Source organism: Amycolatopsis sp. cmx-11-51 (assembly GCF_047608665.1).
Classification (GTDB): domain Bacteria; phylum Actinomycetota; class Actinomycetes; order Mycobacteriales; family Pseudonocardiaceae; genus Amycolatopsis.
On sequence record NZ_JADNQO010000016.1, the window covers coordinates 56,219 to 144,031 of the forward strand.

Annotated in this window: 60 protein-coding genes and 1 tRNA gene (1 of these 61 running past the window's edge); 34 read left to right on the forward strand and 27 right to left on the reverse strand. The window is 68.2% G+C overall.

Annotation, left to right across the window (positions count from 1 at the left end; translation table 11 throughout):
- Window positions 1-3,851, reverse strand: partial view of a type VII secretion protein EccCa gene (gene eccCa / locus ACM6LU_RS33520; RefSeq protein ID WP_414941838.1) — the 5' portion only. The gene continues 121 nt to the left of window position 1, outside the view; the window shows 3,851 of its 3,972 coding nt (coding positions 1-3,851); its start codon is at window positions 3,849-3,851; the stop codon falls past the left edge of the window.
- A 122-nt stretch (window positions 3,852-3,973) separates the two neighbouring features.
- Between eccCa and eccD the strand changes: the two genes are divergently transcribed.
- The 13 genes from eccD to ACM6LU_RS33585 all read left to right on the forward strand — a co-directional run bounded on the left by eccD (window position 3,974) and on the right by ACM6LU_RS33585 (window position 29,939).
- Window positions 3,974-5,347 (forward strand): type VII secretion integral membrane protein EccD, encoded by a 1,374-nt coding sequence (gene eccD / locus ACM6LU_RS33525; protein WP_414941839.1) that lies wholly within the window; start codon window positions 3,974-3,976, stop codon window positions 5,345-5,347.
- Between the two features lie 2 nt (window positions 5,348-5,349).
- The gene (gene eccB / locus ACM6LU_RS33530; protein ID WP_414941840.1) at window positions 5,350-6,744 is read left to right on the forward strand and encodes a type VII secretion protein EccB; all 1,395 of its coding nucleotides are present in this window, start codon (window positions 5,350-5,352) and stop codon (window positions 6,742-6,744) included.
- A gap of 148 nt (window positions 6,745-6,892) precedes the next feature.
- Window positions 6,893-7,195 carry a WXG100 family type VII secretion target gene (locus tag ACM6LU_RS33535; RefSeq protein ID WP_414941904.1) on the forward strand — a complete coding sequence of 101 codons (303 nt, stop codon included), beginning with the start codon at window positions 6,893-6,895 and terminating at the stop codon, window positions 7,193-7,195.
- Between the two features lie 34 nt (window positions 7,196-7,229).
- Window positions 7,230-7,532: a WXG100 family type VII secretion target gene (locus tag ACM6LU_RS33540; RefSeq protein ID WP_414941841.1), complete on the forward strand. Its 303-nt coding sequence runs from the start codon at window positions 7,230-7,232 to the stop codon at window positions 7,530-7,532.
- Window positions 7,533-7,565: 33 nt separating this feature from the next.
- Window positions 7,566-8,003 carry a hypothetical protein gene (locus ACM6LU_RS33545; RefSeq protein WP_414941842.1) on the forward strand — a complete coding sequence of 146 codons (438 nt, stop codon included), beginning with the start codon at window positions 7,566-7,568 and terminating at the stop codon, window positions 8,001-8,003.
- 6 nt (window positions 8,004-8,009) lie between these two features.
- A complete protein-coding gene (locus ACM6LU_RS33550; protein WP_414941843.1) occupies window positions 8,010-10,127 on the forward strand; it encodes a hypothetical protein in 2,118 nt (705 codons plus the stop codon).
- Entirely contained in the window at window positions 10,066-10,476 is a 411-nt protein-coding gene (locus ACM6LU_RS33555; RefSeq protein WP_414941844.1) for a YbaB/EbfC family nucleoid-associated protein, read from the forward strand. Before ACM6LU_RS33550 ends, ACM6LU_RS33555 begins: the two co-directional genes overlap by 62 nt.
- A gap of 4 nt (window positions 10,477-10,480) precedes the next feature.
- Window positions 10,481-12,433 (forward strand): hypothetical protein, encoded by a 1,953-nt coding sequence (locus tag ACM6LU_RS33560; protein WP_414941845.1) that lies wholly within the window; start codon window positions 10,481-10,483, stop codon window positions 12,431-12,433.
- A 13-nt stretch (window positions 12,434-12,446) separates the two neighbouring features.
- Window positions 12,447-12,764 carry a hypothetical protein gene (locus ACM6LU_RS33565; RefSeq protein WP_414941846.1) on the forward strand — a complete coding sequence of 106 codons (318 nt, stop codon included), beginning with the start codon at window positions 12,447-12,449 and terminating at the stop codon, window positions 12,762-12,764.
- Between the two features lie 26 nt (window positions 12,765-12,790).
- Entirely contained in the window at window positions 12,791-13,885 is a 1,095-nt protein-coding gene (locus ACM6LU_RS33570) for a hypothetical protein (protein ID WP_414941847.1), read from the forward strand.
- Between the two features lie 518 nt (window positions 13,886-14,403).
- The gene (locus tag ACM6LU_RS33575; protein WP_414941848.1) at window positions 14,404-28,968 is read left to right on the forward strand and encodes a hypothetical protein; all 14,565 of its coding nucleotides are present in this window, start codon (window positions 14,404-14,406) and stop codon (window positions 28,966-28,968) included.
- Window positions 28,969-29,153: 185 nt separating this feature from the next.
- Complete coding sequence (locus tag ACM6LU_RS33580; protein ID WP_414941849.1) at window positions 29,154-29,579, forward strand: hypothetical protein; 426 nt, start codon at window positions 29,154-29,156, stop codon at window positions 29,577-29,579.
- A gap of 111 nt (window positions 29,580-29,690) precedes the next feature.
- Window positions 29,691-29,939 (forward strand): hypothetical protein, encoded by a 249-nt coding sequence (locus ACM6LU_RS33585; RefSeq protein ID WP_414941850.1) that lies wholly within the window; start codon window positions 29,691-29,693, stop codon window positions 29,937-29,939.
- A gap of 4 nt (window positions 29,940-29,943) precedes the next feature.
- Here the strand turns inward: ACM6LU_RS33585 and ACM6LU_RS33590 are convergent, their stop codons facing one another.
- Together ACM6LU_RS33590 and ACM6LU_RS33595 are read right to left on the reverse strand one after the other, a co-directional pair.
- Window positions 29,944-32,385: an ATP-binding protein gene (locus ACM6LU_RS33590; RefSeq protein WP_414941851.1), complete on the reverse strand. Its 2,442-nt coding sequence runs from the start codon at window positions 32,383-32,385 to the stop codon at window positions 29,944-29,946.
- Window positions 32,386-32,600: 215 nt separating this feature from the next.
- Window positions 32,601-33,719: a BTAD domain-containing putative transcriptional regulator gene (locus ACM6LU_RS33595; protein ID WP_414941852.1), complete on the reverse strand. Its 1,119-nt coding sequence runs from the start codon at window positions 33,717-33,719 to the stop codon at window positions 32,601-32,603.
- Between the two features lie 207 nt (window positions 33,720-33,926).
- Between ACM6LU_RS33595 and ACM6LU_RS33600 the strand changes: the two genes are divergently transcribed.
- Both ACM6LU_RS33600 and ACM6LU_RS33605 read left to right on the forward strand, forming a co-directional pair.
- Complete coding sequence (locus ACM6LU_RS33600; RefSeq protein ID WP_414941853.1) at window positions 33,927-34,958, forward strand: hypothetical protein; 1,032 nt, start codon at window positions 33,927-33,929, stop codon at window positions 34,956-34,958.
- Window positions 34,958-36,187, forward strand: a complete 1,230-nt coding sequence (locus ACM6LU_RS33605) for a hypothetical protein (RefSeq protein ID WP_414941854.1) — start codon at window positions 34,958-34,960, stop codon at window positions 36,185-36,187. The genes ACM6LU_RS33600 and ACM6LU_RS33605 overlap by 1 nt, the downstream gene beginning before the upstream one ends.
- A 14-nt stretch (window positions 36,188-36,201) precedes the next feature.
- On the opposite strand, the gene ACM6LU_RS33610 is transcribed toward ACM6LU_RS33605, so the two are convergent.
- The 4 genes from ACM6LU_RS33610 to ACM6LU_RS33625 form a co-directional block, all read right to left on the reverse strand.
- Window positions 36,202-37,587, reverse strand: a complete 1,386-nt coding sequence (locus ACM6LU_RS33610; RefSeq protein WP_414941855.1) for a serine/threonine-protein kinase — start codon at window positions 37,585-37,587, stop codon at window positions 36,202-36,204.
- Window positions 37,584-37,916: a DUF2238 domain-containing protein gene (locus tag ACM6LU_RS33615; protein WP_414941856.1), complete on the reverse strand. Its 333-nt coding sequence runs from the start codon at window positions 37,914-37,916 to the stop codon at window positions 37,584-37,586. Before ACM6LU_RS33615 ends, ACM6LU_RS33610 begins: the two co-directional genes overlap by 4 nt.
- A gap of 203 nt (window positions 37,917-38,119) precedes the next feature.
- A complete protein-coding gene (locus ACM6LU_RS33620) occupies window positions 38,120-39,049 on the reverse strand; it encodes an SMP-30/gluconolactonase/LRE family protein (protein WP_414941857.1) in 930 nt (309 codons plus the stop codon).
- Between the two features lie 78 nt (window positions 39,050-39,127).
- Window positions 39,128-39,769, reverse strand: coding sequence for a TetR/AcrR family transcriptional regulator (locus tag ACM6LU_RS33625; RefSeq protein ID WP_414941858.1), 642 nt, complete (start codon window positions 39,767-39,769; stop codon window positions 39,128-39,130).
- A gap of 76 nt (window positions 39,770-39,845) precedes the next feature.
- Here ACM6LU_RS33625 and ACM6LU_RS33630 point away from each other — a divergent pair, with 76 nt between their 5' ends.
- Window positions 39,846-41,618 carry an AMP-dependent synthetase/ligase gene (locus ACM6LU_RS33630; protein WP_414941859.1) on the forward strand — a complete coding sequence of 591 codons (1,773 nt, stop codon included), beginning with the start codon at window positions 39,846-39,848 and terminating at the stop codon, window positions 41,616-41,618.
- A 130-nt stretch (window positions 41,619-41,748) separates the two neighbouring features.
- Here the strand turns inward: ACM6LU_RS33630 and ACM6LU_RS33635 are convergent, their stop codons facing one another.
- From ACM6LU_RS33635 to ACM6LU_RS33645, 3 genes are all read right to left on the reverse strand, one after another.
- Window positions 41,749-42,522: an isocitrate lyase/PEP mutase family protein gene (locus ACM6LU_RS33635; RefSeq protein WP_414941860.1), complete on the reverse strand. Its 774-nt coding sequence runs from the start codon at window positions 42,520-42,522 to the stop codon at window positions 41,749-41,751.
- Window positions 42,523-42,752: 230 nt separating this feature from the next.
- Window positions 42,753-43,007: a hypothetical protein gene (locus ACM6LU_RS33640; protein WP_414941861.1), complete on the reverse strand. Its 255-nt coding sequence runs from the start codon at window positions 43,005-43,007 to the stop codon at window positions 42,753-42,755.
- 127 nt (window positions 43,008-43,134) lie between these two features.
- Entirely contained in the window at window positions 43,135-43,290 is a 156-nt protein-coding gene (locus ACM6LU_RS33645) for a hypothetical protein (protein ID WP_414941862.1), read from the reverse strand.
- A 264-nt stretch (window positions 43,291-43,554) separates the two neighbouring features.
- Between ACM6LU_RS33645 and ACM6LU_RS33650 the strand changes: the two genes are divergently transcribed.
- On the forward strand, window positions 43,555-43,887 hold the full coding sequence (locus ACM6LU_RS33650; protein WP_414941863.1) for an effector-associated constant component EACC1: 333 nt from the start codon (window positions 43,555-43,557) through the stop codon (window positions 43,885-43,887).
- A 157-nt stretch (window positions 43,888-44,044) separates the two neighbouring features.
- Window positions 44,045-44,266, forward strand: coding sequence for a hypothetical protein (locus tag ACM6LU_RS33655; RefSeq protein ID WP_414941864.1), 222 nt, complete (start codon window positions 44,045-44,047; stop codon window positions 44,264-44,266).
- Window positions 44,267-44,522: 256 nt separating this feature from the next.
- Here the strand turns inward: ACM6LU_RS33655 and ACM6LU_RS33660 are convergent, their stop codons facing one another.
- Window positions 44,523-45,767 (reverse strand): PucR family transcriptional regulator, encoded by a 1,245-nt coding sequence (locus ACM6LU_RS33660; RefSeq protein ID WP_414941866.1) that lies wholly within the window; start codon window positions 45,765-45,767, stop codon window positions 44,523-44,525.
- Between the two features lie 88 nt (window positions 45,768-45,855).
- On the opposite strand from ACM6LU_RS33660, the gene ACM6LU_RS33665 reads away from it, so the two are divergent.
- The 3 genes from ACM6LU_RS33665 to ACM6LU_RS33675 are packed head-to-tail and all read left to right on the forward strand — an operon-like array spanning window position 45,856 to window position 49,093.
- Entirely contained in the window at window positions 45,856-47,349 is a 1,494-nt protein-coding gene (locus ACM6LU_RS33665; protein ID WP_414941867.1) for a flavin-containing monooxygenase, read from the forward strand.
- Window positions 47,346-48,245, forward strand: a complete 900-nt coding sequence (locus ACM6LU_RS33670) for an alpha/beta fold hydrolase (protein ID WP_414941868.1) — start codon at window positions 47,346-47,348, stop codon at window positions 48,243-48,245. The genes ACM6LU_RS33665 and ACM6LU_RS33670 overlap by 4 nt, the downstream gene beginning before the upstream one ends.
- Window positions 48,242-49,093 (forward strand): SDR family NAD(P)-dependent oxidoreductase, encoded by an 852-nt coding sequence (locus ACM6LU_RS33675; RefSeq protein WP_414941869.1) that lies wholly within the window; start codon window positions 48,242-48,244, stop codon window positions 49,091-49,093. Before ACM6LU_RS33670 ends, ACM6LU_RS33675 begins: the two co-directional genes overlap by 4 nt.
- On the opposite strand, the gene ACM6LU_RS33680 is transcribed toward ACM6LU_RS33675, so the two are convergent.
- Together ACM6LU_RS33680 and ACM6LU_RS33685 are read right to left on the reverse strand one after the other, a co-directional pair.
- Window positions 49,094-49,750, reverse strand: a complete 657-nt coding sequence (locus tag ACM6LU_RS33680) for a TetR/AcrR family transcriptional regulator (RefSeq protein ID WP_414941870.1) — start codon at window positions 49,748-49,750, stop codon at window positions 49,094-49,096.
- A gap of 236 nt (window positions 49,751-49,986) precedes the next feature.
- On the reverse strand, window positions 49,987-51,297 hold the full coding sequence (locus tag ACM6LU_RS33685; protein ID WP_414941871.1) for a lipase family protein: 1,311 nt from the start codon (window positions 51,295-51,297) through the stop codon (window positions 49,987-49,989).
- Between the two features lie 223 nt (window positions 51,298-51,520).
- Here ACM6LU_RS33685 and ACM6LU_RS33690 point away from each other — a divergent pair, with 223 nt between their 5' ends.
- Entirely contained in the window at window positions 51,521-51,880 is a 360-nt protein-coding gene (locus tag ACM6LU_RS33690) for a helix-turn-helix domain-containing protein (RefSeq protein ID WP_414941872.1), read from the forward strand.
- Window positions 51,881-52,223: 343 nt separating this feature from the next.
- Here the strand turns inward: ACM6LU_RS33690 and ACM6LU_RS33695 are convergent, their stop codons facing one another.
- Complete coding sequence (locus ACM6LU_RS33695; protein ID WP_414941873.1) at window positions 52,224-55,037, reverse strand: ATP-binding protein; 2,814 nt, start codon at window positions 55,035-55,037, stop codon at window positions 52,224-52,226.
- A gap of 447 nt (window positions 55,038-55,484) precedes the next feature.
- Here ACM6LU_RS33695 and ACM6LU_RS33700 point away from each other — a divergent pair, with 447 nt between their 5' ends.
- A complete protein-coding gene (locus ACM6LU_RS33700) occupies window positions 55,485-56,696 on the forward strand; it encodes a hypothetical protein (RefSeq protein ID WP_414941874.1) in 1,212 nt (403 codons plus the stop codon).
- A 337-nt stretch (window positions 56,697-57,033) separates the two neighbouring features.
- On the opposite strand, the gene ACM6LU_RS33705 is transcribed toward ACM6LU_RS33700, so the two are convergent.
- Together ACM6LU_RS33705 and ACM6LU_RS33710 are read right to left on the reverse strand one after the other, a co-directional pair.
- Complete coding sequence (locus ACM6LU_RS33705) at window positions 57,034-59,022, reverse strand: tetratricopeptide repeat protein (protein ID WP_414941875.1); 1,989 nt, start codon at window positions 59,020-59,022, stop codon at window positions 57,034-57,036.
- Window positions 59,023-59,265: 243 nt separating this feature from the next.
- On the reverse strand, window positions 59,266-60,423 hold the full coding sequence (locus tag ACM6LU_RS33710; protein ID WP_414941876.1) for an MFS transporter: 1,158 nt from the start codon (window positions 60,421-60,423) through the stop codon (window positions 59,266-59,268).
- Between the two features lie 69 nt (window positions 60,424-60,492).
- On the opposite strand from ACM6LU_RS33710, the gene ACM6LU_RS33715 reads away from it, so the two are divergent.
- Window positions 60,493-61,236, forward strand: coding sequence for a helix-turn-helix domain-containing protein (locus ACM6LU_RS33715; RefSeq protein WP_414941877.1), 744 nt, complete (start codon window positions 60,493-60,495; stop codon window positions 61,234-61,236).
- Between the two features lie 54 nt (window positions 61,237-61,290).
- On the opposite strand, the gene ACM6LU_RS33720 is transcribed toward ACM6LU_RS33715, so the two are convergent.
- On the reverse strand, window positions 61,291-62,448 hold the full coding sequence (locus ACM6LU_RS33720; protein WP_414941878.1) for a Cys-Gln thioester bond-forming surface protein: 1,158 nt from the start codon (window positions 62,446-62,448) through the stop codon (window positions 61,291-61,293).
- A gap of 324 nt (window positions 62,449-62,772) precedes the next feature.
- Here ACM6LU_RS33720 and ACM6LU_RS33725 point away from each other — a divergent pair, with 324 nt between their 5' ends.
- Complete coding sequence (locus ACM6LU_RS33725) at window positions 62,773-63,957, forward strand: PQQ-dependent sugar dehydrogenase (RefSeq protein WP_414941879.1); 1,185 nt, start codon at window positions 62,773-62,775, stop codon at window positions 63,955-63,957.
- Window positions 63,958-64,342: 385 nt separating this feature from the next.
- Window positions 64,343-65,635, forward strand: a complete 1,293-nt coding sequence (locus tag ACM6LU_RS33730; RefSeq protein ID WP_414941880.1) for an SON protein — start codon at window positions 64,343-64,345, stop codon at window positions 65,633-65,635.
- Window positions 65,636-65,942: 307 nt separating this feature from the next.
- Here ACM6LU_RS33730 and argG read toward each other — a convergent pair whose 3' ends face one another.
- Window positions 65,943-67,391: an argininosuccinate synthase gene (gene argG / locus ACM6LU_RS33735; protein ID WP_414941881.1), complete on the reverse strand. Its 1,449-nt coding sequence runs from the start codon at window positions 67,389-67,391 to the stop codon at window positions 65,943-65,945.
- 724 nt (window positions 67,392-68,115) lie between these two features.
- On the opposite strand from argG, the gene ACM6LU_RS33740 reads away from it, so the two are divergent.
- A complete protein-coding gene (locus ACM6LU_RS33740; protein ID WP_414941883.1) occupies window positions 68,116-69,684 on the forward strand; it encodes a molybdopterin-dependent oxidoreductase in 1,569 nt (522 codons plus the stop codon).
- Between the two features lie 88 nt (window positions 69,685-69,772).
- The gene (locus ACM6LU_RS33745; RefSeq protein WP_414941884.1) at window positions 69,773-70,444 is read left to right on the forward strand and encodes a fasciclin domain-containing protein; all 672 of its coding nucleotides are present in this window, start codon (window positions 69,773-69,775) and stop codon (window positions 70,442-70,444) included.
- Between the two features lie 71 nt (window positions 70,445-70,515).
- Here ACM6LU_RS33745 and ACM6LU_RS33750 read toward each other — a convergent pair whose 3' ends face one another.
- The 6 genes from ACM6LU_RS33750 to ACM6LU_RS33775 all read right to left on the reverse strand — a co-directional run bounded on the left by ACM6LU_RS33750 (window position 70,516) and on the right by ACM6LU_RS33775 (window position 74,884).
- Window positions 70,516-70,821, reverse strand: a complete 306-nt coding sequence (locus tag ACM6LU_RS33750; RefSeq protein ID WP_414941885.1) for a hypothetical protein — start codon at window positions 70,819-70,821, stop codon at window positions 70,516-70,518.
- Complete coding sequence (locus ACM6LU_RS33755; RefSeq protein ID WP_414941886.1) at window positions 70,818-71,219, reverse strand: Asp23/Gls24 family envelope stress response protein; 402 nt, start codon at window positions 71,217-71,219, stop codon at window positions 70,818-70,820. The genes ACM6LU_RS33750 and ACM6LU_RS33755 overlap by 4 nt, the downstream gene beginning before the upstream one ends.
- The gene (locus tag ACM6LU_RS33760; protein WP_414941887.1) at window positions 71,209-71,775 is read right to left on the reverse strand and encodes an Asp23/Gls24 family envelope stress response protein; all 567 of its coding nucleotides are present in this window, start codon (window positions 71,773-71,775) and stop codon (window positions 71,209-71,211) included. The genes ACM6LU_RS33755 and ACM6LU_RS33760 overlap by 11 nt, the downstream gene beginning before the upstream one ends.
- A complete protein-coding gene (locus ACM6LU_RS33765) occupies window positions 71,766-72,347 on the reverse strand; it encodes an RNA polymerase sigma factor (protein ID WP_414941888.1) in 582 nt (193 codons plus the stop codon). Before ACM6LU_RS33765 ends, ACM6LU_RS33760 begins: the two co-directional genes overlap by 10 nt.
- Window positions 72,348-72,501: 154 nt before the next feature.
- Window positions 72,502-73,680, reverse strand: coding sequence for an FAD-dependent monooxygenase (locus ACM6LU_RS33770; RefSeq protein WP_414941889.1), 1,179 nt, complete (start codon window positions 73,678-73,680; stop codon window positions 72,502-72,504).
- Between the two features lie 58 nt (window positions 73,681-73,738).
- The gene (locus tag ACM6LU_RS33775) at window positions 73,739-74,884 is read right to left on the reverse strand and encodes a CaiB/BaiF CoA transferase family protein (protein WP_414941890.1); all 1,146 of its coding nucleotides are present in this window, start codon (window positions 74,882-74,884) and stop codon (window positions 73,739-73,741) included.
- 74 nt (window positions 74,885-74,958) lie between these two features.
- Here ACM6LU_RS33775 and ACM6LU_RS33780 point away from each other — a divergent pair, with 74 nt between their 5' ends.
- From ACM6LU_RS33780 to ACM6LU_RS33800, 5 genes are all read left to right on the forward strand, one after another.
- Window positions 74,959-75,273 carry a TetR/AcrR family transcriptional regulator C-terminal domain-containing protein gene (locus ACM6LU_RS33780; protein WP_414941891.1) on the forward strand — a complete coding sequence of 105 codons (315 nt, stop codon included), beginning with the start codon at window positions 74,959-74,961 and terminating at the stop codon, window positions 75,271-75,273.
- A 75-nt stretch (window positions 75,274-75,348) separates the two neighbouring features.
- Window positions 75,349-76,446 carry an alanine dehydrogenase gene (locus ACM6LU_RS33785; protein ID WP_414941892.1) on the forward strand — a complete coding sequence of 366 codons (1,098 nt, stop codon included), beginning with the start codon at window positions 75,349-75,351 and terminating at the stop codon, window positions 76,444-76,446.
- A 55-nt stretch (window positions 76,447-76,501) separates the two neighbouring features.
- Window positions 76,502-76,627: a hypothetical protein gene (locus tag ACM6LU_RS33790; protein WP_414941893.1), complete on the forward strand. Its 126-nt coding sequence runs from the start codon at window positions 76,502-76,504 to the stop codon at window positions 76,625-76,627.
- A 19-nt stretch (window positions 76,628-76,646) separates the two neighbouring features.
- Complete coding sequence (locus tag ACM6LU_RS33795; protein WP_414941895.1) at window positions 76,647-77,072, forward strand: hypothetical protein; 426 nt, start codon at window positions 76,647-76,649, stop codon at window positions 77,070-77,072.
- A 138-nt stretch (window positions 77,073-77,210) separates the two neighbouring features.
- Window positions 77,211-77,284, forward strand: a tRNA-Ile gene (locus ACM6LU_RS33800).
- 706 nt (window positions 77,285-77,990) lie between these two features.
- On the opposite strand, the gene ACM6LU_RS33805 is transcribed toward ACM6LU_RS33800, so the two are convergent.
- The 3 genes from ACM6LU_RS33805 to ACM6LU_RS33815 form a co-directional block, all read right to left on the reverse strand.
- A complete protein-coding gene (locus ACM6LU_RS33805) occupies window positions 77,991-79,742 on the reverse strand; it encodes an arabinofuranosyltransferase (protein WP_414941896.1) in 1,752 nt (583 codons plus the stop codon).
- Window positions 79,743-79,914: 172 nt separating this feature from the next.
- A complete protein-coding gene (locus tag ACM6LU_RS33810) occupies window positions 79,915-81,765 on the reverse strand; it encodes an FG-GAP-like repeat-containing protein (RefSeq protein WP_414941897.1) in 1,851 nt (616 codons plus the stop codon).
- 137 nt (window positions 81,766-81,902) lie between these two features.
- Window positions 81,903-82,388 (reverse strand): hypothetical protein, encoded by a 486-nt coding sequence (locus tag ACM6LU_RS33815; protein ID WP_414941898.1) that lies wholly within the window; start codon window positions 82,386-82,388, stop codon window positions 81,903-81,905.
- Window positions 82,389-82,749: 361 nt separating this feature from the next.
- Here ACM6LU_RS33815 and ACM6LU_RS33820 point away from each other — a divergent pair, with 361 nt between their 5' ends.
- On the forward strand, window positions 82,750-86,664 hold the full coding sequence (locus tag ACM6LU_RS33820; protein WP_414941899.1) for a hypothetical protein: 3,915 nt from the start codon (window positions 82,750-82,752) through the stop codon (window positions 86,662-86,664).
- Window positions 86,665-87,813 lie beyond the last annotated feature (1,149 nt).

An 87,813-nucleotide genomic window follows, 5' to 3' on the forward strand; every position in this document is an offset into this window, starting at 1 on the left:
ACCATGCCTTCCGACAGGGGGCAGGACAGCAGCATCACCGGGGTGTTGACCTCGGTGAGGCGTCGCAGCAGAGGATCGTTGGCGCCGCGGCCGATGCCGTTGGCGCCACGGGCCACGATCAGGTGCAGGCCCAGCGCGTTTCCTTGCGCCAGCGGATCGAACAGTTGCTGGAACAGCGCGTTCGACGACGACGCGACCATGTCGTAGTCGTCGATCACCACGAACACCTGCGGCCCGGTCCACCAGTCGCGCAATCGCAGGCGGGCCGGGGTGATGTCCGGTCCGGGGATCCGGGTCCGCACCGCGCGGGCGACGCCGTCGATCATGTCCCGCACCGAGTCGCCGGACACCGCGTAGCCCAGTCTGTACTCCTGGGGCACGGCGTCGTACAGGCCGCGGCGGTAGTCCACCGTGATGATCCGGGCCTCCTGCGGGTCGTACCTCTGGGTGATCCCGTCGATCACCAGCCGCAGCAGGTTCGTCTTCCCGGACTCCACGTCCCCGACGACCATCAGGTGCGGGTTGTCCTCGAAGTCGTGCCACAGCGGTTCGAGCCGCTGGTCGTCCAGGCCGAGGGCGAGCCGCACGTCCGCGTCCGGCGCGGGCAGTTCGGCCCGGTCCAGTACCACGGGCAGCATCCGGACCGGGGGAGCGGACGGGCCAGGCCAGGCCGCGGCGATCCGGCTCACCAGGGTCTCGACGTGCTCGGCGACGTCGCCCTCCGCGCCGTCGATCGACGGCAGGGAGGTGAGGAAGTGCAGTTCCTTGTCGGTGAGGCCGCGGCCGGGGATCTTCGGGACGGTCGCCGCGGCCCGCATGTTGATCACCGAGTCGACCGGGTCGCCGAGCCGCAGTTCGAGCTGCGTGCCGACCAGGTCGCGCACTGCGCTGATGATCTCGCTCCACCGGCTCGACGCCAGCATCAGGTGGATGCCGTAGTTGAGACCGCGCGAGGCCAGTTCGACGAACGTCGGCAGCAGGTCCATGAAGTCCTGCCGGATGGTGGACCAGCCGTCCACCACCAGGAACACGTCGCCGTGCCGCTGGTCGGCGAACTCGCCCGCCGCCCGTTTGCGCCGGTAGGTGGTCATCGAGTCGATGTCGTGGTCGGTGAAGAACCGTTCCCGGCGCGTCAGCAGCGCGGTGACCTCGCCGATGGTGCGGTGGATGCGCTCGACGTCCAGCCGTCCGGTCACGCCGCCGACGTGCGGAAGTTTCCGCAGGCTCGACAGCGTTCCGCCACCGAAGTCGAGGCAGTAGAACTGGACCTCCGCCGGGGTGTGCGTCAGCGCCAGCGAGGTGATCAGGGTCCGCAGGGCCGTGCTCTTGCCGCTCTGCGGCCCGCCGACGATGGCGACGTGCCCGTCGCTGCCTGCCAGATCGACCAGCAGCGGATCCCTTGTCTGTTCGAACGGCCGGTCCACCAGGCCGATCGGCACGGCCAACGCGCCGACACCGGGCCAGTCCCGCGCGCTGAGGCCGCGGTCGGCGGTCTCCACGAGCGGCGGCAGCAGTTCGTCCAGTGAGCCGGGCGCGTCCAGCGGCGGCAGCCACACTTGGTGCGCGGGGGGACCGCTGTCCCGGAGCCGGTCGACGGCCAGCTCCAGCAGGCTCGGCACCGCACCCTCCGGCTCGGCTTCGGGCACCGGAACCGGCTCGGGCTCCGGATCGCGGCGGGCGGTGAACTTCGAGGTGAACGGCACGATCTGTTGTGCCACCACGGCTTGTTTTACGTTCCGCCGCACCACCCGGTGCGGCCCGGAGACGTACGCCGCCTTGAACCGGTCCAGCGCCGCGGTGCCACTCTTGAGGAAGCCGTTGCCCGGATCGGACGGCAGCTGGTACGCGTCCGGCACGCCCAGCACGCCCCGGCTTTCCATCGCGGAGAAGGTGCGCAGGCCGATCCGGTAGGACAGATGCGATTCCAGCTGGTGGATCCGGCTTTCGTCCAGCCGCTGGGAAGCGAGCAGCAGGTGCACCCCCAGCGAGCGGCCGAGCCTGCCGATCATGATGAACAGGTCCATGAAGTCCCGGTGCGCCGACAGCAGCTCACTGAATTCGTCCACCACCAGGAAGAGCGTGGGCAGGGGAGCCAGCGGTGTCCCGTTCGCGCGGGCCCGTTCGTAGTCCAGTGCCGAGCTGTAGTTGCCCGCCTTGCGCAGAAGTTCCTGGCGCCGCACCAGTTCACCGTTGAGCGCCTCGCGCATCCGGCCGACCAGCGCGGCCTCGTCGGCGAGGTTGGTGATCACCGCGGAGGTGTGCGGCAGACCGTCCAGGCCGAGGAAGGTCGCGCCACCCTTGAAGTCCACGAGGACGAAGTTCAGGATCTCCGAGGAATGCGTGAGGGCGAGCGCCAGCACCAGGGTGCGCAGCAGTTCGGACTTCCCGGAGCCGGTCGCGCCGATCAGCATGCCGTGCGGGCCCATGCCCGACTGGGCGGATTCCTTGATGTCGAGGTCGATCGGCGCACCGGTCGGGCCGACGCCCAGCGGCACCCGTAGCCTGCCGCCCAGCCGTTTCGCCGCCCAGCCCGCCGCGACGTCGTAGGTCTGGATGTCGGTGATGCCCAGCATGGCGGTCAGGTCGAAGTCGGCGTTCATCGGCTCGGCCGATCGCTGCCGCGCGCCGACCCGGTACGGCGCCAGCCGCGTCGCCAGCGCGGTCGCGGTGTGGAGACCGATCCCGTCCGGCCGCCCGAGGTCGCCGGCGACCTCCTTGTTGTGCTGGTCCACCGTGATCAGCTTCAGCGTCCCGCCATCGAGCCGGAACCGCAGTGTCTGCTGATCGTCCTTTTCGGACAGGGCGGAGGAGAGGTCCACGACCGTCGTGTTGCGGTAGCCGTCACCGGCCAGCCGGGAGGTGGGCGGCACGGTGGCGCCGTCGACGAACAGCATCACGCACGGTTCGTGGCTGTCCGGTAGCGCGTCGGGATCGAACCCCGGCCTGATCGCGAACTCGTCGCTGAGCGCGTTCTCCAGCTCCGCGGTCGACTCCACCACGAGCCGGGCCTCGCCCGCGCCGTCGGTCTCACTGGGGTGCAGGTTGTGCGGCAGCCATTTCACCCACTCCCACGCCGCCCGCCGTTCCGGTGAGGCGAGCACGACGATCCGCAGTTCCGCGGGGGAGTGGAAGACGGCGAGGTGGGCGATCATCGACCGCGCGAGTGCCTGGATCGGTTCGGTGTCCTCGCCCTCGGTGCGGATGAGGATCCTGGCGAACGACGGCAGGAACACCGCGACCGGCTGGCCGTCCACGGTGCCGTAGGCATGGATGAACCGGCGCAGCGCGTGCGCGGACAGCGGCTCCAGATCGTCGACGGGTTTGGTGGACAACGGGTTCAACCGCCAGGCGAGGCGCTGCGGGCCCCTGGCGATCCGGATCTCCCCGAAGTCCTCGTCCTGCGCGTCGCGTTCCCACATCCGCGACGTGCCCGGCAGCGACCACAGCGACGTCGGATCGGGGTGCCGCCAGGCGAGGGCTTTCCGCTGGCTCGTGACCACTTCACGGACCTTGCGCCGGGACTGGGCCAGGTAGCGGAGGTAGTCGCGCCGGGCGTCGTTGAGTTTCTGTTTGCGCTCGCCCGCACTGCGGCCGAGCTGCCCGACCAGCATGGCCATCGACGACACCGTCATCAGCCCGGCGGCCAGATAGCTGAACGCGCCGTTCTCGCCCGGCCGGACGAACAGCAGCACGGTCGCCGTCGACGACAGCGCCATCGGCAGGTACATCATGACCGCGCCGGCACTGCGCTGGACTTCGGGCAGCGTCGGCGGTTCCTGGATGCTCAGCTCGCCCTCGGGCATTTCCGGTCCTGGCCGTCGCGGCCCCTTGCGGAAGGTGATTACACTCAAGCCAGGATTCCTTCCCTCTCGGACGCGCTGTGGTGGCGGCTCCACAAGAGGTGACGAAATCCGACCACGCGACGGTTCACTCGTGATGCCGCGCGTCGGTCGCCGAACCGAAGGCGTGTGCCATGGCGACCACTTCAGGACTGTGCAAACTCCGGGTCCGTGCCCCTTCCGCCTGCTTCGAGCTGGCGGTGCCGGTCGACATCCCCCTGATCGATCTGATGCCGACGATCCTCGGTCACGCGGGCCGTGAGCTCGCCGAGGAAGGTGTGGACCACGACGGCTGGACGCTGCAGCGGCTCGGGGATCCACCGCTGGACCAGGAAGCCACCGTCGATTCGCTGAACCTGCGCGACGGCGAGACCGTGCATCTGCGGCCCCGCCGCGAGCAGCTCCCGACCGTCCACTTCGACGACATCATCGACGGGCTGTCCACCGAAGCCCGCGGCCGTCCGGACTCGTGGAGCCCGCAGGCGACGCGATGGACGATGCTCGGCTGTGTCCTGGCGTTCGTCGCCTTCGCGTTCGGGCTGCTGGTGTCCGCCCCGGCGGCATGGCCGACGCTGGTCGCGGCCGCCGCCGCGGCGATCTTCCTGCTGGTCTGCTCGGCCACCGCGGCACGCGCGCTTGGCGACGGGACCGCGGCACTCGCGCTGGCGCTGGCAGCGGTTCCGTTCGTCGGCCTGGCGGGCTCGATCGTCCCCAGCGGACCGGAAGGCACGGTGCTCACCGGCGCGCGGCTGCTGGCCGCCTGCGTGGCGGGCGCGGGAGCGGCCGCGCTCGGACTCGCCGCGGTGGCGGGTGCCGCGCCGGTGTTCGTCTCCGTCGCCACCCTCGGCTTGTTGTGCGCCTCCGGCGGCCTGGTGCTGATGCTCGGCGGCGTGAGCGCCGCCGCTTCGGCGACGATCATCGCGGTGCTCGCCGTGCTGCTCGGCGCGTTCGTGCCGCGGATCGCCTTCCGGCTCGCCGGGCTGCGGCTGCCGGGACTGCCCACCAGCGCCCGTGAACTGCAGGAGGAACTCGAACCGCACGCCGGTGACGAGGTCGTCGGCAAGGGCCGCGTCGCGGACGGCTTCGTGACCGCGTTGTTCACCGCGATCGGTGCCTCCTGCGTCGTCTCGATCGAATTCGTGGTCCGGGACACTTCCTGGCAGGCCACCACGTTCGCCGCCGTGCTCAGCACCTTGCTGCTGGTGCACGGCCGTGCGCTCGGCAGCGTGTGGCAGCGGCTCCCGGTGATCGTGCCGGGGGTCTACGGTGTGCTGCGGCTGCTGCTCGCCACCCAGCAGGACTCGGCGAGCCCGCTGCCGATGGTGGCTGGGGTGTTCCTGCTCGCCGCCGTGCTGATCGTGGCCAGGTGGACGCTGCCCGGCCGCAGGCTGCTGCCGCAGTGGGGCAGGCTCGCGGATCTCGCGGAGACCCTCGCGGCGGTGTCGCTGCTGCCGCTGGCACTGTGGCTGCTCGGCGTCTTCGCCTTCATGCGCGGTCTCGGGGGCTGACCATGAACTCGAAGACCGATCAGGTCCAGGCACACAAGTTCATGCTGGGCAGACTGTCGTCGGCCTTGCTGCGGGTCGATCCGGACGCGCCGGAAAGCCCGCTGAACCGGACGTACCGGGGCAGCGTCATCGGCGTGCTGATCGCCGTCCTCGCCTGCCTCGGCACGCTGGTGTTCGGCCTCATCTCACCGGGCGGGAACAAGTCATGGCGGGTGGAGGGCGCGCTCGTCATCGCGGATTCCTCCGGCGCGCGCTTCCTCTACGCGGGCGGCAAACTGCTGCCGGTGCTGAACTACGCCTCGGCCAAACTGGTCGCGGGCAACCAGCTGGTCGTGAAGCACGTCGCCGAGGCGTCGCTGAAGGACGTGCCCCGCGGTGACCCGCTGGGCATCATCGGCGCGCCCGACTCACCGCCGTCACTCGCGGCCGACCCGTGGGAGGTGTGCGCCGTGACCGGCCGTGACCGGTCCGGGCCGACGTCCCTGCGGGTGGGCGGGGTCACCGCGAATCCCCTCGGCGACGACGCCGCGGTCGTGGCCGTCGCCCCGGACGGGGTGAACTTCCTGCTGTGGCGCGGCAAACGTCATCGCGTGGCGACCGAACGGGGCGCGCTCGACGCGCTGGACGGCGTCCTGCAGCTGGTGAGGGCGCCGGCCGCGCTGCTCGACGCACTTCCCGCCGGACCGGACTTCGGGCCGCCCGCGATCGACGGGCTCGGTACCGCGGTGCCGGGCCTCGGCGCGGTCGGCAGGCTGTACACGGTGGCAGGCGAGCCGGCGCAACCTTACGTACTCACGAAGTCGGGGCTCCGGCCGATCTCGGAACTCGACGCGCGGCTGCTGACGGTCGATCCGGAGGTCCGCCGCCTCGCCTACGACGGCGGGGAAGCCGCGGTGGCGTCGCTGCCCGGCCGGGTGGTCAGCGAACACCTGTCCCCGGCCGAACCACCGCCGCCCCTGAAACCGCCGAAGGCGACCACCCTCCACAGTGGACAAGCACTGTGCGCTCTCGTCACCCCGGACGGCGACACGCCGCGCACCCAGGTCGCGGTCGCCGACCGGCTTTCCGGTGCCGGGCAGCCGCCGTTCGACCAGCCCGGTGTCGCGGCGCCCTGTGCGCGGGTCGACCGGATCGCGGTGCGGCCCGGCTCCGGTGCCCTCGTCAGGGCGACGGCCGCGTCGGGGAGGCCCGGCGACGCGCTCTTCCTCGTGACCGACACCGGCGTGAAGTATCCCGTGCCGCCGGAGGGTGCCAAGGCGCTCTCCCTCGACCCTGCCGGGTCCCGCGGTTTGCCGACGACCCTGCTGAACCTGCTGCCGACCGGGGCCGCGCTGGACCCGTCGGTGCTGCGTGACGGGGGCGCGGTGCTGCCCGCGGCCACCACGTGCGGTTCCTGACCAGAGGAACCGGTGCCGCGACTTCTGCCGGTGGTTCCGCATGGTCTCCCGCGCCCGGTGTTGGTGAGCTTGCCCTGGAGCGTCAGCGACACCACGGGAAGGACGACAACCGATGAGCATGCCGCATTTTCAAAAGACCGACTCGGGCATGAAGGGTGGCCTCACGGCCATCGAGGAATGCGAAAGCGAGTGCAAGAGGATCCACGGAGGCGTGACGTCGGTCCGGGCCGACTTGAAGAACGACTGGCAGGGCGCGGCTTCCCAGACCTTCCTCACCCAGCTCGAGGCGTGGGAAACGGATTACGTCCAGGTTCTCGCGCTGCTCACGGAGATCAAGGAAATGGTCAACGCGAGCGACCAGCAGATGAACACCGCCGAGGACGAGATCAACCTGGTGGCGATGTCGTCGTTCGGCGGCGAAAGCGACCGCGTCCTCAAAGAACTGTCCTGACCGGCGTAATCCCCCGTACCGAGAGGAAACGATCATGACCACCCCTTACGACGGTTTCGCGGTCAGCGGCAACCTTCCGCACCTTGCCGAGCGGATGGTCGGGCTGAGCAAGGCGATCGACAACGCGCTGCTCGATCTGGAGAAGTCCATCAAGCCGATGACCGACACCTGGCTCGGTCAGGGTGCGACGTCCTACACGGAACTGCAGCGCAAGTGGCACGCCACGACCAGCGCCATGGAAGGCCGCTTCAAAAAGGGCCACCAGACGTTGTCCATGTCCTTCGAGAACTACACGCGCACCGACCAGAACATCGGGGCGAAGTTCCAGGGAATCTAGGTCGAGGCCGGTCGCGGGGAAAGGAGAAGGAGCATGGCGGACAGCGGCGACATCAAGATCACCATCAGTTTTCTGAAAGATTTCCAGGACAAGGTCCTGCGGAAGATGGTCGACGATCTGCTGAAGGATCCGAATGTCGCGGAGCTGGCCCAGACCGTGAACAGCGCCGCCGGGAAACGGCGGCTGCTGGCGGGTTCCGAGGCGTGGGAGCCCGCCAGGCTGCTGATCGAGAAGTACGAAGCCCCCACCACCGGGACGGCGCCGACGTTGTACAACCAGGTCGACGCGATCCGGAAACAGCTGATCACTTTGAACGAGAACATCTCGTACGTGGTCGACATCGCGGAGAAGGGCGAGGACGAGAACCTCAAACTGTCCACCGAGCTGAACATGAGCCAGCTCGGCGAGATCTTCACGACCACTTCCGCTCCGCCGCCCCCCGGTGGTAACAACGGTGGCACGGGGAGCTGAGCCGCGATGACTTCCGGACTTCCAGGGGGATCGAAGACGCCGTGGGAGGACGTCCTCAACTACTTCACCGGCAGCGGCCCGACGGGTGAGCTGGCGAAGATGCCCCTTCGCGAGACCATCCTGAACGTCCAGTGGCTCAAGTGGGATGTCTGGTCCTCCACCCGGCACTATCACGGCTACAAACCCAAAGGGTGGGACTACACCGTCAACAGCTACTCGACCACGAGAGAGTTCTGGGCGGCGGCCAGCGCGAACTACGAGGCGTTCGGGCCGGTGATGACCGCGTACTACGGCGGCCTGGACGACATCCTCGACTCCATGAACGGCTACTACAACACCAACCCGGTGGCGCAGCCGTCCACGTTCACCAAGGCGTTCAACGCGCTGAACGGTACGAAGTCCCTTCTCGCCGGGATGTCCACCGGTTTGGGTGGCTGGCGGGACAAGGTCGGGAAGAAGGGCGACGACTTCCAGGGCACCGGCGCCGGCGCGTTCCGGGACGTCCTGGACGGGCTTGTCTTCCGGTGCGACAACCTCGTGAGCCAGTTGGGAACGCGGCCTGACGACCTCAAGACAAAAACTCCCGAGGACAATCTCGACACGAAGGATGTCAACGAAGCCGCCGTTGGTCTTCGATGGGCTTTCGACCGGCTTCACCAGGGTTATGCCGAATGGATGTCGCCTCTCTCGGTCCCTTGCCCCACCGCGAAGTTCGACAGCATCACTGTGCCGGGCAACCAGCTGGCCTGGCCGGGTGGCTGCCTGACCGCGATTTGGAACAGCCCGAAATTCACGGCGGATCTGAAAAGCAACAGGTCCACCGACAGTTACTGGGGTTTCGAAGAACGCTACCCGAAAAGCGACCTGCTCGGGGCGGACGCCAGAAGTCCCGCCTTCTGGGAAGGGATCATGGAGGCGGCGAAAGGTCTTTGGACCGACCACATCGAGCGCACGTTGGACGTCGCCGCCAACGCCGTGCTCAAAGACCTTCCCCCGAACTACAGCGCGTTGGGTCTTCTGCTGCCGCAGATCCGGGAGCCAAGGCGGCTCAATCTCCATAAACCGCCGCCGACCACGCCTCCGCCTCCTCCGGGGTCGCAGACCCCGCCTCCGCCGCCGGGGTCGAAGGACGGGCCGCCGAAGCCGCCGCCCGGGCCCAAGGACGGACCGCCGAAGATCCCCGACCCCACCAAGGGTGACAAGGACACCAAGGGGCCAAACGGACCCAACGGGCCCAAGGTGCCGGTTCCGCCGCCGGTGGACAAGAACAACCCCTTGTTCCCGAACCCGAACAACCCGGACAAGCCGCCGCCCGTCGGCCCGAAGCCGGATGACCGGCTGAAGGTGCCGTCGGGGTCGACGATCAGGCCGGACGGCGTCGTGCTCGGCCCGGACAAAAAACCGTTGCTCGATCCGTTCGGGCGGCAGGTCGTCGTGCCGCCGGGTTCCCGGATCGGCCCCAACGGCGACATCATCGGCCCGAAGGGCGACAAGCTCACTGAGAAGGACCGGCTGGCCCGGCCGGATCCAATCAAGAAGGACGGCACTCAGCAGAACGACCTCGATCAGTACCTGAAGTCGTTACGCGGCAACAACGCCCCGTCGATTCCGACGTTGCTGCCCGGGACGCACTCGCCGGTCTCGCTTTCGTCCGGCGGACCGCTGGGTGTCCACAGTGGATTTTCGGGGTCCGCGCCGCATCCGGGGTCGATCGGTTCGGCCGGTGACGGCAAGCCCGAGACGACCACGTCGCCGCCAGGGAAGCCGGTGACGACCGAGGGCGGTCCGTCGCTGGTCAAGAACCAGCAGAGCGGCGGCGCGCCACAGAACGGGATGGGCGGCGTGCCGTTCTACCCGCCCACCGCGGGCGGGGCAGGAGCAGGAGGGGGCGCGGACCAGAACAAGGGCGAACGCGACCGGACGACGTGGCTCGCCGAAGACGAGGAGACCTGGGGTACCGATCCGAAGCTCCCGCCGTCGGTGCTGGGTGCCCGCAAACGCGGCAGGCGGCTCGCGGGACGGGGTGCCGGTGGCCCGAACAACTACGGACAGGGAGGAAACGATGGCCGACTGGCTGGAGGAGCAACTTCACCAGGCTATGGCCACGCTGAAGGATCAGCGTGACCGGATCGAGTCGGCGAAGGCCGAACTCGCGTCGCGGACGACTTCCGCGACCTCCGCGGATCATCTGGTCACGGTGACCGTGGACGCGCAGAACACCGTGGTGGGCATGAAGTTCCACACGACGAAGTACCGCTCCATGCCGCCGGAGCAACTGGCGAGGACGCTGCTCGACGTGCTCGGCCGCGCCCGGCGGGAGATGGCGGACACGGTGGTCGAGGTGTTCGGTCCGCTCATGGATCAGCGTGACGACCTCCGTGCGGCCATGACGGGCACCACCGAGGTCGACAAGGCGTTCTCGGCGCTCTGGAACGAGGCGCCTTCGGACGTTTTCGGCAGGCGAGGGGACTGATCCCGTGATCCTGGGCGGGCCGGACTCGCGGACGTGGAAGTGGGAGCAGGCGCTCAACATCTTCTCCTCGGAACCCAACTTTCCCATCGTGCCCTCGCGGGCGGACATCATCAAGAAGACCTGGCTTTCTTGGGGCACCCACACGCATATCCGCGGCCCGAGCAACAAGGTGCCGACGAACCTGATCCACGCCGAGATCATGACGGCCTACACGTCGTACTACGCCACCGCCGACGCGACCCCGGAAATGACCGAACTGGCGGCGACGTATTCGGCCAACATCGACAAGATCGTGAACTCCTTGCGCGACGATTCGAACGACATCGCCAAGCGGTCCACGTTCGAGCGGGCGGCGAACACGCTGGGCGGAACGGCGAACCTGCTGTTCGAGCAGTTGTATCCGCTGCAGACCTGGCGGGACAAGACCGGGCACCGCGGTGACGACTTCCAAGGCACCGGCGCGGCGGCGTTCTGGACGGTGCTGGACAGGCTCACTCACCGCTGCACCAACCTGATCGAGCAGATGAGCCGCGAACGCGCGTCCTGGGTCGCGCTGCGGGACGCGATGCAGCTGATGGAACACGTCGCCGGGTTCCTTCACGACGGACGCGAAATCTGGGCGGGAGACAACTCCTTCACCTACGACACCGGGCTGGGTTTCCCGGTCACGGGAACCGGACAGGAGCTGTCCACCCCCATCGGTGTGGTCCGCGCGATCTGGCAGGCACCCGCACTGGTCAAGGACGTCAACAGCCACAAGGCCCACAGCTACTACGCGGACGCGGTGGGGGACAACACGCCGGCGAGCAAGCTCCTCGGCGGCAAGTTCAGCGAGACCGGACCCCGGGAGAAGCTGGAACTGGCGGCGAAGCGGGTCTGGGGCGAGCATCTCGTCCTGGTGGACAGTTGGGGCGCCGGCGCGGTCGGCTTGCTGGAGGCGACCTACTGGACGGCCAGGCAGTACCTACCGGAAATCCGGACACCGGTCTATCTGAACCTTTCCGGTGGCACCGGTGACGGCGGCACCGGCGGGGGTGGCCAGGGGGACAGCGGGCCCGGTCCCAACGGGGGCGACGGCCCGGCCAAGGACGAAGGACCGGTCGTCACCGAGAAATCCTCGGCACCGCCCCCACCTCCGCCACCGTTCATCAAGACCGGTCCTCCCGTTCCCGGCGGGCCGAACACCTCGATCGGCGGGCCGGACCCGTTCCTGAAGGTGCCGACCGGTTCGTACGTCGGCCCGGACGGCGTCGTCATCGGCCCCAACGGCAAGCCCGTGCTGGGCCCTGACGGCAGGCCGATCATCGTCCCGCCGGGCTCGCGGGTGAGCGGGAACGGCGAGATCATCGGCCCGAGGGGCGCCGGGAACCTCGGACAGAAAGACCGGCTGCGCAAGCCTTATCCGGCGCCGGGGGGCGTCCGGATCGGGAGCAACGGGGAGTCGGCGCTGGAACGGCACCTCAAGTCGTTGCGGCGCACGCCTCCTCCGCAGTTGCCGCCGCTGCGCGCACCGGACTCCCTGCCGATCACGATGTCGAGGTACGACCCGCAGGCGAACTTCCACAGTGGACCGGGATCGCTCGGCGGCGGCAGGGGCGGTGTGTCGCCGGAAGTGTCTTCGCCAGGCGGGAAAACGGCGGCTCCGCCCACCACGGGGCAGGGGCAGCTCGGTAATCCCAAGGGCGCTTCGGGCAACGGCGTGCCGTTCTACCCGCCGATGGCCGGTGGCCCCGGCGGTGCGGGGCAAGGGAAGAGCGAACGCGACCGGACGACGTGGCTCGCCGAGGACGAGAAGACCTGGGGCACCGATCCGGCGGTCGCGCCCGCCGTACTGGGCAGACGCGGTCGACGGTCGCGGGCGCCCGTCCAGCAGAGCATGAACCCGGAACACGACTACACGTTCGGGCTCGGCCAGAAACCCGCTGCCGGCCATGGCACGGGCACCACCACCGGATGAGGACGGGGAGACCATGGCGAACTTCAGTGCGGATCCGAGGGCCATGGAGGTCATTTCCGAGGGATACCAGTCGATCGCGGCGAAGATGTACCGGATCTGCGAACTCGGCCAGGATCGCATCGATCTGCTGCTCGAAGCCTGCGGCGACGACGAGATGGGTGAGGAGATCAAAGAGAATCTCCATGCCCCGGCGGCGAAGATCGAGGGTGCCTTCACCTCGATCAGCACGGTCGTCGAGAACCAGACCAACGTGACGAAGGGCATGGCGGCACAGCTCGCCGCGGCGGAGAGCGCGAACATCGCGAACGTCCACAAAGGTCTCAAGCGCTAGTCAACGACCAAGGAAGCGGGAACACCATGCCCACGGAGGCAGATCAGTCCACGGGTGTCGCGGTCGCCGCGGCGGAAGCGACACCCGCCGTCACGGAAGCGAAGGCGGACACCGAAACCACGTCGTCCGCCACCGAGACCGTCGCCGCGGGCGCGGTTCCCCCGGTCGTGGACGCGAGCACCGCGGCCGAAGGGTCGACGCCGGGCCGGATGCCCAAACCGGTGATCGTCGCGGCGGCGGTCGCCGGTGTCGTGCTGGTCGCCCTGCCGATGGCCTTCGGCGGGCTGCTGGGCGACGACAATCCCGGCGAAGGATCGAAAGACGCCGGATACGCGCAGGATCTCCCGCCGGGCGGCGGGTTCGTGCCAGGCTTGGCGGCTCCGCCGACGGACAACTCCGGTGGCTTGCCGGGAAGTCAACCCGGTGCACAGCCCGGTCAAGCACTCCCGGGGCAGCCGGTCGACGGTGTCCCCGCCGGACAGGCGGGCGCACCAGCCGAAGCGGGGACACCGGCCGTCCCCGGTGTCCCGGCGGGCGGTGGCGGGCCGGGACCGGTGCGACAGCCGCAGAACCAGCCTCAGGGCCCGCCCGCTCCGCCTGCCGCGGCCAAGACAATGTCCTACGAGGGCACGGCGGGCAAGGGATGCGGTGGTGGCACCGGATTCACCGGCGTCGGGGCCTACAGCGACGGCAAGGCGGGCTGGGTGAACCACGGAAACGGCGGCTGCGGCACGTCGTTCGCGTCCGTCCCCATGTCCGGCGACGCGAACAAGGACGACCCCGGCGCGTACGGGTTGTGGACGTTCAACACCGGCCCGGTGACCACCGGAACATGCACTGTCACGGTGTTCATCCCGAACGGCGACCTCACCGCCGTCGGTGGCAGTCCGTCGGTCTACCGCGTCTACGACCGGTTCGCGGTGGAGAAGGGCACCCCGGTCGGGACGTTCCAGGTCGACCAGATCGCGAACCGCGGCAGGTGGGTAAATGTCGGCACGTTCCGGATCAACGGCGCCAAGCTGGCCGTCCAGCTGCTCAACCGGGGCCGGGACTGGTCGGGTTCGAAGAAGACTTACGCGCATCACGCGGCGGCGGCGGTGAAGGCCAAGTGCCAGGCGTGACGCTCGCTTGAAGTACAGGAAGGACTCCTTCCCTGCTTTGCAAGTCAGGGTCTCGGCGAAGTCGAGGTCTTGCAGGTCAGGCAACTATTCGTCGCGGGCTCGCACCGGTGCGGAGCTTGATCAACAGGGGTTCAGGGACATGGCCCCGGCACACGCCCGAGTGGGGAGGATTTGGGACATTGAACGTCCGGAATCCTCCCCGCTCGGCCCCTGCAGGCACCAGCGATGCCGAGTCCGGATTGCCAAGAGCAGCGCAGACCGGCAGCTCTGCGCTCTGCCGGGACCCTGACCCTCAAGGCAGGGAAGGACTCCTTCACGCGCCGCAGCTGTGATCCATGGTGACACTGGGACGAACGTGGCGCCACTACCTGGACGCGCAAGTCCGTGAAGGCCCCCTTGAGGGACCCAGAGTCCCTTAAGGAGGCCTTCACGGACTCGCCACCACGGCAGGTGACCGAAGCGTTCAGTGAACCGTCCGCCCGGCGGCGTGCGTTGTCTCCGGTGAAACGGAGGTAGGCGTGCCCATCAAGGTTGACCGCAGCGACTTCGGCGACGTGCCCGAGTGGGCGCGGACGCTCCTCGAGGTGCTTGGCGTCTCCTGGCCCGCCGCCAACCAGCACAAGTTCCGGCGGGTGGCCCAGGAGTACGACCTGGTGACGGAACAGCTGGCCAAGCTGCCGGACGACATCGCCAGGGTCAAACGCGGGATCGACCAGAAACTGTCGATGCCCCAAGGGGGCGAGGCGTTCGACAAGAGCATGAAGCCGCTCACCGGCGGGACGCCGAACCTGCTGGGTGAACTGGCCGAGGGGACGAAGGGGATCGCCGACGGCTGCCGCAAGGTCGCGTTGGACGTCGAGTACACGAAGTTCTCCGCGATCGGCCAGCTTTTCCTGCTCGCCTATGAGATCGCGATGGAGTACGCCCTCGCGTCCGTCACCGCCGGCGCGTCACTCGCGAACCTCACCTGGCATTACGCCCTCACCCGCGGGTACCTGCTCGTCCTGTTCAAGATGCTCGTGCGGGCGATCGTGTTCGAGATGTTCATCGGGATCACCGGTGGGCTGATCATCGACGCCGCCGTGCAACGGCTGCAGCGGGAACGGACCGAATGGGACGACGAAACCACCAAGCAGACGGCGATCTCGGGTGCGATCGGCGGTCTGCTGGGCGGCGCCGTCGGCGAACTGGGGGAGCGGCTGGGCCGCAAGGTCGGCGCCCTGCTGGGCAAGGACTTCGGGAAGATCGCCACCGACGACCTGCTGAAGCTGGTCAAGGATCTCAAGCTGCCGGGCGGGGACGAACTCGCCGACAACTGGGTGCGCGACCTCGGCCGCACGTTGACCGATCGGGCGGGTAAACAGCTCACCGATCCGGCGACCGCGTTCACGAAGCGGGCGATCGAGGGCTTCAGCGACGAGGTGGCCGACCGCTTCGGCACCGCGTTCGGCAAGACCCTCGGCGACGACGCGGCCCGGCAACTCGGCCGGGACTACGCGCGCACGTTCGTGGACAACTGGGGCAAGCGCGGACTGGACGGAACCGGGGCGTTCGGTGACAGCCTGCGCCGGGCGCTCGACCCGCACAGCGACAAGATCGGCAAGGACGCCGTCGATCTGCTCACCGGTCACGTGCCGGAGGTGCTGTCCCGCAACGTGAATGATCGTCTTGGCGGCAACCTCGCGGCCAGGGCGGCCGAATTCAGCACCACTTTCCTCTTCGAAGGCGTCTCCGGGGTGATGAGCCAGGCGACGATGGCGGCGCTCAACGGCGAGTCCGTGTCTGCGGCGGAGTACGGAATGGGGTTCGTCGGCGGCGTGGTCGGCGGCGCCGTGAGCCACAAACTCGAAGGGATCGGGGAACGAGGACTCGACGCGGCGATCACGTCGATGAAGGAGAAGTTCGGCGGCGTGGGGTCGCTCGGCGACCTCTCGGCGAGTACGACGCTCGACACCAAGAGCGGGACGGATCCGGCCACGGTGACGGCGCCTGCCACGGCGACCACCGGAACGACCGGCGCTGCCACCACTTCGGACGTCAAGTCCACTTCGGACACCAGAACTTCCGCCGGTACCAAGGTGTCAACGGAGACGAAGTCCACTTCGGACAGTAAGGTCGCCAAGCCGGAGTCGGACGTCAAGCCAGCCAAGACGGCCGCGGAGGCCAAACAGCCGGATGCGAAGACCGTGCGCACTACCTCCGACAGCGGGAGTCCAGCGGACGAAGAACGTCCGCGCACCCGGCCCTCGCCACTGCGCACCACTTCCACCGAGGAGACGGCGGCGCCGCAGGCACCCGCCCAGACCGAGTCGAGTGCGGTCGAAGCGGAGACGGCCGAGACTGTCACCACCGACCAGGTCGCCGAAGTCGAGGCCCCCGAGGCGCAAACGGAAGCCCCCGAGCCCGAAGCCGAGCCCGAGCCCCTCGCGCCCGTCGCTCAGCCGGAAGCCGTCGCTCAGCCGGACGAGCAGGTTCTCGTGCTCGCGGATCTGCCGCCGTTCCTCGCCGACGGCCAGGCACTCGGTTCCGCGCCGGTGCTCGCCGTGGAGGGCGTCGAGGAACTGCGGGACGAACTCGGCAGGCTGCTGCCCGGAGTCACCCCCGATCGCCTCGACGCGATCGGGGACGCCGTCCGCGACGATTTCGAATCCACCCTGAGCGGCCTGCATTTCCCGCTTCGCACGGCGGAAGGCTGGCGTGAGGTCACGATCCGGGCCGCCTTCCGCGGCGACGTGACGAGTGAGCCGAAGGAAAAGACCAAGGCGGACCTCACCGTCCAGTCGGGCATCACGAACTCGGAGAACATGACCGTTCTCCACGCCGGTGACGTCGGGATGGCAGGCACCGTGCAGGCACCGGTCGGTCCGTACGGCACCGTGGGCGGCAAGGTGGCGCTGGCGGCGCCGGGCGTGGCACAGACCGTCACCGTGTCCACTTCGGACCAGCGTGCGATCCGCTCCGGCGAAGGTTCCCGCCGCGTGGTCAGGAACGTGGAGTTCACCCTCAGCGTGCACGACCAGGACGGTGCCGAGGTCGACGGCCCGGCCGAGCCGGTTCCGGGCAGTGTCACGCTGCGCCTTCCGGACGACCTGGTGGGGATCACCCCGCCGTCCGGAGTGACCGCGACGAACCTGGAGCCCAGGGCTGGTCGCGGACTACGGAACCCGGTGCCCGAGGCGGTCACCGGTCTCGGCGACGTGTTCACCGACACCGCCGGTCTGCTGCACGGTTCGGTGACCGCGCTGGACGCTCCCGGCCGGGAGGCGTTGCGCGCGTTCCTCGGCACCGCGAGCGTCAGGGAACACTTCGGCGCCATGCTGGAAGGCTGGGTGACTTCACCCGCGCTGCTCAGCTCGGACGGCGACAGGGTGGGCGCGGTCCGGATGAAGGCCGTCCTGGCCAGGGCCGAACTCGTCGGCCCGACGACCGGGACCCAGTTGCGGCTGCACGAATCGGCGACCACCGGGTCGGCCGTTTCGGCCTCCACCAAGCGCGGGTTCGACGCCTCGGCGGCGGTCGGTGGCGGCGGCACTGTCGGCGGAGCACGGGTCGCCGCCGGGGTCGGTGGCGGCTTCTCCTCAAGGACAGGGGACACCACCGCGTCCGGCCGGTCGTCGACCACGAAGGCGGGGATCCAGCTCAAGAGCGACATCGGTCTCTACCGGTTCGACGCCGAAATCGTGGTGCAGGCCTTGGACGGCAGGGAAACGCCGTCCGTCACGGCGACGGTCTACGCCAGGGTGGGGATGGCGGAAGCCGTCGCACAGGGCCTGCCGGTGCCGGCGGGCACCGGCACCGGCATCACCCCACCGGACAAGGCGAAGTTCCAGCCCGCGCACCTCGCCGCGGGGCTCGCGGCGGGCAACGTGCGGGTGGGCCGGTTCGAGGGCGCGGACGGCGTGTCGGCCGAGATCCGCGCCAGGCTCGCGGAAGTCGCCCGGTACGCGGATCTCCTGCCGGGCTGGGACGGGCACGACGTGAACGCGGCACAGACGCTGGAGATGCTGGCCAACGAGCGCCGACTGCAGGCCGCGCTGTCGCCGTTGGCGTTGCGCAACCGCATGGACGCGTTGCTGGGGGCGGGGGTGTCGGTGACCCTCAACCGCCAGGGTGACTTCCGGCAGGACCGCGTCACCATCACCGTCCGGCTGGAACAGAAGTCGGCCGAGCACCGCGGCCAGGTCAAGGACCGCGTGGTCCGCAACGCCACGACGACCAGTCCGGCGCTGGGCGCGTCGTCCTCGTCCGCCAAGGGCTGGTCGGTCGGCCCGGAGGGCAAGGTGACCGTCGGAGCCGGGATCGTGGCGGCCACGCTGGGCATCGTGCCGACGTTCGCCGCGAAGTACGGCCGCGCCACCACCACCCGGACCGGAGGGGGTCCGACGGTCGATTCGACCTACCTGAACATCGGCAGCCCCGACTCGCAGGTCTTCGAGCACACGGGCCGCTTCGTCGTTTCCATCACCGCGTATTCCCGGGCCCGCGAGGTGGCCCGGAAGACACTGCCCGGGCTCCCCGGAACTCAGGTGCCGCATGTCCGTCCTCTTTGGACCACACCTGACGAGGACCAAGGCCCGTACCGGCTTCCGGTGACCTACACGTTGCTGACATCGGACAGTGTGACCCTGCCCGCCGACCCCGGAAGGTTCGCGCCCGGCGCGCCGAGGGTCCGCACGCTGGACCCGCCGCGGTCGATCATCGGGCATTTCCAGGCCCTCGCGCCGCCGGACGTCGGCGAGTGGGTCGGGGTCGAGGCCATCGCGCACACCGGCCACGTCAGCGAAGCGGCCATGGCGGCGCTGGTGGAGGCGTCGGACGGCGACCAGGCGCTCACCCTGCCCGGCAGCGACGCATGGGCAAGCGTCCAGACGATGCTGAGCACCGAGAACATCAAGGCGGCCCTGAGTTCGTTCACCCATGGGACGCTGAGCACCGAACTCGTCTATCCCCGGCGGTTGGCCGACAGGGTGGGCAGGATCGGCGTCGTCGCCCGGTTGAGCAACCCCGTCTTCGTCCGAGTCGCCGATGACGCCGGCGCGGAACGCTCCACCGCGGGCGGCTACCGGTTCGAGAGCGGCAAGAGCAAGAGCAGCGGACCGGCGGTCACCGCCGGGGTCGCGATCACCGGCGCGGCGAACGACGATCCCGCGAGTTCCGGCACCGGTGGGGTGACCGGGAAACCGTGGGCGAAGACGACCACCAAGGGCGAGGGTCTCGACATTTCCGCGAGCGTCGACCGCAACGTCACCACGGCGGCCGGTACGCCGAGGGTGCTGGCAAGGTTCGACATCGCCTTCACAGTGCTCGCCGAGGCGCGGCAGCAGACCGTCGTGGTACGTCCCGAAGCCCGCGGCGCGGCTCGTTTCGTAGACCTTCCCGGCGCCGCTTTCGTCTGGCTCACCGAGGACCAGGCCCGCCGCTACGGCCTGTTGCCCGCCGAACCGAGGGAGACCCGGAAGCGGCCCGAGCGGCTTGCCGCGCCCACGACGCTGCCGCCGTTTCGACCAGGGGCGCTGGGACTGGGCGCGATCGAGCGCCTGCCCGACCTGTCCGATCTGGTGCCGGAGTTGACCGCGCGGCTGTCCCGGCACGACGTGCCGTTGCTGCCCGGCAGGTTCCTGGACGACGCGATGAACAACTGGGCTCGGTTGACCGACCTGGTCTCGCCGGATGGTGTGCAGGCGTTGGTGGACAGTGCCCTCGACGGCGGCATCCCCTTGCAGGCGCATTTGCCGAAGCTGTTCACCGACCGCGGTTTCCAGGTGCTGCTGACCGCGCGCGTCGTTGGCGAACCGGCTTTCCGCGAGGTCGTCAACGACGGCCGGACCATCGAGCACAGCACCGCCCGCGCGATCCGGACCACCCGGACGGAGGGCACGGCCAAGTCGTGGTCGGCGGCACTGCGGCTCGGCGGCCAGGAGAAGTTCTCCGGCGGCGCGACGGCGACCTCGGTCGGCGGTGCCGTCACCGACGGCGTCGGCGTCACCAAGACGACCAGCGTCAACGAGGTCACCAGCAGGCAGGACACGCGGTTGCGGACGGGCACCGGGCCCGCCGCGCTGTTCGACGTCCCGATCCAGTTCACCCTCGAGGTGCGGCGTGACGGCAGGTTCGTCGCCGCCGGGAACACCGGCAAGAAGAACCTCGCCATCCGGCTGCTGGCCGACAACCTGACGCCGGGCGCGGGCGCCTTCGAGAAGTCCGGCCCGGCCAGGTTGTCACGGCGGGACGCCCTCCCCGGCGAGTTGCGGACCTGGCGCCGTGGCGGCGTGGCGAAGCTGCCGGAAACGGCGTCGGTGGAGTCCGTGCGCGCCGCCGCGCGGTTGCGTGAGGTCGTGCGGGACACGCTCACCCTCGCCGGGGCGGACAGCGGTATCACCGGCTACGGCACCGGCACGATCAACGCCCTCTGGTCCGCCCTGAGTCCTCAAGTGCTGCAGGCGTTCCTGCCGTCGATGACGAGTGAAAGCCTTCCCGTGCCCGCTCTCCGGGAAGCGGCCGTGCTACGGGGCAAACGGGCGGACGTCGAGGTGCACGCCCGCCTCACCACACCTCGCCTGGTCGCGTTGAGCGACGGCGTCAACCTGGAGAGCCCGGCGAACGCGACGACGGCGCGTTCGGCGGAACGCAAGACGGCCGAGGTCGGTGAAGTGACCGTCGGCGGGCCTTCGGTCGTGCCCGTCAAGGAGTCGGCCAACATCGGCGGCCTGTTCAGCGGCGCCGAGACACGCTGGGCCGACGAGCCGGCCGTCGCGACGACCGACGGCACGACCGTGTCCGCCGCCGCGAACCTGAAACCGGCGGGACGCACCGCGCTGGTCCGGTTCGACGTGGACTACCGGATCGTGGTCAAGGTCGGCGGCCGCACCGAGGTCGTAGACCTCGCGCTGCCCGCCTCGGCGGACGTGCGGATGCCGGTCGGCGATCTGACGGACGTCACCGGCCAGAAGGTTTCGCGTCTGCTGAAGGCACGACAGGGACGGGTCGCCCGGACGGCGAAGTCGTGGCGCGAGGCCGAGGTCGGCGCCCAGCGGCACCGCCTCCAGGCCCATGCGCTGATCCGGGAACTGGGTGTCGGCATCGACTGGCCCGCCACGGTCGCCGCGGCACGAGCCGAGCGGCCGGGCAGGCTCGAAGAGCGGCACCACAAGTACGCGCGCCGAACCGAACAAGCCTTGCGGGAGGCCGAAAACCTCGCCGAGGCGGCGCGGACCCGGCTCGAACTCGTGCGCTCCGCCACCGACGCGCTGCAAGCCGATCTGGAGGCCATGGCGGACGATGTCGACGATCTCGCCCGTGAAGCCGTCGAAGAGGCCGAGGTCCAGCGCGCCGCCGCGACCGACGAGGTGGCCAGGACCCAAGCGGTACTGCAGGCCGCGTGGCTGGACCTCACCGAGTCCAAACAGGACGCGTGGTGGCTGGCGAAAGGCGCGCTGGACGCCGAATTCACCCGGCTGGCGGCACAGCCGGGCTCGCCGGAAGACGAGGCGTGGCGCCACAGCCGGGCCACCGACGCACCCTGGTTCACCGTGGCGGAGCCGCTCGACCCGGCGAAGTGGGAGCCGCTGCGGGCGGAGACGCCGAGGCGGGCGGTGGCCACCGAGACCGCCGACGTGCTCACCACCCTGCGCACCGGGCCGGACAAGCGCTACGACGGCGTGATCCGGTACGGCGTCAGCAGATTCAAGGTCGGCGACCGCCATGTCACCGAATTCACCGTGCCGATCAACCTCGTGCCAGGCCCTGGCGTCACCGGCGAGCAGCTCACGGCCTTGCGCGAACGGGCACGGGCGGGTATCGAAACCCTGATCAACAAACGCCACGGCCTGCCGAACGGCGACCAGTTGCACGTCCGGGTCGAGTTCACCGAAGACAGGCTGACCGGCGAGAACGGCGAACCCGGGTACCGCGCGTACGACGTGGTCGCCCGCGACGACGAGCGCACGACACAGACCACCTGGCGACCGGACGCCACACCGGAAGAGCTGGCCCACGAACTGCTCCACTACCTCGGCGCGCCCGACGAGGAGCACGACCAGGATCGGGTGTTCCTGAGCAAGGAAGACGACGGCACGACGGGTGTCGTCACCGGCGACGGCGGCATCATGGGCGCCGACGTGGTCGAACCGGGACAGGCCCCGCGGTTGCTGCCCCGGCACGCCTGGCAGATCCAGCACGTCCTGGAAAGCCAGCTCGGATCGGGCCACCGGCTCACCGACCCCGGCCAGGACGACCTGCCGGGAGTCCCGCCGTCCTTGCTCACCGACGTCCAGCGGACCGCCATGACCAGGGAGCGGCGGGAGGTCTTCGCGGTCGGTGGTGACACGGTGTCGTCGAACCTGATCGAGGCGATCGCCAGGACGGTGGCTCCCGATTCGCCTTCGCGCCAGGCGGAACTGCGGGAACTGGGCGTTTCGCTGCCGCACGCGACCCCGGAGGAGGTCGCGCACGCGCTGGGCGTCCGGCTGCGGATGCTGACCGAGGGTGGGACGACCGTCCGCCTCGGCCCCTCCCGCGGTGAAACGGCGCGTGTGGTCCTCTCGTCCTCAGGCGACTTCCTGGCGACCCACCGCGTCCCGGAGGCCGCCGAGACGCGGCCGCCGACGAGGCGCGCTCCGGTGGACCACACGTTCGGCGAGTCCGACGGCGGTGGCCAGGCCGAGAACGCCGACCCCGGCATCGACGATTACACGTCCCGTTACGAGGCCGTCTTCGCCGGGTTGCCGAACCTGGTGAGCGCCGACGACGGCGCTCGGCTCGGAGAGCTGTCACGGATCGCTGAAGGCGGGCGGCTCGAAAACCACGTCGAGGCGGTGCTCCGCTCACGCGAGATCTCCACACTGCTGGGCCGCATCGATCAGGGACTGGGGACGCTGACCGAGCCGGACATCCGGGAGAGGGTGCGGTCGCTGGTCAACGACGCGCTGCTGGTGACGTCGCTGACGCCTGCCAGGGAACGGGACTCCCGGGACAATTCCCGTTTGGGCCTGGGGACCGTGCGCGATCGCCGGGTCGTGCGGCCGGTGTCGATCGACAGGCTGCGACAGCTGCTCGGCGACCTCGCCGTGAACCTGGAAGCGGGCCGGGATCCGTTCACCGCTCTCGGATCGACGGTGCAGGGGATCGACTACCGGCCCGACCAGGAACTGCCATCCCGGCTGGCCCGCCTCGGGCTGACGAACCTCACGCCGCCGGCGCGGGCCACCCTGCAGGACGACCGGCTTTTCCAGGCACTGCTGGAAAACCCCGCCGCGATGACCGAAGCGTTGTTCGCCGCGACCGGGCACGACGAGCAGCACTTCATGAACTCCTGCGAAGCGGCGGCCACGAACTCCGAAATCCGTGGCCTGGTCCCGACCATCGCGGGTCTGCTGCTGGCGGGCCGTGGCGTCGCCACTCACGTCGAACAGCAGCTGGAGGGGATGCGGGCGGACCAGCTGACCAAGCGGGATCGGCCCTTCGGCCGGACCATCGGCGCGCTGGCGCGCGAACGGGTCGCCAAGGCCGGGCTACGGTTCGACGGCATCGAGAAGCAGGCGATGCGGCTCGCGACGGCGGCCGCCACCGATCCCGCCGCCCTTGAGGAATGGGCCGAGCTCACCACCCAGTGGGGCCGCACCCTGCAGAAACTGGCCGCGGTGGTCCGGCTCGACCGGCGCGACGGTTCTTCCGTTCCCGTGCTGACGAAGAAGATCATTCCCGGGGCTTGGGAGCTGAGCGCTCCTCTGCTGCTCCCGCTCGCCGTGGACCGGCCGATGAGGCGCGCCACCGGACTGGACGACCTCCCGTACCGCGAGAGCGTCCACCGGCATCTGGCGCCCGCCCCTCGTGAGAACTACCGCGGCAGGCTGTGGACCGAGCCGGAGGTGCCGCTCTCACCGGGGCTCGAGCCCGATCCCGGCGTGTTCTGGCAGCGGATCCGCTCCGGTAACGGCGTCCGGGTCGGCACGGAATCCCACCAGATGTTCCTCAAGGCGGCCGAAGTCGGCGGCGAGCGGATGTTCGTGCTCGGCGATCCGAAGAAGTCGAACCACGATTACCTCTCGTTCGGCGAGTTCGCTCGCTGGGCCGAGCGCAACGACATCCTGGTCGGCCGGGACGTGCTGGTGGATCGCGCCGTCGTGGTGCCTTCGAGGCCGGATCCCGCGCCGGAACCGGACGAGGCACCCGCTCCCGAAACCGGTGAGCCCGAACCGCCCGGCGGACTCGCCGTCGACGTGCTGGCCGAGGCGGAGTCGCACGACGCCGGGATCTGGCTCACCGACCCCTCGGCCGACCCGACCGCGAGGGAAGCGCAACGGAACGCGGTTCTCGCACTTCGCGGGGATCCCCGGTTCTTCACCGTGGTCGCGCACGTCGGCCCCGGTGGCGTCCCCGAATTCCGCGGACGGCCGATCACCCCGGAAGTGATGGTCGAGGTACTGGCCCGGCTCGCCGAGGACGGCGTCTGGACCGATGGCAGGACCCTGCGGTTCGTCGCGTGCGGACTCGGTTCGCCGGACGTCCATGGCTACGTCTCCACCGTGCTGCACGGACTCGCCGACGAGAACCTCGAGACCGACGCCTACGCGGGTGACACCGCGGTCTGGTCGACGCCCGGCCGGGAAAACGGGGCCACGCCGGGCGAACTGGTGGTGGCGAGCCAGGTCGGTTTCCACCGCGACGGCCGCCCGGTGGTCACGGGCGATGGCCAGTGGCTGCACTTCCGGTTCGCCGAACGCGCCGAAATCGAGGTGACGGAGCACGGCGCGTACCTGGTCGCCGGCGACGAAGACCCGCCTGTCTTCCGGAAGGCGCCGGGTGGCTTCGACGTCGTGCCCACCACCGACGGCGACCTGATCGAGAAGACCATCCCGGGCTCCCTGCCGTTCGGGACCGAGACGGTCGACGGTAGCGGCGTCGGGACCGCGGAGACCGTGCGGGCGAACCTGGCCGAGTTCGCGGAAATGGTCGCCGCTCAGCCGGTTCCGCCGCCGGTGGAGGTGCGCGGGCCGGTGGGTGATTCGCGGCTCTCGACGATCGCCAGGACGCTGCGGTCCACGCTGACCCGCAGCGTCCGGCTGTCCGTGCTCACTTCCGCCTCGGAGCGTGACGTCGTCGTTTCCACGGTCGTCCCGCACGAGGGGACCGGGGAGGCTCCCAGAGAGTTCGAGATCTATTTCGAACAGGGGAGGAAAGATTTCCCCTCGGCCGGGCGGTCCACTTTGGACGCAGCGGCGGTGCTGGTGGCGTCGGCGGTCCGCGAGGGTGACCCCACCGTGAGTGTCGTCGGGTACGGCAACGGCAGTGTCACGGACAAGGACCAGGCAAGGAGGACGGGTCAGGCGCGCGCCGAAACGGTGGCGAAGGAGTTGAGTGCCGCGATCATCGCCAAGCTGCCGACCGACGGATCAGTGAAAGTCCCCATCGTCGACCCGACGTCTCAGGGAAGTGATCTCGGCAGCGAGCCGCGGAACGACCTCGCCGCCCGGCGAGCCCGCCGTCGCGCGGTGATCTCCGTCGAGCTCAACCCTGGTCGCCCTTTGCCCACTGCGGATGAGACGCCCGTCCTCAGGCCGTCGCCTGGGAGCCGGAACCAGTCCGAAACGTCGACGAGGTCGACGGTAACCGTCAACTCCGTCGTGGTCGACGACCTCTATCCGGGCAGGATACTGCCACGGGACATCGCTTCCCCGAGACAGCGGAAGGCACTGCGCATCCACGGTGCGGAACCGCTCTTCATCGGGAACGAGGCCCCGCACATCACCTTCCGCAAAGCTGTCGCCGCAGGCCTGTCGGACCGGGCACCGCTCGAGTACAAGCGCGTCACCCGCGAACTCGACGAGTTCGCGAAGAACCATCCCGGCGACACCGACCTTGCGAGACTCGCCGACGCCGCCGGGGTTCGCGTCCACGTTCTCCGCGCCAACGGGACTTGGCGGAGCTACGGTCCGAAGACCGGGCGTCCCGTGCACCTCTTGCTCGCGGACCTCGACGGCGAGGACAACTACCTCGGCCTGCGGGAGAACGTCCACATCGGACGGCCGCACGTGAGCTACCCAGGCTCCTCGGTGCTGGTGACCGGGGACGAGCGCAAGGTCGTGCACCGCGGCGAATTCGAAATCGAGACCGTCAAGGGAAAGCACTACGTCCGCCTCTACACCGCGGTACTGGCGCCCGCCAAGCGTGCGTCGGAGTACAAGGACGTGCACCAGGAGAAGAGCGGCAAGGTCGTGCCGTTCAGCGGTCAGGGCCGTGACGGCGCGAAAGAGGTCTTCTGGGTCGGCGGCGGACGGCCGCTGCGTGCGGTGCAATGGATCTCCAAGTACGAAAAGGACGTCAACCGCGTGCCCGACGTCCAGTCGGCCCTGCGGTCGTTCCTGGTGCCGCTCGGCACCTTCCTGGCCGCCACCCGCCAGGCCACCGTCGAGTCGAGGTCCGACGGCAACAAGCTCTCGATGAACGTCGACCAGAACGGTGACACCAACCAGTTCGGACTGCGCGGCCTCGACTTCACTCGCCTGCGGGAGCGCGCCCTCGACGGCTCGCTCATCACTTACACCCACGGCGCGAACGAGAGCCTGATGCCGGAGGCCGCCGGCCGCCAGGAGGACATCGCCGACCTCTACTCGCGGCTCGGTCTCAGCCCGGACTTCAAGTCCGAAAGGCTGGGGAAGGACGTCGACCCGTGGTTCACCTGGTCGGCGGGCGACCGCAAGTACTTCCGGAACGATCCGGCCGCCCTGCGCGGTTTGGCGAAGACACTCAGCAACCACTACCACACGTGGAAGGAGTCGCCGGAAGCGTTCTTCAGCCCGGCGGCCGACGCCATCCCGGGGGTCGAGGGCGACCCGGCCGCGGACAGCCCGTTCCGCCGTGCCGAGGAGATGAACGTCTTCCTCAACACCCGCGGCCCCGGAAAGGCGGCCGTCGATCAGCTGGCCGCGAAGATCGACGAGGCCATCGATACCGTCGTCAGGGCGCAAGCCCCCGATGGAGTGCCGGTGGGGCCGTCGGAGTTCAAGGACGTCGTCCTCAATCAGATCAAGGCCAGCCTGCAGGTTCCGCAGCAGGTCCTGAACGCGGCGACGGCCGCCGTCGCGGCGAACACCGTGCGATACCAGAACCTGGAGGCACTCCGGACGGCCCTGCTCACCCATCCGCGAATCTCGCTGGAGGCGGCGAAGATCGTGGCCCAGGCTGTGGAAGCCTCCCTCGAAACACATCTCGGGCCGGAGGCGATCGAGCAGGAGTTCACCCAGCAGGTCCTCGACGTCATCCGGGAGACGGTGCGCGCCCGGTTCGAGCAGTTGCGGTCCGACTGGGGCGGGGACCTGGACGCCCTGTCGCAGGCGAAGCGCGGCTACCTCAGTGGTGCCCGCGGCGAGGCGTTCACCAAGGCGGTCATCGACGAGCTCACCGGCACCCTCGCGGCGCAATTCGCCCAACCTGACCTGACGATCTCCCGGGCCGCCTTCGCCGCACAGCTCAAGGAACAGGCCGTGCCCAAGGCCATCCGCCCGGTCACCAAGAGCAAACTGGTCGATCTCGAAGCCAAAGACTTGAAGAAGGTTTTCGACGCCAGGCTGGGGGAGGTCGCCACCGCGCTGACGAAGGAGCTCAAAAGCAAGAACGTCGCCAAACTCGCCAGTGCGGAGTCCCGGACGGCCGTCGCGAACGCGGTGGGCCCGAGGGTGCGCGAGCTGGAACTGGCCGCGAAGTCGTTCGCCAAGGTGACCCGGCAAGAAGCGGACGAGTTCATGGACCTGCTGCCGCAGTTCGCGACCCAGGCGGAGATCGGCTCCCTCGTCGCCACCGACGAACGCCGGATCAAGGCCGACTTCGACACCCGTCAGACCCGGCTCGACGGGGACCACATCGAAGGCGAGCCGTTCTCGAACGACTATGGCCGCTGGCTGACGGAACACGTCCTCGGCTTCACCTGGAAGCACGAGCCACACGTGTTCGACGCGCATCAGCGGATCGGCCGGGAGCTGACCGAGACCATCCGCGCCGAACTGCGGGCACCCCATGACCGGTCCGCCAAGACGATCCTCGACGCACTCGTCACGAACGTGGACGAGGGAGTCACCGACCCGCGGGGCGGGCTGGCCCGCAAATTCGCCGAGACGGTCAAGCCGAACGGCGGTCCTCATCGCACCGGCACCGAGACGAAACCGAACACCTTCAGCGAGCACGCCCAGATGGTGATCAACCAGTACCTCAAGATCACGCAGGGACACGAGGACGCCGGCCGGTTCGTGAAACGGGACGCGATCGTCAAGGCGATCCTGTTCCACGACATGGAGAAAGTGAACTCCAAGAACCAGTACGGCGACGCGCAGGTCCAGCACGACAAGGAACCGGAACACCGCGGCGCCCTCGAACAGATGAGACGCTACGAAGGTCTCTGGTCGGACCGCCGGGAATTCGAGCTGGTCTGCAGGTTCGTCGACTCCGACCCGTTCGGCTACTACTTCCGCGAAATCGGTGTGGACACGAAAGGCAAGAAAAAGAAGGGCGCCGAAAAGGAAGGTACGGAAAAGAAGAGCGCGGACAAGAGAGTCATGGACAAACACGGCGTCTACGGCTTCGTGCGCGATCTCGCGCACTGGGTGAAGCGACCGGACGGTACGGCGCCGAATGCCCGCGACGTACGGAATCTCTTCCGCGAATTCCACCAGTACTACCAGGCGGATTTCTCTTCTTACAGTGCCCATGCGAGGTTCGTCCACGACGATGACGACGCGGTGTGGCCGGGCTACGACAAGCTCATCGGGATGGCGGAAGCGGAGAACGTCGGGCACGTGCTGGTGCCCGGCGAGCATCGGTTCGCCTATTCCTCGGCCGATCGAGAGAGTGGAAAGCTCCCGTACGAAAAGAAGTACCGGGACCTGGCCGCCCTGTTCGACGAGGCCGTCCTCGCCGAGGAGCAGGCGAGTGCCGAGCCGGTGACGGTCACCGTGCCGGACGAAGAGGACGCTCCGCGAGAGCCAGGTGCGGGCGGGTTCGACTCCGACGCCGTATTCGACGTGCTGGTGCCGTCGCCCGGAATCGGCACCTCCGGCCTCCGCGACATCACCAGCCCCGACGACGACGCGTGACCGAACCCGGAACTCGCGTGCTCAGAGGCGGAACTCGTGTGTTACGCCTCCAAGCACGCGAGACCCGTAGAACGTCAGGCGGTCCGGAACTGCCGGGCGGTTCTGCCGCCCCTCCTGCATGGTGCCCGGCGCCCCGGTCAGGTGTCCTGATGAGGTCGAGTTCGCGCCAACGGTAGGAGAAGCCGGTGCCCACAACGGAGGAGTTCACCCTGGCGAGGGTGTTCGACCTCGTCGATCCCGCGACCGGCCCTGGTTTCGCGCCCGGCCACCCGCGTGTCGACGACGAAGAGGAACGCCGGGCACTGGTCGCGTATCTGTCGGGCGGCACTCCGGTACTGGTCACGCCGACGCTGATGGACGACGTCGTCGACCCGGCCCGGAAGGCTGTCGTGCCGTCGAACTTCCTGACCGACGGCGAGTGGATCTGGACCGACACCGTGACCTACTACCTGGAGCACCACGGCCTGGCCCCCGAACCGGGGTTGCTGAGCCGGATCCGGGCGGGTGGGGGAGTGGTGGATCCGGTGACACCGGAAACCGTCCGGCGCGCGGCCGGGTTCGTGCTCGAGCCGCCGGGCCCCGAGCGTCGTCCGGTGTGGAGTCAGGGCTGACAGCCCGGAGCACCTTCCGGTCCTTCTGCCGGTGGTTACGCATGGTGGCGGAAGACCTGATCACGTGTACTGGAACACGAGTCGCAGAACCGCTCGACCAGAGGAGTTGACGTGTCGCTACGAATCCAAGGCTTCACCGGTCGTCCCGCCAGCACGGCCGAGGACATGGTGGCCGTCTATGTGTCCCGCGAAGAGATCCGCGGGATGGACGCGAGTGAACTCGGCGTCCGGATCGCCGCCGCCGCGGAGCGGCCGGAGCGGACCACCATCGCCGAATTCGAACCCGCGCCCCGCTACACGATCCAGGACGTCCTGCTCGGGAACATCACCTGGGAGGAACTGACCCGTTCGTCGGCCTGACCGGTCACGACGCGTTGGGATGCCCGGCGAGCCGCACGCGCAGTTTGGCGGCTTCGGCGCGATCCAATCTGTCGCAGATGGACAGTGCGCGCTCCCGCGTGTCGCGTGCGGACGCCGGGTCGCCCAGTTCCTCGGCCAGGGCCGTCAAATCGCAAAGAGTGTCCACTTGGGACTGTGGCTGGCCGAAGCGCTCGAACAGCGCAAGGGCCTCGGTCAGCCTGTCGCGGGCCGTCACGCGCTCTCCCTGCCGGTGCAGCAGCCTGCCGCTGGCCTGGAGCGCGCGGGCCTGGCCCATGAGCGCGCCGTGGCGCCGGAACAGCTCGAGCGCTTCTTCGCACTGTCCGAGCGCGGTACCGAAAGCGTTGAGCGCGGCCAGGTTCTTCGCCGAACGCAACAACAGATACGAATAGTTGGTGTCGTCGACGGGCGTGTGCGGGCCCACTTGGATTTGCCTGAAGTAGCGGACACAGAGGTCGAACTCCGTGGCGGCTTCGTCGAAATCCCCGTTCGTGTGCCGGTAGGTGGCCCGCATCGCCCGCGCCACGTGGAGGCCGAGAGGATAGTCGGCCTCGGTGAACAACGTCACCGCTTCGTCGAACGGTCCTCGGGAAGCCGGCGTGCTGCCGCCATGGAGTCGCGCGCTCGCCAGATAGACCCGCGCCCAGCCCTGTTCCCGCAGATCGCCCGCGTCCACCGCGGCTTCCCACGCCTGCTGGGCCATCCGGACGGCGTCGTCCGGGTGACCCATGAGGGTGGACAGCACCCAGGCCAAGAAGTTGCGCTGCACCGCTTCGTCGCGCTTACTGCCGATCGCGAGTGCCGATTTCAGGGCGAGCTCGAACACCTCCTGCCAGGTGCTCGCGGTGCCGCCGATCTCCGAGTACCAGTGCATGGCCTCGGCCAGTTCGAGGACCTGCCGGTGTTCGCCGCGTGCGGCGGCACTTCTCAAGGCGGCGGACCAGTTCTTCGTCTCCACCTCGAGCCAGCGGCCCGCGCCGGTGTGGTCGCCGAACGACGAGGTCGTCACCGCGGGCGTGGTCACCTGGTCGGACGGCTGGAAGTACCGGCCCGCGGCCGTCGCCGTTCGCACCAGCCAGCGGTTGAGCCGGTTCTCGGCCTCCTGCACGGCTTCGGAGGTCTCCTCCCGGGTGAGTCGTTCCGTCGCGAACACCCTGAGGAGGTCGTGGAACTGGTACCGGCCGTCGTGGAACGACGTCTGCAGCAGACTGGCGTCGGCCAGTTCCTCCAGGAAGATCGCCGCCTCGTCCTCGTCCGGCGAGTCGACGAGTTCCTTCGCCGCCCCCACCGAGAAGTCGGCGGCCGGGACGAGCGAAACCCGGCGGAAGACCTTGGCCGCGGTCGGGGTGAGCTGGCGGTAGGACAGTTCGAACACGCTGCGGACGTCGAGATCGCCCGCGGTGAGCGTCGTCAGTCGCCTGCCTTCGTCCCGGAGCTGGTCGACGAGCCGGGAAAGCGGCCACACCGGACGGCTCGCCAGCCGGTTGCCCGCGATACGGAGCGCGAGCGGCAGGCGTCCGCACAGTTCGACCAGCTCGATCGCCGCGGCGCTCTCCCGCGCCACCCGAGCCTGTCCGACGATGCTGGTCAGGAGTGCGACGGCGTCGTCCCGCCCCAGGACGGTGAGCGGGATCCTGCTGGTCCCTTCGAGGCCGACCAGCATCTGACGGCTGGTGATCAGCGTCAGACAACGCCGCCCGCCGACCAGCAGCGGACGGACCTGCGCTTCGTCGGCGGCGTCGTCGAGGACGATCAGGGTGGCGCGCTCCTTCAGCAACGCCCGGCACAGGCTCATCCGGTGGTCGAGTTCGGCCGGGATCTGGACCGCGTCGACACCCAGTGACCGCAGCGCGAGGTGCAGCACGTCCGCCGGTTCGCTCGGCTCGGACGACATCCCGCGCAGCTTCAGGAAAAGCTGGCCGTCGGGGAAGTGCCCGGCGAGTTCGTTGGCCGTCCTCACCGCGAGGCTCGTCTTGCCGGTGCCGGGCGGCCCGCTCAGCACCGCCACGTGCCCGGAGCGCCGGCGGCCGCCGTCCAGTTCGCCGGCGAGAGCGCGCAGCGCGCCGAGATCGGGTTCGCGCCCGGTCAGATCGTCGAGGTCGGCGGGCAGCACGCCGACCGCGGGAGGACCGTAGAGCTGGGCCGGTGCGGTGGCGGGTGTCGTCACCGCCGCCCGTGACCGGCCCCGTTTCGCGACCTTCTGCAGCTGAGTCAGCTCGTCGTCGGTCAGGGCCAACGGGGCGGCGAGTGCCTCTATCGTGCGACGTTGGGGGCTTTTGGCGACGCCGCGCTCCATGTCGCTGATCGCGCGGACGCTGACGCCCGAGCCTTCCGCGAGTTCTTCCTGGGTGAGGCCGGCACGAACGCGGTAGTGATGCAGAAGCGCCTTGAAGGTGGCTGAACCGTCGCTCAAGGCCGCGTTCGTCATGCCGGAATTATCCACGCGGACGGGGCCCGCTCAAGGCTGGCCCGGCGTGATCCAGAACGCCGAACCGGTGCGTTAACCCGTCTGGACGATCAAGTTTCGGCGAGGTGAAATGCGGCTGAAGGGGACTTTCCCCGCGTCTGACGCGGTGAAGGGCGCTTTCCCCGCATGGCATGCGGGAAAAGTCCCCTTCAGCCCTGCCGGGCGGACCACCGGAGTTACGAGCGGGTGGTCCCGTCCACCGCGCTGACCGGCGCGCCGCCGTTCGTCACCGCCAGTACCGTGTCGCCGCAGCGGACCAGGTCACCGGTGGCGAGCGGGACCGGCCCGGTGATCCGCTCGCCGTTGTGGAAAGTTCCGTTGCGGGAACCGAGATCCGTCAGAACGGGATCGCCCGCCTCGATGGTGATTCCGGCGTGCTCGCGGGACACGGCGCCGTCGTGGCGCAGTGCCACGTCGGCACTCGCGTCGCGGCCGATGACCAGGCGCCCCAGCGTGGGCAGTTCACGCAGGCGGGCCCGGCCGGCGCCGTCGACCCAGGTCAGCGCCGGTTGCCCGGATCCGGCGGCACCGGGCGCGGCGACTCGCAGCAGTGTCGCCGTTCCGGCGTGGGCGAGGACAGCGCGTTCCAGTTCCCGCAACGCCGGACCCGGATCGACGCCCGCTTCCTCGGCCAGCACCCGCCGCGCCTGCCGGAAGCGGTCCAGCGCCTCGGCTTGGCGTCCGTCCTGGTAGAGCGCGACCATCAGCTGACCCCAGAACCGTTCCCGCAGCGGATGATCCGCGACCAGTTCCTCGAGTTCCCGCACCAGTCCGGGCACGTCCCCCGCGCGCAGGTCCGCGGCGATCCGCGCCTCCAGTGCCTCCCAGCGCATTTCCGCGTAGAGAGTGCGCGCGGGGTCGAGAGCGGTGTGGTCGGGCAAGTCGGCGCAGAACGGGCCCCGCCACAGTTCGAGCGCCTGCCGGTAGCCGGCCGCGGCGCCCCCGGTGTCACGGGCCCGTTCGGCGGCCCTCGCCCGGCCGATCCGGTCTTCCGCCTCGCGCAGGTCGGCGCGGACGCCGAGAAGCTGATAGCCCGCTGGTCCGTGCCGCAGGGATTCTCCGTGCGTACCAAGGGTTTGCCGCAGATTGTGCACGTGGACCTGTACGGTGGAGCGAGACGCGGGCTTACCGGTGTCGGAGTAGATCGCCTCCGCCAGTTTGGCCGCGCTGACCGGCGCTCCACCGGAGGCGGCCAGCACGGCGAGCACCGCGCGGGGCCGCAGCCCGCCAGGGGTGGCGGGCACGCCGTCGACGGCCAGCTCCACCGTTCCCAGCAACCGCACCTCCACTGTCACGGGCACGATCATCACACGGCCTGGGCCGTGTTTCGCAAACTGGGGTTGGCAGGTTGGGCGAGGGCACGCGCGTGCGTTTTTCCGGCCGGAGGTCTCGGTTTGCGGAGGCGGGCCGTTGAGACGGCTGGATGAGGGGTCAGCCGAAAGCGCGCTTCGAAAGACACGGCCTAAAGCGATCTTGAAGCGAGATGGGTTTAACTGACCGCCATGACCACATTGACCGCACTCGAGAACGTGGTGGACCGGCACGGGCGCGACGCGCTGTCCGACTCGATCGTGCTCACCGGCGCGCTGCGCAGTCTTCCCGACCCGCCACCGGACGCCGAGATCAGCGCGCTCGCCGCGGCGGCGGGCGCGGGCGCGGCCGAGCGGATGCGCGCGGTACTCGAATCCGGAGGTGGCCCGGCCGAAGCGCTCCGGGTCGCGACAGCGGCTTGCGGCGCGGCCCCCGGGGCGGAATGGGCTTGCGGACAACTCGGCGCGGCCCTCGGCTATCTTCCAAGGGACACCGGCGCCGACGAGCCGACCACCGCGTTGACCACCGTCCTGGCCGGGGAAAAGCCGAAGCGCGGCAAGCGGATCGCCGTGATCGCCGGTGTCGTCGTCATGGTGGTCGCCCTCGTCGCGGCGGGCGTGACGCTCGCGCTCAGCGGTGGCGACGAGCCGAGCGCCGCCGACAAGCCGCCGGTCGCGCCGCCGTCTTCGTCCGTGCCTTCGTCGGGGCCGCTGGGGTCGGCGCCCCAGTCGGAACCCTCTCCGTCACCAGTTCCCGAGGAAGCGGCCGCGGCCTTCGAGGATCCGGAGTTGCTCGCTGCGGCGAAGCCGTACCTCGATCGTCCCGACGTCCGTTGCAAGCGGGCCGAATCCATCGTGAGTGTCCGGGAAACCGTCAACTGCGACCTGGGTTCCGGCATCATCGCCAGCTTCCGCGTGCTGTTCTTCCCCAAGCAGCTCACCTCGCTGCGCAAGGTGCTGCAGACCGACAACGACGGCGCGCGGCCCGGCTCGATCCGGACGCTGCGCTGGGAGTACGTGCCGGGACAGCCGGGAATCCGCGCGGGTATCCCGGTCGGCACCCCGCGCGAAGGGCACGGCACCCGGATCCGGTTCCTGGAGCCGGAAAACGGCTACGCCCGGCTCTATTTCGACGAAGACTCCACCGGGGTCGCCGTCTACATGCAGGCGGGCACCGACGATCAGCAGGTGCTCCGCAAGTTCTGGGCGGATCCGGACGCGTGATGGACGACCACGACCCCCGCCTCGCCGAAGTCGCGCGCCGCTTCGGGCGGCACGCGCTCACCGATCCCGTGGCGCTCCGGTCCGCGCTGGAACAGTCCGGAAACGCCTTCAGCCCGGCGGAAATCGACGCGCTCGTGGTCTCACTGCGAGGTCCGGGAACGCTGGAAGCGTCGTTGCCGCACGATCCCGACCCGACCGGGCCGCCGCTGAACCCGACACTCGCGGAGAACCGGCTCACCTGGGGCGGCCCTCAGAACCGCTCGACACGGCAGCTTCCTTCTCGCGGACGCAAGAAGTGGTGGTTCTTCGGCGCCGCCGTCCTGCTGGTGGCCGCGATCGCGACCGGAGCGGTGATCTTCGTCCAGGGCAAGGAAGAACCCGCGGCACCGCCGCCGGACCGGTACGCGCTCGACCAGGTCGCCGGCCGTTACCGCGCACTCGGCGCCCGTCTGCTCGACGGCGCGGTCCGGTGCGCGCAGCAGGCCGCGAAACCCGGCGAGACGGAACGAGTCGGCTGCGATGCCGGGCTGTACGCGCTCACGCTGGTCACCTACGACGTGCCGGGCAGGCTCACCGAGTCGCGGAAACTCGCCGACACCGCCGGTGCGGTGCGTTCGGCGAACAGCGCCGGCCCGGGCGCGGCGTTCGCGATGCGGGAACTGGCCTCCGGCGAATCGTCGATCTACTGGGACGTCGACAGCCCCCGCGCGGTCAGCGCGACACTGACCGCGGCCAAGACCGGGCTCCCGGCCTTGGCCGAGTTCTACGACGCGCGGAAGTTCGGGGTGTTGAAACGTCCGGAGGTGCCGGGGGCCGCGTTCTCCTCCGGCACACTCTGGGAACTCGCGCAGGCGCACGTTCTCAACGAGCGGTCGGCGGACTGCAGGGCGGTGCCCGCCACCACCGGCACGGCCGAGACGGTCAAATGCCCGCTGGCCGACGGCGCGATGCTGGTGTTCAGCACCGCGTCCGACCACGAGGCCCTGATCAAGCTGCGCACGGAGAATTCCTCCAACGGCGGTGTGGTGCCCGGCACCGTCGAGGTGAGCACCTGGAACCGTCACGGCGGTCCGGTCGTCGGCCAGTTCATCCGGTTCGTCACGGCGGACGACCGCAGCCCCACCCTCTATTTCGACGACGACGCGAAGCTGGTCTACGGCTACTACTTCGGCGCACCTGGTTCTGCTCCGGAGGCGCTGCTGGAGCGCTGGCAGCGTGGCTCGCGGTGAATCAGCCCTCGCGGTTAATGAGGCAAGCGGAGTGCCGCGAAGAAGTCCTCGACGGCGCGGAGATCGGCGGGGTAGGGCGTGCCGACCTTGCCGTCGAGCACCGAGACGGTCGCGTGTTCGTCGTCGGTCCAGGCGTACCGGGTGGTCGTGCCGAGCACCGTGCACACGAGCGTGCCCTGGTGCCCGTCGCGTGACCAGGACTGCTTGGCAGGCAGGTCGCCGGGGCATTTGCCCGCGGTGAGCCCGGCCGGATCCGTTCCCGCGCCGGTGCGCAGGTAGGCGGTGGCCGCGTCGGCGTCGTCGAGCGCGGAGATCCGGAGCTCGCCGGTCTCGCCGCCGGTCTGGCAGACGACCTGCGCGCGGACGCCCTCGCCAGCCGCCGTCACCGGCGCGCAGGTGAGCCCGGTGGGCGTGCTGCGGCCGACGCGGTCGGCGGCGGGCGGTCCCGTCGACGTCAGGAAGACCGCCGCCAGGACGATCGCGACGATCAGCGCGGCTCCGGCCACGAGGCCCGCCACCAAACCGGTCCGGCGGCGGCGAGGCGGCTCGACGGCGACCGCGGCGAGTGGCGCGTCGGCGCGGATGGCCCGGATGCGGTCGCGTACTTCGCGCACCGTCGGACGGTCACGAGGATCCTTGGCCAGCAACGATTTCAGCAGGCCGTTGACCGTCGCGGTACGCGGATCGTCGACCGTGAGCTGCGGGATCGGTGCCCGGTCGTGCGCGACGATCACCTCGGGCTGGCTGCCGCGATAGGGCAGCTCACCGGTCAGGGTCACCCACAGCAGACAACCCACCGCGTAGACGTCCGAAGCGGCGGTGGCGGGTTCGCCGCGAAGACGTTCGGGAGCCATGTAGCCGACGGTGCCGATCACCCCGCTGGTCTCCGCGCCTTGGTCGATCTCGGCGGAACGCGCGATGCCGAAGTCGCACAGGTAGGCGAAGTCCTCGTCGTGGTGCTCGGCACGGGGCCGCAGCAGGACGTTGCCGGATTTGACGTCACGGTGCACGACGCCGATGGCGTGCGCGTCGCCGAGCGCGGAGACCACCTGATCCACCACCGACAAAGCCCGGTCCGGGCTCATCGGCCCGGCTTCGAGCACCTTGGCCAGGTCGGGCCCGTCGACCAGCTGCATCGCCAGGTACAGGCAGCCGTCCACCTCACCGTGGTCGTGGATCGCGACGACATGCGGCGAATCGAGCCGGGCCAGCGCCGCCGCCTCGCGGCCGAAGCGCTCGCGGTAAACCGGGTCTTCGGCGTAATGGGGCGGCAGGACCTTCAACGCCACCGGCCGTCGCATGCGGTGCTGCCACGCGCGATAGACCACGCCCATACCGCCGCGGCCGATGATCCCGTCGATCCGGAATCCGCCGAAGTCCTCGCCGACCCGCGGCGTCATACGGTTCCCCCAGTCACGCGGGCCACTCTAACCCGCGGTGAGGTGCCGATCGTGAACCCGGCGCCAGACGAGCAGGGAAAGGACCGCACCGCAGAGGCAGAGGACCATGTCCCACTGCGTGTCCCAGACATCTCCTTGCGTGGCGAGGAAATCGTCCGCGCCGACCCGGCGGCCAGCGCGCTGAACCATTCCACGAACTCGACACAGGCGGCGATCGCCAGGCAGACGCATACGGTCAGGAACGTGACCCAGCCACCGGGCCGCAACGGGGTCCGGCGCAGCAACACCTCGCGCACGGCGATCGGGGGCCCGGCCAGTCCTGTACCCATTCCCCGGCAGGCGCTTCCGTGTAGGTGTACTGACCGCCGTCAGGGGAAACCGTTTGCGCAGCGCCACCACCAGCGGCAGCCCGATCAGCACCCAGACGACTTCCCCTGCAGCGACGTGAACGGCTCCGCCGGTATCTGATGTCCCCAATGCGACATGGGGGACAATGACCGCGAGGCAGCGGGGCGGCGCAGCGGGTAATCCGTCACTCGCCTCGGCCAGGGGGGACGAGCCGTCGCACCGCACCGTCGAATCCGGTGCTGTACAGGCTTTCCGGGTCCCAGCCCGGTCCGGCGCCGAACCGCACGGACGAGCCAAGGTGGACGCCCGTCGCGATCGCGCAGGTCGCGCCGGAGTCCGGGTCGACGCGGTACACGATGCCGTGTTCGCCCGCCGTGTAGAGCCGCCCGTCGGGGCCGATGGTCAGGTCGTCGATGATGTTCAGTGGCCACGGTGCCTGAAGCCGGATCTTCTTCGCGGGCGCGGAGGGGTTCGCGAGGTTGATCGCGGCGATCTGGAAGTCCGGGCCGCCGGTGTTCGCCACGTACAGGGTGCGGCCGTCGTTGCCGACGACCATGCCGTTGGGGCCGAGCAGGTCGGGCCCGTACCGTTCCGGGGCCGACGGATTCTCCTCGCGTACCAGCCAGAGTCCACGCTTCGGCCCGATCAGGGTGCTGATCACCGCGTCGCCGTTGGGCAGCACCGTGCCGCCGTCGGGCATCGTGAGACCGGTGGCCCACGTCCGCCGTTGCCCGGTGTCGAAGTCGTAGATGTCGATGGTGCCGGTCTTCAGGCCGAGGACGCCGTCGAGCGTCTCGTGCCCGGTGTTGACGTACAACTCATTGCCGCGCACCGAAAGCGCGCCGGGGCCGGATACCGGCAGCAGGGTGTCCACCGCGCCGTCCGGGGTCACGCGCTCGATGGACCCGTTGTCCGCGAACAGGGTTTTGGAGACCAGCAGGCCGCCTCGCCCGTCGAAGGCGAGGTTCTCCAGCGGGAGACCGAGTCCGGTCGCGACGGTGCGCACCTGCCACGGTCCGCAGGCCGACGCGGCCGCGGCCGGGGCGCTCGGTGCGGTGAAGGCCGCCGCCATCACGATCGTCGCGGCGACGACGCCGCGGATACGCCCGGTCATGAGCCTCCACATCCACCGAACTAGTACATATGTATCAATCAGCTTGAGACGGGAGTATGATCAGACGGCGGGAACGTGTCAATCGACGAGCGGGACGCTGGTCCGCCGTCGCAGGTCGTCGGCGTCCATGGCGAAGGCGAGGAAGAGCCCTTGCAGTGCGCGCTTCGTGAGCTCGGCGTCTTCTTCGGTCGGCTGCGGGTTGGCCAGCCGGTGCAGCGCCAGGCCGTCCAGCAGGGCCATGAAGGCCTTGGCCGCGCGCCGGGAATCGGCGATGCCGAGGGAGGTGAGCAGGGGAGCGGCGGACGCTTCGAAGGTGCCCATCGCCTCGTCGACCACGTCGCGCATGGCCGGGTTCCTGGCGGCTTCCATGTACAGCTCGTACTGGGCGACGGTCACGCCGAACTTGCCCGCCACCAGGGCCTGGGTGAGCCGTTCGCCGACCTCCAGCACGGATTCCGCGTCGCGCACGATGTCGGCGAGCAACTCGCGCACGACCTCGATCCGCTCGTGGATGTGGAACCGCAGGGCCTCCGCGATGAGTTCCTCGCTGGTCGCGAAGTAGTACCCCGCCGCGGCCTGCGGCAGCCCGGCGCTGGCGGAGACCGCGCGGTGGGTCACCGCCTTGACGCCGCCGTCGCAGATCAGCCACATCGCGGCCCGGAGCAGCAGTTCGCGGCGCTCTCGGCTCCGCGCCTGCTGTTTGCCGCGACTACCGGTCATTGACTTCCCCTTCGGTCGAACCGATACTAACGTCTCACTCTTAATTGATACGTTTGTATTAATCTTGGGAGGACGGATGAGCGTCGGCGCGGCCGAACTGCGGGAGATCCCCAGCCTGTGCCACGTTTTCCAGCGCACGATCGCGGAGTTCGGCGACGTGGTCGCGCTGCGGACGCCGGACGACGCGGTGTCGCTCACCTGGCGGCAGTTCGGCGAACGAGTGCGGCGGCTGGCGGCGGGGCTGCACGCGCTCGGCGTCCGGCGCGGGGACACCGTGGCGCTCATGCTGACCAACCGGCCAGAGTTCCACCTGGTCGACGTCGCGGCGTTCCACCTTGGCGCCATCCCGTTCTCGATCTACAACACCAGTTCCGCCGAGCAGATCGAGTACCTGTTCGCGAACGCCGGCAACCGGATCGTGGTCTGCGAGGAGCGGTTTCTCCCGCGGGTGCGGAAAGTGGACCGCGTCGTCTGTGTGGACGGCGCCCCCGAGGGCGTGATTTCCCTCGCGGAACTGGAAAACACCGAACCGCCGGAATTCGATTTCGACGCCACGTGGCGCGCCGTCGGCCCTGACGACGTCCTGACACTGATCTACACCTCCGGCACCACGGGACCGCCGAAGGGCGTCGAACTCACGCATCGCAACCTCGCCTACAGCATGGGTGCGGCGCTGGAGTCGCCGGATATCGCCGGCGCGGTCGACAACGGACGCGTGCTCTCGTTCCTGCCGGACGCGCATCTCGCCAACCGGTACTTCGCGCACTACTTCCCGATCGCCTCCGGGGCGACGGTCACCTGCGTGGCGGATCCCAAGGCCGTGGTGGCCACCCTGCCCGCCGTCCGGCCGACGGTGTTCCTCGGCGTGCCCATGCTCTGGTACAAGATCAAGGCAGGGGTCGAACAGGCGCTCGCGGCGCAAACCGGGGTCCGGCGGTCGATCGCCGGATGGGCGCTCGGCATCGGACTGTCCACGGTGCACTGTGAACGCCCTTCCCGCTGGTCGCGGCTGCGGCACCGGCTGGCCCGGCGGCTCGTCCTCGACCGGGTGCTCGCCAGGATGGGGCTGGACGCCTGCGTGCTCCCGATCAGCGGCGCCGCCCCGATCGCGGTGGACACACTGGACTTCCTGATGGCCGTCGGCCTGCCGATCTGCGAGGGCTGGGCGATGTCGGAGACCTCGGTCCACGGCACGATCAACCCGCGGCACGCGATCCGGCCGGGCACGGTCGGCAAGGCCCAGTACGGCGTCGAACTACGGCTCGCCGACGACGGCGAGTTGCTGATGCGCGGCCCCGCCGTGATGCGTGGCTACCGGAACGACCCCGAACGGACGGCCGAGGCGATCGACGGCGACGGCTGGCTGCACACCGGCGACGTCGCCACCATCGACCCGGACGGTTACGTGTCCATTGTGGATCGCAAGAAGGAACTGATCATCAACGCGGCAGGCAAGAACATGTCGCCGTCCGCCATCGAGAACACGCTCAAGTCGGCGGGTGCGCTGATCGGTTCGGCCGTCGTGATCGGCGACCGTCGGCCCTGCGTGGTCGCGCTGATCACCCTCGATCCGGACGCGGCGGCGGCCTTCGCCGAGCGTCACGGGCTCCCGGCCGATCCCGCCTCCCTTGCCGGGAACGCGGTCATCCGCCAGGAGGTCGCCGCCGTGGTCGAACGGGCCAACATCAGACTGTCCCGCGTCGAACAGGTCAAGGACTTCACCGTGCTGCCGGTCCACTGGGAACCGGGCGGCGCCGAGCTGACGCCGACCATGAAACTCAAGCGTGCCTCGATCGCGGAGACCTACGCCACCGAGATCGACGCGCTGTACGGAGGCCCCGCGCGGTAGGCGTGTCGACCGCGCGCCGGAACCACGGCCCGGCGGGCAGACCGTCGACCTGCGCGGCGCCGGCCGTTCCAGGCCCATGCGTTCGACGACGGTGCGCCGTCGAGCTACCCCATTCCGGGCAGCGCTGAGGTCAGTTCAGCTTGCGGGTGTCGGCGGGCAGGCCGCCGCCCGCGTAGACGTCCTCGGCGAGCTTGGCCAGCGCGGTGAGGGCGACGTTCTGGCTCCACGGCCCGTAGGACACGCGGGAGACGCCGAGGTCCCGCGCGGTGGCCAGCGGGATCGAACCGGGGATGCCGATCAGGTTGACCTTGCGCTCACCCAGCGCCTCGACCAGCCTGCCGACCTGGGTTTCGTCGAGCTTGCCGGGCACGAAGAAGTTCGACGCGCCCGCGTCCAGGTACGCGCGGCCCCGGGCGATCGCCTCGGTCAGCGCCTCCTCGGGGTCGCCCCCCTTGAGGAAGGCGTCCGTGCGGGCGTTGACCACGAAGTCGACACCCGCGGACTGAGCGGCGGCGACGGCGGCCTCGACGGCCTTCACCGACTCGTCCAGCGGCTTCATCTGGTCTTCGAGGTTGCAGCCGACCGCGCCGGCCTCGATCGCGCGGGCGACCGTGCCACCCGGGTCGCCGTAGCCCGCCTCCAGGTCAGCGGTGACCGGCAGGTCGCCAGCCGTCCGGACGATGAGGGCGACCTCGGCGACCATCAGGTCGCGGGGGATCTTCTCGCCGTCGGGATAGCCGCGGGAGGCGGCGATACCGTGACTCGGGGTGGCGAGCGCCTGTGTACCGGCGGTCTCGGCGACGACCTTCGCGGTGATCGCGTCCCAGACGTTGACGACGAGCAGCAACTCGGGGTCGGCGTGCAGTTCCTGCAGCCTGGTGGCCTTCTCAGCGGTGGAAACCATGTCCCCAATCTAGAGGCCGTGACCGGTGCGGGCTGTGCCGGTAGGCAGGCGAAGACCACTCCACCCTGACCCGAATCGCCACTCACGACCCACCGACCCGCATAACCACTGTCCCCAATGCCGCATTGGAGACGCTCAGTGTCCCCGATGCCGCATTGGGGACATCGGCCCGGCGGTGCCGCTGGGGACATACGCCGTCCGGCTCTGGGCTGCCCCGGCCAGCTGAATCGTCACTCGTAGCCAACCGCTGCCCGAGCTGTCCTGAAGGCCGCACGGGTGACCCCGCGAGCACTCACGAAGCCGCGGTAAGCGCTCCGAGCCCGCGTCCGCCAGTCGGCCTGGTTCGGCGTCCCGCCCGCCCAGCGCCGTCCGATCCGGTTCAGCGGGTCGCGATCGGACACCCAGAGCGAGTCGGCCTGCCGCCGCGCGAAGTCCTGGTACACGGCCGAATTCGTCGTACTCGCCAGCTCGGCGAGGAAGCGCATGAAGATGCCCTTGAACTGCTTTTGGTTGTCGTCACTGGAGTTCTGCCGGTATCGCGGGATTCGGTGAGTGCACCACTTCTGGTCAGGACCGGGCCGGTCACCGCCGCGTCGGCCAGTCGCCGTCCGCCTAATTCGTGCCGTCGCAGACCTTCGGGTGAATCCATTCCGTACAAGTGACCCAGGCGGCGTCTCCGCACGCGCGGATCAAGCCGCGCCGGTGCTTGCCGGGATCGGTCCAGGTGCCGGGAATGCTCGCCTTGCCCAGCAGGCCTTCCCAAGTCATGTCGCCGTCCCATGACCGGTCGAGTCAGATCGAGTCGCCTGCCACCGGTTTCGCCGCCGGTACGGGAATCGCTGTCAGGCTCAGGGAAAGGACGAGATGGCTCAGCGAGAACAGCATTTTCCGCACTCGGGATGTCTTTCGTGGTCCGGGTTTCATCACCGGCCGGTCAACGGGAACCACCGGTCAGGTCTCGGGGCGGGATTCTTGTTACGCCCTGAGCCCAGGCCGCGATGTCTACGGAAGTCACTTTCGAGTGGAGGTCCCGTGGAGCTGACGATCAACGCCGCCGGCGACGAACAAGGGCTGAAAGAGTTCTACGACTGGCTTCGTGAGGACGCCGACGTGCTCCGCTCCGCGACGATCAGCTCGGCGGGGTCGGTGGATTCGGATCATATAGGGGCCTTCGAGGTCATCCGCATGTCCATCGGCTCGCTGACCGGGCTGGCCAATCTCGGCATCGCGTGGGGCAATTTTCTCCACTACCGCAAGGAAACACCCCCGTTCACCATCGCGATCGAAGGTGAGCCGACGGCCGAGCAACACGCCATGCTCCGGAACCTGGACCTTCCGCTGGCCGGTCCGGAGGACGTCGAGTGACCGATCGGAAGTTCCGGCGCCGTAACGCATTCCCTGGTGATCGCGACTCCTACGGCGAAGGAGATTAGGTGCCGGTGAAGCGTTTCGCGGTGGCAGTGGTGGCGCTGGTCTTCGCGGCGACCGGCGGAAACCGGTCTCGCCGACGAACGGGGCGACCGTGGACACCGCGCGACATCTCGAGGTCAGCGTCCCGGAGGGAGCGGTGAATCACCCGGCGATGTTGTCGGTGGTGTCCACCGCTGTCCCGCCGCCCGAGCGGCCGGGCTTCGTTCTGGCGTCCCCGCCGGTGGTCCACCGGGCGCGCTACCCGTCGTGCTGCACCACGACGCCGAAACAGGTTGATATCCGGTCGAAGTCGGTGATCCGGGGAAGCCGGTGACGGCGGAACGGGCCAGCCTGTCGCCGTTCGCGCTGGGCTGGATCACCGACGCGGTCGGCTGGATCACCGATCATCTGGTGGGCCACGGTGATCCGCCGACCTGCCTGGCTGGGGCACCGCCGTGGGCGCGGATGGCCGCCTCGAAGGTCGACCTGGTGACGTCTATGCCGGCGGCTGGCGACAAGGCCCGGCCCTCCCGTACGGGCACGGCTTCCGGCTCTCCTCGTCCTCCAACGAGCAGTTCTGACACGGTGCGTCACGCGCCATTTCCCAGCCACCGCAGCGTCTCCAGCGCGACGGCCACGTTCACCGCGTTCTCCGCCAACGGCCGGGGGAGCAGTTCGTCGGCGCGCGCCAGCCGCCGGACGACGGTGTTCCGGTGGGTGTAGAGCCGTTCCGCGGTGCGCGTGGTGTTGCCCAGTTCGCGCACGTAAGCCCGGACGGTCTCCCGGGTCTCGGCGTCCGCGTGCCGCAGTTCACCGAGGGTGTCGGCGACGAATTCGTCGGCTTGCGCCGGGTCGACGGTGAGCAGTGCGAGCAGCTGGATGTCCTGGTACCGCGCGATCTGCTGCGGTGAGGTGAGCCGGGCGAGCATCCGCTGGGTGGCGGCGGCGTCCAGATGGCTGCGGCGGAAGCCGTCGATGCCACTGCCGGGTCGCCCCAGCGCCACCCGGACGTCGGGATGTGGCGCGAGGTCTTCGGCGAGCCGGTCGGCCCGCGGCGGGGTCCGGCCGGGCAGCCAGACCCACAGGGCGGCTGCGCTGGCGACGACGGTCAGCCGGTGTGAGGCGCCACTCGCCCGCATGAGCGTTTCCGCGGCGCTTTCGAGCTGCTGGGACGACGGCGTGGCCGACCCGCTCCACACGATCGCTGCCGTATGCGGACCGGCGAGCGGGTAGCCAAGCTGGGCTTCGGCCCGCGAGCGGCTGATGGGCGCACCTTCGAGCAGCAGCGTGACCGCGGCGCGGCGTTCGGCGTGGGCGCCACGGGTCAGCTCGGTGCGTTCGGCGGCCATCCGCTCGGACACCGCCGCCACGGTGTCCTCGATGAACGTGGTGATGGACAGCGACGAGACGTCCAGCAGTTCGCGGAGCAGGACGGGATCGGCGGTGAGATCGAAACAGATCTCGATCCACCGGCGCCAGGCCACGCCCTGCGCCCGCCGGTAGGCGTCGAGGCCGCCGGAATCGAAGCCCCGGCGCACCATGTCGCGCGCGCCGTCCAGCACTTCCTGGCTGAGGTTGGCCAAGACCCGCTTGCCGGGATGTTGCACGTTGGCGGCCGCCCAGTGCAGCAGATTCGCCAGATTCGCGCGTTTGGTCCCCTCGGTGAGCACGGGGTCCTCGGCGACGGCGCGCATGCTGCCCCCGCCGAGCGAGGCCTCGTGCAGTTCTTCGATCCACTCGGCGCGCGGATGCAGGACGATCTCCGCGCCGCGCCGGAAGAGAGCGCGCGCCTCCGGCGACAGGGTCGGCCACGGCGTTGCGGCACTTTGCACCATGGGCCCATGATGATGGTGCAGATAGTGCTAGCGCAATCCCTCGGTGGACCCGCATCGTGGGGTATCCGAGACGAGGCTGGAGTACCGCATGACGACGAGCACACCCGTCGAGCACCTCGACGTGGTCATCATCGGTGCCGGAATTTCCGGGATCGGGGCCGCGCGCTACCTGACGACCGGGCTCCCCGGCAAGAAGTTCGCCATCCTGGAGGCCCGCGGCGCGTCCGGCGGCACCTGGGACCTGTTCCGCTATCCCGGCATCCGCTCGGACTCCGACCTCCACACCTTCGGGTACGAGTTCAAGCCGTGGCGGGACAAGCAGTCCATCGCCGACGCGCCCCGCATCCTGTCGTATCTGCGCGAAACGGTCACCGAGAACGGCCTCGAACCCAGCATCCGCTACCACCACAAGCTGCTCTCGGCGGCCTGGTCGAGCGACGAGGGGCGCTGGCTGCTCGAGATCGAGCGGACCGACACCGGTGAGCGCACCCAGCTGAGCGCGGGCTGGGTGTTCAACGCCGGCGGCTACTACCGCTACGACGAGGGCTTCACCCCGGACTTCGCGGGCCGTGACCGCTTCACCGGCACGATCGTGCATCCGCAGCACTGGCCGGAAGGCCTCGACTACGCGGGCAAGCGGGTCGTCGTGATCGGCAGCGGCGCCACGGCGGTCACCCTGATCCCGGCGATGGCGGGGACCGCGGCGCACGTGACGATGCTGCAGCGCACCCCGACCTACGTGATGCCGGTGCCGCGCGAGGACAAGATCGCCAACGGCCTGCGCAAGCTCCTCGGCGACGAGCGGGCCTACTCGCTCACGCGCCGCAAGAACATCCGCAAGGGACTCGCGGTCTGGCAGTTCTGCCAGAAGTTCCCCAAGACCGCCCGTTCGCTCATCCGCTATGTCAACAAGAAGCAGCTTCCCAAGGGCTATCCGGTCGACGAGCACTTCAACCCGCCGTACGACCCGTGGGACCAGCGGCTGTGCGCGGTTCCGGGAGGCGACTTGTTCGCCGCCATCCGCAGGGGCAAGGCCGATGTCGTCACCGACAAGATCTCGACCTTCACCGAGAAGGGTGTCCTGCTCGAATCGGGCCGTGAGCTGGAGGCGGATATCATCGTCACCGCCACCGGCCTGAACCTCCAGGTGTTCGGCGGGGCGACCTTCAGCGTCGACGGCAAGCCGGTCGTCATGCCGGAAACCGTCGCGTACAAGGGAATGATGCTTTCGGACGTGCCGAACGCGGCTTTCGCGATCGGCTATACGAACTCGTCGTGGACGCTCAAGATCGGCCTGCTGTGCGAGCACTTCTGCCGCCTGCTCGCCCATATGGACGCCCAGGGCTACGACGTCTGCCGTCCCGTCCTCGCCGATCCGGACATGCCGACGAGACCTTTCCTGGACTTCGCCGCCGGGTATGTCCAGCGTGCTCTCGACCAGCTGCCGCGCCAAGGCGACCGCATGCCGTGGCTGACCTCGATGAGCTACCACTCCGACATCAAGTTGCTGCGCGCGGACGACATCACCGACCCCGAACTGCACTTCTCCCGCGCCGAGGTCCGGGAACCGGTGAGCTCGTGACCGACCACTTCGCCGACCTTCCCGGCGGCCCGCGGCTCTGCTACCGCGAGGACGGACCCGCCGACGGCACGCCCGTGATGCTGATCGCCGGGCTGGGCCTCGACCTCACGTCGTGGCCGCGGGAAATGATCGACGGGTTCACCCGCCGTGGTTTCCGCGTCATCCGGTTCGACAACCGGGACGCGGGCTGCTCCGACCGCATCAAGGCGCCGAATCCCGGCAAACTCCGGCAACTGCTGGCACGGCCCCTGCCGGATGCTTACGACCTGGGGGACATGGCGGCGGACACCGTCGGCCTGCTGGACCACCTCGGCGTCGGGGGAGCGCATCTGGTCGGCATGTCGATGGGCGGCATGATCGCCCAGACCGTCGCCGCCCGCAACCCCGGCCGCGTCCTGTCGCTGACGTCGATCTTCTCCACCACCGGCCACCGCCGGGTCGGGCGGCCGGCGCGGTCGACGTTGCTGCGTATGGCGAGGCGGCCCGCCCAGACGGTCGAAGAGTCCGTGACCGGGCATCTGGCGATGATGGGCCACCTCGGCTCGGCCACCTTCCCGCTGGACAAAGACGTCGAAACGGCCTGGGCGACCGGACTGTGGGAACGGGCGGGCGGGAGGCGGGCACGCAGCGGCATCGCCCGCCAGATCGGCGCGATCCAGGCCAGCGGCGATCGCACCGCCGAACTCGGCCGTGTCACGTGCCCGACGATCGTGGTCCACGGCGACACCGACCGCATGGTCCACCACACCGGCGGACGGGCCACCGCGAAAGCCGTGAACGGCGCCCGCTACGTCGAAATCCCCGGTATGGGCCACCACATCGCGCCGGACCTCGTCGACCGGCTCGTCGAACTCACCGCCGGACTGGCGCTGGACCCCACGGGAGAGCAGCGATGAGCAGCGTTCGCGGCAAGGTCGCCGTCGTCACCGGCGCCGGTTCCGGCATCGGCCGTCAGCTGGCCCTCGAACTGGGCAGGCGCGGAGCACGTCTCGCAGTGTCCGATGTGGACGAAACCGGTCTTGCCGAGACCGTCGCCGAGGTCAAGGCCCTCGGCAAGGAGGTGCGGGGCGCCGCGCTGGACGTGAGCGACCGCGTGGCCGTCCAGGAGTACGCGGCCACGGTCGCCGGGCGGTTCGGTGTGGTGCACCAGATCTACAACAACGCCGGGGTCGCCGGTGGCGGGCAGACCGTCCTCGACGCCGAGTGGGAGCTCTACGACCGGACGCTCGCGGTCAACCTCTTCGGCGTCATCAACGGCACCAAGGCCTTCCTGCCGCATTTGATCGACTCCGGTGAGGGCCAGGTCGTCAACATCTCCAGCCTCAACGGCTTCATGGCCCAACCGACGCTCAGCGCCTACTGCGCCAGCAAGTTCGGCGTCCGCGGGTTCACCGAGGCACTGCGCACCGAGATGATCGCGGGCGGGCATCCGGTGCGGGTGACGGTCGTCCACCCCGGCGGGGTCAAGACCGGCATCGCCTCGTCGGCGTTGAAGGAAGCCCAGGCCCGCGGAATCGAGCCGACCGCCGAGCAGGTGGAACGTGTCCGGCTGTACAACGAAAAGCTGCTGAAGATGCCCGCTGACCAGGCCGCCCGCATCATCGTCGACGGGGTCGAAGCCGGGAAGCCGCGTGTGCTCGTCGGAAACGACGCGAAACTGGTAGACAAGCTCGTCCGGCTGCTCCCGCGCCTCTACCCGAAGCTGATCGTCGACTTCGAACGGCGGCGGTTCGCCCGCCGGTGATCAGGCGTCGACGCTCCGGTGCCCGAACAAGCCGAGCAGCCAGGTGTAGCGGACGGCTTCGCGTGCTTGACCGTACGCGTCCTCGGTGCCGTTCCAAATGGCTTGCGTGATCAGTTCGATCGTGGCGGCGACGACCGTCCGCGCGGTGAACGGCGGCGGTGACGGCAGCGCGGGATCGGTGGCACGCATCCATTTCGCCGTCCGGTCGAAGACGGTCTCCCCCGCGCGCAAGGTTCTCTCCCGCGCTTCGAGGCCCGCGTCGCCGAGCGCGTAGATCTCCAGCAAGACGGCGCGGACGGCCGTCGGGCGGCGATGCACGTAGTCGACGAGGAAATCGCAGCAGGCGGCCACGGCGTCCAGCGGAGTCGCGGCTTCGGCGCCCGCCGCGACACCCTGCTCGATGAACTCGGTGGTGATCTCGCGATAAGCGGCGAGGAACGCGTCCTGCTTGTCGGCGAACTGCTCGTAGAACGACGTGCGCGAAACGCCCGCGGTGGCGGTGATGTGGCCGATGGTGGTGGCGACGTAACCGCGTTCGCCGGTGTTCTCCAGGACAGCCTCGATCAGCCTCGCGCGCTGGGTGCCTGCGACCTCGTCACGGCTGAGGTTGTGCGGCCCCTTCGGCAGTTTGCGGGTGGCGCGGGCTTGCTCGGTCACGTGCGGCACGGTACCGCTTCAGGTGGTGCAGACCAATGGTCTCGTGAGTGGTACTCACCGCAGTGGGTCTCGTCGCGCCTACCCCGGTGGCCGTGTCGCGAAAGCCACTTTCAGGACATCAGACGTCGCGAAAGTGGCTTTCGCGACACTCGGGGTGGGGGCGAGTCACGCCAGCCGCACTCACAACTGTGCCCGACCGTGGGGCACGGCCGGGCACAGTCAGTGGGCGAGCGCGGTCAGCCGACCGGCACCTCCGGCGCCAGTGAGTTGCCGGGTGCGATCTTCCCGCAGGTGGACGGCGCGGACTTGCCCGCGAACCGGTCGTTGAGCCAGAGGATGGCCTGCGGCGCCCAGGCGACGGCCGCCCCGACGTGGCTCAGCGTGTTGTACTGGTCGTACCTGATCGACTTGTTGCCGGTGTCGCAGTACTGCCGTGCCAGGGAGCGCACGTCACCCGCGACCATCACGCCGTCACCGGTGCCGATACCCGGCGGGTTGCCGAAAGTGCCTTCCACGACGCCGTTGTTCCCTTGCGCGATGAAACCGGGGATGGTGGGCGTCGGCGCCGAACCGAGATTGACCTTGTTCACGGCCTCGATGTACGGGAGCACCGTGTTCGGGTTGATGTATTCGGGCTTGACTAACTTTTCCCACGTCAGCCCGGGATAACGGCCGAGCGCGTCGACGATGGACGCCTTTTCCATATCCTTGAGCACCTGGCGGCCGTAGGAATTCGCGTACGGCGTGAGATCGATGTCGAAGGACCGGGTGACGCCGATGAGAGCCATCGGGATGACCCCCGACCACGCGAGGCTTCCGTTGACGTATTTGAGATTGTGCGACGGCTTGACGAGCACGCCGCCTTCGGTGAATCCGACGAGGTTCTTGTTGACGTCGGGCGCGTAATCGGGCGCGAGCGCGGCGGCCCAGCCGGTCGCGATGGCACCACCCGAATAGCCGAGGAGCCCGAACCGGGTCTTGTCGTTCATTCCCGTCTCCGGTGCCCGTGTCGCGGCGCGGATCGAGTCCAGCGTGTTCGTCCCGTATTCCGGCCCCGCCGCGAAGTTCGCGTCCTGGCCTTCGGTGTCGGGGATGACGACGTTGTAGCCCTGCAACAGGGAAGGAGCGATGAGGAGAGACTCCGCGTTCGCGATCAGGCCACCGAGCGAGACGTCACCGGCGATCGCCCGTGACGGGCCGTGCTCGGGGTTGAGCGAATCGTAGAACGACTGGTACGAAACGGCTTTGGTGCTGTCACCGGTGAGGCTGCGTACCACGGAGGTGACGTTGGCGGACGGCTTTCCGAGCGCGTCGGTGGTCCGGTAGAGCAGCTGGGTCACCTTGAGCGGCGTGGAAATACCGATGACGTGGTAATTCAGCGTCCGGGTTTTCAGTACGGTTCCGGGGCTGTATGACGACAGCGGTTCGCTGCCGTCATAGCTGTAGAAGGGATCTGTCCTGGGGGCGGCTGTGGCGGCGGGCGCGGCGGCGAAAGTCAAGATGAGCGCGAGCACGAGGGCCAGCAGACGAGCGGGCTTTCTGATCATGACTCCTCTTTGAATCATGAAGTGGATCACGTTTTGGATGTCCGGAACCTACCAGCCGGTAACCGGTGATGTACAGACGCGTACATGATTATTGACGCGACCTTGATGTCTGTTTTGGCAATGCTCGAGCGAAGAGAACCTGTACGGGTGCTGGATTTGCGAGGGTAGGCGCGCGACTGTGGTGGGGGACGGGTCGTACCAAGAGCGGGGTGGTGGCCTTGAGATGACGGACCCGGGCGATTCCGACGCCCGTGGAGAGGGTCGTGAACTTGAGGTCGACGCCGAGTTGGTGCGAGCGTACGAAGGCGGCGCCACGATCACGGAACTCGCCGCCCGCTTCGGGATGACCTACTACAAGGTGCGCGCCTTACTCATAACGGCTGGAGTAGAGCTGCGACAAGTGGGGCCGACGACGCCGCCGGCCCCACCGGGCCTCGTCGAGGCATACCTCGGCGGAGCGAACATTCACGATGTGGCGAAGAGATTCGGGCTGAGCTTCGGGGTCGCCCGGCGGATGCTGCTGCAGAACGGGGTGCGGCTCAGACCCAAGGGAGGTGGCTCGAAAGGTAGCGGTCGCCCCTAGTGTCACTATCCGTGTTCACCACCGGCCTGTGTCGCCTCAATATGTGCGCCACCAGTCGTTGAACACCAGCACGGAGGCGGTCGCGAGCAACATGGTCATCGCAGGCATGGAACGCAGGAACTTGTTCAAGTGCAATCCTTTTCGGGGGTTCGGGAGGCACGCCATCCGAGTCGATCAACTCGGATATGCCTGAGCAGCGTAGGGCCGCCGAGTTGTCTTACGCAAGCATCAACTGTGGAGTCTTGACAGGAGGCGCTCTACTGAAAGTTGCGTCATCGCACGCGCTAGCTGCGGCTATCAACCGAAAGACGGGCGCTCGCTACCTCACCGCGAACGGGCGAATTCACCGATCTGTGTACTTCTTGCCTGCCCGGCGGGCCGGCGGCAGCATCGCGACCGTGTCCTCGTCGCCTTTCCGTGTCGCTGGAATCGTGCCAGGGAGCCCAGCCACTTTCTTGCCTAGTTCGGCGATCCGCTGCTCCAGTTCGGCCGCCTTCACATGCCGCCCCCGATCGCGGTAGAGACCTGCCGCGCGGTCGAGAACCTCCCGTGCATCCGGAGAGTTCCCTCGCTCGGCGAGGATGCGTCCCAGGGTGGCGAGCGCCCGAGCCTGACCCGTCGCGTGGTGGGTGCGTTCGGCGAGATCGACGGCGTGATCCGCGTACTGGAGTGCCTCGCGGTCCTTGAGTTGCGCGTGCGCGAGAGAGGCGAGCACCGTGTACAGCTTCATGGTCGCCGGTAGATGGTGGATCTCGTCGGCCAGCAGCAAGGCCTTGTTGCCGTGCAGCGTGGCCTCGTCGTACCGGTTCAGGTGGGTCAGCACGCCCGCCAAAGCCGTGTGGACGGCCATCTGCCCGGAAGTGTCGCCGGTTTCCCGGCGATGTCCCAGCGCACGTCGATAGTGTTCGACGGCGGTATTGTGCTCTCCCGCGACTTCGAGGGCGTTTCCCAGTCGATGTTCCGCGGTACCGAGGTGGCCCGAATCACGTACGACGTGTGCCAGTTTGAGGCAATCGCGATATCGGGTGATCGCCTCGTCCTTGCGGCCGGCGTGGTGGTGGCGCCTGGCCATGTTGAGGAGGACGGTGAGCCTGCCGAAATCGTCGCCCTGTTGGAGTACGAGGTCATACGCCATCTTGAGATAGCGATCCGCCGTCCGGTCATTCCCGAGGAGCATGTGGACCTGACCGAGGTCGTTGAGCGTGCTCGCTTCGGCGACCGGATCCCCGGTGGCCGAAGCCGACCGGGCGGCGATCGTCAGCCCGTTCACGATGTCGTCGTAGAATCCGTACCTGTCGTAGATATCGCTGGTGACATGGGGGATCCGCCAGGCGTACTCGTGGAGTCCATGGACGTGAGAGTCCTCCACCAGCGCGTTGAGGTTGGTCCTCGCGTTCAAGCACCACTGGCGGGCGGCGGCCGGTGATTCGAAGTCCAACGGCATCGCGCCGGGCTCGACAGGAGGCATCGGTGGACGAGGTTTATGGGGATAGACTGTCATATGGGCGTTGAAGGCAGTGTGCAGGTAGAACGACAGCAATCGCCGCCGAGGGCCGTCCCCGTCACTTTCGCGGTCGGCGAGGGTCGCCGCGTACCGGTGGAGGATGTCGTGCATGCGATAGCGGTCGAGATCGCCGGGATGCTGGATCAGGTGCGCGGAGAAAAGCGCGTCGAGTGACCTTCGCGCGGCGGCGACGCTGATCGCTCCCGCCGAGGCGAGCGCCGCCGGACTCATCTCCGTGCCGGGGTGCAGGCCGAGAAGGCGGAACATGCGCTGCTCGGCCTCCTCGAGCGCGTTGTAGGACCACGAGTACGCGGACTGCAGGTGGATTCCGGCACCGTCCCCGTCGTCGCCGATCGTCAGGAGGGTCTCCGCGTCCTTCAGTTGATCAGCCAGTGTGTGCAGGCGCAGTCCGCCGCGGGTCGCCGCACGGTCGGCCACGATGCTCAAGGCGAGCGGGATGCCGTCGCACAACCGCGCGAGCGCCTCGAGGACTTCGGGTTCGTGCTGCCCGCGTTCTCGCATGCGGTGCGACAGCAGTTCGCACGACTCGGCAGGCGACAACGGTTCGAGTGAGATCGACGGGACGTTGTGCAGGGCCGTCAGTGGGGTCAGACGCCGTCGGGAGGTAAGGATCACCGTGCACGAGGTCAGCGTGTCCAGCAGCGGTTGGACGTGGCCGAAGTTCTCCACATTGTCCAGTACGACGAGTGCGGGTCGCAGGGAAAGGAGTGTGGTGAGCTTCGCCATTCGCCCTGCCGGGCTGACGATTCGGTCGACGGCGAAGTCGAACACCGCCGAAAGCAGGATATCCACGACGTCGGTGGCTTCCAGGCGCGGAGTCCGGCTGAACCCGTGCAGGTCGATCATGATCGCGCCGTTGGCGAAACGGTCGGCGGCGCGGTGGGCCCAGTGCCCGATGGTCGTCGTCTTGCCGACCCCGGGCGGGCCGGTCACGCAGACGATCGTCGCCAGTGGTTCGCCCGTCGCGCCGATGGCCAAGGAGTCGAGATTCGACAGGATGTCCTCGCGGCCCACGAAGCGGTCGATATCACGCGGCAGTCGCCGTAGTGGGACGACGCTTTCCTCGACTTGCTCCGGTTTTCTGTCAGCGTTTCCGGCGTTGATATGAATGGATTTTGGAATCGGGGGCCTGAGCGCTTCGTGGAAATCACGGAGTTCATCCGCGGCCTGTTCGTCGCCCTCGGCGCGGAACGCTCGATACTTCCTCAAGTAGAACGCCGGGATTTCCCCGCGACGGCCAGTCGAGTTCAGTGCCTTGATTCGAAGTTTGGCGAAGCCGAGTTCTTCCGGATGGTCGTGATCGAGGTCCTCGAGACGGTGCAGGGCGGCGATCGATTGTTCGGTGGCGATCAGTTTGTCGAGCAGGAAGGCGTTCGCGGGAATCCAGTCCGTCTGGATGAACGACGTACGCCAGTCCTCGGCAGGGCGCGTCGTGAGATCGGCCAGCGGATGCTCTCGCCACAGTGCCACCGCCGCGGCCGCGGTTTCGCACGCACGTCGAAGTTCCCCGCTGTCGCCGAGCGCTCTGGCGTTCGCCATCGTCGTACGGAAGGCCACGTAGTCGATCAGTGAGGGATCGACGTCGAGGGTGTACCTGCCGTTCGCGGTGACCAGTGCCGCCGGTGCGCGCACTTCCCGGAAAAGGTGACGAAGGCGTGTCACGTATTGGTACATCGTAGATCGAGGGTCGCGTGGACGTTGTTCTTGTTCGTCCCAAACCCATTCGACTACGTTTTCTATCGAAAGGCGACGGCCTGGTCGGGTGAGGAGTGCCGCGAGTATCCCCTGTTCGCGCGGCCGTCCCCAATTCGCGGCCATATTCCCGTGCATTCGCACCGTAGTCTGCCCGAGAACTCCGAAGGCAACTTCCATGGAGGCCCCCTTCCCATCGGCAGTGCGTGCTGCCGCCCCTCGCCTCGCTCTCCAGTTTCACATTCTTTTCCGTTTCGAACCAGGGTGACCTGTGTGGACCGGACGATCGGTGATCGTTTGTCAGGAGTTTCAACCGCCGGGCGAAAGGTCGGTGTCAGGGGACGGGGCCACTCTCCTTCCCACGTTCACCGACGAAAGGGGAAGTTCGTGAGCAGGGAAATGTGGATTCGGGGGCCGGTCGGGGCGGGTGCGGAGGCACGGGTGACGCGAGCCGGGTGCCGGACGGCGCTCGTCGTCGTCCCGACGATGACCGCGGGTACCCGGCTGCTGGACATCGTGCCGTTGCTCGAATCGGACCATCGGGTGCAGGTGGTGTTCACCGTTCCGCACACGACCGATCACTGGCCGGGGGTCGAGGAGTTCGTTCGCGAGCAGCACGGCCTTCTCCTGCCGTGGGAGCAGGCGGTCCAGCACACGTTCGACCTCGTCCTCGCGGCGAGCCATCGCCATCTCGCGCAACTCCGGGGGCCGATCCTGCTGATCGGGCACGGCGCGGGGACGATGAAGTCGCATCGCTACAGCCGAAAGGCCGAAAGGCCGTCGTTGCCCGCCACTGGCCTGGACCGCGAACTCCTGACCTATCGGGGCCGGATCCTGCCTGCCGTCCTCGCGCTGGCCACGGAGGACGAGAGGGCGGCACTCGGTTCCCTCTGCGCGGAAGCATTACCCGCCGCCGTCGTCGCCGGTGACATCTGCCTCGACCGGATGGCCTCGGGGACGGAGTTCCGTGAGCATTACCGGCGGGAACTGGGGCTGAGTCCGCGGCGACGGCTGGTCACGATCAGTTCGACCTGGTCGTCCGACTCGATCTTCGGCCGGGTGCCGAGTCTGTGCCGGGCGGTTCTGGACGCCCTCCCTCCTGCCCGGTACGCGGTGTCGGTGGTATTGCACCCGAACGTGTGGACCGTCCACGGGCGCAGGCAGGTGACGGCCTGGCTGTCCGACTGCGTCGAGGCGGGGCTGCTGCTCATCCCGCCGGATCGCGGCTGGCAGGCGACCATGATCGCTTCGGACTGGGTGATCGGTGATCACGGATCGACCACCGCGTACGCCGCCGCGATCGGCCGCCCGGTCACCCTGGCCACCGAGCCGGGGGGCGGGCTCCGCGAGGGCAGTATCGCCGATCTCGTCCGGGAGCACGCTCCGCCTCTGGACGGGGGGTCGTTGCCGGAGCAGGAAGCCGAGGCGGTTCGCCGCCGGGATCGACTGTCTTCGGTCGTGGCGCGGGCGATCAGTTCCAGACCGGGTGAAGCGGCCGCGATCCTGCGGTCGGCGATGTATCGGCTTTTGGGAATTCCGGAACCGGACGCTCCGCCGGTCGTCCCGATGCTGCCCGCGCCTCGTCCGATCGAGATGTGAAGCCATGACCATCTTGGGTTCCGTTCACCGCCTGGTCTTCGGCGTGGCCAGGATTCGCTTGTATATCGACGATTTTGCTGGCGATGCCCTCATTGTCGCGGTCGACGCCGTACCAGAGGGGTGGGCTGCCGTCGGAGACGTTCTTCTTCGAGAAGACTGCGAGACAGCCGACGAGGCGCAGTGTGTCGCCAGCGGCGCTCTGCGCCGCTGGCCCGGTGCGAGTTCCGCGGTCGCCGCTCATCCCGGCGGTTACGTCATCGCCACCCGCACGACGGGAATCACCGCGGTGGCAACGGAACCACGGCGGTCGCCGGAGCGCTGGAGCACCCGGTTGAGCTCAGTCGCCGAGTTCGACGGTTCGGGGATCACCCAGTTCGGCGTAGAGGGTTCGAGCTTCGGCGAGATGGCCGGCGCCCTCCTTCTCGCGGCCGTTCTGCAGCTCGATCTCTCCGAGGGTGGCGAGGATTTCAGCTGTGTAGTAAGGGGAATCGAGTGCGCGTACCGTCCGTAGCGAGTCGGCCAGCCGGGCGATCGCGTCATCGGCGTTCCCTTCCGTGGCATGGATCTTGGCGAGCGCCATGACGGATCGGGCGTGCTGGGCGGCATCACCGAGTTCGGCCATCATGGTCGCCGCCGCGGTCAGTTCGATCATGGCTTCGCTGTGCCTGCCGAGCTTCGCCAGTACCTCACCCTGGCGGCGTCGGCACAACGCGACGCCTCGGGGGATGCCCAGTCGCTCCTGCAGGTCGGCGGCCTGGCGGTAGAAGTCGAGCGCGCCGTCGAGATCCCCCTGCCCTCGTGCGGCTCTGCCGAGCTGTGAGAGCGCGGTCGCCTGGGTCGGGCCGTCGTCCTCACGCTGTCCCAGGCGAAGCGCGACAACGTTCTCCTCGGCAGCCTTGTCGTACCACCCGAGTCCGGCGTAGGCGAACGCGAGCTGGCACCTGAGCCGTGCTTGCACCAGTGGCAGATTCACCCGGGTCGCGGCCAGGATGCCGCGTTCGAAGGTCGCGATCCACGACAAATAGTCCCTGTGGTGCAGGAAGAAACCCCACGACGCTTCGCAGAGTTGCCAGACGATGTCATCCCACTCCTGCTCCACCGCCAGAGTGAACACCGAGCGGATCACGGGCAGCTGGTCCCGCCACCAGGCGAGTCCTTCGGCGCGCCCGGCGAAATCTTTCGATCGTGCTTTACGTGAGGCGAATCTCGCACGGTGGGGATGGATGACCTCGTCGGCCGCCAGCACCCGGTCGAGATACCAGCGGGCGAACGAGTGGGCCAGCCGATCCCGCTCGTCGGCCGACAACGAGACGGCGGCGCGCGTGCGCGCGTCACTGCGCAACACCATGTGCTGGATCAGCCGGTCTTCGCCGGTTTCGGAAAGGAGGTTCGCCTCGATCAGTTCGTCGATGTCATCCTCGACCGCGCCGGCCGGACGGCTGAGTGCCGCGGCCAAGGCTTCGGTGGAGAAGTACGGACCTGGGTGCACACCACAGGCGAGGTACACGCGCGCCGCGCTCTGAGGGAGCCCTTCGTAGACGACCTCGAAGATCGCGTTCAGCGAAAGTGCCTTGTCCGCCGCCCGTTCCGACGACGTCCAGCGTCCGTAGGCGGCGGCTTCACGGGCAAGGCTGCGCCGGGGCCGGGTCCTCAGCCTCGCCGCGACCAGCGTCAGCGCCAGCGGGAGACCGCCGCAAGAGGCCGCGATCTCGCGTGCGGCGGGCGGATCGGATCGGACGCGTTCGGTTCCGGCGTACCGCTCGAACAACTCCCGGGCCTGAGGCTCGGTGAGGGGCGGGAGATCGACGAACTGTGCCCCGTCGATGCCGAGATCGGTGAGCCGCCATCGGCTGGTGACGACGACGACCGCCGCCTGGCCGGCGGGGAGGAGCGGGCGGACCTGGGCGACGGACGCGGCGTCGTCGAGCAGGACTGCGATCCGCCGCGACGCGGTGGCGGTGCGGAACGCGGCGGCTCGCTGATCCAGGCTCATGGGGATCTCCGCGGGCGAAGTCCCCAACGCCGTCAGGAAGCCGTACAGGACTTCGCTGGGGTCTTCCGGTGGCTGCTCGCGCGCGCCGCCGAGGTCGCTGTACAGGATGCCCTGTGGGAACTCGTCAGCCTTGCTGTAGAGCCAATCCAAGGCAAGCGAGGTTTTGCCGACACCACCCACTCCGCTCACCACCACCAGATGCCGTCCAGTGCCTTCGCTCCAGAGCCGGTCCAGTTCGGCGGTGAACCGCTCACGCGCTTCGAACACCACTGGAGGAGCGGGAACCTGCCATGGCCGCTCCGCGGGAAATCCGGGGCCGGCCGGGGCGGTCATATTCTGACCCCACCGCTTTTCCAGGCTGCTTCCAGCTGATGCAGGCGCCGTCCTGGGTTGTTCATGCGGTGTCCCCCCGTTTGGTATCAGTAGGCCAGTCTCTCCAATGGTGCGGTTGCAGGCGAGAAAGTGTGGGACGCGCCATCTTAACTCAAGGGGTGATGCACGTGCGTCAGCACAGGCGTTTCCGGCCGATCGCTTCGAAAACCGTAGCCTGTCCATAGTGGACCAACGAATTCGTTGTCATCGTGTCAGGTTCTCCTGTCGATATGCTTTCACGCCTTCGAGGGGTTCCGACAATGAACGGGTCACGAGCCAGCACAAAGCGGGCAGTGCGATCAGTGGCAGCAACGCCGTTCGAAGGGACGTGTGGTCGGCGATGGTGCCGAGGAGGGGGCTCGCGAGGCCGCCGATGCTGACGGTCAGACCGAGGGTGACGCCACTGGCGGTGCCGACCCGGTTGGGGAGGTAGTCCTGCGACAGCGTGATCTGCAGGGAGAACGGGACGTAGAGGCCGACGGCGGCCAGGAGGACGAAGGCGAAGAAGCCAGGGCCGGTGATGAACACGACGCCGCCGACGGCGAAGACGGTGCCCAAGTACGACCAGCGAACCAGGGCGATCCGGCCGCAGCGCTCAGCCAGCCTGCTGCCCAGCAGCGTGCCCCCGGCCCCACCGAGGTAGAGCAGGAACAGCGCGGCACTGCCCGTCGTCGTGCCACCGCCGACCCGTTGCTGCGCGTAGAGCGAGACGAAAGTGCTCAGCCCGACGAAGACGATCGACCGGAAGACGACGGCCAGCGACAACTTCCCGAACGATCGCCAGTCGTCGGTCCTCACGATGACGGCACCGTGACCGCCTGCCGGGCCGGGCCGGGTTAGCGCACGCAGTACGGGCAGGCAGAGCACGGCACCGGCCATGGCCGGGACGACGAGCAGCGGGGACGCCGTCAGGCCGCCGATCGCCATGACCGCGGTGACGAGCAGGGGAGCGGCCGCGAAGCCGATGTTCCCGCCGAGGGAGAACCAGCCCATCGCCGTATGGCTGCCACCGCTCGCGCTCCTCGCGGCCCTGGCTGCTTCGGGGTGGTACGCGGCGACACCGATTCCGGACACCGCGACGAAAGCCAGTGTCAGCGCGTAGGACTCGACGAGCCCGCCGAGGCCGATACCGAGACCGCCGAGGATCGTGCTCGACGGGAGCAGCCAAGGCATCGCCCACCGGTCGGTCAGCGCGCCGAACACTGGCTGAGCCACCGACGACAGCAGTGACGCCGCGAGAACGATGCCCGACACCGCCGCGTACCCATAAGCGCGCTCGGCGGCGAAGAACGGCACCAGCGCGGCCACCGAACCTTGGTACACGTCGACGCAGGCGTGCCCGGCCGACAGAAGAATGATCACCCGGTTTTTCCCCACCCCGCCATGTTCGGCGCGGGCCGCCGTGTCGCGCTTCCGATAAAATGACAAACAATGACGGAAATCCGCCACTTGCCCGCCGCGCCGACACAGGTCCGTTCCCTGGCCTCCGGCACGGCGATCGACGCGCACCGCCACGACGACCACCAGGTCGCGTACGTCGCCCGAGGCGTCCTGGCCATCACCACAGACAAGGGTTCCTGGGTCGCTCCGGCCACCAGGGCCGTCTGGATACCCGCCGGGACCGCGCACGCCCACCAGGCGCACGGCGACCTCGAACTCCATCTGGTCGGCCTGCCCGCCATCGAAAACCCGTTGCGGCTGAACGAACCCGGCGTACTGGCCGTCGGACCGCTCTTGCGCGAGCTGATCCGCGCCTACACCGGCCGGCCGCGCGAGGACACCCCGGAACGGCGGCGGCTGCGCGCGGTCTTGCTCGATCAGCTGCGCGCCTCACCGCAGGAGCCCCTGCACCTGCCGACGCCGGAGGATCCGCGGCTACGCGAACTGTGCGAGATCTTGAGCGCCGATCCGGCCGACAACCGGACGCTCGCCGCCCTCGGTGCCAGGGTCGGGGCGAGTGATCGCACCCTGGCGCGGCTCTGCAAAGCCGATCTGGGCATGACGTTCCCGCAATGGCGCACCCAGCTGCGGCTCTACCGCGCGCTGGTGCTGCTGGCCGACAACACCCCCGTGACCGCGGTGGCGCACGCCTGCGGCTGGTCGTCCACCAGCGCGTTCATCGACGTCTTCCGCCGGGCCTTCGGGCACACACCGGGCGCGCACTACGACCGGTGAACGAAGAAACGGAGCCGGTCCACAGTGGACCGGCCCCGTTCTTCGGTTCGCTTCTTACGCCTCGCTACGGCGACGACGCACCAGCAGCACCATCAGCGCACCCGCGCCGAGGAGTGAGCCGCCGATGACCAGCGGCAGGGTCGCGGAAGCACCGGTGTTCGCCAGCTCGTCGCCGCCACCCGACTCGGCGCCACCGGGCGTGGAGGGGGCGGGGGCTTCGGTCGTGGGCACGCCGCCCTGCTTCCAGCTCACGGTCGCGTTCGCGACGACCGAGGTCTTCTCGGACTCCGCGACAATCAGCGACTGCGCGGGGACCTTGGCGTAGTTCTCGCCGACGAACAGGCGGCCGGTGTCGAGGTGGCCGCTGACCTTCAGCGTGAACGAGCCGTTGCCTTCCTTCGCGTCTTTGGGGACGTCGATGAAGACCTTGGTGCCGTCCTTGATGGCGGCGGCCTTGATCTCCTTGCCGTCGGCGTCGGTGACCTTGACGCCCTCGGGCAGCTTGCTGGTCAGCTCGGTGATGTCACCGGTGGTGGCGACGCTGAACGGGCCGATCTGGGTACCGGGCGTGCCGTTGGCCTTGGCCGGGCCGATGTCGAGGGTCGGCTTCGGCTGGCGGCCGATGCCGGCGTTGTCCTTGCCGGTGAGGTAGTCGTAGAGCGCCAGCACGTCGGCGGACGCTTCGGCATTCCCATCCATCAGCGGCTTCTCGCGGTTGAAGTTCTTGCCATCGCTGAAGTGCCAGACGGCGGCCTGCGTCGCGGTGACGGCCTCGCCGAGGGACAGTCCGCCGTTGAGCTTGGCCCCGTTCTTGCCGAGGGTGCCTTCGAGGGCTTTCAGGCCGGCCGCCGGGTAGCCGTGGTGCAGCACCCAGTTGATCTTCTCGCTGTTCTTGTTGAACGGCGAAGCGGTGTCCGGATACTTGTTCCACGGGCGCTCGATCATGTCCTGGTCGGTGCGCATGCCGACCTCGACCTGGACGCAGTACATCCTGAGCTTGCTGCCGTCGGAGAGCTTGAGCTCGAACAACTCCGGGACGTAGTGCTTCTTGTCCCCGAAGTTGACGCTGTAACCCCTGTCGCCCGCGCGATCGACGACCCGGCCCCGCGCCGCGCCGTCATCGGCGAGAGCGGCCGGAGCGGCCATCGTCAACGCGACGGCCGCGGAAGCCACCGCGATCCCGCCGCGAACCAGAACTGACCTGCCGTGCATATGTCTCCTATCCCGATACGGACCATGAATGCCAGTGCCGCGTGCGACCACAGGCGCCGACCGCAACGGCTCGCCCAGATGGGGGATAAGTACTCCCATCGAGCGAGAGCGGAGCATACAGAGGTCACACGTGTGGCTACTCCGGGGTATGGCCGATGTCCGAATTGCCCCGAAAGAAGGATGAACATCGCGAGAACGTTCTCGGTTGAGTAGGGAACGAGGTCCGAGGGAAAGAAGCCGACGAAAGCTCGCGGATGGAGGTACCACCACTGCTCCGGCCGCTGTTGAATTGGACCAGACCATTCAACGGTGATTGGAGTCCACATGACGCGACGGCATCTTCGCCAGGGGTTGTCCCTGGTGGCCGGGTTCGCCTTGGCGGGAGCACTCCTCCCGGCGGCGAGCAGCGCGGAACCGCGGGAAGCAAGGGGTGTCCCGCTCGGCGAGCTGACCGCCACGGCGACCCAGGTCGCTTCCGGACTGGTGAACCCGACCGCCATCACGGCGCTCAACGACGGGAGCGGCCGGATCCTCGTCGTGGAGAAGCGGGGGGTCGTCCGGGCCTACCATCCCCGGACCGGCCTCGCCGCCAGGCCGTTCCTGGACATCAGCGACAAGGTGAACGGCGGGGACGTCGAGCGCGGGTTGCTCGGGTTGGCCATCGCGAAGGACAGGCGCGTCTACGTCGCCTACACCCGCAAGTCCGACAGCGCGGTGACGCTGTCGCGGGTCCGGCCGGACACCGGCGAGGTCACCGAACTGCTGACCCAGTCGCATTCCGAGTTCCCCAACCACAACGGCGGCCAGCTGGCGTTCGGTCCGGACGGGTTCCTGTATTGGGGGATCGGCGACGGTGGCGGCGGGGGTGACCCGCTGGCCAGCGGGCAGCGGCTGGACACGCTGCTGGGCAAGATCCTGCGCGTCGACGTCAACCGTGCGTGCCGTCCGCTGCGGTACTGCGTCCCGGCGGGCAACCCGTTCGTCGGTGTCGCGGGCGCGCGTCCGGAGATCTGGTCGTACGGGCTGCGCAACCCGTGGCGGTTCTCCTTCGACCCCGCCGACGGCTCGCTGTGGATCGGCGACGTCGGCCAGGGCCGGTTTGAGGAGGTCGACCACATCGCGAAGGGCAAGGGCGGCGCGAACTTCGGCTGGTCCTGCAAGGAGGGTCCGGTCGTGTTCGACGAGACGCGGTGCAAGGACGGCGTGACCTACACCGAGCCGGTCTTCCACTACATCTCCGGCGCGGAGGGCTGCGCGGTGATCGGCGGACACGTCTACCGCGGCAAGAAGTACGCCTCGCTCGCCGGTGGGATCTACCTCGCCACCGACTTCTGCCAGGGCACCGCCTGGGCCGTCCGCAAGAAGATCGACGGGACCTACGAAAGCGCCCGGATCGGGGAGTTCCCGCTCGAAGCCACCACGTTCGGCGCCGACCAGAACGGTGAGCTGTACCTCGCCGACGAGACTCCCGGCGGGCTGCACCGGATCTCGTTCCAGCGCAAGCGTTAGTCAGGGAGGGCGAAGGTGTTCGTGGGCGAGGCCGGAGGTGGGTCTCGTAAGTGCCGAGTCACGTGTCTCAGCCCAGCGCGAGCGCTGCGAGGCTGATGCCCCCAATGCCACATTGGAGACGTTCAGCGTCTCCAATGTGGCATTGGGGGCCTTCGAGACAGCTGAGCCCGGCGCGGCCGGGGGCTCACCCTCGCCGCGCGCCGACGACGGCGACGGCTCGGGCCACGGTTAAGGACCCACAGCAACAACCTGTTCGCGAAGGCCGTCCGATTCGCGCTGAGCACCGGCTCCCGCGCCCTACCGATTCACCTGATCGCGTTTCATCAAGTTTTCATCCTTCCTCCCTAGCGTGACGTCGTCTGGTGATTTCAGCGATGGAGGCGACGTGGAGCAATCATTCCCACCCGGAGGCGCGCAGTGGCCGCCGCCGCAGGGCTGGGTTCCCCAACCGGTACCGGCACCACCCGCCATGAAACCCCGGCGGTGGCTGCTGTTCGGCGGTATCGCCGGGCTGGTGCTGGTGCTCCTCGCCGGACTGACGACCTGGCTGCTGTGGCCCTCGAAAGCGGGCCGTGAGCCCTTCGAGCAGGCGCTGGCAGGCCTTTCCTCGGCGCCGGCGGTCCGGAACAGCACCTCCGCGGTCGGCGGGATGATCAAGACCGACGTCAAGACCACCGCCTTCGGTGAGACGTCGGGCACGATGTCCTTCCAGGGCAGGAAGATCGAGATCCTCGTCGTCGGCGGCAAGGTCTACTTCAAGGCGCCCGACGGCATGCTGCCGGGGTCGCGAGTGGACTCGTCGGCGGCCGAGGATCTCAAGGACCGGTGGATCACCGGCGAGGAGGCGTTGTTCGGCCCGGTCCTGCAGCAGTTCGAGGCACCGGAGAAACTCGCCACCCGCCTGCGCGAGGCGCTGGAGCGGGCGGACGAGATCCCCGGCGACCAGAACGAGACCGTCCGGGACGTCCCGGCGCTCAAGGCCAGTACGTCCGCCGGTGATCTGTACGTCTCGAAGGAGGCGCCTCATCGGCTCCTCCGCTACTCCGTGAAGGTGCCCGGCGGGATGCCGTCCGTCCCGCGGCTGCCGACGATGCCCGGTCCGGAGTCCCGGCCCCAGATGCCGACCGGCGGCAGTCTCGGCGAGTCCGATGTGGACGCTCTGTCCCCACAGGAGACCGACGCCGTCTACGAAGACCTGATGTCGAACACCAAGAAGCTGTCCGGCGCGGTCGACACCGGCGTGCGGTTCGACATGGACGGCGCGGCCACGGTCGCGTGCAGCGCCTCGGGCTGCACGGTCACCGCGAACGTGTCCAACTCCGCGTCGGCGAACGGCGGCGGGAAGGTCACCGGCCAGGTCAACGCCACGATGACCGCGAACGTGACCATCGGCGGCCGTTCGGCTGGCAGCTGCCAGAACACGGCGACTTTGCCGCTGAACGGCTCGGGCTCGATCAGCTGCGTCAACGGCGGGGCAGGCGGTGTGTTCTCGTCCGTCGAAGCGGAAAAGAAGGCGGACGCCGAAGCACAGTCGCGTGCCGCGGGCGGGGTGCCGGTCCAGTACCGGATCGAGAGCATCGCGACGGTTTCCGTACTGGCCGAAGCGATCGGTCAGGTCGAGATCACCCGGCTCGTCGACGAACTCTCGGAGCGGCGGTCGAAGCTCGGCGGCGGGTGATCCGGGAAACTGCGGGATGGAGTACGTCAAGATCGTTCCGGAGGCGGAGGGTTTGCTTCGACCCCGCCGACTACCTGGGACCTGCCGGACCTGGCAACCGAGCTGCTGCCGGGTGCGGCCCGGTTCGCCACCGACCCTCGTCTCGCTCGTCCGCGGCAGGGTCCGCGGTGCTGGCGGCCTCGACGGACGCGTCCGGCGTCGCGGCCCTTGTCCTTGACCGGGTAAAGAAACAGCGCCGGGCGAACGGCTTCGATGCCGCGCGCCCGGCGCTTTCGCGTCCCGCTTGTTCGGGTCGGTCCGTGTTGACTCAGTCCGTGCCGGATTCGATCGCGGCGTGGTCGAGCAGTTCGTCGTCGCCCGAGGCCTTGCCACGCGAGGCGATCACCTGCGCGCCCCCCGCGTCCATCGCCCCGATCAGGCCGGTCGACGCGGCTTGCGCGGCCCCGATCAGCGTCGGGTGCCCGCCGCCGACCATGCCGAGCCCGGCGTACTGCTCGAGTTTGGCACGCGAGTCGGCGATGTCGAGGTTCCGCATGGTGAGCTGGCCGATCCGGTCCACCGGGCCGAACGCCGAGTCCTCGGTGCGCTCCATCGACAGCTTGTCCGGGTGGTAGCTGAAGAACGGGCCGGTGGTGTCGAGGATCGAGTAGTCCTCGCCGCGCCGCAGCCGCAGGGTGACCTCGCCCGTGACGGCCGCGCCGACCCACCGCTGCAGCGATTCGCGCAGCATCATCGCCTGCGGGTCCAGCCAGCGGCCCTCGTACATGAGCCTGCCGAGACGGCGGCCCTCGTTGTGGTAGCTGGCGAGGGTGTCCTCGTTGTGGATCGCGTTGACGAGCCGCTCGTACGCCGCGTGCAGCAGCGCCATCCCCGGCGCCTCGTAGATACCGCGGCTCTTGGCCTCGATGATCCGGTTCTCGATCTGGTCGGACATGCCGAGCCCGTGCCGCCCGCCGATGGTGTTGGCCTCCAGGACCAGGTCGACCGCGGTGGCGAACTCCTTGCCGTTGATCGTCACCGGGCGGCCCTGCTCGAAGCCGATCGTGACGTCCTCCGGCGCGATCTCGACGTCAGCGTCCCAGAACCGCACGCCCATGATCGGGTTGACGATCTCGATACCGGTGTCGAGGTGCTCCAGCGACTTGGCCTCGTGGGTCGCGCCCCAGATGTTCGCGTCCGTGGAGTAGGCCTTCTCGGTGCTGTCCCGGTAGGGGAGGCCGTGGCCCTGCAGCCACTCGGACATCTCCTTGCGGCCGCCGAGCTCGCTGACGAACGCGGCGTCCAGCCACGGCTTGTAGATCCGCAGGGACGGGTTCGCGAGCAGGCCGTAGCGGTAGAACCGCTCGATGTCGTTGCCCTTGAAGGTGGAGCCGTCGCCCCAGATCTGGACGTCGTCCTCGAGCATCGCGCGCACCAGCAGTGTGCCGGTGACCGCGCGGCCGAGCGGGGTGGTGTTGAAGTAGGTGCGGCCACCGTTGCGGATGTGGAAGGCGCCGCAGGCCAGCGCCGCGAGTCCTTCCTCGACCAGCGCGGCCTTGCAGTCGACGGCGCGCGCGACCTCGGCACCGTAGGCCTTCGCCCGGCCCGGGACCGACGCGATGTCGGGTTCGTCGTACTGGCCGATGTCAGCGGTGTAGGTGCACGGCACTGCACCCTTTTCGCGCATCCACGCGACCGCTACCGAGGTGTCGAGGCCGCCGGAGAAGGCGATCCCGACGCGTTCGCCGACAGGCAGAGAGGTGAGTACCTTGGACATGATGGAAGTATATGCATAGTCGTGTATGACCATGCAAGCCGGGGTAAGCAGGGCAACCCGGGCGGGTGGTCCTGCTCACCCCGGCCGGTCCGCCGGCCGGCCGTTCACCTGGCCGTGAAGGCCTCCTCGCCTACCCTGAGGGTGGTGAAGGAGTACTTCACCACCTGCCGATGTGGTTCTGGTGACACTGGGGCGGCCGTGACGTCGCGTCCTGTCCTGGAGTCCTTCATGGACTCGCCACCCGACACGGCACCTTGGCTGTCGTCTGCTGGGCGCCCTGGTCGCCTGAAGTACCTGAGGGCCCCTTCCTTGCGCCTAGCGCAGGGTCCCGGCAAAGTCGAGGTCTTGCGGGTCAGGCGGTTATTCGCCGCTGTGTGGGGCTGACGATGGAGGAGTTGGGACGTCGAGTGTCCCCATTCCTCCATCGTCGCGGGATCACACCGGTTGCGAACCTTGACCAACAGAGGTTCAGGGACATCCCCCCGGCACACGCCCGAGCCCCTGCAGGCACCAGAAACATCAAGCCCGGACTACCACCAGCAGCGCAGACCAACAGCTCTGCGACTTCGCCGGAACCCTGCGCCCAGCACAAGAGGGGCCTTCCTGTATGTGGGGAAGGGGGTGTCCGCGGACGAATACCGGGTGACCGCCTCTGCTGCATACAGGTTCTTCTTTTTGTGAAGAGAAAACCAGTCCGCGGGCCGACCGGCTGCGAATACCTGGCATGAAGACTTCGCGAGCCGATCAGGAACCCCGCCTCCCGCTGTTCGGGGCGGCGGCGATCGGTGTCGTGGCGCTCGCCGCGGCGCTGGCGGCCGGCCACCTGGTGGCCGGGTTCATCGGCGCCAACGCCTCGCCGTACCTGGCGGTCGGCAACGGGGCGATCGACCTGACCCCGGTGGAACTGAAGGACTTCGCGGTCCGGACATTCGGCGTCTACGACAAACTCGTGCTGCTCGGCGGAATGGCCGTGGTGATGGTGCTCGCCGCCGCCGCGGCGGGGGTCGCCTCGCGGCGTTCACCCATTCCGGGGGTGGTGCTGATCGCCGCCTTCGGCCTGCTGGGTGGATTCGCCGTGTCGCAGCGCCCCGACCTCACCTTGGTCGCGTTGCTGGCACCGCTGGCCAGCCTGATCGCCGGTGTCGGCGTCTTCCTCTGGCTTCATCGCCTGGCCGCGGCCAGGGCGCACGCCAAGGTGGAGACCGCGGGCGATGCCGCGTCCCCGTCGCGACGGTCGGTGTTGCTGGCCGGGGCGGGTGCCGTCGTCGCCGCTGGAGCGGCGGGCGCCGGAGGGCAACTGCTCGCCGGAACAAGGGACGCGGAGTCTTCACGGGCGGCCATCGGCAAGCTCGTCCCGGTCAAGCCGGCGCCGCCGATCCCGGCCGACGCGGATTTCGCCAAACTGGGTACGCCTTCATTCCTCACCTCGAACCGCGACTTCTACCGCGTCGACACCGCGTTGTCGGTGCCGCAGGTCAGGGCCGAGGACTGGAGTCTTCGGCTGCACGGAATGGTGCGCAACGAAAAGCGGTACAGCTACGCCGACATCCGTGATCGGCCGCTGATCGAGCGCACGATCACCATGACGTGCGTGTCCAACGAGGTCGGCGGGACCTACGTGTCCACGGCGAACTTCATCGGCGTGGACCTCGGCGATCTGTTGCGGGAGGCCGAGGTGCTGCCCGGAGCCGAGCAGCTCTTCTCCACCAGTGTCGACGGCTGGACCTCCGGTAGCCCGGCCGTTGCCGCGCTCGATCCGGAGCGGGGTGCGATGCTGGCGATCGGGATGAACGGGGAACCGTTGCCGGTCGAACACGGTTTTCCCGCCCGGCTGGTCATTCCCGGTCTCTACGGATATGTGTCGGCGACGAAATGGGTCAAGGATCTCGAGGTCACGACTTGGAAAGCGCGCCGCGCGTACTGGCTCGACCGTGGTTGGGGCGAACAGGCCCCGATCAAAACGCAGTCCAGGATCGACAGTCCTAAAGGGTTCGAAACGGTATCCGCCGGCAAGGTCCGGATTTCCGGTATAGCGTGGGCGCAGCGAACCGGGATCGAGCGGGTCGAAGTCCGGTTCGGCGCCAACGGGAGCTGGCAGCCAGCAACGCTTTCCCGCGAGGTGGGTCTCAACACCTGGCGTATGTGGTGGACCGAATTCGACGTTCCGGCGGGAAGTCATCAGGTCACCGTCCGGGCGGTCGACAAATCCGGCTACACACAGACCGACGCCCGCGCCGGAACCGTTCCGGACGGCGCGACGGGCTGGCACGTCATCAGCTTTACCGCACGGTGATCGGCGTCACCCGAAAGAGTGGCAATCCGACTTCGCAGCGGTTCCGAATACCCGGTAAGAGTCCGAAAAACAAATGGAGTGATTTTCCGTGAGCAAGCTTCGTGTCGCAGGAATCGGTTTCACCGCGGTCGCCGCGCTGGCCCTGACCGCCTGCAGTGGTAGTGACAGCGCTTCGTCCGGCAGTTCCAGCAGCGCCCCTGCCCCGTCCCCGTCGATGTCCGCCCCGATGTCCAGCGCCGCTTCCGGCGAGGGTGTCACCACCAACGCCGACGTGTTCGGTCCGGCGTGTTCGCAGCTGCCGCAGGGCAGTGAGGCCGGTTCGCTGGACTCGATGGGCCCGCAGCCGGTCGCCAGCGCCGCGTCGACCAACCCGTTGCTGACCAAGCTGGTCGCCGCGGTCAAGGCCACCAATCTGGTGGACACCCTCAACAGCCAGCAGGCCATCACCGTGTTCGCCCCCGCGGACCCGGCCTTCGCCGCCTTGGGTGACGCGAAGTTCAACGAGCTGGCCGGCAAGCCCGCCGAGCTGGCCCCGATCCTGCAGTACCACGTCGTCGGCAAGCGCTACGACGCCAAGGGCCTGGAGTCGGCCAAGACGCTGGAGAGCCTGAACACCGCGGGCGGCCCGCTCAAGATCGAGGGCACCGGCGACGCCATGACCGTCAACGGCGCCAAGATCCTCTGCGGCAACATCCCCACCAAGAACGCCACCGTGTTCGTCATCGACAAGGTGATGACCCCCGGCACCAACAAGAACTGAGCCCCCACGCCATGATCGCGGTGACCACACCCTCGGGTGTGGTCACCGCGATCATCGTTGTGTCAAGGAAATCAGGGCACGAGGGCGGCGGCGTCCACATCGGTCACGACAAGGCGCAGACTCGCGTTCTCCCAAGCTGTCCCGGTCAGCACGGCACGCAGGACGGCACCGGCGGTCTCCGTCAGCGGCGGGATCGGGACCTCCAGCGCGACGACGCGGATTTCGACGACGTCCTCGGTGATGTCGACGGCCATGACGTCGAGGTCCCACGGCACCGCGGAGGCCGCGGCCGTCGTGGACGGCGTCGCCGCACGCAGCCCCGGGATGTCGCGGAGCGCGCTGAGCAGCGACGCGGTCAGTTCGGAACGTGCGGTCACAACAGCCCTCCGCGGATTTCGATGTCCAAAATGGACACCGAGACGGCCGAGGGCGTGAGCCCGGTCGCCTCGGTGACCGCCCGGCTGACGGCACGCTGCACCGCCTGCGCGGTCGCGGCGGCCTGGTCCAGGCCGGAGAGCGAGAGATCGATCTCCACCCGCACGTCGGGCGGATCGTGTTCGACGAACGCGCGGACCCCTTCGGTCGGCGCCGGTTCGAGACCCTTGATCCGCTGCCGCGCGATCCGGGTCAGCGAACCGGCCAGCCCGCGCAGCCCGGGTTCCAGGCGTACCACGCCGGGGACCTTCGCCGCGGCATGCGCGGCGACCGCCGCGACCACCGGCGGGGCGATCACCGTTTCGACCAGTTGCCCGGCCGGCGCCTGTTCACGCGTCATAGAGGTCCTCCACCACCAGATCCAGCCGAGCCAGCCGGAGGCCGACGCGGGCACCCGCGGCCGCGGTGACCCGTTCCCGAACGACGTTCAGGGAGTCGCCCTCGAAATCGTGTGCGATCGCGAGGTGCAATTCCACATCCACGGCCAGCGCGTCGATGTCTTCCACCGATCGATGGACCCGGCAGTGCCGCGCGCGGACGCCGTCGACGGAGTCCGCGGCGAACCGCAGTACCGCGGCGACCGCCTGGTCGCTCACCTGGACCTCGCCCGGTTCGGGGCTGGACAGGGGCACCAGATCACGGCGCCGTACCTCGGCGCGGACCGCGGCCATGATCCGGCTCGTGAGATCCGCCGACGGCCCGGCGTCGTCTTCGGCCAGCTCCGTGGTCAGCCCGCGCAGCACCCGGAGGCTCTCGCGGGTCGCCCGGCAGTGCGGGCAGCCGAGTTCGTGCGCGTCCGCCCGGCCGGCGTCGACCTCGTCGAGCCGTTCCCAGACCTGTTCCACATCACGGCCGCACGGCAGCAGGTAGTCCTGGGTCGCGTGATTCATCGCCATGGCGCCATCACCTCCGCCAACTGTGCTCGTGCTCGTGCGATGCGTCCGCGCACCGCGGTGGTGGTCGCCCCGATCGCCTTCGCGATCTCCTCGTAGGAGCGGCCGTGGACCTCGCGCAACAGCCAGCAGGCTCGCTGCTCGCCGGTCAGCTGGTCCAGAGCCGCGGTCAGCGCCGTCATCTGCGCGCTCGTCTCGGCCGCGCGATCCGGACGGCCGACCGGGCCCTCGGATTCCCGCAGGTCCAGTTCGACGTCGGCCACCGGTTTCCTCGCGCGGATCACGTTGAGGCACCGGTTGGTCGTCGTCCGGTAGAGCCAGCCGACGAACGCCGCGTCCTCCTGCAACTGGTCGAGCCGTCGCCAGGCGGTGAGGAACACCTCCTGGACCACGTCCTCGGCGTCGCCCTTGTTCGCCAGCATCCGCAGCGCCAGCCGGTACATCGGCCCCTGGAAGCGCAGGACGAGCTGCTCGTACGCGCGGATCTCGCCGTCACGGGCCCGCGCCACGAGCGTGGCGTCGTCCAGCACCGTTTCCCCGGCCGCGGGCGCGTCCTCTCTCGCTGACGTCGTCATCCAGCGCACCTGTGCAGTGACGCCATCCGAAGCTCCCTTCACGCCACCTTCGTCGGGTGACTCCCGTAAGACACGTCTTCCCCGGAAACGTCACGCGGAAAACCCTGTCCAGCCGACCACGGCCCGGTGGCGTGCGCACGCCGAAGCCGGGTGGTCACGCTCGGTGGGTGAGCGCGGGGTAGTCGTCCAGGGTGATGTCGGTGGCGAACTTGTCGGTCACCCACAGCAGCCAGCGCAGCATGAACGGGCGCCGGAACATCTGGTTGCGCAGGCTCATCCGCAGCTTCGTCGGCGGGGCGAGGAACGGGCCCGCGTTGGCGCTGCGCGCGATCTTGGCGTAGCCGCTGAACTTCTCCTCGTACCGCCGGAAGGCCACCTCGTGGTCGCCGTCCGCCGCGGCGAGCTCACCCGCGATGACGTAGGCGGCAACGACGGCGAGGCCGGTGCCGAAGCCGCTCAAGGTGTTGCCGTAGGCCGAATCGCCGAGGAGCGCGACGCGACCGGTGGAGTAGCCGTCCATCGTGACGCGGCTGATCGAGTCCAGGTAGACGTCGTCCGACCGCTTCACCGCCTCCATCAGTTCGGGCAGCCGCCAGCCGCCGTCGGCGAACGCGTCGGCGAGGATCTTCTTCTGCTGCTCGGCGTCGTACCGGTCGTAGGCGATTTCGGGGGAGGCGAACACGAAGAACGCGGCCGCTTTGGGGCCGCCGGTGGCGGCGAGGCGGCCGGGCTCGTTGTACATGATCGAGGTGCCGCCGGGGCCGCGGAAGTCGTCGGTCTCCCCGGTCTCGACCAGGGCGTAGTAGTGGCCGAGGTGCTTCACGTAGTCGGCCTCCGGGCCGAACGCCAGCCGTCGCACGGTGGAGTGGATGCCGTCCGCGCCGAAGACGAGGTCGAACCGTCGCGGCGCGCCCCGTTCGAACGTGACGTCGACACCGTCGGCCGTCTCGGTGAGCGACGTGAGCGAGTCGCCGAAGACGTACTCGCAGTCCTGGGCGGTCTGTTCGTGGAGGATCGCGGACAGGTCGCCGCGCCGGATCTCGACGTCGCCGCCGGTGAACTCGCCGGGCAGCACGGCGAGCGGGCGTTCCGTGGCGTCGATGATGGTCTGGTCGTGTCCACCGGTCTGGCGCCGGTGCACCTCGTCGAGGATGCCCATCCGCTCCAGCACGGCGCGGTGGGTGGCGCCCTTGAAGTCGACCGCTTGGCCACCGGTACGGAGTCCGGCTGACCGTTCGACCACGGTGACCGCGTAGCCCTGGCGGGAAAGCCAGAAGGCGAGCGCGGGTCCGGCGATGCTGGCACCGGAGATGAGGACTGTCCTGTTCGTCATGGCCGGAAGCTTCGCGGCCGTCGTTGACGAAGCGCTGACAGTCCGCTGACCGTCGCTGTCAGCTCCAACGGGGCAGGGGAAGGGTGAGCTGCCCAGGGTCGTCCGGCGGTGCGGTCTCGTAGCGGGGCGGCGTCGCCGACAGGCCGATCGGGTTGCGGGTCAGCCGCACGGAAGTGCCGTCGGGCCGGGGGAGATCGACCGTCGGGTTCAGGCCGAGCCGGTCCGCGAGGGCGAACGCGCCCGCGACGTCGTTGACCTCGCCGGCGGGAACTCCGGCCGCGCTCAGCTCGGCCGCCCATGCGGCGGCCGGACGTCGGCCCAGGTGCTCTTCCAGTAGCTCGCGCAGTTCGTCACGGTGCTCGACCCGCGCCGGGTTGGTCGCGAACCTGACCTGGTCCGGGAGTTCCGGCAGTCCGATGACCCCGCACAACGCCGCGAACTGCCGGTCGTTGCCGACGGCGAGCGCGATCTCGTGATCGGCGCACGGCACGAGTTCGTAGGGGGCGATGCTGGGATGCCGGTTGCCCATCCGCGCCGGGACCGCCCCGCCGGAGGTGTACGCGCTGCCCTGGTTGACCAGCGCGGCGAGCAGGCTGGACAGCAGGTCGATCTCGACACGCTGGCCCTCGCCGGTCCGGTCGCGGTGGCGCAGGGCGGCGAGGATCCCGACGCTCGCGAACAACCCGGCCAGCACGTCGACGAGCGCGACGCCGACCTTCTGCGGTTCGCCGGCGGGGTCGCCGGTGATGCTCATCAGCCCGCCGACGGCCTGGATGAGCAGGTCGTAACCGGGCAGCGCCGCGCCCCCGCCGGAGCCGAAACCCGTGACGGAGCAATAGACCAGCCCGGCATTCGCCGCCCGCAGGGGCTCCGGGCCGAGGCCGAGGCGGTCCATCACGCCGGGCCGGAAGTTCTCGACCACGACGTCGGCTTCCAGCGCGAGCGCGCGGGCCTTGGCGAGATCGTCCGGATCGCCGAGGTCCAGCGCCACACTCGTCTTGTTCCGGTTCACCGACTGGAAGTACGTCGCCTGGCCGGACGCGTCATACGGCGGTCCCCAGCTGCGGGTGTCGTCGCCCGTGCCCGGCCGCTCGACCTTGACCACCGTCGCGCCGAGATCGGCGAGGAGCATCGTGGCGAACGGGCCGGCGAGCACCCGCGAAAAGTCGAGGACGCGCAGCGGGCCGAGGGCGGTGTCGGACATAGCCTGACCCTAAAGGGCGGCAAAGGCGGCAAGGGCGGCAGGCGGAGACACTCGGCGACGCGCTGGGCGAGCCGGTGCGGTTCACCGATCCGTCGCTCTCGTGGCGGGATCGCGTCCGGGCGTTCGCCCTCGAACTGCGGTCAAAACTGCGTGCCCATCCCGGCTTGGTGTACCTGATGCTCGGTCACCCGCTCGACGGGCCGAACGCACGCGCGGTCGCCGGGACCCTGCTGCCGATCCTCGCCGAGACGGGCCTCGCGACCGGGTTCTCAACGGACTCGCCGCGCTGGTCTGACCGTGCTCCGACCCAGGCCGAACAGGCCCGGATGGGGCCGAGGACGAAATGCTCTCGCCCCTTGCGTTTACGCTGGTCCCGGTCTTGTGCTTAGACTGTGGTCTAGCTAAGGGGCCCACGTGGACCAGCTCACTCTCGGCGTCGTTTCCCGCTCGCGCAAAGAAAACGAGTGGCGGCTTCCGATCCATCCGCGCCACCTCGAACGGATCGACCCCGAACTCCGGAAGTACATCTACCTCGAACACGGCTACGGCGAACGCTTCGGCATCCCGGACGAGGACCTGGTGCTGCTCGTCGCCGCCTGCGGCCGAGGGAATGGCTCATCGCGGAATGCGACATCATCCTCCTGGCCAAACCGCTCGCGGACGATCTGGCCGAACGCCGGCCGGGACAGATCCTGTGGGGCTGGCCGCACTGCGTCCAGGACGACAAGCTCACCCAGCTGGCCATCGACCGGAAGCTGACGCTCGTCGCCTTCGAAGCGATGAACCACTGGCGGGGCGACGGTTCGTTCGGCTTGCACGTCCTTCACAAGAACAACGAACTGGCGGGCTATTGCTCGGTGCTGCACGCGTTGCAGCTGATCGGCTCGACCGGCGACTACGGCCGTCGTCTCCGCGCCGTCGTGATCGGCTTCGGGGCGACCGCGCGGGGTTCGGTGACGGCGCTGAACGCCCACGGGATCCATGACGTGCACGTGCTCACCCATCGCGGCGTCACCGCGGTCGGTTCGCCGATCCACTCCGCGAACATCGTGCACCTCGACCACGATCTGAACGGCCCGGCCGATCTCCGCCGCAGCCACGCGATCACCGAGACCGGCCGCGTACCGCTGGCGGACTTCCTCGTGGGGCACGATGTCGTCGTCAACTGCGTGCTGCAGGACCCCAAGGCCCCGTTGACGTTCCTCGATGAGGAGGATCTCGCCGGGTTCCGGCCCGGAAGTCTCGTCGTCGACGTTTCCTGTGACGAGGCAATGGGTTTCAGCTGGGCGAGGCCGACGACGTTCACCGAGCCGACCTTCCAGGTCGGCGGCGTCACCTACTACGCCGTCGACCACAGCCCGTCCTATCTCTGGGACTCGGCCACCTGGGAGATCAGCGGCGTGCTGCTGCCGCATCTGAAGCGGATGCTCGGCGGGCGATCCGCTTGGGCAGGCGACGAAACGTTCGAACGCGCCGTCGAGATCAGCGAGGGCACGATCCGGAACACCGACATCCTGTCGTTCCAGCGCCGCTCGCCGGAATACCCGCACGCGCGTCTGTGACTCCGGCTTGATGAGAAAGTTCTCATCGAGTCCTCATCGGCGGCTCACTCCCGCCGTGATCGCGGCCACCGAGGCCTCGCCGCCCGCCGTCGTCCCGCCCCGGTTGGCCGGGCACGACGACGACCCCGATGATGACCCTGATGACGGTGACGACCACTTCGACTTCGACCTCGACGACTGAGCGGGGCCGCCGCCGATGAGTGCCCGCGCCCGGATCCTCGCGTGGGTCCTGCTGGTCGTGCTGCTCGCCCTCGCCGGGTCCGCTGCTGGCGACCCGGACCGTGCTGCACAACCAGCTGGACCAGCGGCTCGACAACGAGATCGCGCACGAGACCGGCAAACTTCGGGCGTTCCTCGCGTCTCCGGACGCCCGCCCGGCAGGGCGGCCCGCCACCGTCGAGGCGGTCCTCGGCCGTCACCTGGAACGGAACCTGCCTGAAAAGTACGAGACGTTCTTCTCCGGTCGTCGACGGCATCGCGTCGAGGCGCAGTGCCATCGAGCCACCGGTCCGGCTCGACACGGACCCGAAGTTCGCCGGCGAGCTGTCCCGCGTCACGAGCCCGGTGTACGGCACGGCGCTCGGCGTTGGTCCTTGCAACCTAGACGAGCGGACACCGTCCTGTGACGGAAACCAGCTGTTCGGCCTAGGCGATCGTGGCAGGTGAGCGTTGTGATAACTTGGAGCGAACTGGGACTTCTGTGCGTTAGCAAACCCGCTGGCCGGGCTGGGGCGACTCTTGCAGAGGTATCAGGACACCCCTTGGGGCCGGTAGCTCAGTTGGTTAGAGCAGGGGACTCATAATCCCTTGGCCGTCGGTTCGAGCCCGACCCGGCCCACAACATCAACATCGTCGCCGACCTGCGGGAATGGTGGTCCTTCGGCGGCATTTTCGCCTTGGCGTTGATCGTGGCTGGGCTCCGTTATGTCTCCGTTTGCTCCGGTGTGCTCAGAGGTGGAGGAGTGTTCTGCGGTGCCGGTTGGTGGCGTAGCAGCCTTTCTGTTTCCTCGTCACAACCGCTGCGGTAGGGACCTGCGGTAGTGGACGCGTGCGTTGCTTGTCGATACCTGCTCACGAAGTGGTCAGCTCTGGATTGTTGTCGTTGCAGGAGGCGCGCCTGACGCCTTCGCCTGCGACTGTGGGTAGTCGGCTTCGACAGTGCGTGTTGTCTCGTGGGAATCTCTGAGTCGCTTAGATGACAGCTTTCTGATCTGCGAGAACAGCAATTCTGACCCCCTCACTGCCAGTGAGGTGCTGGTGGGCCTCTGACCTGCGGTTATTGGGAAACCGCAGGTCGGTAGATGTGATTGGCTACCCTTATCCGCCGTTCGGCGCTGTTGGCTGCGATTCTGACTGCCACCGTGCCCCAGGTTTGCCCCAGGGAAATTCGTGTGAATTCGTGGTGCTGTGCCAGTGCGGTCGATCAGCCATGTGGATACGTCGGATGCGCACGCTCCTACGCTGGCAGCAGGAGCGTGCGTTCGCCGATGGGTAATGAACTCGGGATGGGGGCATTTCACAACCTGCAGCCCGGCGAGCCACTGTCATCCGCAGGTCTGTGCGTTCGCGGGGTTGCGGTCGAAGCGCAGTCGGCTTCGGCCGACCGCGTGGATCAGATTCTCCCAGAACCGTTCGAAGGTCAGCGGTGCGCGGACGGAGTCGAGCATCTCGTGGTTGTGCGGACATGCCAGTGTTTTCCGGATCGCGTCGAGGTTGTCCTGTTTGTACTGGCCTCGTGCCGCCAGCTCCTCGGTCGTCCCGTCGGCGAGGCCGGCGACTTCCCAGTTGGAGCCGGCGAATTTGCTGTGGCCGATCCGCCGTCCCGGGATGGTGGTGCTGTGTGCCGCGACGGGGTTGGCGAGTCCGATCGGGTCGTGCACCCACGCGTCGAGTTGCAGCAGCATGCCGGGGCCGCCGATGTTGAAGTAGGTGAGTACGTCACGGCCGTTCGCCGAGGGATACGCGACCCAGCCCGTCGACGGCGCATACACATGGACGGCCGGGAGCTGTTGCGCGGCAAGCTGCTTATGCGCGTCGTCGGCCATCTCTACGAACAACCGGAAGTCACCCGCCAGGATCGGATACTCGGTCCCGCTGGCCGCGACGTAGGCGGCACGCTCGTCGGCGATGACCTCACGCTCGTCGATCGGCTCCTCCAGACCGGCATACGGGGTTCGCAGCCAGCCGCCGGCAACCACGGCCCAGGCGGCGGCCGCGACGACCGGCACGAAGGTCAGCTTGGTCACCCGGATCGCCATCACCGGAAGCAGCAAGCAGAACGTCGCTGGAAGCAGCATCCGCCCGTGCATGAAGTCCCCGCCGACCCGGATGACATATGCCGCCAGCAGGACGGCTCCCACCAGTGGCACGGTCACCAGCACCACCATTCGGCGGTTCACGGACCTTCGCCACACCAACGCCAGTCCGGCGAGCAGGCACGCGGCGACCGGGATCCACAGAAGGTACGGATCGGTGAAGTCGCCGAAGTAGGCCCATCCGCTGTCCCACAACGCCTCGGAGGCTTCCTTCACCAGTGCCGTGTTCGGGGTGATCAGACCGTAGTAGCCCATCCGGAACAACTGATACAGCACCGGCAGCACGGCCGCAGCGGCCAGCGGAACCACAATGTGGCGCCAGCCTCGCCAGGTGAGCACCAGCAACCCGGCCATGGCGACCACGCTGAACAAAGCGAGGTCCGGGCGAACGAGCGGACCCAGCCCGATGACCACCGCGGTCGACCACATCGGCCCGAACGGCTGCTCGGTACCACGCCGCACCAGGAGCCACCACGTTCCGCCGAGCCACAGGCTGATCAGCCCGGTCTCCAGGCCTGAGGTGGCGAAGTCACGAAACGGCGGCAGCGCCAAGACGACCAGCGCACCCGCGGGAAACACGAAGGTGGACGTGGCAGGCCCGGCCAGCCGCCGGGCGCCGTCGAGCGCCAAAAGCAAGCCACCTGCTGAGAACAACAGCCCGACGATCACCGCGATCCACTCGAGGCTGACGCCGGGGATCCAGCCGACCAGCACGAGCACCGCCGTCCACAGCGTGCTGGTGTTGGCCTCAACCCGCTCCCCGATGTTGAAGACCGGACCGTTGCCCACCAGGATCTGCCGGACCGTCCGCAGCACGATCAGCCCGTCATCACTCATCCAGCGCCGCTGCCAGGCCAGCACCACGAAACCCACGACAGTGGCCGCGATCGCGACCCAGTTCCACGCCCGGACACGGCCCCGAACGCGAATTTCGCCGGGTCTGTCAGGCGTGGATACGGATTCAGCGGTAACTGTGCTCAACTGATTCTCCAGGTAACTGAAAGACGAACAATCACCCAGATTTCTGTGACGCGACAACACTGTCCGTGACTGGGCAAGATCTGTAAACGATCTTGCCTCACTCTATCGTGCCCCCGAAAAGGACCGGTGCCGGGCAGGGGCGGTGATGCCCTTCCCGGCACCGGCCGGCTATTCAGAATCCGAGTGCGAACGCCCTTGGTGCAGTGACCTCTTCGCCGAAGGCGAAATCGCCATGCCACAGAACGGACGCACCCACGAACTGCGTCCCGTCGGACGCCCCGACATACACGTCCCCTCTCGTGCCACGCGTGTAGGTGAGGATGTCGGCCTTGCCGTCGCCGGTGAAGTCGCCGATCGCGGGCAATTCGTTCCCGTACGCGAAGTTTCCGTGCCATTTCACGGAATTCCCGACAAACCTCACACCGTTCGAAATCGCCACATAGACTGAGGCCGCCGTCCCACGGGTGAAGACCGCGATGTCGTCCTTACCGTCACCATCGAAATCGCCCGACGCCGGGATCTCGTCACCGAACGCGAAATCTCCGTGCCACTGCAGAGAGTCACCGACGAACTTGCCACCGTCCGAGAACGCGACAAACACGTCGCCCGCCGTCCCACGGGTGAAGGTGGCGATGTCATCCTTGCCGTCACCGTCGAAATCGCCGACCACAGGCACTTCCGCGCCGCCGGCGAACCGTCCGTGCCACTTCACCCCGTTGCCTACGAACTTCTTGCCGTCCGACAACGCCACATAGACCGAAGCCGTCGTCCCACGCGTGAAGACCGCGATGTCGTCCTTGCCGTCACCGTCGAAGTCACCGACCGCGGGAATCTCCTCGCCGAACGCGAAATCGCCGTGCCACTGCTGCGAGTCGCCGACGAACTTGCCTCCGTCGGACAGCGCCACATACACATCACCCAGCGTTCCCCGAGTGAAGGTCACGATGTCCGTTTTGCCGTCCCCATCGAAGTCACCGGCGAGCGGTACCTCGTTGTTCGTCGCGAATCGCTCGTGCCATTTGACCGAATTGCCCACGAACTTGGACCCGTCGGACACGGCCGCGTAGACGTCCGCCGTGGCGCCTCGGGTGAAGACGGCGATGTCGTCCTTGCCGTCACCGGAGAAGTCACTCACGGTGGGAATCGGCGTGGTCGCCGAAACAACGCTGGACACCAACTCCGTCCCATTGGCCAACGTCGTGACGACCCGGTAGTACCAGGTCTTCTTGGCGGGCAGCGACTTGTGCGTAAAGCTGGTCCCCGTCGTCGAGCCGATGCGACGAGCTTCAGCCACCGGAACTGACGGCTCCTCTCCCGCGTAGATCCGGTACGTCAACTGCCCCTGCCCCGATACCGGAGCCCATTTGACCGTGATCGCGTGGTCGACCGCCTTGGCCGTCGCGACGAACGTCTGCTGCCGGATCCACTCAGCGAGATCGTCAGTGCGCGTAGCCGTCGTGCCCTGCTGCGTCTCGGACACGGCGAGACACCCGTGTTGCCAGGAAGTGCTCACCACACCGGCCAGCTCCGCGCGGCCGGATACCTCCCGGAACACCGCTCCCCCGGCGTCTCCCTTGCAGGCGTCCGCACCGTTGTCACCGGTGAGCGGGAACTCTGCCGCGGTCGGAGCACCGACGGCGAACAACGCCGAGTGCAGTTTGTCGGGCACCCACTCGGTCGCCGTGCGGCCATAACCCGCCAACCGCAGCTTCTCGCCACTCGCGGCGGCGGCGCCCACGGAAACCGGTGTGATGTCGGTGATCGTCGTGTCGAGCCGCGCGAGCATCACGGCCCGGCTGGGATGGACCACCAGGTTCGTCACCTTGGCGACCACCCCGGCGGTACCAGCGAGATTGGTCCGGCCCACCGTGACCGTGGTCGGCTTGACCGGTACACCGCCCTGCGGATTGCCGGCGAAACAGGACGCCGATGTGATGATCCATTCGGGTGTCACCAGTGCCCCGCTGCAGGCCGCGCCCTCCATGTTGACCTTGGCGGCGAAGCTGTAGCTCCCGTCCACCACCGGAGCACCAACGGTAACGGCGTTTGCGGTCGCGCCAGTCAGCAGACCAGCCAAAACCAGCGTTGCGGACAGCATTGACAAGCCAGCCGCTCTCGAGCGTTGCATCAAGATTTCCCCTCAGATCACTATGGCAGCGGTCAGCCGACCACGTCGAGTTCGAGCAGCGTGGTCGGCTGGTTGTCCGGGCTTGCGCCGACACCGACCGGTGTGTTGCCGCTGGGATTCACGTCGACGACCGTGCGCTGACCGGCATCGGTCGTGAGCTCGGCTTTCGCCTTGTGCCCCGACCCGGCAACCAGGCCGTCACCTCGGATTTCGAACACTGCGGGAATCTTCAACTCCAGATGCCCCGGAACACCGAGGACTTTGAAGCAGACTTGCCCGTTCTGCCCTACGGATTCCGTAGTACGAACCCGGATCAAGCCGATGTTTCCGTTGGCAGGAGTCGCGCAGTCCGCGAACACGATGTGACCATCACCGGAGACCAGCACGACTCCATACTGGGCGAGGATGCCATCGGCGCCCGGGTACGCGAAGTCTTCTACCACCGATTTCGGGCCATCAGCCTCGACTTGCCTCGGAAAAGTGACAGCACCGGCAGCCCAGCCACCGATTGCTGTCATTGCAAATACTGTGGCGAGAATGAGCAAAAGCTTCCGCCTGAGAAGCACGGCGTTCAACCCCCATTCGATCGAGTACGTGCGGACACAGTGCCGCCAAGGGGTATCGGCGGCCAGGCTTGACCATTACCCACTTTTGACGTGATCCACAACACACTTTGCCGCCTAGGAGCGGCCAGTAATCTGCCACTCAGACGCGCAAGCGGAGACGAGTGCGCCGAAAAGCTAACAAAAGGGGGGAATATGGCAATCGAAATTGATTCTCCGCCTCTTCACTCGTGACAGTGTCAACGTTGTCAACTCACAGAAAGTCGAATATTTGACAATGAGATACAGGCGAAGGCAAAGAGCCAGTCTGATTGCATTGCTGATCACCGCACTTCTAGCACATCTCTGTGTCGCCCCGGCCGCAGGCGCTCCCGACGACGGGGCAACACCGGAAGCTACAGTCTCAGTTCAACAGAACTTGAGTTCACGCGCCAAGGTATTGATTCTTTGGCAAAGCGGCGGCAGTCAGGTCAAGGCGGAAGCAGAAAAGGCCCTGCACGGCTCCGATGCCGAGGTTGAGGCGTTCCTTAACGACAATCTTGATCGACTCTCCGGACTGGATGACCGGATTGCGGTCAACCAGATCCTCGCGGCTGGCGGCCCGGCGGTAAAGAGCGCGGCGCAGAAGGCGTTGGATGCGGACGCGTCCGCGCTTCGCGCCTTTCTGAACACGGGATTGTCTGCCGCCTCGAACACTGACCTGCGGATTCGCGTCAACCAGATCCTCGCGGCCGGCGGGCCCGAGGTGAAGAAGGCAGCACAGAAAGCGCTTGACGCCGGTACGGCTGAAGCGCTGAACGAATTTCTGCGTGTTACATCCGTACGTGCCGAAACGAATGACCTACGGATTCGGGTCAACCAGATCCTCTCGGCAGGCGGCCCGGCGGTCAAAGCCGCGGCACAGACCGCGTTGGACCGTGACAACGTTGATGCTCTCCGGTTGTTCATCGTGCGTGAGTGGGAAGTAGCCGAAGCGCGCGATCAAGAAACGGCCGGTATCGCTGAGCTGGTCGCCTCGGCCAAGGTCGCGGGGCGGCAGGCAGCGGAAGAAACGCAGGCTGCGAAAGATTCCGCCGAGAAGGCTCTCGCGGAAGCGGATCTGGCGCGTCAGGCGACCGAACTCGCGCAGCGAGCGGCCGAAGCGGCCAAGGACAACGCCGCAGGCGCCGCGGTCGCGGCAGGACAAGCCGCGGATGCGGCCAACCGCGCCGCGAGCGCGGCGGTCAGCGCGATCGGGGCGGCCAACGCGGCATCAGCGGCAGCCCGCATCGCGGCGAACGCGGCCACACGAGCGGCAGCGGCAGCGGTCAAGGCGGGAAGATCCTCGTCGACCGCGTGGCACTTCGCAGCGGCCGCCCGCACGGACCGGGGACGTGCTGGCGATGCCAGCAAGGCCTCGATCGATGCCGCTGACGCCTCACGAAACGCACAGCAGGCCGTTCAGGCACTCGACCTCGCCCAAACAGCCCTGGGGAAAGCGAAGGAGGCCGTCGACGCGGCCGGTTCAGCAGGGCAGAACGCTACCAAGTCGGCCGACGCGGCAAAGGAGTCCGCACGCTGGGCACGTAGCGCGGGTGCCGACGCGTCCAAGGCCGAAGCCGCAGCAGCGGAATCCCGCCGGCAAGCGGATCGAGCCAACCGCGCAGCCGCATCCGCACGGGCCTACACGGTCGAGGCCGCCGCAGCGGCATTGGTCGCGCGGGATCTGGCATCCCGGGCCGCATTCGACGCAAGCATCGCCGCAGCGGCTGCCGAGGAAGCCGCTGCCCATGCTGGTGAAGCCGAGAACGCCGCCCGGCTCGCCACCGAGCACGCGAATGCGGCCAGCGCAGCAGCCCAGACAACCATCGATGCCGCAGCCCAGGCCAAACGGCTCTACGACGCCGCGCGCAAAGCCGACGGCGAACGGATCACCCTCCTCGCGGAACAGGCCACCGAGTCCGCCCGGACAGCGGCCGCCACGCATGACCGCCTGGGACTGACCCGAAAGTGGAACGCCGCTCAAGAAGAGCAGCGTGACACCGAGACCAAGCAGCTCCTGCAGGCGGCCAGCGCGCCAGATGCCGACCCCGCCCTGGTAGCGACCAACGGGCGCAAGGTCGCGCTGCGCCTGGTGACCGTTGGGGGTTCCTGGACGAAAGCCGCCGCGGAAGGCGCGCTCGCTGGCACCGAGCCGGAAGTCCGGGAATACATCAAGGCAGGTCTCGCGCGGGCTGCCGCACTTGATGACCGGGACACGATCCGTGAGCTGATCGCGGACGGCTCTCCTGCCAAGAAAGAAGCGGGCGAGCGGGCCCTGGCAGGCACCGACGAGGACGTGAAACGGTTCCTGGCGTCACCTACCTACGCTGGTCAGGATGCCGAGTACCGGATCATCGTCAACCAGGCCCTGGCCGCCGCTCGTCAGCGTGGCGACGCCACGGTCGCCGCCGCCGCACAGAAGGCACTAGACAGCCAGGACATCGCGGCGTACCGGCAGTTCCTCGACACCGGGCAGAACATCGCCCGCGAGAGCGACGATCGGATCGCTCTCAATCAGCTCATCGCCAATCCGGCGACCGGCCGAGAAGTGCGGATGCTGTCCCAAGCCGTGCTGGACGGCTCACCCGATCTCATCCGTGTCTATCGTGAAAGCGGTCAGTATGTCGCCGCCCGCCACGACCGAGAGGCAGCCGCACACCAAGCCGCGGTCGCCGGGATGGTGGCGGAGATCACCTCGGTCGCGGCCACCGCCTCGCAAAACGCCGAGACCGCCCAAGCTGTCGCGGCCACAGCACGAAACGCCGCGGCCGAAGCCACCGACCACGCGAACCGCGCCAAAGGCTTCGCCGACGACGCACTCGGCCATGCGCAACGGGCGCGAGAATCCGCCAAGCAAGCGGAGGAATCCGCTCGCCAGGCCGCTCAATCGGCAGCCGTGGCACAACAAGCCGCGACCCGCGCCTCACAATCCTCGGTAAGCGCGACCCGATCAGCGATCTCTGCCAGGGGCTCAGCCAACATCGCGTTCCGCCACGCACGAAGCGCCGAGAGTGCCGCGCGTGCCGCATACCAGGCGGCAAAGGACGCAGGTGCTGATGCCAACGCCGCCGTCGCCGCCGCTAACGATGCCCGCAAGAAGGCGATCGACCGGGCGAACACGGAGATCGCCGACGCCCGGGCAAAGTTCGAGGCCGAAGCCAAGAAGGCATGTGAAGCCGTACCAGCCGGCCCGGACCACGACGACTGCATCAACCGGGCAAAGCGGATGGTCGCCGACCCCAAGGGCGAATCCGAACGCAACGTCGCGATCTGCAACCAATTCAAAGGACACAGCGAAGAAGCATTCAACAACTGCCTGAAAGGCGCCTATAACCCCGCTCTCACATATGTGATCAACAAGGCGATCGCCGATGCACAAGACGAGGCGGACACCGAGCAATTCTGGATCACCGCCGGCGTCATCGTCGCCACCGTCGCGCTCGTCGCCGTCGGGTTGTACTGCGCCGAGGTCTGCACCGCACCAATGATCGCCGGGCTAGCCGGCCTGGAAGCAGGTTTCCTCGCCGAAGCCGCTGGCGCAGGGCTCCTCATCACCATCGGCGCCGACCTCGTTACCGGATTTGCAGCCGAAGCACTACTCGCCTCCCGGGTCGCCGCACTCAGCGACGCTGCCCTCCTCAGCGGTGTCGCAGTACGGACAGGCCTGGCGCAACTAGACCTGAGCTTTATTCGAAACGGGTTCAAGAACTGTGCCCGGACAGCCCTCCGAGCAACAACCGCGGCCGCCAACACTGAGCTTTGCCTAATTCCGGTCCAGTACGATAGATGGGGAAACGAACTGGCAGACAAAGCTTACAGGTTTCGGGAGGCCGTAGCTAGTATGCGCCCGATCGTTAATGTCGCCGTAGCGAAGCTTCCTGGCTGGGTCGATCCGGTGTTCAAGGATGAGTACGTCAGAGCTTATAGTGGCAAAGGCACGCCGTGGGGCAACAGTATTCACTCCGAGGATCGGATCTTCCGAATAGTCAAGGATGCCAACTTTAAGCTCCCGGATGGGCGAACGCTCCAGCCGAGCGATATCACGGATATCTTCACTGAAAGATCACCTTGCAAAAAATGCACAGAACTCATCCTTGAGTCGGCACCTGGAGCAAACGTGCACTACTCCGTCACGTATCTTGGAAACTCCGATCTCGAAGCCGAGATCCTGTACGAGCTTCTCGACCTTCGCGCAAAAGGAGGCCGGTAATCGGGACGGAAACCCGCCCATCAAGCCGTCGGCAAAGCCCTGCTACGATCTGCCTCAATTTTCACCTACCAGACAAGGTTCAGAATGGTTAGCCCGTTTGAATTCTACAGAGAAGCACAACTAGCCGAAGATGCACTCTTTCGTGCACCTGAGGATGCCGTCACATCCTGGAGCAACCTGGCAGAAAACGTTAGAGATGAGCTGTCGCGGATGGGTTTTCCGGCTTCAATAACATCAGATCAGGACCTGGGCTCACCAAAGATTCCCGGAGCCCAAGTATCTGTCCACTGGGAATTTCCTTTCGGCGTGATCCTCGATTGGCGGGCGCCGCTGCAAGACTCAGATGAATACCGAAGCAGTGTGCGAAAAGGTGACACGCGAGATCGACTCTTCAGCTATGCAACACACTCCCGCAGAATAGTCGCCAAAGCGATGTGCGATGTGCTCAGCGAAGCTGGGTTCTCCACAATGATCGACCACGAAGAGGGTAACCGGTACCGTTACCGGGTCCTGGCCTCACCGGAACATGCGATGATCTAGCAGTCCACCAACTAGTTGCGCTGCCAGGAGCGTCGGATCGGCAGCGGACCTCGGCGACGGCGACCATGGCTAATCAAAACAGTCCACGGCCGCCGTCGCCGACTGCCCCGCCCCGGGTTTGATGGAGACATCGAACACTCGGAGGAATCGCAGTCATGGCGGCACCACGGAAGTACCCGGACGAGTCGCGGGAGCGGGCGACGCGCCTTGCGGTCGAGGCTTGGCCAGGATCCAGTGTCCGGCCGGTGGGCGATCAAGCGGATCGCCGATCAGTTGGGTGTGCACCCTGAGGATTTGTGGACGGATCGCCGAATCGTCCCGTAACCGCGGGCCCTGACGGGGCCTGGACGATCTGGAGATCGGACCGTCGAGTTACAACGACTGGTGCAACAAACCGGCGCCTGCACGGTGAACTCGGACACGTCCCGACCGCCAAGGAAGAGGCGCTACATGTGACGCCCCCGGGTCATCGCACCCCTGGAAACTAGGGCCTGTTTCAGAAGTGGGTCTTGTTTTGGGATGATCTTTGTATGGGGCGTGGTGACCTGACGAATGAGCAGTGGGCGAGGCTGGAACCGTTGCTGCCTGTGGGGAAGAAGCCGGGTCGTC

Coding starts and splice junctions, on each gene's coding strand:
- eccD (WP_414941839.1), top strand. CDS start 3,974: ATGGCGACCACTTCAGGACTGTGCAAACTCCGGGTCCGTGCCCCTTCC.
- eccB (WP_414941840.1), top strand. CDS start 5,350: ATGAACTCGAAGACCGATCAGGTCCAGGCACACAAGTTCATGCTGGGC.
- ACM6LU_RS33535 (WP_414941904.1), top strand. CDS start 6,893: ATGAAGGGTGGCCTCACGGCCATCGAGGAATGCGAAAGCGAGTGCAAG.
- ACM6LU_RS33540 (WP_414941841.1), top strand. CDS start 7,230: ATGACCACCCCTTACGACGGTTTCGCGGTCAGCGGCAACCTTCCGCAC.
- ACM6LU_RS33545 (WP_414941842.1), top strand. CDS start 7,566: ATGGCGGACAGCGGCGACATCAAGATCACCATCAGTTTTCTGAAAGAT.
- ACM6LU_RS33550 (WP_414941843.1), top strand. CDS start 8,010: ATGACTTCCGGACTTCCAGGGGGATCGAAGACGCCGTGGGAGGACGTC.
- ACM6LU_RS33555 (WP_414941844.1), top strand. CDS start 10,066: ATGGCCGACTGGCTGGAGGAGCAACTTCACCAGGCTATGGCCACGCTG.
- ACM6LU_RS33565 (WP_414941846.1), top strand. CDS start 12,447: ATGGCGAACTTCAGTGCGGATCCGAGGGCCATGGAGGTCATTTCCGAG.
- ACM6LU_RS33570 (WP_414941847.1), top strand. CDS start 12,791: ATGCCCACGGAGGCAGATCAGTCCACGGGTGTCGCGGTCGCCGCGGCG.
- ACM6LU_RS33590 (WP_414941851.1), bottom strand. CDS start 32,385: ATGACGAACGCGGCCTTGAGCGACGGTTCAGCCACCTTCAAGGCGCTT.
- ACM6LU_RS33600 (WP_414941853.1), top strand. CDS start 33,927: ATGACCACATTGACCGCACTCGAGAACGTGGTGGACCGGCACGGGCGC.
- ACM6LU_RS33605 (WP_414941854.1), top strand. CDS start 34,958: ATGGACGACCACGACCCCCGCCTCGCCGAAGTCGCGCGCCGCTTCGGG.
- ACM6LU_RS33610 (WP_414941855.1), bottom strand. CDS start 37,587: ATGACGCCGCGGGTCGGCGAGGACTTCGGCGGATTCCGGATCGACGGG.
- ACM6LU_RS33615 (WP_414941856.1), bottom strand. CDS start 37,916: ATGGGTACAGGACTGGCCGGGCCCCCGATCGCCGTGCGCGAGGTGTTG.
- ACM6LU_RS33620 (WP_414941857.1), bottom strand. CDS start 39,049: ATGACCGGGCGTATCCGCGGCGTCGTCGCCGCGACGATCGTGATGGCG.
- ACM6LU_RS33625 (WP_414941858.1), bottom strand. CDS start 39,769: ATGACCGGTAGTCGCGGCAAACAGCAGGCGCGGAGCCGAGAGCGCCGC.
- ACM6LU_RS33630 (WP_414941859.1), top strand. CDS start 39,846: ATGAGCGTCGGCGCGGCCGAACTGCGGGAGATCCCCAGCCTGTGCCAC.
- ACM6LU_RS33635 (WP_414941860.1), bottom strand. CDS start 42,522: ATGGTTTCCACCGCTGAGAAGGCCACCAGGCTGCAGGAACTGCACGCC.
- ACM6LU_RS33640 (WP_414941861.1), bottom strand. CDS start 43,007: ATGCGCTTCCTCGCCGAGCTGGCGAGTACGACGAATTCGGCCGTGTAC.
- ACM6LU_RS33645 (WP_414941862.1), bottom strand. CDS start 43,290: ATGACTTGGGAAGGCCTGCTGGGCAAGGCGAGCATTCCCGGCACCTGG.
- ACM6LU_RS33660 (WP_414941866.1), bottom strand. CDS start 45,767: ATGGTGCAAAGTGCCGCAACGCCGTGGCCGACCCTGTCGCCGGAGGCG.
- ACM6LU_RS33665 (WP_414941867.1), top strand. CDS start 45,856: ATGACGACGAGCACACCCGTCGAGCACCTCGACGTGGTCATCATCGGT.
- ACM6LU_RS33675 (WP_414941869.1), top strand. CDS start 48,242: ATGAGCAGCGTTCGCGGCAAGGTCGCCGTCGTCACCGGCGCCGGTTCC.
- ACM6LU_RS33685 (WP_414941871.1), bottom strand. CDS start 51,297: ATGATCAGAAAGCCCGCTCGTCTGCTGGCCCTCGTGCTCGCGCTCATC.
- ACM6LU_RS33690 (WP_414941872.1), top strand. CDS start 51,521: ATGACGGACCCGGGCGATTCCGACGCCCGTGGAGAGGGTCGTGAACTT.
- ACM6LU_RS33705 (WP_414941875.1), bottom strand. CDS start 59,022: ATGACCGCCCCGGCCGGCCCCGGATTTCCCGCGGAGCGGCCATGGCAG.
- ACM6LU_RS33715 (WP_414941877.1), top strand. CDS start 60,493: ATGACGGAAATCCGCCACTTGCCCGCCGCGCCGACACAGGTCCGTTCC.
- ACM6LU_RS33720 (WP_414941878.1), bottom strand. CDS start 62,448: ATGCACGGCAGGTCAGTTCTGGTTCGCGGCGGGATCGCGGTGGCTTCC.
- ACM6LU_RS33725 (WP_414941879.1), top strand. CDS start 62,773: ATGACGCGACGGCATCTTCGCCAGGGGTTGTCCCTGGTGGCCGGGTTC.
- argG (WP_414941881.1), bottom strand. CDS start 67,391: ATGTCCAAGGTACTCACCTCTCTGCCTGTCGGCGAACGCGTCGGGATC.
- ACM6LU_RS33740 (WP_414941883.1), top strand. CDS start 68,116: ATGAAGACTTCGCGAGCCGATCAGGAACCCCGCCTCCCGCTGTTCGGG.
- ACM6LU_RS33755 (WP_414941886.1), bottom strand. CDS start 71,219: ATGACGCGTGAACAGGCGCCGGCCGGGCAACTGGTCGAAACGGTGATC.
- ACM6LU_RS33760 (WP_414941887.1), bottom strand. CDS start 71,775: ATGGCGATGAATCACGCGACCCAGGACTACCTGCTGCCGTGCGGCCGT.
- ACM6LU_RS33765 (WP_414941888.1), bottom strand. CDS start 72,347: ATGACGACGTCAGCGAGAGAGGACGCGCCCGCGGCCGGGGAAACGGTG.
- ACM6LU_RS33770 (WP_414941889.1), bottom strand. CDS start 73,680: ATGACGAACAGGACAGTCCTCATCTCCGGTGCCAGCATCGCCGGACCC.
- ACM6LU_RS33775 (WP_414941890.1), bottom strand. CDS start 74,884: ATGTCCGACACCGCCCTCGGCCCGCTGCGCGTCCTCGACTTTTCGCGG.
- ACM6LU_RS33815 (WP_414941898.1), bottom strand. CDS start 82,388: ATGACAGCAATCGGTGGCTGGGCTGCCGGTGCTGTCACTTTTCCGAGG.